The 108008-nt window shown below is 65.6% G+C and carries 108 protein-coding genes and 1 tRNA gene; 69 read left to right on the top strand and 40 right to left on the bottom strand.

Going from position 1 to position 108008, the window contains the following annotated elements:
• The first annotated feature begins 17 nt into the window (after positions 1-17).
• From rpsJ to EJI00_RS19505, 14 genes are all read left to right on the top strand, one after another.
• The gene (rpsJ, locus tag EJI00_RS19570; protein ID WP_007838118.1) at positions 18-332 is read left to right on the top strand and encodes a 30S ribosomal protein S10; all 315 of its coding nucleotides are present in this window, start codon (positions 18-20) and stop codon (positions 330-332) included.
• A 152-nt stretch (positions 333-484) separates the two neighbouring features.
• Positions 485-2089: a hypothetical protein gene (locus EJI00_RS19565; protein ID WP_126749154.1), complete on the top strand. Its 1605-nt coding sequence runs from the start codon at positions 485-487 to the stop codon at positions 2087-2089.
• A gap of 14 nt (positions 2090-2103) precedes the next feature.
• The gene (locus tag EJI00_RS19560) at positions 2104-2646 is read left to right on the top strand and encodes a hypothetical protein (protein ID WP_126749146.1); all 543 of its coding nucleotides are present in this window, start codon (positions 2104-2106) and stop codon (positions 2644-2646) included.
• 243 nt (positions 2647-2889) lie between these two features.
• On the top strand, positions 2890-3570 hold the full coding sequence (gene rplC, locus EJI00_RS19555; protein ID WP_126749145.1) for a 50S ribosomal protein L3: 681 nt from the start codon (positions 2890-2892) through the stop codon (positions 3568-3570).
• The gene (gene rplD, locus EJI00_RS19550; protein ID WP_028259871.1) at positions 3570-4190 is read left to right on the top strand and encodes a 50S ribosomal protein L4; all 621 of its coding nucleotides are present in this window, start codon (positions 3570-3572) and stop codon (positions 4188-4190) included. The genes rplC and rplD overlap by 1 nt, the downstream gene beginning before the upstream one ends.
• On the top strand, positions 4187-4522 hold the full coding sequence (rplW, locus tag EJI00_RS19545; RefSeq protein ID WP_007838129.1) for a 50S ribosomal protein L23: 336 nt from the start codon (positions 4187-4189) through the stop codon (positions 4520-4522). The genes rplD and rplW overlap by 4 nt, the downstream gene beginning before the upstream one ends.
• 2 nt (positions 4523-4524) lie before the next feature.
• Complete coding sequence (rplB, locus tag EJI00_RS19540; protein WP_015867666.1) at positions 4525-5349, top strand: 50S ribosomal protein L2; 825 nt, start codon at positions 4525-4527, stop codon at positions 5347-5349.
• A 10-nt stretch (positions 5350-5359) separates the two neighbouring features.
• Positions 5360-5638: a 30S ribosomal protein S19 gene (rpsS, locus tag EJI00_RS19535; RefSeq protein ID WP_007838132.1), complete on the top strand. Its 279-nt coding sequence runs from the start codon at positions 5360-5362 to the stop codon at positions 5636-5638.
• 9 nt (positions 5639-5647) lie between these two features.
• A complete protein-coding gene (gene rplV, locus EJI00_RS19530) occupies positions 5648-5980 on the top strand; it encodes a 50S ribosomal protein L22 (protein ID WP_007838134.1) in 333 nt (110 codons plus the stop codon).
• Positions 5981-5997: 17 nt separating this feature from the next.
• Positions 5998-6924: a 30S ribosomal protein S3 gene (gene rpsC, locus EJI00_RS19525; RefSeq protein ID WP_028259872.1), complete on the top strand. Its 927-nt coding sequence runs from the start codon at positions 5998-6000 to the stop codon at positions 6922-6924.
• Positions 6925-6952: 28 nt separating this feature from the next.
• Entirely contained in the window at positions 6953-7369 is a 417-nt protein-coding gene (gene rplP / locus EJI00_RS19520; protein WP_007838137.1) for a 50S ribosomal protein L16, read from the top strand.
• Positions 7370-7424: 55 nt separating this feature from the next.
• Positions 7425-7634, top strand: a complete 210-nt coding sequence (rpmC, locus tag EJI00_RS19515; RefSeq protein ID WP_026284221.1) for a 50S ribosomal protein L29 — start codon at positions 7425-7427, stop codon at positions 7632-7634.
• Positions 7635-7643: 9 nt separating this feature from the next.
• Positions 7644-7913 (top strand): 30S ribosomal protein S17, encoded by a 270-nt coding sequence (rpsQ, locus tag EJI00_RS19510; RefSeq protein WP_015867662.1) that lies wholly within the window; start codon positions 7644-7646, stop codon positions 7911-7913.
• Between the two features lie 95 nt (positions 7914-8008).
• Positions 8009-8515 (top strand): peroxiredoxin, encoded by a 507-nt coding sequence (locus EJI00_RS19505; protein ID WP_126749144.1) that lies wholly within the window; start codon positions 8009-8011, stop codon positions 8513-8515.
• 4 nt (positions 8516-8519) lie between these two features.
• Here the strand turns inward: EJI00_RS19505 and EJI00_RS19500 are convergent, their stop codons facing one another.
• Positions 8520-9107 (bottom strand): GNAT family N-acetyltransferase, encoded by a 588-nt coding sequence (locus EJI00_RS19500; RefSeq protein ID WP_126749143.1) that lies wholly within the window; start codon positions 9105-9107, stop codon positions 8520-8522.
• On the bottom strand, positions 9104-9817 hold the full coding sequence (locus EJI00_RS19495) for a cytochrome b/b6 domain-containing protein (protein WP_126749142.1): 714 nt from the start codon (positions 9815-9817) through the stop codon (positions 9104-9106). The genes EJI00_RS19500 and EJI00_RS19495 overlap by 4 nt, the downstream gene beginning before the upstream one ends.
• Before the next feature lie 156 nt (positions 9818-9973).
• Here EJI00_RS19495 and EJI00_RS19490 point away from each other — a divergent pair, with 156 nt between their 5' ends.
• Positions 9974-10420 carry a c-type cytochrome gene (locus EJI00_RS19490; RefSeq protein ID WP_126749141.1) on the top strand — a complete coding sequence of 149 codons (447 nt, stop codon included), beginning with the start codon at positions 9974-9976 and terminating at the stop codon, positions 10418-10420.
• A 3-nt stretch (positions 10421-10423) separates the two neighbouring features.
• Here EJI00_RS19490 and EJI00_RS19485 read toward each other — a convergent pair whose 3' ends face one another.
• Entirely contained in the window at positions 10424-10921 is a 498-nt protein-coding gene (locus EJI00_RS19485) for a TlpA disulfide reductase family protein (protein WP_126749140.1), read from the bottom strand.
• A 90-nt stretch (positions 10922-11011) separates the two neighbouring features.
• Between EJI00_RS19485 and EJI00_RS19480 the strand changes: the two genes are divergently transcribed.
• The 11 genes from EJI00_RS19480 to EJI00_RS19430 all read left to right on the top strand — a co-directional run bounded on the left by EJI00_RS19480 (position 11012) and on the right by EJI00_RS19430 (position 20272).
• Positions 11012-11557, top strand: coding sequence for a hypothetical protein (locus tag EJI00_RS19480; protein ID WP_126749139.1), 546 nt, complete (start codon positions 11012-11014; stop codon positions 11555-11557).
• A 14-nt stretch (positions 11558-11571) separates the two neighbouring features.
• The gene (locus EJI00_RS19475) at positions 11572-12840 is read left to right on the top strand and encodes an MFS transporter (RefSeq protein ID WP_126749153.1); all 1269 of its coding nucleotides are present in this window, start codon (positions 11572-11574) and stop codon (positions 12838-12840) included.
• A complete protein-coding gene (locus EJI00_RS19470) occupies positions 12837-13292 on the top strand; it encodes a PTS sugar transporter subunit IIA (protein ID WP_126749138.1) in 456 nt (151 codons plus the stop codon). The genes EJI00_RS19475 and EJI00_RS19470 overlap by 4 nt, the downstream gene beginning before the upstream one ends.
• The gene (locus tag EJI00_RS19465) at positions 13261-13530 is read left to right on the top strand and encodes an HPr family phosphocarrier protein (protein ID WP_126749137.1); all 270 of its coding nucleotides are present in this window, start codon (positions 13261-13263) and stop codon (positions 13528-13530) included. Before EJI00_RS19470 ends, EJI00_RS19465 begins: the two co-directional genes overlap by 32 nt.
• Entirely contained in the window at positions 13527-15320 is a 1794-nt protein-coding gene (gene ptsP / locus EJI00_RS19460) for a phosphoenolpyruvate--protein phosphotransferase (protein WP_126749136.1), read from the top strand. The genes EJI00_RS19465 and ptsP overlap by 4 nt, the downstream gene beginning before the upstream one ends.
• A 225-nt stretch (positions 15321-15545) precedes the next feature.
• Positions 15546-15917, top strand: coding sequence for a DUF4148 domain-containing protein (locus tag EJI00_RS19455; protein ID WP_126749135.1), 372 nt, complete (start codon positions 15546-15548; stop codon positions 15915-15917).
• A gap of 42 nt (positions 15918-15959) precedes the next feature.
• On the top strand, positions 15960-16427 hold the full coding sequence (locus EJI00_RS19450; RefSeq protein ID WP_126749134.1) for a Spy/CpxP family protein refolding chaperone: 468 nt from the start codon (positions 15960-15962) through the stop codon (positions 16425-16427).
• A 94-nt stretch (positions 16428-16521) separates the two neighbouring features.
• Positions 16522-16914: a DUF4260 domain-containing protein gene (locus tag EJI00_RS19445; protein ID WP_260590784.1), complete on the top strand. Its 393-nt coding sequence runs from the start codon at positions 16522-16524 to the stop codon at positions 16912-16914.
• 118 nt (positions 16915-17032) lie between these two features.
• Positions 17033-17734 (top strand): response regulator transcription factor, encoded by a 702-nt coding sequence (locus EJI00_RS19440; protein WP_165442118.1) that lies wholly within the window; start codon positions 17033-17035, stop codon positions 17732-17734.
• Between the two features lie 38 nt (positions 17735-17772).
• On the top strand, positions 17773-19125 hold the full coding sequence (locus EJI00_RS19435) for a HAMP domain-containing sensor histidine kinase (protein ID WP_260590783.1): 1353 nt from the start codon (positions 17773-17775) through the stop codon (positions 19123-19125).
• Positions 19126-19228: 103 nt separating this feature from the next.
• Entirely contained in the window at positions 19229-20272 is a 1044-nt protein-coding gene (locus EJI00_RS19430) for an NADP-dependent oxidoreductase (RefSeq protein ID WP_126749131.1), read from the top strand.
• Between the two features lie 7 nt (positions 20273-20279).
• Here EJI00_RS19430 and EJI00_RS19425 read toward each other — a convergent pair whose 3' ends face one another.
• The 9 genes from EJI00_RS19425 to EJI00_RS19385 form a co-directional block, all read right to left on the bottom strand.
• Positions 20280-20603 carry a hypothetical protein gene (locus EJI00_RS19425; protein WP_126749130.1) on the bottom strand — a complete coding sequence of 108 codons (324 nt, stop codon included), beginning with the start codon at positions 20601-20603 and terminating at the stop codon, positions 20280-20282.
• Positions 20604-20676: 73 nt separating this feature from the next.
• Positions 20677-21528 carry a DMT family transporter gene (locus tag EJI00_RS19420; RefSeq protein ID WP_126749129.1) on the bottom strand — a complete coding sequence of 284 codons (852 nt, stop codon included), beginning with the start codon at positions 21526-21528 and terminating at the stop codon, positions 20677-20679.
• A 74-nt stretch (positions 21529-21602) separates the two neighbouring features.
• Positions 21603-22319 carry an AraC family transcriptional regulator gene (locus EJI00_RS19415; protein ID WP_126749128.1) on the bottom strand — a complete coding sequence of 239 codons (717 nt, stop codon included), beginning with the start codon at positions 22317-22319 and terminating at the stop codon, positions 21603-21605.
• 35 nt (positions 22320-22354) lie between these two features.
• A complete protein-coding gene (locus EJI00_RS19410) occupies positions 22355-23485 on the bottom strand; it encodes an SLC13 family permease (RefSeq protein ID WP_126749127.1) in 1131 nt (376 codons plus the stop codon).
• Positions 23466-24998 carry a class I adenylate-forming enzyme family protein gene (locus EJI00_RS19405; RefSeq protein ID WP_126749126.1) on the bottom strand — a complete coding sequence of 511 codons (1533 nt, stop codon included), beginning with the start codon at positions 24996-24998 and terminating at the stop codon, positions 23466-23468. Before EJI00_RS19405 ends, EJI00_RS19410 begins: the two co-directional genes overlap by 20 nt.
• A 132-nt stretch (positions 24999-25130) precedes the next feature.
• Positions 25131-26114, bottom strand: coding sequence for a lipoyl synthase (lipA, locus tag EJI00_RS19400; RefSeq protein ID WP_126749125.1), 984 nt, complete (start codon positions 26112-26114; stop codon positions 25131-25133).
• A gap of 7 nt (positions 26115-26121) precedes the next feature.
• Positions 26122-26823: a lipoyl(octanoyl) transferase LipB gene (gene lipB / locus EJI00_RS19395; protein WP_126749124.1), complete on the bottom strand. Its 702-nt coding sequence runs from the start codon at positions 26821-26823 to the stop codon at positions 26122-26124.
• A 13-nt stretch (positions 26824-26836) separates the two neighbouring features.
• The gene (locus EJI00_RS19390; protein WP_126749123.1) at positions 26837-27142 is read right to left on the bottom strand and encodes a YbeD family protein; all 306 of its coding nucleotides are present in this window, start codon (positions 27140-27142) and stop codon (positions 26837-26839) included.
• Positions 27139-28044 (bottom strand): D-amino acid aminotransferase, encoded by a 906-nt coding sequence (locus EJI00_RS19385; protein WP_126749122.1) that lies wholly within the window; start codon positions 28042-28044, stop codon positions 27139-27141. Before EJI00_RS19385 ends, EJI00_RS19390 begins: the two co-directional genes overlap by 4 nt.
• A gap of 155 nt (positions 28045-28199) precedes the next feature.
• Here EJI00_RS19385 and EJI00_RS19380 point away from each other — a divergent pair, with 155 nt between their 5' ends.
• The 19 genes from EJI00_RS19380 to EJI00_RS19290 all read left to right on the top strand — a co-directional run bounded on the left by EJI00_RS19380 (position 28200) and on the right by EJI00_RS19290 (position 48223).
• Positions 28200-28673 carry an ATP synthase subunit I gene (locus EJI00_RS19380; RefSeq protein WP_126749121.1) on the top strand — a complete coding sequence of 158 codons (474 nt, stop codon included), beginning with the start codon at positions 28200-28202 and terminating at the stop codon, positions 28671-28673.
• A gap of 24 nt (positions 28674-28697) precedes the next feature.
• Positions 28698-29576: a F0F1 ATP synthase subunit A gene (gene atpB, locus EJI00_RS19375; RefSeq protein WP_126749120.1), complete on the top strand. Its 879-nt coding sequence runs from the start codon at positions 28698-28700 to the stop codon at positions 29574-29576.
• A gap of 49 nt (positions 29577-29625) precedes the next feature.
• Positions 29626-29883, top strand: coding sequence for a F0F1 ATP synthase subunit C (gene atpE / locus EJI00_RS19370; protein ID WP_124958928.1), 258 nt, complete (start codon positions 29626-29628; stop codon positions 29881-29883).
• A 34-nt stretch (positions 29884-29917) separates the two neighbouring features.
• Positions 29918-30388 (top strand): F0F1 ATP synthase subunit B, encoded by a 471-nt coding sequence (locus EJI00_RS19365; RefSeq protein WP_126749119.1) that lies wholly within the window; start codon positions 29918-29920, stop codon positions 30386-30388.
• A gap of 7 nt (positions 30389-30395) precedes the next feature.
• On the top strand, positions 30396-30926 hold the full coding sequence (locus EJI00_RS19360) for a F0F1 ATP synthase subunit delta (RefSeq protein ID WP_126749118.1): 531 nt from the start codon (positions 30396-30398) through the stop codon (positions 30924-30926).
• Between the two features lie 49 nt (positions 30927-30975).
• On the top strand, positions 30976-32529 hold the full coding sequence (gene atpA, locus EJI00_RS19355) for a F0F1 ATP synthase subunit alpha (RefSeq protein WP_126749117.1): 1554 nt from the start codon (positions 30976-30978) through the stop codon (positions 32527-32529).
• A gap of 21 nt (positions 32530-32550) precedes the next feature.
• Positions 32551-33426 (top strand): F0F1 ATP synthase subunit gamma, encoded by an 876-nt coding sequence (gene atpG / locus EJI00_RS19350; protein ID WP_126749116.1) that lies wholly within the window; start codon positions 32551-32553, stop codon positions 33424-33426.
• 48 nt (positions 33427-33474) lie between these two features.
• Entirely contained in the window at positions 33475-34890 is a 1416-nt protein-coding gene (gene atpD / locus EJI00_RS19345; RefSeq protein WP_126749115.1) for a F0F1 ATP synthase subunit beta, read from the top strand.
• Positions 34891-34908: 18 nt separating this feature from the next.
• Complete coding sequence (locus tag EJI00_RS19340; protein WP_126749114.1) at positions 34909-35328, top strand: F0F1 ATP synthase subunit epsilon; 420 nt, start codon at positions 34909-34911, stop codon at positions 35326-35328.
• A gap of 241 nt (positions 35329-35569) precedes the next feature.
• Entirely contained in the window at positions 35570-36739 is a 1170-nt protein-coding gene (locus tag EJI00_RS19335; protein WP_126749151.1) for an ROK family protein, read from the top strand.
• Positions 36736-38271 carry a sugar ABC transporter ATP-binding protein gene (locus EJI00_RS19330; protein WP_126749113.1) on the top strand — a complete coding sequence of 512 codons (1536 nt, stop codon included), beginning with the start codon at positions 36736-36738 and terminating at the stop codon, positions 38269-38271. Before EJI00_RS19335 ends, EJI00_RS19330 begins: the two co-directional genes overlap by 4 nt.
• Positions 38234-39259: an ABC transporter permease gene (locus EJI00_RS19325; protein WP_185868168.1), complete on the top strand. Its 1026-nt coding sequence runs from the start codon at positions 38234-38236 to the stop codon at positions 39257-39259. The genes EJI00_RS19330 and EJI00_RS19325 overlap by 38 nt, the downstream gene beginning before the upstream one ends.
• A 47-nt stretch (positions 39260-39306) precedes the next feature.
• On the top strand, positions 39307-40269 hold the full coding sequence (locus tag EJI00_RS19320) for a substrate-binding domain-containing protein (protein ID WP_126749112.1): 963 nt from the start codon (positions 39307-39309) through the stop codon (positions 40267-40269).
• A 37-nt stretch (positions 40270-40306) separates the two neighbouring features.
• On the top strand, positions 40307-41434 hold the full coding sequence (locus EJI00_RS19315; RefSeq protein ID WP_185868169.1) for a Gfo/Idh/MocA family protein: 1128 nt from the start codon (positions 40307-40309) through the stop codon (positions 41432-41434).
• 9 nt (positions 41435-41443) lie between these two features.
• Positions 41444-42040, top strand: coding sequence for a phosphatase PAP2 family protein (locus EJI00_RS19310; protein ID WP_260590781.1), 597 nt, complete (start codon positions 41444-41446; stop codon positions 42038-42040).
• A gap of 79 nt (positions 42041-42119) precedes the next feature.
• A complete protein-coding gene (locus EJI00_RS19305) occupies positions 42120-42632 on the top strand; it encodes a DUF3617 domain-containing protein (RefSeq protein WP_126749110.1) in 513 nt (170 codons plus the stop codon).
• A 70-nt stretch (positions 42633-42702) separates the two neighbouring features.
• Positions 42703-43824, top strand: coding sequence for a ligase-associated DNA damage response exonuclease (locus EJI00_RS19300; protein WP_126749109.1), 1122 nt, complete (start codon positions 42703-42705; stop codon positions 43822-43824).
• Positions 43821-45476 carry an ATP-dependent DNA ligase gene (locus tag EJI00_RS19295; protein WP_126749108.1) on the top strand — a complete coding sequence of 552 codons (1656 nt, stop codon included), beginning with the start codon at positions 43821-43823 and terminating at the stop codon, positions 45474-45476. The genes EJI00_RS19300 and EJI00_RS19295 overlap by 4 nt, the downstream gene beginning before the upstream one ends.
• On the top strand, positions 45473-48223 hold the full coding sequence (locus tag EJI00_RS19290) for a ligase-associated DNA damage response DEXH box helicase (protein WP_126749107.1): 2751 nt from the start codon (positions 45473-45475) through the stop codon (positions 48221-48223). Before EJI00_RS19295 ends, EJI00_RS19290 begins: the two co-directional genes overlap by 4 nt.
• A 22-nt stretch (positions 48224-48245) precedes the next feature.
• On the opposite strand, the gene trxC is transcribed toward EJI00_RS19290, so the two are convergent.
• Positions 48246-48695 (bottom strand): thioredoxin TrxC, encoded by a 450-nt coding sequence (trxC, locus tag EJI00_RS19285; protein ID WP_126749106.1) that lies wholly within the window; start codon positions 48693-48695, stop codon positions 48246-48248.
• Between the two features lie 80 nt (positions 48696-48775).
• On the opposite strand from trxC, the gene pdeM reads away from it, so the two are divergent.
• Positions 48776-49459 (top strand): ligase-associated DNA damage response endonuclease PdeM, encoded by a 684-nt coding sequence (gene pdeM / locus EJI00_RS19280; RefSeq protein WP_126749105.1) that lies wholly within the window; start codon positions 48776-48778, stop codon positions 49457-49459.
• 114 nt (positions 49460-49573) lie between these two features.
• Here pdeM and EJI00_RS19270 read toward each other — a convergent pair whose 3' ends face one another.
• The 3 genes from EJI00_RS19270 to EJI00_RS19260 are packed head-to-tail and all read right to left on the bottom strand — an operon-like array spanning position 49574 to position 51633.
• Positions 49574-50092, bottom strand: coding sequence for a TPM domain-containing protein (locus tag EJI00_RS19270; protein ID WP_126749103.1), 519 nt, complete (start codon positions 50090-50092; stop codon positions 49574-49576).
• A 2-nt stretch (positions 50093-50094) separates the two neighbouring features.
• On the bottom strand, positions 50095-51021 hold the full coding sequence (locus EJI00_RS19265) for a TPM domain-containing protein (protein WP_126749102.1): 927 nt from the start codon (positions 51019-51021) through the stop codon (positions 50095-50097).
• Positions 51022-51033: 12 nt separating this feature from the next.
• Positions 51034-51633: a LemA family protein gene (locus tag EJI00_RS19260; protein ID WP_409514034.1), complete on the bottom strand. Its 600-nt coding sequence runs from the start codon at positions 51631-51633 to the stop codon at positions 51034-51036.
• Between the two features lie 46 nt (positions 51634-51679).
• Between EJI00_RS19260 and EJI00_RS19255 the strand changes: the two genes are divergently transcribed.
• From EJI00_RS19255 to EJI00_RS19240, 4 genes are read left to right on the top strand one after another with little or no spacing between them, the layout of a single operon-like run.
• Positions 51680-52468, top strand: a complete 789-nt coding sequence (locus tag EJI00_RS19255) for a hypothetical protein (RefSeq protein WP_126749101.1) — start codon at positions 51680-51682, stop codon at positions 52466-52468.
• Between the two features lie 59 nt (positions 52469-52527).
• Complete coding sequence (locus tag EJI00_RS19250) at positions 52528-52980, top strand: YybH family protein (protein ID WP_126749100.1); 453 nt, start codon at positions 52528-52530, stop codon at positions 52978-52980.
• Between the two features lie 39 nt (positions 52981-53019).
• Positions 53020-54015, top strand: a complete 996-nt coding sequence (locus EJI00_RS19245; protein WP_126749148.1) for a YheT family hydrolase — start codon at positions 53020-53022, stop codon at positions 54013-54015.
• Positions 54016-54034: 19 nt separating this feature from the next.
• Positions 54035-54583, top strand: a complete 549-nt coding sequence (locus EJI00_RS19240; RefSeq protein WP_126749099.1) for a DUF2946 family protein — start codon at positions 54035-54037, stop codon at positions 54581-54583.
• A gap of 67 nt (positions 54584-54650) precedes the next feature.
• Here the strand turns inward: EJI00_RS19240 and EJI00_RS19235 are convergent, their stop codons facing one another.
• From EJI00_RS19235 to EJI00_RS19220, 4 genes are all read right to left on the bottom strand, one after another.
• Positions 54651-55265 (bottom strand): c-type cytochrome, encoded by a 615-nt coding sequence (locus tag EJI00_RS19235; protein WP_126749098.1) that lies wholly within the window; start codon positions 55263-55265, stop codon positions 54651-54653.
• 133 nt (positions 55266-55398) lie between these two features.
• Positions 55399-56817 carry an efflux transporter outer membrane subunit gene (locus tag EJI00_RS19230; RefSeq protein ID WP_126749097.1) on the bottom strand — a complete coding sequence of 473 codons (1419 nt, stop codon included), beginning with the start codon at positions 56815-56817 and terminating at the stop codon, positions 55399-55401.
• Positions 56814-59975 (bottom strand): efflux RND transporter permease subunit, encoded by a 3162-nt coding sequence (locus EJI00_RS19225; RefSeq protein WP_126749096.1) that lies wholly within the window; start codon positions 59973-59975, stop codon positions 56814-56816. Before EJI00_RS19225 ends, EJI00_RS19230 begins: the two co-directional genes overlap by 4 nt.
• Positions 59976-59993: 18 nt before the next feature.
• Positions 59994-61259, bottom strand: coding sequence for an efflux RND transporter periplasmic adaptor subunit (locus EJI00_RS19220; RefSeq protein WP_126749095.1), 1266 nt, complete (start codon positions 61257-61259; stop codon positions 59994-59996).
• 176 nt (positions 61260-61435) lie between these two features.
• Between EJI00_RS19220 and EJI00_RS19215 the strand changes: the two genes are divergently transcribed.
• The 4 genes from EJI00_RS19215 (at position 61436) to EJI00_RS19200 (ending at position 67821) form a co-directional block, all read left to right on the top strand.
• Complete coding sequence (locus EJI00_RS19215; RefSeq protein WP_126749094.1) at positions 61436-62107, top strand: TetR family transcriptional regulator; 672 nt, start codon at positions 61436-61438, stop codon at positions 62105-62107.
• A 40-nt stretch (positions 62108-62147) separates the two neighbouring features.
• A tRNA-Arg gene (locus tag EJI00_RS19210) sits at positions 62148-62222 on the top strand.
• Between the two features lie 518 nt (positions 62223-62740).
• On the top strand, positions 62741-65308 hold the full coding sequence (locus EJI00_RS19205) for a site-specific DNA-methyltransferase (protein WP_126749093.1): 2568 nt from the start codon (positions 62741-62743) through the stop codon (positions 65306-65308).
• Complete coding sequence (locus EJI00_RS19200) at positions 65305-67821, top strand: DEAD/DEAH box helicase (RefSeq protein WP_126749092.1); 2517 nt, start codon at positions 65305-65307, stop codon at positions 67819-67821. The genes EJI00_RS19205 and EJI00_RS19200 overlap by 4 nt, the downstream gene beginning before the upstream one ends.
• Before the next feature lie 150 nt (positions 67822-67971).
• Here the strand turns inward: EJI00_RS19200 and EJI00_RS19195 are convergent, their stop codons facing one another.
• The 3 genes from EJI00_RS19195 to EJI00_RS19185 form a co-directional block, all read right to left on the bottom strand.
• The gene (locus EJI00_RS19195; RefSeq protein ID WP_126749091.1) at positions 67972-68181 is read right to left on the bottom strand and encodes a hypothetical protein; all 210 of its coding nucleotides are present in this window, start codon (positions 68179-68181) and stop codon (positions 67972-67974) included.
• A 58-nt stretch (positions 68182-68239) separates the two neighbouring features.
• Positions 68240-70090, bottom strand: coding sequence for an ATP-dependent nuclease (locus EJI00_RS19190; protein ID WP_126749090.1), 1851 nt, complete (start codon positions 70088-70090; stop codon positions 68240-68242).
• Between the two features lie 681 nt (positions 70091-70771).
• Positions 70772-71083: a hypothetical protein gene (locus tag EJI00_RS19185; RefSeq protein WP_260590786.1), complete on the bottom strand. Its 312-nt coding sequence runs from the start codon at positions 71081-71083 to the stop codon at positions 70772-70774.
• Between the two features lie 24 nt (positions 71084-71107).
• Between EJI00_RS19185 and EJI00_RS19180 the strand changes: the two genes are divergently transcribed.
• Positions 71108-71935, top strand: a complete 828-nt coding sequence (locus EJI00_RS19180) for an ImmA/IrrE family metallo-endopeptidase (protein WP_126749088.1) — start codon at positions 71108-71110, stop codon at positions 71933-71935.
• A gap of 417 nt (positions 71936-72352) precedes the next feature.
• On the opposite strand, the gene EJI00_RS19175 is transcribed toward EJI00_RS19180, so the two are convergent.
• On the bottom strand, positions 72353-72580 hold the full coding sequence (locus tag EJI00_RS19175; RefSeq protein WP_260590780.1) for a helix-turn-helix domain-containing protein: 228 nt from the start codon (positions 72578-72580) through the stop codon (positions 72353-72355).
• 384 nt (positions 72581-72964) lie between these two features.
• On the opposite strand from EJI00_RS19175, the gene EJI00_RS19170 reads away from it, so the two are divergent.
• The gene (locus EJI00_RS19170; RefSeq protein ID WP_126749086.1) at positions 72965-73501 is read left to right on the top strand and encodes a hypothetical protein; all 537 of its coding nucleotides are present in this window, start codon (positions 72965-72967) and stop codon (positions 73499-73501) included.
• Positions 73502-73541: 40 nt separating this feature from the next.
• On the opposite strand, the gene EJI00_RS19165 is transcribed toward EJI00_RS19170, so the two are convergent.
• Complete coding sequence (locus EJI00_RS19165; protein ID WP_126749085.1) at positions 73542-74480, bottom strand: MurR/RpiR family transcriptional regulator; 939 nt, start codon at positions 74478-74480, stop codon at positions 73542-73544.
• Between the two features lie 102 nt (positions 74481-74582).
• Here EJI00_RS19165 and EJI00_RS19160 point away from each other — a divergent pair, with 102 nt between their 5' ends.
• Entirely contained in the window at positions 74583-75752 is a 1170-nt protein-coding gene (locus EJI00_RS19160) for a M20 family metallopeptidase (protein ID WP_126749084.1), read from the top strand.
• Positions 75753-75772: 20 nt separating this feature from the next.
• A complete protein-coding gene (locus tag EJI00_RS19155; protein ID WP_126749083.1) occupies positions 75773-76771 on the top strand; it encodes a Bug family tripartite tricarboxylate transporter substrate binding protein in 999 nt (332 codons plus the stop codon).
• 25 nt (positions 76772-76796) lie between these two features.
• Here EJI00_RS19155 and EJI00_RS19150 read toward each other — a convergent pair whose 3' ends face one another.
• Positions 76797-77684: a LysR family transcriptional regulator gene (locus EJI00_RS19150; protein ID WP_126749082.1), complete on the bottom strand. Its 888-nt coding sequence runs from the start codon at positions 77682-77684 to the stop codon at positions 76797-76799.
• A gap of 106 nt (positions 77685-77790) precedes the next feature.
• Here EJI00_RS19150 and EJI00_RS19145 point away from each other — a divergent pair, with 106 nt between their 5' ends.
• Together EJI00_RS19145 and EJI00_RS19140 are read left to right on the top strand one after the other, a co-directional pair.
• Positions 77791-78423 carry an FMN-dependent NADH-azoreductase gene (locus tag EJI00_RS19145; protein WP_126749081.1) on the top strand — a complete coding sequence of 211 codons (633 nt, stop codon included), beginning with the start codon at positions 77791-77793 and terminating at the stop codon, positions 78421-78423.
• A gap of 44 nt (positions 78424-78467) precedes the next feature.
• Complete coding sequence (locus EJI00_RS19140) at positions 78468-79196, top strand: glutathione S-transferase (protein ID WP_126749080.1); 729 nt, start codon at positions 78468-78470, stop codon at positions 79194-79196.
• A 2-nt stretch (positions 79197-79198) separates the two neighbouring features.
• On the opposite strand, the gene rsmI is transcribed toward EJI00_RS19140, so the two are convergent.
• Positions 79199-80155 carry a 16S rRNA (cytidine(1402)-2'-O)-methyltransferase gene (gene rsmI, locus EJI00_RS19135; protein WP_126749079.1) on the bottom strand — a complete coding sequence of 319 codons (957 nt, stop codon included), beginning with the start codon at positions 80153-80155 and terminating at the stop codon, positions 79199-79201.
• A gap of 45 nt (positions 80156-80200) precedes the next feature.
• On the opposite strand from rsmI, the gene EJI00_RS19130 reads away from it, so the two are divergent.
• The 3 genes from EJI00_RS19130 (at position 80201) to EJI00_RS19120 (ending at position 82058) form a co-directional block, all read left to right on the top strand.
• Positions 80201-80566, top strand: coding sequence for a YraN family protein (locus tag EJI00_RS19130; protein WP_126749078.1), 366 nt, complete (start codon positions 80201-80203; stop codon positions 80564-80566).
• Positions 80567-80658: 92 nt separating this feature from the next.
• On the top strand, positions 80659-81303 hold the full coding sequence (locus EJI00_RS19125) for an SIS domain-containing protein (RefSeq protein WP_126749077.1): 645 nt from the start codon (positions 80659-80661) through the stop codon (positions 81301-81303).
• Complete coding sequence (locus EJI00_RS19120) at positions 81300-82058, top strand: BON domain-containing protein (RefSeq protein WP_126749076.1); 759 nt, start codon at positions 81300-81302, stop codon at positions 82056-82058. The genes EJI00_RS19125 and EJI00_RS19120 overlap by 4 nt, the downstream gene beginning before the upstream one ends.
• Before the next feature lie 28 nt (positions 82059-82086).
• Here EJI00_RS19120 and EJI00_RS19115 read toward each other — a convergent pair whose 3' ends face one another.
• The 3 genes from EJI00_RS19115 to EJI00_RS19105 form a co-directional block, all read right to left on the bottom strand.
• A complete protein-coding gene (locus tag EJI00_RS19115; RefSeq protein ID WP_126749075.1) occupies positions 82087-82995 on the bottom strand; it encodes an NAD(P)-dependent oxidoreductase in 909 nt (302 codons plus the stop codon).
• Positions 82996-83130: 135 nt separating this feature from the next.
• Positions 83131-84267: a PilT/PilU family type 4a pilus ATPase gene (locus tag EJI00_RS19110; RefSeq protein ID WP_126749074.1), complete on the bottom strand. Its 1137-nt coding sequence runs from the start codon at positions 84265-84267 to the stop codon at positions 83131-83133.
• 27 nt (positions 84268-84294) lie between these two features.
• Positions 84295-85338 carry a type IV pilus twitching motility protein PilT gene (locus EJI00_RS19105; RefSeq protein WP_015867574.1) on the bottom strand — a complete coding sequence of 348 codons (1044 nt, stop codon included), beginning with the start codon at positions 85336-85338 and terminating at the stop codon, positions 84295-84297.
• A 51-nt stretch (positions 85339-85389) separates the two neighbouring features.
• On the opposite strand from EJI00_RS19105, the gene EJI00_RS19100 reads away from it, so the two are divergent.
• The gene (locus EJI00_RS19100) at positions 85390-86091 is read left to right on the top strand and encodes a YggS family pyridoxal phosphate-dependent enzyme (protein ID WP_126749073.1); all 702 of its coding nucleotides are present in this window, start codon (positions 85390-85392) and stop codon (positions 86089-86091) included.
• A 3-nt stretch (positions 86092-86094) separates the two neighbouring features.
• Here the strand turns inward: EJI00_RS19100 and EJI00_RS19095 are convergent, their stop codons facing one another.
• The 8 genes from EJI00_RS19095 to EJI00_RS19060 all read right to left on the bottom strand — a co-directional run bounded on the left by EJI00_RS19095 (position 86095) and on the right by EJI00_RS19060 (position 97137).
• Entirely contained in the window at positions 86095-88299 is a 2205-nt protein-coding gene (locus tag EJI00_RS19095) for a hypothetical protein (RefSeq protein ID WP_126749072.1), read from the bottom strand.
• Positions 88300-88729: 430 nt separating this feature from the next.
• Positions 88730-89323, bottom strand: a complete 594-nt coding sequence (locus EJI00_RS19090) for a hypothetical protein (RefSeq protein WP_126749071.1) — start codon at positions 89321-89323, stop codon at positions 88730-88732.
• Positions 89316-89897, bottom strand: coding sequence for a hypothetical protein (locus EJI00_RS19085; RefSeq protein WP_126749070.1), 582 nt, complete (start codon positions 89895-89897; stop codon positions 89316-89318). The genes EJI00_RS19090 and EJI00_RS19085 overlap by 8 nt, the downstream gene beginning before the upstream one ends.
• On the bottom strand, positions 89894-91756 hold the full coding sequence (locus tag EJI00_RS19080) for a hypothetical protein (protein WP_126749069.1): 1863 nt from the start codon (positions 91754-91756) through the stop codon (positions 89894-89896). Before EJI00_RS19080 ends, EJI00_RS19085 begins: the two co-directional genes overlap by 4 nt.
• Positions 91757-91771: 15 nt before the next feature.
• A complete protein-coding gene (locus EJI00_RS19075; protein WP_126749068.1) occupies positions 91772-93004 on the bottom strand; it encodes a WD40 repeat domain-containing protein in 1233 nt (410 codons plus the stop codon).
• A gap of 165 nt (positions 93005-93169) precedes the next feature.
• Positions 93170-94540: a WD40 repeat domain-containing protein gene (locus tag EJI00_RS19070; protein WP_126749067.1), complete on the bottom strand. Its 1371-nt coding sequence runs from the start codon at positions 94538-94540 to the stop codon at positions 93170-93172.
• A 158-nt stretch (positions 94541-94698) separates the two neighbouring features.
• On the bottom strand, positions 94699-96492 hold the full coding sequence (locus tag EJI00_RS19065; protein ID WP_126749066.1) for a type IV secretory system conjugative DNA transfer family protein: 1794 nt from the start codon (positions 96490-96492) through the stop codon (positions 94699-94701).
• Positions 96493-96663: 171 nt separating this feature from the next.
• On the bottom strand, positions 96664-97137 hold the full coding sequence (locus tag EJI00_RS19060; RefSeq protein WP_126749065.1) for an Lrp/AsnC ligand binding domain-containing protein: 474 nt from the start codon (positions 97135-97137) through the stop codon (positions 96664-96666).
• A gap of 88 nt (positions 97138-97225) precedes the next feature.
• Between EJI00_RS19060 and EJI00_RS19055 the strand changes: the two genes are divergently transcribed.
• The 4 genes from EJI00_RS19055 to EJI00_RS19040 all read left to right on the top strand — a co-directional run bounded on the left by EJI00_RS19055 (position 97226) and on the right by EJI00_RS19040 (position 103065).
• Positions 97226-100204: an L-glutamate gamma-semialdehyde dehydrogenase gene (locus tag EJI00_RS19055; RefSeq protein ID WP_126749064.1), complete on the top strand. Its 2979-nt coding sequence runs from the start codon at positions 97226-97228 to the stop codon at positions 100202-100204.
• 127 nt (positions 100205-100331) lie between these two features.
• A complete protein-coding gene (locus EJI00_RS19050; protein ID WP_126749063.1) occupies positions 100332-101603 on the top strand; it encodes a Glu/Leu/Phe/Val family dehydrogenase in 1272 nt (423 codons plus the stop codon).
• A gap of 34 nt (positions 101604-101637) precedes the next feature.
• On the top strand, positions 101638-102291 hold the full coding sequence (locus tag EJI00_RS19045; protein WP_126749062.1) for a nucleoside/nucleotide kinase family protein: 654 nt from the start codon (positions 101638-101640) through the stop codon (positions 102289-102291).
• A gap of 93 nt (positions 102292-102384) precedes the next feature.
• Positions 102385-103065, top strand: a complete 681-nt coding sequence (locus EJI00_RS19040; RefSeq protein ID WP_126749147.1) for a DUF2242 domain-containing protein — start codon at positions 102385-102387, stop codon at positions 103063-103065.
• A 16-nt stretch (positions 103066-103081) separates the two neighbouring features.
• On the opposite strand, the gene rocF is transcribed toward EJI00_RS19040, so the two are convergent.
• Positions 103082-104005 (bottom strand): arginase, encoded by a 924-nt coding sequence (rocF, locus tag EJI00_RS19035; RefSeq protein ID WP_126749061.1) that lies wholly within the window; start codon positions 104003-104005, stop codon positions 103082-103084.
• The gene (locus EJI00_RS19030; protein ID WP_260590779.1) at positions 104002-106053 is read right to left on the bottom strand and encodes a prolyl oligopeptidase family serine peptidase; all 2052 of its coding nucleotides are present in this window, start codon (positions 106051-106053) and stop codon (positions 104002-104004) included. The genes rocF and EJI00_RS19030 overlap by 4 nt, the downstream gene beginning before the upstream one ends.
• 188 nt (positions 106054-106241) lie before the next feature.
• On the opposite strand from EJI00_RS19030, the gene EJI00_RS19025 reads away from it, so the two are divergent.
• Complete coding sequence (locus EJI00_RS19025) at positions 106242-107933, top strand: WS/DGAT/MGAT family O-acyltransferase (protein ID WP_126749059.1); 1692 nt, start codon at positions 106242-106244, stop codon at positions 107931-107933.
• The last annotated feature ends 75 nt before the right edge of the window (positions 107934-108008 follow it).

Below are 108008 nucleotides of genomic sequence, written 5' to 3'. Positions count from 1 at the left end.
GACGCAAAGGAATCATCATGGCTACCAAGCAAAAAATCCGCATCCGCCTGAAGGCGTTCGACTACAAGCTGATCGACCAGTCGGCAGCTGAAATCGTCGATACCGCCAAGCGCACCGGCGCGATCGTCAAGGGCCCCGTGCCCCTGCCGACCCGCATGAAGCGTTTCGACATCCTGCGTTCGCCGCACGTCAACAAGACGTCGCGCGACCAGCTCGAGATCCGCACGCACCAGCGCCTGATGGACATCGTCGACCCCACCGACAAGACCGTGGACGCGCTGATGAAGCTCGACCTGCCGGCCGGCGTGGACGTCGAAATCAAGCTGCAATAAGTAATGCGGCCCCGTGCCGCATCTTGTGACAAAGCCCGACTGCAGAAATGCAGTCGGGCTTTGTTTTTTGTCGCGCAGATGTGGCATCCTCGCCAAGGCGGCGGCCTTCCTCGGCCGATACGTCGGCCGATCTGAGACGAAGGCAGTACAGCATGAGACACGGCAACTCTTTGGCGTCGGGTGCGATGGCATGTATCGCAGCAGCAGCGTTGCTGGTCGGCTGCGGTGGTGGCGGTGGCGGTGGCGGTGGAGGGGGTGGCGGTATTCCGTTCCTGCCTATCAGCCCCCCATCGGCGGGCGCGGTCACGCTGAGCGGCAAGGCCACTTATGAATCCGTGCCGAACCCGAGCGGCACCCTTGTTTATGCCAGCTCCGCACCAAGGCCCGTGCGCGGCGCCGTGGTGGAAGTGCTCAACGGGGATACTGCCGCGCAACTGGCCACGGCAACCACCGACGACAACGGCAACTATTCTGTGGCCGTTCCCGCGAACACGGCGCTTGCGGTACGCGTCAAGGCGCAGCTGTCACGCAGCGGCCCGGGTCCGAGCTGGGACGTGACGGTGCGAGACAACACCCGGTCCAGCGCGTTGTATTCCATGCAAAGCCCGACATTCTCATCGGGCAGCACGGCGCTGGTGCGCGACCTTCATGCGCCTTCGGGCTGGGGTGGTTCGAGCTACACCGAAGACCGGGTGGCGGCGCCTTTCGCCATCCTGGACACGGTCTACACCTCGATGCAGAAGGTGGTGTCGGTGGCGCCCGCGGCGGCTTTTCCGGCATTGCGCGTGTTCTGGAGCGCCAATAACGCACCGTCTTCCGGTCTTTTCGATCCCGCGACGGGCCGAATCGGCACCACGTTCTTCATCAGCAGAAGCAGCGGTCGCGAGATCTATGTGCTGGGCAAGGAAGACGTAGATACCGATGAATACGATGCTTCGGTCGTTGCGCATGAATGGGGGCACTACTACCAATCCGCCTTCAGTCGTGACGACTCGATGGGCGGCCCTCATTCGCAGAGCCAACTCCTCGATCGCAGGTTGGCCTTCTCCGAAGGCTGGGGCAACGCTTGGTCGGGCATCGCGCTCGAGCGCCGGAACTATGTCGACTCGGGTGGTCCGCAGCAGTCGGCAGCGCAGTTCAGCAGCAACATCGACCTTGTCGCAGGTGCTGCAACGACGCCGGGCTGGTTCCGCGAGCCGTCCATCCAGTCCGTTTTCTGGAATCTCAACCAGCAGGTCGGCTTCAAGCCCATCCACGACACGCTGACCAGCGCTCAGTTCAGGAGCGGCGCCGCGGTCACGTCGATTCATCCGTTCGCCGCTGCTTTCAATGCAGCGGCGCCGGCGAGCGCCGCATCGCTGGCCACGCTGCTCGCGGGGCAAGGCATCAACGCGGCTAACAACGACCCGTACGGAGGTGCGGAGACGAACGATGGCGGAATCGCGATCACGCTGCCCATGTACAGGCCCCTCGTGGTTGGCAGTCCGACGCAGGCTTGCGTTTCCAACACGGCCGGCAGCGACAACAAGCACGGCAGCTTTTCCTACCTTCGCTTCACAGCCCCGGCCAGCCGCAGCTACCAGATCGTCATCGACGGGGGGCCATCTGGCGCGAGCCCCGATTTCGACATCTTCAGTGGCGGATTGATTGCCCGGGAAAGCAGCACCGTCAGCCTGCCGTCGGGCGAGTACGTTCTAGCCGTATCGGACCTCAACAATTCCGGAGCGCAGACATGCTTCAACGTCTCTGTCCAGTAGCAGGAAAGGCCGCCATGAACAACCGTTCGACTTCCTTGATGGCAGCGGCATGCCTTGCTCTGGCGACGCTCTCGGCGCCGGCCGCGGCAGATGGCGAGCCTGGAATGCGCATCGCCAAGCACAAGCATCCGGCCATGCAGCAGCGCAGCGCCCCCCTGACGACGGCGCCGCAAAAGCCCGGCAGCTCCGGGGTCAAGCTTCAGTACCGCCTGGAGTCGACCCCGCAGTTGGGCCGCGCCACGGTTGTGGTTCTGCAATTCGATGGCGTGACTGCAACGGACGGTGCGACGGTCCGACTGGTTGCCGATAGCGGCCTCACCCTCCAGGGAAGCAGCACGCTCGCGCTGCCCGCGGGCAAGCGGTCCACGGCCACGGTTGCCGTGGTGAGCGAGGCCGAAGGCTTGGCCTACCTCAATGTGTTCATCACCCAGGACGGCGCCTCGAGCGCTGTTTCGATCCCCGTCCAGACCGGCGCGGTGGCGCCAACTCTCAAGTCCACCGGTGAAATGAAGTCCACGCCGGACGGCGACAGCATCATCACGATGCCTGTGAAATAAGCAAAAAACGGCCTGAACCGGGGCAAAAAGCCCCCTTGGACCGCCGTGCAACGCTGCTTGCATAGTGCCCGCATAGCGGGCTATAATCGCTGGCTCTGCCCTTGTTGCGTCCGTATGGATGCCGTGAGTGCGGAGATTTATCAACCTTCTTCCGCAAGCCGGGAAGCCTTCGGGCGATCGGCTAAACGCTGTTGCCAATTGAAGTGACAGCGGCGAAAGAGGATCCATTTTTGGAGAAAACAAATGAGTCTGAGCAACTCCCTCGGGTTGCTGGGCCGCAAGGTGGGGATGATGCGTCTCTTCACCGATGACGGGGACGCAGTTCCTGTCACGGTGGTGGATGTGTCCAACAACCGTGTGACCCAGATCAAGTCGCAAGAGGCCGACGGCTACGTCGCGCTGCAAGTGACGTTCGGTTCGCGCAAGGCTTCGCGCGTGACCAAGCCCCAAGCCGGCCACCTCGCCAAGGCGGGTGTCGAAGCTGGTGAAATCATCCGCGAATTCCGTGTGACCGCCGATACCGCAGGTCAGCACAAGGCTGGCGGCGTCATTGCCGCGAGCAGCGTGTTCTCCGTGGGCCAGAAGGTCGACGTGCAAGGCACCTCGATCGGTAAGGGCTACGCCGGTACCATCAAGCGCCACAACATGAGCTCGCAACGCGCGTCGCACGGTAACAGCCGTTCGCACAACGTTCCCGGCTCGATCGGCATGGCACAAGACCCCGGTCGCGTATTCCCCGGCAAGCGCATGACGGGCCACCTCGGCGACGTCACCAAGACGACGCAGAACCTCGATGTGTTCCGCATCGACGAAGCGCGTCAACTGCTGCTCATCAAGGGCGCGATCCCGGGCGCAAAGGGTGGCTTCGTCACCGTGCGTCCCGCCATCAAGGCCAAGCCGCAAGCGGCTGAAGGAGCGAAGTAATGCAACTCGAACTCCTGAACGAACAAGGCCAGGCCGCGTCGAAGTACGACGCCCCCGAGACCGTGTTCGGCCGTGACTACAACGAAGACCTGGTGCACCAGATCGTCGTTGCGTTCCAGGCCAACGCCCGCCAAGGCACGCGCGCCCAGAAGGACCGCGAGCAGGTCAAGCACTCGACCAAGAAGCCTTTCAAGCAAAAGGGAACGGGCCGCGCCCGCGCCGGTATGACGTCCTCGCCGCTGTGGCGCGGGGGTGGCCGGATTTTCCCGAACATGCCTGACGAAAACTTCTCGCAGAAGATCAACAAGAAGATGTACCGCGCCGGCATGGCCGCCATCTTCTCGCAGCTCGCTCGCGAAGGCCGTCTGGCCGTGGTGGATTCGCTGACTGTGGATTCGCCCAAGACGAAGCCGCTGGCAGCCCGTTTCAAGGCAATGAATCTCGAGTCCGTGCTCGTGATCGCCGAAGAAGTCGACGAAAACCTGTACCTTGCCTCGCGCAATTTGGTGAACGTTCTCGTGGTCGAACCCCGCTACGCCGATCCGGTGTCGCTGGTTCACTACAAGAAGGTGCTGGTCACCAAGGGTGCCGTCGACAAGCTCAAGGAGATGTTCGCATGAGCCGCGTGAACCCTACCGCCGCTGAACGTACGTTCGAAGAAGGCCGCCTGATGGCGGTGCTGGTCGCCCCGATCGTGTCCGAAAAGGCCACGATGGTCGGCGAGAAGTCGAACGCTGTCACTTTCAAGGTGCTGCAAGACGCCACCAAGCCCGAGATCAAGGCCGCTGTCGAACTGATGTTCAAGGTCGAAGTCCAGGGCGTGTCGGTGCTCAACACCAAGGGCAAGACCAAGCGCTTTGGCAAGTCCATCGGCCGCCGCGACAACGTTCGCAAGGCCTATGTGACCCTGAAGCCCGGTCAAGAGCTCAACCTCGTCGGGGAAGGCGCTTAATCATGGCCGTCATCAAGATGAAACCCACTTCGCCGGGCCAACGCGGCGCGGTGAAGATTTCGCGGGACCACCTGTTCAAGGGTGCTCCTCACGCGCCTCTGCTGGAGCCCCAGTTCCAGAAGGCCGGCCGCAACAACAACGGCCACATCACGATCCGTCATCGTGGCGGCGGTGCCAAGCACCACTACCGCGTTGTCGACTTCGTGCGCAACAAGGACGGCATCCCGGCCAAGGTCGAACGCATCGAATACGACCCGAACCGCACCGCCCACATTGCCCTGGTCTGCTACGCCGACGGCGAGCGCCGCTACATCATCGCCCCGCGCGGTCTTGAAGCCGGTGCAACGCTGCTGAGCGGTTCGGAAGCCCCGATCCGCGCCGGCAACACACTGCCGATCCGCAACATTCCGGTCGGCTCGACGATCCACTGCATCGAACTGCAGCCCGGCAAGGGTGCGCAGATCGCGCGTTCGGCCGGCACGTCGGCCACGCTGCTGGCTCGCGAAGGCGTCTACGCCCAGGTCCGCATGCGTTCGGGTGAGGTGCGCCGCATCCACATCGAATGCCGCGCCACCATTGGTGAAGTCGCAAACGAAGAGCACAGTCTGCGCCAACTCGGCAAGGCCGGTGTGAAGCGTCACATGGGTATTCGCCCGACCGTTCGCGGCGTGGTGATGAACCCGGTCGACCACCCGCACGGTGGTGGCGAAGGCAAGACCGGCGAAGGCCGCCATCCTGTCGACCCGTGGGGCAACCTGACCAAGGGCTACCGTACCCGTAACAACAAGCGCACGCAGGTCTTCATCGTGTCGCGCCGCAAGAAGTAAGGGATAGCAAATGACTCGCTCTCTCAAAAAGGGTCCGTTTGTTGACCATCACCTCGTGGCCAAGGCCGACAAGGCCGTGACGACGAAGGACAAGAAGCCGATCAAGACCTGGTCGCGCCGCTCGATGGTTCTGCCCGAGTTCATCGGCCTGACCATTGCCGTGCACAACGGCAAGCAGCACGTGCCTGTCTACATTACCGATCAGATGGTCGGCCACAAGCTCGGCGAATTTGCGCTCACGCGCACGTTCAAGGGGCACCCCGCGGACAAGAAAGTCCAGAAGAAGTAAGGAACGACCATGTCTGAAACACGTGCAGTCCTCCGCGGTGTCCGCCTCTCGGTCGACAAGGGCCGTCTGGTCGCTGACCTGATCCGCGGCAAGAAGGTTGATCAAGCGCTCAACGTTCTGCAATTCACGCAGAAAAAAGCCGCTGTGATCATCAAGAAGGTGCTCGAGTCGGCAATTGCCAACGCCGAGCACAACGATGGCGCCGATATCGACGAACTGAAGGTCAAGACCATCTACGTCGAACAGGGCGCAACGCTCAAGCGCTTCACCGCGCGAGCCAAGGGTCGCGGTAACCGCATCAGCAAGCCCACGTGCCACGTGTACGTGACGGTTGGCAACTAAGAACGCCTGGAAGAAATATGGGACAGAAAATCCATCCGACCGGCTTCCGCCTTGCGGTTACCCGTAACTGGTCCAGCCGCTGGTACGCAAGCGACCGCGATTTCGCGGGCATGCTGGCCGAAGACATCAAGGTTCGCGAATACCTGAAGAAGAAGCTGAAGAACGCTTCGGTGTCGCGCGTCATGATCGAGCGTCCCGCCAAGAACGCACGCATCACGATCTACTCGGCTCGTCCGGGCGTCGTGATCGGCAAGAAGGGCGAAGACATCGAGAACCTCAAGCGCGAACTGGGCAAGCAGCTCGGCGTGCCGGTCGCAGTGAACATCGAAGAAGTGCGCAAGCCCGAAATCGATGCCCAGCTGATCGCCGACAGCATCACGCAGCAGCTCGAAAAGCGGATCATGTTCCGCCGCGCCATGAAGCGCGCCATGCAGAACGCCATGCGTCTGGGTGCCCAAGGCATCAAGATCATGTCGGCTGGCCGCCTGAACGGCATCGAAATTGCTCGTACCGAGTGGTATCGCGAAGGCCGCGTGCCCCTCCACACGCTGCGCGCCGACATCGACTACGGCACCTCGGAAGCCAAGACCACCTACGGCGTCATCGGCGTCAAGGTCTGGGTCTACAAGGGCGACACGCTGGGTCGTAACGACCTGCCGGCCGTCGAAACGCCGCGTCCCGATGAAGAGCGTCGTCCGCGTGGTCCCCGCCGTGATGGCCGCCCGGGTGGCGACCGTCCGGGTAGCGACCGTCGTGGTCCCGGCCCTCGCGCCGGTGCCCGTGGCCCGATCGGTGGCAACACCGCACCGGCCGACGGCAGCGACAAGCCCGCAGAAGCTACTGGCGCAGCCCCCGCTGCTCCGGGTGCAGACTCGAAACCCGCCGTTAAGCGCGTCCGCAAAGCCGCGCCAGCTGCAGCAGCTGACGGTGCCAAGACCGAGTGATCGGTCTTAGAACTACGGAGTATTAAAAATGCTGCAACCTGCACGCAGAAAGTTCCGCAAGGAACAAAAGGGCCGCAACACCGGCATCGCAACCACGGGTAACTCGGTTGCGTTCGGTGACTTCGGTCTCAAATGCACCGACCGCGGCCGCCTCACGGCGCGCCAGATCGAAGCCGCTCGCCGCGCGATTTCGCGTCACGTGAAGCGCGGTGGCCGTATCTGGATCCGCGTGTTCCCGGACAAGCCGATCTCTACCAAGCCCGCCGAAGTGCGGATGGGTAACGGTAAGGGCAACCCCGAGTACTACGTCGCTGAAATCCAGCCTGGCAAGATCGTGTTCGAGATCGTCGGCGTGCCCGAAGAACTCGCCCGCGAAGCGTTCCGCCTGGCCGCCGCCAAGCTTCCGCTGCGTACGACGTTCGTCGCTCGCCAGCTCGGCGCCTGAGAGGAGAACATCCATGGCAACACGTAAGAAAAAAGAAACCGCGGCTCCGGCCAAGGTGACCAAGGCTGCAACCCTGCGCACGAAGGACGTCGCAGGCCTGCAAGCTGAAATCAAGGACCTGCAGAAGGCCCATTTCGGTCTGCGCATGCAGAAAGCCACGCAGCAGCTGTCGAACACCTCGACGCTGCGCGTGACGCGCCGCGACATCGCGCGCGCCAAGACCATTCTTGCTCAGAAGCAGCAAGAAACCCAAGCCGCCAAGTAAGGAGTGAACATGACGGAAGCTAAAAAATCCCTCAAGCGCACCTTGATCGGCAAGGTGGTCAGCGACAAGCGTGCCAAGACCGTGACCGTGCTGGTTGAGCGCCGTGTGAAGCACGAGCTCTACGGCAAGATCGTGGCCAAGACGAGCAAGTACCACGCCCATGACGAAAAGGGCGAGTACAAGCTGGGCGACACCATCGAGATCACGGAAAGCCGTCCGATCTCGAAGACCAAGAACTGGGTCGTGACCCGTCTGGTCGAGAAGGCCGTGCTGGTCTGATCGCTGGTTGATCTGCATCGGGAAGCCTTCTTGAAGGCAACCCAAACCGAAACGGCCCACAATGTGGGCCGTTTTTCTTTTTCAGGAGCATCTAGATGATCAAAGTCGGCGACACCCTTCCTTCGGCAACCCTGCAGGAATATTCCGAGGTCGAGGGCGAAGGCTGCAGCATCGGCCCGAACCCGGTGGACGTGAGCAAGGCCACGGCCGGCAAGACCATTGCGCTGTTCGCGCTGCCGGGCGCCTTCACGCCCACCTGCTCGGCCAAGCACGTGCCCGGCTATGTGCAGCACTTCGACGATTTCAAGGCCGCCGGCGTGGACGAGATCTGGTGCGTGAGCGTGAACGACGCATTCGTGATGGGCGCCTGGGCGCGGGACCAGAAGACCGGCACCAAGGTGCGCATGCTGGCCGACGGCAGCGCCGATTTCGCCAAGGCGACCGGCCTCACGCTCGACCTGACCGCCCGCGGCATGGGCCTGCGCAGCAACCGCTATTCGATGCTCGTGAAGGATGGCAAGGTCGCGGCGCTCAACGTTGAAGCGCCGGGCAAGTTCGAGGTCAGCAACGCCGAGACGCTGCTGGCGCAAGCCCGCGGCTGAGCAACTAGAGATCGACCTTGAGGTAGTGCGCGCCCGCAATCGGGTTGTGATAGTAGGGCGGCACTTCCTCGAAGCCCAGGTCTTCATAGAGCGCCCGGGCCGATTCCATATCGTCCAGCGTGTCGAGCAGCACGCAGGCATAACCCGCGCCGCGCGCCGCGTCCAAGATGGCTTCGGCCAACTGGCGGCCGACACCCAGTCCGCGAAAGCCGGGCCGCACGAACAGGCGCTTCATTTCGGCGGCATTCGCGTAGTCGGCATTGTCGAGCGGGCGCAGGGCGCAGCAGCCGGCCACGTGCGCCAGCGTTCCGTTGGGGCGCATCAGAGTGGGCGCCTGTTGTCCCGCCGCTTCCTTGATATGAGCCGCGTCGACCAGGGCCAGCAGCAGTGCACCGCGCGGCTCCGCGTAATCGCCCGGAAGCGTGGCAACTTCTTCTTCGAAATTCTGGAAGCACAGGTCGATGCCCAGCGAAGCCGCGTAGTCGCGAAAGATCGCGCGTGCCGCATCGAGCTCATCGGCTTCGTCGGGCGCGAGGAGCACGACGGCCGGCGTGTCGGCCAGCGGCAGGGGGCGTGAAACCGAAAAGCTCATATGCGCAGCGATGCAACCCAATACGCCACGCCCGCGCACACCGCGAACAGAACCAGCGCGAGCCCACGGGAGGCGGCGTCGTCCCGGCTGGGTGCCACCTGGCCGCCGGCCGGCCTGATCAGCTTGTCGCCCGACACCATGGGCCGCACCAGCCGATGCCGCTTGACCAACACATAGAACAGCACCGCCAGCACATGGAGGCTGACCAGCGCGATCACGATCGTTTTTCCCTGTGCCTTGTGCCAGCCGGTTGCAAGGCTCACCATCTCGCCCGACACAAAGCGCGTGAGCGGGCCTGCCGCGGAAATCTCATCGTCCGCCACCAGCCCGGTGGCAACCTGAAGAGCCAGCACCGCGAGAACGGCAAAGACCGAGAGGGCGCCAAGCGGTGTGTGGCCGATCACGTGGTCCGGATGGGCCCGCCCGCGAAGATAGGCGATGACGGACCCCGGCCCGTAGAAGAACGAGGCAAAGCGCGACCAGCGTCCGCCCACGAAGCCCCACAGCAGGCGAAACATCAGCAGGGCGAGCACAACGTAGCCCAGGCGGAAGTGCCATTCCATGACGCCGCCAAGTCCGGTGCCGATCAGGCCGATGACTGCACCGCTCAATGCCCAGTGAAAAACACGCGTTGGCAGATCCCAGATGCGCGCCCGCACAGGGGTGTCAGGCGCTGCGGCACGCATGGCGGCCACGGAGGAGTCGGTCATCGAAGAGGAAAAGTGCGCAAAAACTGCGGAAGGCGCAGATTAGCAAAGTCTGGGCCGCCGCATGCATCGGGTTGTTGCTATGCAGGCGGCAAGGCCGCCCCTACACTCGGCGCGGCGCCGCTTTCGATGGCGCGGAACCAACTACAAGGACCCCCGATGATTCGACTTGCTTCGTTTGCGCTGGCCGCTGTCTGCGCCGCGATTTCCCTGCCGGCCTCGGCCCAGTTCGCAAAGCCTGAGGATGCCATCAAGTACCGCCAGAGCGCGCTGTTCGTGATGGGCCAGCATTTCAGCCGCATCGGCGCCATGGCCAATGGGCGTGTTCCGTTCGACGCGGCGGCCGCAGCGGCCAATGCCGACATCGTGGCCGAAATGGCCAAGCTGCCTTGGGCAGCCTTCGGCGCCGGTACCGAGGGCGGCAAGAGCAAGCCCGAGGTCTGGAAGGAAACCGCCAAGTTCAAGGAACACCAGGACAAGATGGTTGCCGAAACCGGAAAGCTGGCGGTCGCCGCCAAGGCCGGCAATATCGACGCGCTCAAGGCCCAGTTCGGCGCCACCGCCGGCAGCTGCAAGGCGTGCCACGACAGCTTCCGCAACCAGTGAGCTTCAGGCCTCCGCGAGCAGTTTCTCGATCAGCTTGTGGAGCTCGGCGAAATCGGGCTCGCCCACATAGCGCTTCACGATTTCGCCCTTCTTGTTGACCAGGTAGGTGGTGGGCGTGAGCCTCACGTCCCCCCAGGCCTGCGCCACGCTGCCGGTGTTGTCGATGGCCACCTTGAACGGCAGCTTGCGCGTTTCGGCAAAGTTGACGACGTAGCTCGGCGGGTCGTAGCTCATGGCCACGGCCAGCGTGTCGTAACCCTTTGACTTGTATTTGTCATAGGTCGCAATGACCTTCGGCATCTCGGCCACGCAGGTCACGCAACTCGTGGCCCAGAAGTTGACCAGGGTGACCTTGCCCTTCAGGTCGTCGGTGCTCTTCTTGCTGCCGTCCAGAAGCACGAAGGTCGATGCCGGTGCCGCCGTGGCGCCGGAGCCGAAGTACACGCCCACGCCGGCGGCCATTGCAAGGACGACTGCTGCGGCGGCGATGTATTTTTTCATGGCTACTGAAAGAGGAGGGCGGCACGATTTTAGTTCCGCCGGGCCGATCGCGCTGGAGCTTGCCTCGGGCGGCTCGATAATCGCTCTCCGATGCCGTCGCCCGTTCCCCGCCCCTGGCCTGCGCTGTTTGCAGCCACCGCCGCCGTTGCGCTTGCCGCCTGCAGCCCGACCTTCAATTGGCGCGAGACGCCGATTGCCGATGCCGGCCTGGTCGCGCTGCTGCCCTGCAAGCCAGATCGCGCCCAACGCGCCTTGCCCCTTGGCGCCGAGTCCGTCCAGGTCGATATGGCAGGCTGCGAAGCGGGCGGCGCGACCTTTGCCATTGCCCATGCATCCGCCGACAGTCCCGAGCAGGCCGAGACCTGGCTCACGGCATGGCGCGCGGCCACCCGGAGCCAGTTGGGCAATGCGCAGGTGACGGAAGCGCCAGCAACACTGAAACGCGCCACAGCGGCGCCCGCGCCGGTAAGGCTCGACGCCCAGCCCCCGCAGCAGGGCGCGGCCCCCGTCCACGTCCTCTGGTTTGCCCAATCGCAAAAAGACGGCCGCGTTTCGCTCTACCAGGCCACGGTGCTTGGGCGGCCCACCGCGCCCGACGCGGCGACGACCTTTTTCGACGGCCTGCGTCTTCCGTGAACGCCACGAGCTCCCTGAACGGCGGCCTGCTCGCCGGACGGCGGCGGATTGCCACCGTTTTCCTGGCCTTTGCCGTCGCCTACTTTTTCTCGACGCTGGTGCGTGCCATCACCGCCACGCTCTCGCCGACGCTCACCGCCGAGTTCGAACTCGAGTCGCGCGATCTCGGCCTGCTGGCCGGCGGCTACTTCCTGGGGTTTGCGTTCACGCAGCTTCCCATGGGCACCTGGCTTGACCGGCACGGCCCCAAGCGGGTGATCGTCTGCTTCCTCGCCGTCGCGGTCATCGGCTGCCTGCTGTTTTCCGCGGCGACCAATTTCCCGCTGCTGCTCGCCGCGCGCGTGCTGACCGGGGTCGGCGTGAGCGCCTGCCTGATGGCGCCGCTCACCGGCTACCGCCGCTGGCTGACCCCGCCAATGCAGCTGCGCAGCAACTCGTGGATGCTGATGGTGGGCTCCTTCGGCCTCGTCGGCGCCACGCTGCCGGTGCACTGGCTGATGCCGCTGCTGGGCTGGCGGCCGCTGTTCTGGCTGCTGGCGGCGGGCATCGTGGTGTCGATGGCGCTGATTGCCTGGGCTGCGCCCGCCTGGCATGGCGAGAGCGCCGCCGATCCAAGCAAGGCGGCGGGGAACGGCAGTGAATCGGCGCAAGGCGGATACGCCGCCGTGTGGCGCGACCCGTTTTTCCGCAAGCTCGCGCCGGTCGGTTTCTTCAACTACGGCGGCTTCGTCGCCATGCAGACCCTTTGGGTGGTGCCCTGGCTCACCCGCGTGGCCGGCTACACGCCGCAAGAGGCGGCCGGTGCCCTGTTCTGGATCAGCATCGCGCTGCTGGCCACCTACTGGCTCTGGGGCGTGACCAACCCAAGGCTCGCGCATCGCGGCATTCCGGCGACCCGGCTTTTGACTTGGGGCATGCCGCTCGCGATGCTCGCACTTGCTCTTGTTTTGATAGCTGGCCCCGCCGCGGGCACCGTCGCGTGGATCTGCTTTCTGTGCATTTCCACGGTGGTCACGCTGGCCCAGCCCGCCGTGGCACTTGCCCTGCCACCCGCCCTCGCGGGGCGCGCGCTGTCGGCCTACAACCTGGTGGTTTTTGCGGGTGTATTCGTCGTGCAGTGGGGCATCGGCCTGCTGATCGACCTGTTTGCCCGCGCCGGGCTCGACACCGTCGACTCCTTCCGCGCGGCCTTGGCCGTTTTCCTGGCCTGCTGCGTTATGTCGTATACCTACTTCCTTTGGGCGCCCCCGCATAATCGGCGCGTAGTTCCCGGACCCGCATGAACAGCATTCTCATCATTGCCCACTCACCGTTCGCGCAGGCGCTGCGGCGGTGCGCGTTGCATGTGTTCCCCGATTGCGAGCAAGCCGTGGTCGCTCTCGACGTGCTGCCCAACGTGTCGCCCGAAGAAACGCTGGCCGCGGCCCGCATCACGCTCGAGCAGCAGCTCAATACCCCGCGCTCGCAGGTGCTGGTGCTGGCCGACGTATTCGGCGCAACGCCCTGCAACGTGGCCCAGAAGCTGGTGGACGGCGTCCGCTCGCGGCTGGTGGCGGGCGTCAACCTGCCGATGCTGCTGCGGGCGGTAACCTATCGCCACGAGCCGCTCGAAACGCTGGTGCAGCGCGCCATCGCGGGCGGCACGGCCGGTGTCATGCAGGTGGCGGTGGCCGCACCCCAGAACCAGGCGAAGAGAAAGCACAGTGATCAAGAAATCCGTGACCATCAGCAATAAGCTGGGCTTGCATGCACGCGCATCCGCCAAGCTCACCAAGCTCGCAGGCAGCTTTCCCTGCGAGGTGTGGCTCTCGCGCGGCGACCGCCGCATCAATGCCAAGAGCATCATGGGCGTCATGATGCTCGCCGCCGGGCTCGGCTCCACGGTCGAGCTCGAAACCAACGGCGAGCAGGAGGAAGAGGCCATGGACGCCATCGTCCAGCTGATGAACGACAAGTTCGGCGAAGGCGAATGACCTTCGCAGTCCACGGTCTCCCCGTCGCCCGTGGCATTGCCATCGGCCGCGCGGTGCTGGTGGTGTCGAGCCGCATCGACGTGGCCCACTACTTCATCAAGCCCGAAGAGATCGAGACCGAGATCGATCGCGTCCGTACGGCGCGCAACGCGGTGGCCGACGAGCTCGCCAAGCTGCAGACCAGCGTCGCGCAGATGGGCCCCAACGACGCGCCGCACGAGCTTGCGGCCCTGCTCGAAGTGCACCAGATGCTGCTGCAGGACGAGGCGCTCACCGGTGGCGTGAAGCACTGGATTACCGACCGCCTCTACAACGCCGAGTGGGCGCTGACCACGCAGCTCGAAATCATCGCGCGCCAGTTCGACGAGATGGAGGACGAGTACCTGCGCGAGCGCAAGGCCGACCTCGAACAGGTGGTCGAGCGGCTGCTGCACCGCATGAAGGGCACGGCCGCGGTGCTCGCGCCGAGCCCGCCGCGCCGCAAGCGCCCCGCCGCCGAGGACGACGACGACCCGACCGCGGGCGACGGCATCGACGCGCCGCTGGTGCTGATTGCGCACGACCTGTCACCGGCCGACATGCTCCAGTTCAAGAAGAGCGTGTTCGCCGGTTTCGTGACCGACGTGGGCGGGCGCACCTCGCACACGGCCATCGTCGCGCGCAGCATGGACATTCCGGCCGTGGTGGGCGCGCGCACCGCGAGCCAGCTGGTGCGCCAGGACGATTGGGTGATCATCGACGGCGATGCCGGCGTGGTGATCGTCGATCCTTCGCCCATCATCCTGGCGGAGTACGGCTTCAAGCAGCGCCAGGGCGACCTCGAGCGCGGCCGGCTCGCGCGCCTGCGCCACAAGCCCGCGGTGACCCTCGACGGCCAGCGCGTCGAGCTGCTCGCCAACATCGAGATGCCCGAGGACACCGTGGGCGCCATGAAGGCCGGGGCGGTCGGTGTCGGGCTGTTTCGCAGCGAGTTTCTTTTCATGGGCCGCGAGTCGCAGCGCCAGACCCGCCTGCCCGACGAAGAAGAGCAATACCAAGCTTACAAGCGCGCGGTCGAGGGCATGCAGGGCATGCCGGTCACCATTCGCACCATCGACGTGGGCGCCGACAAGCCGCTCGACGGCAAGGCGGGCATCAAGCAGGAGCACCTGAACCCCGCACTGGGCTTGCGTGCCATTCGCTGGAGCCTGGCCGATCCGGCGATGTTCCTCACGCAGCTGCGCGCCATTCTTCGTGCGGCGGCGCACGGCGAAATCCACCTGCTGATCCCGATGCTCGCGCATGCCAGCGAGATCCGCCAGACGCTCTCGCTGATCGAATTTGCGCGCACCGAGCTCGACAACCGCGGCGCCGTGTACGGCAAGGTCAAGCTCGGCGCGATGATCGAGATTCCCGCCGCCGCGCTCACGCTCAAGACCTTTCTCAAGTACTTCGACTTTTTGTCGATCGGCACCAACGACCTGATCCAGTACACGCTGGCCATCGACCGCGCCGACGAGGCCGTGGCCCATCTCTACGACCCTGCCCACCCGGCAGTGCTGAAGCTCGTGGCCGACACGATTGCCGAATGCCGCAGCCAAGGCAAGGGCGTGGCCGTGTGCGGCGAAATGGCCGGCGACGTGGCCTTCACGCGGCTCCTGCTCGGGCTTGGATTGCGCAGCTTCTCGATGCATCCCTCGCGCATCCTCGCGGTCAAGCAGGAAGTGCTGCGCGCCGACACCGGCAAGCTCGAAGCCTGGGCCAAGGGCGTGCTCGAGTCGGACGACCCGGGAGCGGCCTTGGCAGGCTGAGCCGCGCGCGGTCTTCCTCCAGAAACACCGAGGAACCGGCTTTGCCGGGCCTCTGGTGTTGCCCCCGGTAGGGGGAGGGAGAAGCGACACGAAGTGCGCGAAGCCTGGGGGCGAGCCAATCCTTTAGCGAAACATAACGAAACATGCCGAAACTCCGGTGAAAGGACTTGTCGCGCCGCGGCAAGCACCATCAGGTCTCCTCTTCCACAACAGAAAGGCCTGATCATGAAAGCTCTCTCCCTCACCCAGATCGTCACTGTCGGCTCCTTCGCTTTGCTCGCCGCCGCCGGCGCCAAGGCTGAAACCTACGAAGGCGTCCAGCCGCTCGCCTCGGCCAAGAGCCGCGCCGAAGTCAACGCCGAAGCGGTGCGCACGGCTTCGGCACCCGACCAGAACGTGGTGCGCGGCTCGCGCGGCGCCGAGACCATGGCCACGTCGAGGGACCGCGCCGGCGTTGTCTTCGAAGCCATGCGCACCGCCGCTGCACCCGACCAGAACGTGACCTCGGGCTCGCGCGTGAACAGCAAGGTCATCTCCACCCTGCAGAACCCGCTCGATGCGCGTGCCGCAGCCGCCGGCAACAGCAACAAGCTTTAAGACCCCGCCGCTGGGCATCCCCTGGGGCCCGCAAGGAACATCATGAAACACTGGATCAAACGCACTCTCTTCGGTTTTGCCGGCCTTGCAGTCGTGGCTGGCAGCATTGCCGGCTGCGCCGGCCACCGGCACGGCTGGGGCAGCGGCGACAGCGCCGAGTTCCGCACCAAGATAGTCGAGCGTGTCGGCAGCAAGCTGGAACTCGATGCCACGCAAAAGCAGAAGCTCACCGTGCTGGCCGAGAAGCTGCAGGCGCAGCGCCAAGCCATGCGCGGCGCAGGCGGCGCGGGAGATCCGCGTTCGCAGTTCAAGGCGCTGTTTGCGGGCAACAAGCTCGACCAGGCCGGTGCGGCGCGGCTCGTCGACGAGAAGACCACGGCCGTGCGCAACGGCAGTCCGGAAATCATCGCCGCCGCCGCTGATTTCTTCGACAGCCTGAACGCCGCGCAGCAACAGAAGGTGCGCGACTTCATGGATCGCGGCGGCCGCCGTTGGGGCCATCGTGGCTGAGCTTGATTCACCCTCGCTCTTCACGCACTTCGTGTCGCCTCGCCAAGCTCCTTCCAAGTGGCTGCATCTGTGGGCCGGCGAAGCTGGTTCCGCGGTGTCTCGCGAACAGGCGGTTTCGGGCGGCGTGCGCACGCTGCTGCGGTTAGAAGGCGCGGTCGTGCTGGCCGCGGCGGTGGCGGCCTACGCGCAGTTCGGCGCGGGCTGGGGCATGTTCGCGCTGTTGCTGCTCGCGCCCGACCTCGCGGTGCTCGGGTACGTTGCGGGCCCGCGCGTGGGCGCGGCGCTCTACAACGCGGCCCATTCGTACGCCGGCGCGGTGGCGTTGCTGGTGCTCGGTGTGCTGGCCGCGATGCCATGGGCCGTGGCCGGCGGCCTGATCTGGTGCGCGCACATCGGCCTGGACCGGGCGCTCGGCTACGGGCTCAAGTACGGCTCCGACTTTGGCGCCACGCACCTGGGCCGCATCGGGCGGGCCGATCCGTGGTGAGGCCCACACGATGGCGCGCACCACCGCTGGCAATGCAAACAGAAACGACGACAGCGGCGGTGCGATGCCCGCAGGCCTGATCGTCAGCCAATTGTTCGCCAGGAGGCACAATCCCGCCATGCCGCGCATCCTGCTGATCGACGACGACGAACACCTCGCCGCGCCGCTGACCACCTACTTCGCACGCTTCGGCTGCACGCTCGAAAGTGCCGCCCGCCCGAGCGAAGGGCTGGCCATGCTGCGTGCGGGCCACTACGACGCGGCGATCCTCGACGTGATGCTCCCCGAGATGGACGGCTTTGCACTGTGCCGCGAGATCCGCAAGGAAAACGACATTCCCATCGTGATGCTCACCGCGCGCGGCGAGGTGATGGACCGGGTGGTCGGCCTGGAGCTTGGCGCCGACGACTACGTGCCCAAGCCCTTCGAGCCGCGCGAACTGGTGGCGCGCGTGCAGACCATCCTGCGGCGCCAGCGCAGCACGACGCCTGCTGCGCCTAATGGCAACGGCGCGCAGCACCGCGTGTTCGACGGCCTGTCGATCGACCTCGACCGGCGCCAGGTGCTTCGCCACGGCGAGCGCGTGGAACTGACCGGCACCGAGTTCGAACTGCTTGCGCTGCTCGCGGCCGAGCCCGGCAAGGTGTTCAGCCGCGACGACATCCTGAACCGGCTTCGCGGCCACGAAGCCGAGCTCTACACGCGCGCGGTCGACATCGTGGTGAGCCGCTTGCGCAAGAAGCTCGAGCCGCTGGACTGCATCAAGACGCTTCGCAACGCCGGTTATGCCCTGGCCGTGGCGCGCAGCGAGCCCGCATGAGAACTCGCCGGAGAGGCTGGCGCAATGCGTGGCATGAAATGAGATGCCGCCGCGCGGAGCTGCACAGGCAGTGGCACGAGCAGTGGCACGAGAAGGTGCAGGGCAAGCGCCGCTGGCGCCGGTCGCTGCGCATCCGGCTCGTGATGATGTTCGTGCTGCTGGCGCTGGTCATGGCCGTGGTGTTCATGGGGGGCATGAAGAGGTCCTTCTCCACCGGATGGGCCGAGGCCGCCAAGCCGATGCTGGTGGACTATGCCGACCGGCTCGTCGCCGAGATCGGCACGCCGCCCGACATTGCGCGCGCGCAGGCGCTGGTGGCCCGGCTGCCCATCACCATCCGCATCGTGGGGCCCACGGTCAACTGGGACTCCAACCCCGGCGGCAGCAACGGCCGCGGCGGCTGGATGCACGACCGCGACGAGGAGCCGTGGAACGACAAGTGGTTCATCCGCCCCACGGCCGATGGCCACCGCGTGATCTTCGGCTGGGCGCCCAAGCTCTGGAAGCTCGCCCCGCGTGCCGTGGCCTGGGCCACGCTCGGCGCGCTGCTGCTGCTCGTGGTGCTGGGCTATGCCTATGTGAGCCGCCTGCTGCGGCCGCTGATCGATATCCGCGAGGGCGCGCAGCGCTTCGGCCGCGGCGAGTTCACGCAGCCCATTCCCGTGCGCCGCAACGACGACCTTGGCGACCTTGCGGAGCGCATCAACACCATGGCCGACGACATCCAGGCCATGCTCGACGCCAAGCGCGGCCTGTTGCTCGCGCTCAGCCACGAACTGCGTTCGCCGCTCACGCGCGCCCGGCTCAATGCCGAGCTGCTGCCGGCCACGCCTGAGGGGGCGGCCGAGCGCGAGGCGCTTCTGCGCGACCTGAACGAGATGCGCGACCTGATCAGCGACCTGCTCGAAAGCGAGCGCCTCGCAAGCCCGCATGTGGCGCTGCAGCGCGAGCCCGTCGACCTGGCCGTGCTGGTGCGCGAAATCGTGGCCGAAATGGCCGGCGCGCAGAACGTGCATCTCGACCTGGCGGAAGGCCTGCCGCCGCATGGCATCGACCGCATGCGCATTCGCCTGCTGGTGCGCAACCTGCTGGACAACGCCTTGCGCTACAGCACCGGTGCGCCGCGGCCGCCGTGCGTGTCGCTGCGGGCCGTGGTGGACGGCAAGGTGCAGGGCGTGGAGCTCGAGGTGCGGGACTACGGGCCCGGCGTCGACGAAGCGCAGGTCGAGCGGCTCACCGAGCCGTTCTACCGCACCGACGGCGCGCGGGCGCGGGCCACGGGCGGTGTCGGGCTGGGCATGTACCTGTGCCGGCTGATTGCCGAAGCGCACGGCGGCACCTTGACCGTGCGCAACGCGCATCCGGGTCTGCAGATCGTCGTCCGGCTCTAGTTCGCGCACGGCATCTTTGGTGTCGCCTGCGCTACCAAGCGGGGCGAAGTGCGGCGCTACGATGCGCCTCCGTGCCAGCGCCCCCGTCAATCCAGGAGACACCATGAGCAGCCCACTTACCAACCACCAGGTTCGCCTTGCCAAGCGCCCCGAAGGCGCGGCCACGCGCGAGAACTGGAAGTTCACCACCGAACCCGTCGGTGAGCCGGCCGAAGGCGGCGTGCTGGTCAAGACGCTGTCGCTGTCGCTCGACCCGGCCATGCGCGGCTGGCTCAACGATGCCAAGAGCTATATCGCGCCCGTGGCCATCGACGAGGTGATGCGCGCCGGAGGCGTCGGCCGCGTGGTTGCGTCGAAGAACCCGCAGTTCGCGGTGGGCGAGGCGGTCTACGGCACGCTCGGCGTGCAGGAATACATCCTCATTCCGCAAGATCAGATCAAGCGCAACGGCTTGGTGAAGATCGACCTGAATGTCGGCACCATCACCCAATGGCTCAACGTGCTCGGCATGCCGGGCATGACCGGCTACTTCGGCCTGATGGACGTGGGCCAGCCCAAGCCGGGTGAAACCGTGGTGGTTTCCGGCGCGGCCGGCGCCGTGGGGCAAACGGTGGGCCAGTTGGCCAAGCTCAAGGGTTGCCGCGTGGTCGGCATTGCCGGCGGTGCCGCCAAGTGCGACTGGGTGGTGAACGAGCTGGGCTTCGACGCCTGCATCGACTACAAGGCCGGCGCCGGCGCGGTGCGCGAAGGCCTCAAGACGCATTGCCCGAAGGGCGTCGACATCTATTTCGACAATGTGGGCGGAGAGATCCTCGACGCGGTGCTGGCACGGCTCGCGCGCAAGGCCCGCGTGATCATCTGCGGGGCCATCAGCCAGTACAACAACGCCAACAGCATGCCGGGCGCCGGCCCCAGGAACTACCTGAGCCTGCTGGTGAACCGCGCGCGCATGGAAGGCATTGTGGTGTTCGACTATGCCGACCGGTTCCACGTTGCCGTGGCGGAACTCGCCGGCTACCTGAAGGACGGCCGCATGAAGAGCAAGGAAGACATCGTGAAGGGGCTCGACACCTTCCCCGAGTCGCTCAACAAGCTGTTTGCCGGGGAGAACTTCGGCAAGCTGGTGCTGCAGGTGGCTGAAGACTGAGCAGGGCTCAGGGCTCGCTGGGCCGCATCGGGATGTCGCCCATGGCCTCGTCTTCGCGCAGGCCCCGTGCGGCCTTCAGGGTTTCGATCGACAGGCCGTCGCCATGGCCGGCGAAGCCCTTGGCAATGCCTTCGAGCACCGTCGAGAGACCGGTCTCGCCGTCTGCGCGGGCGTCCATGCTGATGTTGAGCACCCGGGCCGCCATCTGCCGGTAGGTGATGGCGCCCGCACCTTGGAGCGCGGCCACCAGGTCGAGGTACAGCGCCAGGTTCAGGTCGAACACCAGCTTGGGGGTGATCTCGAAATTCTCGTTGTTGTTCTTGTTGTCCATGGGTGGGCTCCTTTTTTCCGGAGCTTCCACTCTAGCCATAAAAACGGCGCCAATCCGTCGGACGCGGACGTATTCAGCGGGTGCGCGTGCCCATCACGGCGGCCGAGATGATCAGCCCCGCGGCCAGCGCGATGCTCCAGGTGAGCGGGCGTCCCGTCACCGCCAGCAGCAGCGCGGTGGAACCCAGCGGCGTGATGTAGCTCAGGATGCCGATCTGCCGCGCGTCCCCGCGCTTGAGCGCCATGTCCCAGACGAAGAAGGCCGCGCCGAGCGGGCCCAGCCCGCACAGCGCCACCAGCAGCCAGTCCTTTGCAGTGAGTACGACAGAGGCTTCGAGCAGCGCATGGCAGGCCAGTGACAGCACGCCCGAGACCAGGCCGAACAGGCCGATGGCCGAGGTGGGGAAGGCCGCCACGCGCTTCGTCCACAGCGAATAGCTCGCCCAGATGAAAGCCGAGCCCAGCGCCGGAAGAAAGCCCCAGTACTGCCCCGCGGCGCCCGACGTGGAAGCGGCGCCTTCGCGGGCGCCCAGAATCGCGATGGCAGCGCCCGCGAAGCCCAGCAAGGCCGCCACCACATGCAGCGGCCGCAGCGACATGCCTGGCAGCAGCACCGGCGCGAGCACCACCATGAAGAGCGGCCACAGGTAGTTCACCAGATTGGCTTCGACCGGCGGGGCATGCCGCAACGCGATGAACAGCAGGAAGTGAAAGCCGAACAGGCCATAGATGCCCAGCGCCAGCGTGCGCGGCGGCACGCGCCAGGCGTTGCGGTCGCGCAGCACCAGCGGCCAGCTCGGAATGCTGCCGATGATCAGTGCAAGGCCTGTGAGCAGGAAGGGCGGCAGGTGCGAAAGCGCCGTGCCCAGCGAGGCGAGCGTGGCCCATAGCGCGATGGCGGCCAGGGCAAGGAGCGTGGGAGACATCGCTCCGAGCTTAAGCGGTCCGGTCGTCGCGCATCGCTGGTGCATCGTCGCGCGGCGACGATCTTCGATGCGGCTTAGAAGCTGCCAAGCCTGCGCAATGCCGCGGTGAGCGCGGAGGGCGAACGGTAGCCCGTGCGGCGCGCTGTTTCGGCCACGCCCACGCCGGCCAGCCGCAGTTCGCGCGCATGCGCGAGCCGCATCGCGCGCAGCCAGTGCATCGCGCTCATGCCTTGCTCGTCGCGGCAGCGCTGCGCGAACTGGCTCGGGCTCAGGCACGCCACGCGTGCGAGATCGGCGACGCCCAGCGGCTCATGCCAGCGAGCACGGGCCCAGGCCGCAAGCGCGGTCCAGTCGATGGCGCGGCCGCGACCATGGGCCGGCGCTGCCGAACCCCAAGCTTCCAGCAGCAGCGCAGGGCCGTGCTGCAGGGCCAAGGCGGACGCGTGCGGATGCTGCGCGCATTGCGCGAGGTAAACCGCCAGGGCATGCAGCCGCGACGCCTCCGCAGGCGGGCGCCCCGCGCAGCGCGCCCACTGTGGCTGGTGGGTATCGAGAATGAGGCACTGGCTGCCGTCGCGGGATTCGAAGTCGTGCCGGTCGCCGGGCACCACCACGTGCGACTCGCCGGCGCCGACGCGCGCTCCGCGGCCTTCCACTTCGAGTTCGAGCACGCCCGAGAGGCCGACCAGCACCTGGAAGTGGTCATGCGCGTGGCTGCCGCGCGAGGCCCCGTAGTCGCGCAGCGAAAGGCTGCCCGGTTCTGCGTGGAAGCGTGTTGCGGGCGTTTGCATGGGCCGTCGGATTGTCGTTCCGCGCACTGCAGCTGTCACCCCAGCCGCAGCAGCAGCGCAGAAGCCGCGCACACCAGCAGGAACGGAATGCTGATGCGGTGAAACTCACGCAGGCCGTGCGGCACGCGGGCGAGCCGCAGCGCGATCAGGTTGGCCAGCGAACCCAGCACGCAGCCGAAGCCGCCCACGCTCACCCCGGCGGCGAGTGCCGGCAGATCACGCACATGGCCGTCGAGCAGGATCGCCGCCGGCACGTTGCTGATGAACTGCGACGCGGCAATGGCGGCAAGGTAGGCGCGCCACCCTTCGGTAATCGGCCAATGGTTCAGCAGGGCAACCACGGCGGGCAGTTCGGCCAGTTGGCGCAGGTCCACGAACATCAGCGCGATGATCGCAAGCAGCGCCCAGTCGATGCCGCGCAGCACGCGCGGATACGCCAGCAGGAACACGCCGAACACCACGCCCAAGCCCGCCAGCAGCCAGTGCCGGTCGAGCGCGACGACGAAGCCGACGAACAGCACGCCCGCCAGTGCCAGCAGGCGCGGCTGCACCGGCGTGGCGTCGGCCTCGGGCTTGAGCGCAATGGGCGTGCGCGGCACCAGCAGCCACACGGCCACGAAGAGCCAGAACAGCATCACCGCCACCGTCGGCCCCATCATGGCCATGAAGGCGAAGAAGCTCTCGCCCGAACGGTGCCAGAGATAAAGGTTCTGCGGATTGCCGATGGGCGTGAGCGCCGAGCCCGCATTCACCGCCAACGCCTCGAGCACCACGAGCCGCGCAAGCGGCAGGTGCGCCTGGTTGGCGAGCACCCGCGTGAGCGGCACCAGCAGGAACAGGCTCACGTCGTTGGTCACCAGCGCCGAGAGAAAGGCCGCGCTCGCGGTCAGCAGCAGCGCCAGGCTGCGCTGGTTGTGCGTGCGCGCGAGCAGGCTCTGCGCGGTGGCCTGCAGCATGCCGCTTTTTTCCACGCCCTGCGTAATGGCCAGCAGGCCCGCCAGTGCGCCCACGGTCTCCCAATCGACCAGCCGCAGCCAGTCCATCGGCGCGCGCGGGCGCAGGAAGGCGAGCACCACCGCAACGGCGACCAGCACCCACAGCAGGCCGTTGCCCCCGCCCTGTTCTACCGGCGGCGCGGCCTTGGCTTCAGCGGCCGACGAGGTCACGCAACTCGCGCTTGAGCACCTTGCCGATCGCGCTGCGCGGAAGCTCGTCGATGAAATGCAGGCGTGCCAGGCGCTGCGTCTTGCCGAGCTGCTCGTTGGTCCATTGCAGCAGCGCGGCCTCGGTGGTGTCGTTACCCTCGCGGCGCACCACGAAGGCCACCGGCGTTTCGCCCCACTGCTCGGAGGGTACGCCCACCACGGCCACGTCGGCCACCGCCGCATGGCCGCGCACCACGGTTTCGAGATCGCTCGGATAGATGTTGAAGCCGCCGCTGATGATCATGTCCTTCTTGCGGTCGAACAGCGTCAGGAAGCCGTCGGCATCGAAGCGGCCCACGTCGCCTGTGCGGATGAAGCGCCTGCCGGTGGCGTCAAACCATTCGGCTTCGCGTGTCTTGGCGGGCTGGCGGTGGTAGCCGGTCATCATGCCGGCCGAATGCCCCACCACCTCACCGGCCAGCTCGGTGTTGCCGCGCGGGATTTCATGGCCGTCTTCGTCGATCAGCCGGATGTCGCTGCCCTCGGCAGGGCGCCCCACGGTGTGAAGCTTGTCGGGGTTCAGGTGGGCCTCCAGGATGCAGGTGCCGCCGCCCTCGGTCATGCCGTAGAACTCGATCAGCCCGCCCGGCCAGCGCTTGAGCACGTCGGCCTTGAGCGCGGCATTGAAGGGTGCGCTGGTGCTGAACTTGAAGCGGAACGACGAGAGGTCGTGCGCGTCGAAGCGCGGATGCGCCATCAGCCGCTGGTACTGCACCGGCACCAGCATGGTGTGCGTCACGCGGCGCTGTTCGGCCAGCTGCAGGTAGCCGAGCGCGTCGAACTTCGGCATCAGCACCACGCAGCCACCAAAGGCGATGGTGGGAAAGAACACCACCAGCGTGGTGTTCGAATAAAGCGGTGTCGACAGCAGCGTGACGGTGTCCGGGCCGTACTCGTACTTGGCACCGCGCTGCACATGGGCCCAGCGCATGCCGTGGCCCTGAACGATGCCCTTGGGCTCGCCGGTGGTGCCCGAGGAATAGATGATGTTGAAGGGCCAGGAAGGCTGCGTCTCGACGGCCGTGGGCCGTGCGCCCGCGGGTGCCAGCCAGCTCTCCAGGCTTTGCCCGGCGGTCGAGCCATCGAGCGCCACGCGCGGAATGCCGCCTTCCTTTGCCGGACCGACCACCTCGGCTGCCGCGGCGTCGGTGAAGAGAATGCGCGCGTCCGCGTCTTCGATCATGCGGGCCAGGCTGGCCGGCGCGGACCCGGGCGCGAGCGGCGCGACCGCTACACCCGCGCGCAGCGCACCCAGGAACACCGCCGCGTAGTTCACCGACGAGGCCGCGCAGACCGCGATGGCATCGCCGGGTTTCAGGCCGCCCTGCTGCAGGCTGGCCGCGATGCGGTCCATCAGTGCGTCGAGCGCGCCGTAGCTCAGCGTGTGATGGGCGTCCGCGAGCGCGGCGTGGTCGGGCGTGTGTTGCGCATGGAGGCGAACCAGGTCGGCAATGGCGCCGAAATCGCGTTCCATCGCGGCTTGGATGGCGGGGTGCGTTTGCAAAATCGATCCTTCGTCTTGGCCAGACGGCAGGATAGCGAAGAAGCGCCGGACCGGGTGAGCTGCACGCGACGGGCTTGTTGTCGCCGCGGCCGCGTCAACGGTTCAAACGCCGGCGGCGTGGGCCTGCTGGTCCGCGTGATAGCTGGACCGCACCATCGCGCCCACGGCCGCATGGCTGAAGCCCATCTTGTAGGCCTCTTCCTCGAACATCTTGAAGGTGTCGGGATGCACATAGCGGCGCACCGGCAGGTGTGAGCCCGACGGCGACAGGTACTGGCCGATGGTCAGCATGTCGATGTCGTGGGCGCGCATGTCGCGCATCACCTGCAGGATCTCTTCGTCGGTTTCGCCCAGGCCCACCATGATGCCGCTCTTGGTCGGAACGTTGGGGTGCAGCGCCTTGAACTTCTTCAGCAGGTTCAGGCTGAACTGGTAGTCGCTGCCGGGGCGCGCTTCCTTGTAAAGGCGGGGCGCAGTCTCGAGGTTGTGGTTCATCACGTCCGGCGGCGCAGCCTTCAAGATCTCGAGCGCGCGGTCGTCGCGGCCGCGGAAGTCGGGCACGAGGATCTCGATTTGCGTCATCGGCGAGAGCTCGCGGATGTTCTTGATGCAATCGACGAAATGCTGGCTGCCGCCGTCGCGCAGGTCGTCGCGGTCGACGCTGGTGATCACCACGTACTTCAGGCGCAGCTTGGCGATCGTCTTGGCAAGGTTGAGCGGTTCGTCCTTGTCGAGCGGATCGGGGCGGCCATGGCCCACGTCGCAGAACGGGCAGCGGCGCGTGCACTTGTCGCCCATGATCATGAAGGTGGCCGTGCCGTTGCCGAAGCACTCGCCGATGTTCGGGCACGAGGCTTCTTCGCAGACCGTGTGCAGGTTGCTCTCGCGCAGGATCTGCTTGATTTCGTAGAAGCGTGTGGTGGGGCTGCCGGCCTTCACGCGAATCCACTCGGGCTTCTTGAGCACCTCGCCCTGCTGCACCACCTTGACCGGGATGCGCGAGAGCTTGGCCGCGGCCTTCTGCTTGGCCAGCGGGTTGTAGTTTTCGGCGCTCTGGGCGTCGCGGACGACTTCGGTGGTGCTCATTGGATTGCTAGGGCGCCAGGTAGGTGGTGAGCTTCTGGCTCAGGACCCGGGCAGCGTCTTCCCATGTGGTTTGAACGCCGATTGTAGAAAGATCGACCGTTTGCAGCCCCGCGTAGCCGCAAGGGTTGATTCGCGAGAAGGGTTCGAGGTCCATTTCAACGTTGAGCGCCACGCCGTGGTAGGTGGCGTGGCGGCTCACCTTGATGCCCAGCGCCGCGATCTTGCCCAGGCCCCGAAACGGGTCGGCCGCGGGCAGCGGGCCGGTCAGCGCGGCATGGGAGAACGGGTCGTCCAGCCGCACGTAGATACCGGGGGCGCCCGCCACGCGGTGCCCCGTCACGCCGAAATGCGCCAGCGTGCGCAGCACCGATTCCTCGATGCGGTAGACGTATTCCTTCACGAAGTAGCCCGCGCGGCGCAGGTCGATCAGCGGATAACCCACCACCTGGCCCGGGCCGTGGAAGGTGACCTGCCCGCCCCTGTCGGCCTGCACCACCGGAATGTCGCCGGGGTTCAGGATGTGGTCCTGCTTGCCCGCAATGCCTTGCGTGAACACCGGCGCGTGCTCGCACATCCATAGCGCATCGGGCGTTTCAGCCTCGCGCTCGAGCGTGAACCGCTTCATTGCCGCGAAGGTTTCGGCATAGTCGACACGGCCCAGCCATTGCGCGGCAATGGCGGTGGCGGGTGCGTGTTCTGCGACCGTCATCGGGGCCTTGGCGTCAGAGGACGACCTTGACCGACGGATGCGTCGACAGCGCGCGATACAGGTCGTCGAGCTGCTCGCGGCTGGTGGCGGTCACGGTGATCGTCACGCCCAGGTAGTTGCCCGCCTTGCTGTCGCGCAGCTCGACCGTGGTGGCATCAAAGGCCGGGTCGAAGCGTTCCGCAATCTGCGTGATGGCATGCACGAAGCCGTCGGCCTTGACGCCCATGACCTTGATCGGGAACTGCGAGGGGTACTCGATCAGCGACTCCTTGCGCGGATCGGGAATCGGAGTGCTCGTGTCGGTGGTGCTGTCGGTCATGCGGGGGTCACTCCTTGTTTCTGTGGCTTCTCTGCGTTGCGCTGCTTGGCCTCTTGGTAAGCCGCGTACAAGGCTTGATAGATGGGGCCGGGGCGGCCATTCCCAATGGTCTGGCCGTCGAGCGTCACCACCGGCAGCACTTCCTTGCTGGCCGACGAGAGCAGCAACTCATCGGCGCCGAACACTTCGTCGCGCGAAACCCGGCGCAGGGCAAACGGAATGCCGCGCTCGGCGCACAGGCGCTCCAGCAGGCCGTAGCGGATGCCGGTCAGCACCAGGTTGTCCTTGGGCGGACCGATGAGTTGGCCGTCCTTGGCGATCCACACGTTGCTGGAGGAGGCTTCGCTCAGCCATTCGCCCCTGAACATGACGGTTTCGGCCGCGCCGGCTTCCACGCTGATCTGTCGCGCCAGCACCGCGCCCAGCAGGCTGGTGCTCTTGATGTGCGCCTTCTCCCAGCGAAAGTCGGCCGCGGTCACGCACGCCACGCCCTTGGCGCGCACGGCATCGGACACCGGCGGCAGCGGATTCACCATCACGAACACCGTCGGGCGCACGCCCTTGGTCATGGCATGATCGCGCGGCGCCACACCGCGGGTAATCTGAAAGTACACGGCTTGGGGCGCATCGCCGCCGGCTTCGGCCAGCCGCATCACGATGTCGCGCCATTGGGCGAGCGTGAGCGGATTGGCAATCTGAAGCTCGGCCAGCGAGCGATCGAGCCGCGCCATGTGTTCTTCGAAGCAGAAAGGCTTGCCGTTGTAGACGGGGACGACTTCGTAGATGCCGTCGCCGAAAATGAAGCCACGGTCGAGAACGCTGATCTTCGCGTCCCGAAGGGCGGTGAACTCGCCGTCGAGGTAGCAGAGCGTGGTGGGGAGAGCGGCAGTAAGAGGGTGCATGCGGGAATTATGGTTGTGTGCGCCAGGTCGGGTTCCGGTCAGCCAACGAGGCCTCGTTTTGCAAACGTGACAGTTCAGGTGCCGGGCAGGCTGGGTTTCTACTTATAATCAATGGCTTTGTTAAATTCACGGCTGACAACGCGAGCGGCATTCCAATGACAACCAGCGCTCCTGTCTCCGAGATCGATGCTGAAGTCTCCGACTTCAAGCCGCTGACCGCCGAAGAGGCCCAGCGGCTTCGCGAGAAAAATCCCGAAATGTCGCCCTGGTGGGTGATTGGGGCCCAGGTGGCCATGGGAATTCTTGTGGCCGGAGTGGCATGGATGTGGACTCAGCGGCTGGGTGCCGCGGTGTCGGCGTTTTACGGAGCCATGGCGGTAGCGATCCCGGCGGCGTTGTTTGTGCGGGGTGTGCGGCGGGCACGGGGTGCCGTGTCGCAATCTGCTGTCATGCTGCGGTTTTTTGTGTGGGAGTTGATCAAGATCGCGTTGACCGTTGCCTTGCTGGCGGCGGCACCGTGGCTGATCGAGGGCATCAGTTGGCTGGCCTTGTTGGCCGGCGTGGTGGTCGCCATGAAAATGTACTGGGTGGCCCTGCTGGTGCGGCCCGGATTGTTGAACCGGATTTGACTGTTTAAAAAGAGACGCTGAAAGATGGCCGCCGAAGGACACGCCCCGACCGCGAGTGAATACATCGTTCACCACCTCCAGCACTGGCAAGTTGACTGGAGCCTCAATCCCGTGGTCCAGAAGGCCATCGTCGACTTCAATGTCATCAACCTCGACTCGGTGCTCTATGCGCTGATCGTGGGTGCGCTGGGCTGCTTTGTGCTGTGGCTGGCTGCGCGCAAGGCCACGCCGGGCGTGCCGGGCCGGTTCCAGGCCGCGGTCGAAATGCTCGTCGAAATGGTCGACAACCAGGCCAAGTCGAACATCCACAACGCAAAAAGCCGCAAGTTCATTGCGCCGCTGGCGCTCACCGTGTTCGTCTGGATCTTCCTCTTGAACGCCATGGACATGCTGCCGGTCGACCTGCTGCCCTCGCTCTGGGCCAAGGTCTTCGAGGCGGCCGGACACGATCCGCACCACGCCTACATGCGCGTCGTTCCCACGGCCGACCTCTCCACCACGCTCGGCCTGTCGACCTCGGTGCTGCTGCTGTGCCTGTTCTACAGCATCAAGATCAAGGGCCTGGGCGGCTGGGGCCATGAACTCATCACTGCGCCTTTCGGCGCGCACCCGGTGCTCTGGCCGATCAACCTGCTGATGCAAGTCATCGAATACCTGGCCAAGACCGTCTCGCACGGCATGCGGTTGTTCGGCAACATGTATGCGGGTGAACTCGTTTTCATGCTGATCGCGCTCATGGGTGGTGCGATGGCGGCTTCGTTCTCGGGAGTGATGCTGCCCATCGGGCACGTCATTGCCGGTACCGTCTGGGCGATCTTCCACATCCTGGTGATCACGCTTCAGGCATTCATTTTCATGATGCTGACCCTGATCTATCTCGGCCAGGCTCATGAAGCGCATTGAGTTTTCTTTTTTCTTTTCGTTTGCTTTCAATCTGTATTAAGGAGTCATCATGGAAAACGTTCTCGGTCTCGTCGCTCTGGCTTGTGGTTTGATCGTCGGTCTCGGCGCGATCGGTGCTTCCATCGGTATTGCACTGATGGGTGGCAAGTTCCTCGAGTCGTCGGCTCGTCAACCTGAACTCATGAACGAACTGCAAACCAAGATGTTCATCTTGGCCGGTCTGATCGACGCTGCGTTCCTGATCGGCGTGGCAATTGCCCTGCTGTTCGCTTTCGCCAACCCGTTCATCGCCGCTCTGCCGAAGTAATTTCCGTTCAACGCCACTCCAGAAAGGTGTTGCCGTGAGTATCAACGCGACCCTGTTCGTTCAGGCCATCGTCTTCCTGCTGCTTGTGCTGTTCACGATGAAATTCGTGTGGCCGCCGATCGCGAAGGCCTTGGACGAACGAGCACAAAAGATCGCTGCGGGCCTGGCGGCCGCCGAGAAGGCCAAGGCCGAACTGGCCTCCGCCAACCAGCGTGTCGAGCAGGAACTGGTGGCGTCTCGTAACGAGACCACCAGCCGCCTGGCCGATGCCGAGCGCCGTGCCCAGCAGATCATCGAAGAGGCCAAGAGCCGTGCAACCGAGGAGGCCAACAAGATCGTGGCCGCCGCGCGCGAAGAGGCCAACCAGCAGTCCGTGCGTGCGCGTGAGGCGCTGCGCGAGCAGGTGGCCGCACTGGCCGTCAAGGGTGCCGAGCAGATTCTCCGCAAGGAAGTCAACGCCGGCGTTCATGCCGACTTGCTCAGCCGCCTGAAGACCGAGCTCTGAGGACGACATGGCCGAACTCGCGACCATTGCCCGTCCCTACGCCGAGGCGCTGTTCAAGGCGTGCTCCGGCGATCTCGAAGGCACGGCAGGCTGGCTCGACCAGCTGGCGTCCGTCGCCGGCAACCCGCAGCTCCTGGAGTTCGCGGCCAACCCGAAGGTGCCGCCCGAGCAGGTGTTCGAGCTGATCGCCGGGCTTTCGAAGCAGCCCTTGCCCGATGCGGGCAAGAACTTTCTGCGCGCCGTTATCGACAACGGCCGGTTGGCTGCATTGCCCGAAGTGGCAATCCAGTTCCGTGCCTTGTGCAATGCGCGCAGCGGGGCTGCCGATGCCGTGATCTACAGCGCTTTTCCGATCGACGACGCGGCGCTGCAAGAGGTTGGCGCGGCGCTGGAGCGGCGCTTTGCGCGCAAGCTCACGACGCGGGTCGAACTCGACCCCTCGCTCATCGGCGGCATCCGTGCCGTGGTTGGCGACGAAGTGCTCGACACCTCGGTCAGGGCGCGCCTCGAACAAATGAAAGCGGCGCTGACCGCCTGACGGCGGCCGGCAGCCAGTTGGCCCCATTTACAGAAAGAAGGAAAGAGTCATGCAACTCAATCCCGCAGAAATTTCCGAACTGATCAAGAGCCGCATCGAGGGTCTCGGCGTCAGTGCCAACATCCGCAATGAAGGCACCGTGGTGTCGGTGACCGACGGCATCGTGCGCGTGCACGGCCTGTCCGACGCGATGCAAGGCGAAATGCTCGAATTCCCGCCGAGCGCTGACGGCACGCCGTCGTTCGGCCTGGCGCTGAACCTCGAGCGCGACTCGGTCGGCGCCGTGATCCTGGGCGAATACGAGCACATCTCCGAAGGCGACACGGTCAAGTGCACCGGCCGCATCCTGGAAGTGCCGGTCGGCCCCGAGCTCATCGGCCGCGTGGTGAACGCACTGGGCCAGCCGATCGACGGCAAGGGCCCGATCAACGCCAAGATGACCGACGTGATCGAAAAGGTCGCCCCGGGCGTGATCGCCCGTAAATCGGTCGACCAGCCCCTGCAAACCGGCCTGAAGTCCATCGACTCGATGGTGCCGATCGGCCGCGGTCAGCGCGAGCTGATCATCGGCGACCGCCAGACCGGCAAGACCGCCGTGGCCATCGACGCGATCATTGCCCAGAAGGGCCAGGGCGTGACCTGCATCTACGTTGCGATCGGCCAGAAGGCTTCGTCGATCAAGAACGTGGTGCGCGCGCTCGAGCAAGTGGGCGCCATGGACTACACGATCGTGGTGGCCGCATCGGCCTCCGAATCGGCAGCCATGCAGTACGTGTCGGCCTACTCGGGCTGCACCATGGGCGAGTACTTCCGCGACCGCGGCCAGGACGCGCTGATCGTCTATGACGACCTCTCCAAGCAAGCCGTTGCATACCGCCAGGTCTCGCTGCTGCTGCGCCGCCCGCCAGGCCGCGAAGCCTACCCCGGCGACGTGTTCTATCTCCACAGCCGTCTGCTCGAGCGCGCCGCGCGCGTCAACGCCGACTACGTGGAAGCCTTCACCAAGGGTGAAGTCAAGGGCAAGACCGGCTCGCTCACCGCGCTGCCGATCATCGAAACGCAAGCCGGCGACGTGTCCGCTTTCGTGCCGACCAACGTGATCTCGATCACCGACGGCCAGATCTTCCTGGAAACCAACCTGTTCAACGCAGGTATCCGCCCCGCCATCAACGCCGGTATCTCGGTGTCGCGCGTGGGTTCGGCGGCCCAGACCAAGATCATCAAGGGCCTGTCGGGCGGTATCCGTACCGACCTCGCGCAGTACCGCGAGCTGGCTGCGTTCGCGCAGTTCGCTTCCGACCTGGACGAAGCCACCCGCAAGCAGCTCGACCGCGGTGCCCGCGTGACCGAACTGCTGAAGCAGGCCCAGTACAGCCCGCTGCCGATCTCGTTGATGGGTGCCACGCTGTTTGCCGTGAACAAGGGTTTCATGGACGACCTGGACATCAAGAAGGTTCTGTCCTTCGAGCACGGCCTGCACCAGTTCCTGAAGACCAGCCATGGCCCCCTGCTCGACAAGATCGAGCAAGCCAAGGCGCTCGACAAGGACGCCGAGGCCGAACTGACGAGCGCGATCACCGCGTTCAAGAAGTCGTTCGCCTGATCGACCTGACAAGGAGCCCCCATGGCAGCTGGTAAGGAAATCCGCGGCAAGATCAAATCGGTGGAAAACACCAAGAAGATCACCAAGGCCATGGAAATGGTCTCGGTCTCCAAGATGCGCAAGGCGCAGGAGCGCATGCGCGCCGCGCGCCCCTACAGCGAGAAGATTCGCAACATCGCGGCCAACCTGGGCCGTGCAAACCCCGAATACGTTCACGCGTTCATGAAGACGAACGAGGCCAAGGCCGTCGGCTTCATCATCGTGACGAGCGACAAGGGTTTGTGCGGCGGCTTGAACACCAACCTGTTGCGCGCCGTGACCACCAAGCTGCGCGAAGCGCAGGCGGCCGGCACGGCCATCGAGTCGGTGGCCATCGGCAGCAAGGGCCTGGGCTTTCTGAACCGCATCGGCGCCCGCGTGGTCGCGCACGTCACCCACCTGGGCGACACGCCGCACCTGGACAAGCTCATCGGTCCGGTCAAGACGCTGCTCGACGCCTATGCCGAAGGCAAGCTGTCCGCGGTGTACCTGTGCTACACGAAGTTCATCAACACCATCAAGCAAGAGCCGATCGTCGAGCCCCTGCTTCCGCTCGCGGCCGAATCGCTGCAGGTCGGAGAGGGCCAGCACTCGTGGGACTACATCTACGAGCCCGATCCTGAAAGCGTGATCGATGAGCTGCTGGTGCGCTATGTGGAGTCGCTGGTCTACCAGGCCGTGGCCGAGAACATGGCGTCCGAGCACTCGGCCCGCATGGTTGCGATGAAGGCTGCAACCGACAACGCCGGCAATGTGATCAGCGAGCTCAAGCTGGTCTACAACAAGACCCGTCAGGCCGGCATCACCAAGGAACTCTCCGAGATCGTCTCGGGCGCGGCGGCAGCCGCGGGCGTGTAAGCCAGTTTCACGGTCGTCCCCCTACAAACAATTTTTATCGGAGCACACATGGCTCAAGCAAACGCAGTGCAAGGCAAGATCGTTCAATGTATCGGCGCTGTGGTCGACGTGGAGTTCCCGCGCGACCAGATGCCGAAGGTCTATGACGCCTTGAAGTTCGAGGGCAGCGCGCTGACCCTCGAAGTCCAGCAGCAGCTCGGCGACGGCGTGGTGCGCACCATTGCACTCGGCTCGTCCGACGGCCTGCGCCGCGGCCTGATCGTCACCAACACGGGCGCGCCCATCACCGTGCCGGTCGGCAAGGCCACGCTGGGCCGCATCATGGACGTGCTCGGCGCGCCCATCGACGAGCGCGGCCCGGTCGGCCAGGAGCTCACCGCTTCGATCCACCGCAAGGCACCCGCATACGACGAACTGTCGCCCTCGCAAGACCTGCTGGAAACCGGCATCAAGGTGATCGACCTCGTGTGCCCGTTTGCCAAGGGCGGCAAGGTGGGCCTGTTCGGCGGCGCCGGCGTGGGCAAGACCGTGAACATGATGGAACTCATCAACAACATCGCCAAGGCTCACTCGGGTCTGTCGGTGTTTGCCGGCGTGGGTGAACGTACCCGCGAAGGCAACGACTTCTATCACGAGATGGCCGACTCCGGCGTCGTGAACCTCGAGAAGCTCGAGGACTCGAAGGTGGCCATGGTCTACGGCCAGATGAACGAACCCCCGGGCAACCGCCTGCGCGTGGCCCTGACCGGCCTGACCATTGCCGAGTCGTTCCGCGACGAAGGCCGCGACGTGCTGTTCTTCGTGGACAACATCTACCGCTACACGCTGGCCGGTACCGAAGTGTCGGCTCTGCTGGGCCGCATGCCTTCCGCCGTGGGCTACCAGCCGACGCTGGCCGAAGAAATGGGCCGCCTGCAAGAGCGCATTACCTCGACCAAGGTCGGCTCGATCACCTCGATCCAGGCCGTGTACGTGCCGGCCGACGACTTGACCGACCCGTCGCCCGCCACCACCTTCGCCCACCTGGATTCCACCGTGGTGCTGTCGCGCGACATCGCTTCGCTCGGTATCTACCCCGCCGTGGACCCGCTCGACTCGACCTCGCGCCAGCTCGACCCAAACGTGGTCGGCGAAGAGCACTACAACGTGGCCCGCGCCGTGCAAGGCACGCTGCAGCGCTACAAGGAACTGCGCGACATCATCGCGATTCTGGGCATGGACGAACTGGCACCGGAAGACAAGCTTGCCGTGGCCCGCGCCCGCAAGATCCAGCGCTTCCTGTCGCAGCCGTTCCACGTGGCCGAAGTGTTCACGGGCTCGCCCGGCAAGTACGTGCCGCTGGCCGAAACCATCCGCGGCTTCAAGATGATCGTGAACGGCGAAGCCGACCACCTGCCGGAACAAGCGTTCTACATGGTCGGTACCATCGACGAGGCTTTCGAGAAGGCCAAGAAGGTCGCGTAAAGCGGCGCAGGAACGCACATGGCAAACACCATTCACGTCGACGTGGTCTCCGCGGAAGAGTCGATCTTCTCGGGCGAGGCCAAGTTCGTCGCGCTGCCCGGTGAAGCCGGCGAGCTCGGCATCTATCCGCGCCACACGCCGCTGATCACGCGCATCCGCCCGGGGGCAGTGCGCATCGAAACGGCCGACGGCGGCGAAGAGTTCGTCTTCGTGGCTGGCGGCATTCTCGAAGTGCAGCCCGACACCGTCACCGTGCTGTCCGACACCGCCATTCGCGGCAAGGACCTCGACGACGAAAAGGCCAACCAGGCCAAGGCCGCCGCCGAGGAAGCGCTCAAGAACGCCAAGAGCGACATCGACATTGCCATGGCGCAATCCGAACTCGCCGTCATGGCTGCCCAGATCGCGGCGCTTCGCAAGTACCGCCAGAAGAAGTAAATACCGCGGCAGCCCCGCCGGGCCCGCCAGAAGAAAGCCGCCTCCGGGCGGCTTTTTTTCGTCCGCAAAGTTCGATCTCCCGATATCTTCGATCTGAATTTGGTCGAAGTTCAGCCTTGTCCGGCTGAAGACCTGCCTCTAGTATTCGCGTTCATTCACCTGCGGCGAGCCTTGGGGCAGCAGGCAACAAAGACGGAGACAACAACGCGTGACACGCTGGAGCGGCATCACTGCGGACGAAATGCGGTTGCTGGAGACCACCTTCTGGTCGGCCGGCGGCTCGCGCCATGCCATGGCCGAACAACTCGGCTTTTCCAAGAGCAAGGCGAATGCGCTGATTGCGGGCCTGGTCGAGCAGGGTCTCCTGGCCGAGGCCGGTCTCCAGCGCTCATCCGGCGGGCGGCGTGCGGAAAACCTGCAGCTGCATGCCGGCCTGGGCGTGCTGGTCGGCATCGACATTGGCGCCACCAGCCTCGACGTTGCGGTGCTGCGACCGGATCTCACCGTGCTTGCACAGCACGACGAACCCGCCGACGTGCGCGAAGGCCCCGCCGTGGTACTGGCCCGCGTGCGCGTGCTGATGCGCGAGCTGCTTGCGCGCTGCAACAGCAGCGCCAGGAACGTGCTCGGCATCGGCATCGGTGTGCCGGGCCCCGTCAACTTCGAGATCGGGCAGCTCGTGAACCCGCCGCTGATGCCGGCATGGGACAGCTTCTCGATCCGCGACTACCTGCGCGAGGACTACGCGGCGCCCGTCTTCGTCGACAACGACGTGAACCTGATGGCGCTTGGCGAACTCTGGCGGCTGAAGCGCTCGCTCAACAACTTTCTCGTGATCAAGATTGGCACCGGCATCGGCTGCGGCATCGTCTGCCATGGCGAGGTCTATCGCGGCGCCGCCGGTTCGGCCGGCGACGTGGGGCACATCTGCGTCGACCAGGAAGGCCCGCGCTGCCACTGCGGCAACGTGGGCTGTGTGGAAGCCATGGCGGCGGGGCCGGCCATCACGCGCATGGCCGTGCAGGCGGCCGAAGCCGGCGAAAGCGCCATGCTCGCCGAGTGCCTGCGCGTGCATGGGCGCATCGAGGCGGTCGACGTCGGCCAGGCGAGCCGCGCGGGCGACACGGCGGCCAACGGCATCATCCAGAGCGCCGGCAACCTCATCGGCCAGATGCTGGCGTCGGTGGTGAATTTCTTCAATCCGTCACACGTGTTCATCGGCGGTGGCATCACGCGCATCGGGCCGCTGTTTCTGGCGGCCGTGCGGCAGAGCGTCTACCAGCGCTCGCTCGCGCTCTCGACCCGGCACCTGGAGATCCAGTACACGCCGCTGGGCGTGCAGGGCGGGCTGATCGGCGCCGGCGTACTCGCCATGCACGAAACACTGAAAGTCCGCGGAGTGGCGCCATGACCGCAGCAGAAACCAAGGGAAGCGTGGCGGTCGAGTTTGCCGATGTGGTGAAGGCCTTCGGCCCCGTGCAGGTGCTGCACGGCGTGAGCTTTTCGCTGGCGCCAGGCCGCGTCTATGGGCTGCTCGGCGAGAACGGCGCCGGAAAGTCGACGCTGATGAAGATTCTTGCGGGGTACGAGTCGCTCACTGGCGGCGTGCTGCGCATCAACGGCGAGGCGCAGCAGTTCACGAGCTCGCGCGATGCGGAGGCACTGGGCATCGTGCTGATCCACCAGGAATTCAATCTTGCCGAAGACCTGAGCGTGGCGCAGAACATCTTCCTCGGCCACGAGAAGAAGAAAGGCTGGCTGCTCGACGATGCGTCGATGGAGCGCGATGCCGCCGCCGCATTGGCCGCGGTGGGCCTGCAGGTCGACCCGCGGACCAAGGTGCGCCGCCTCATCGTCGCGGAAAAGCAGCTCGTCGAAATTGCCAAGGCCATTGCCCGCCGCGCGCGCCTGCTCATCATGGACGAGCCCACCGCCACGCTCACGCCGGGCGAGACCGAGCGGCTCTTCAAGCTCATTGCGCAGCTGCGCGCCGACGGCGTGACCATCGTCTACATCTCGCACAAGCTCGACGAGGTGGAGCAGGTGACCGACGAGGTGATCGTGATGCGCGACGGCCGCTTTGTCGCGCGTGCACCCACGCCCGAGGTCTCGCGCCAGCAGATGGCCAACCTCATGGTGGGCCGCGAGTTGGCCGACCTGTACCCGCCGCGCGATGTGGTGGTGGCCGCCGACGCGCCCGCCATGCGCGTGCGCAACTTCAGCGTGCCGGGCTGGGCGAACGACGTTGGTTTTGAAGTGCGCCCCGGAGAGATCCTCGGCTTTGCGGGCCTGGTCGGCGCGGGCCGCACCGAGCTGTTCGAAGGCCTGCTGGGCCTCAGGCCGGCCAGCGGACAGGTCGAGATGCTCGGCACGCCGGTGCCCGACAGGAAGGGCTGGCGCAATCCGCGCGACGCCGCAAAGCACGGCCTCACCTACCTGAGCGAAGACCGCAAGGGCAAGGGCCTGCACGTGAACTTCGGGCTGCGCCAGAACCTCACGCTGATGGCCCTCGAGCGCTACACCCGCCCATGGCTCCAGCCCGATGCCGAACGCGGCGCGCTGGCCGCGGCCGTGAAGGACTACGGCATTCGCACCGGCTCGCTCGACGTGCGCGCATCGTCGCTCTCGGGCGGCAACCAGCAGAAACTCGCGCTCGCCAAGGTGCTGCAGCCCAGGCCCAAGGTGGTGGTGCTCGACGAGCCCACGCGCGGCGTCGACATCGGCGCCAAGCGCGACATCTATTTCCTGATCCAGCGACTTGCCCGCGAAGGGCTCGCGGTGATCGTCGTTTCGTCGGAACTGATGGAACTCATCGGCCTGTGCCACCGCGTGGCGGTGATGCGCGCGGGGCGCCTCGTCGCCACGCTCAACGCCGACAACTTGACTGAAGAGGAGCTCATTGCTCATGCCACCGGAACAGCAGACACCCATGCCGCAGCCTGAAGCCGCGCAGCACCGCAGCGAAAGCAAGCCGCGCTGGACCGAGCGCCTGCACGGCCTCGGCCCCGTCATCGGCCTTGTGCTGCTGTGCATCGGCGGCACGCTGCTCAACAGCGACTTTGCCACCGTCGACAACGCCATGAACGTGCTCACGCGCACGGCCTTCATCGGCATCATCGCCGTGGGCATGTGCTTCGTGATCATCTCGGGCGGCATCGACCTGTCGGTGGGCTCGATGGCCGCGCTCATCGCGGGCAGCGTGATCATGTTCATCAACTGGGCCGGTCCGGCCTCGGGCTCGCCGCTGATGGCCGTGGTGATGGGCGCGGTGCTCGCGGTGGTGCTGGGCGCGCTGTTCGGCCTGGCGCACGGCCTGCTCATCACCAAGGGGCGCATCGAACCCTTCATCGTCACGCTGGGCACGCTCGGCATCTTTCGCGCCTATCTCACGTACTTTGCCGACGGCGGCGCGCTCACGCTCGACAACGACCTGTCGGACCTCTATGCGCCGGTGTACTACGCAAGCCTCGTTGGCATTCCGGTGCCTGTGTGGGTGTTCGTGATCGTTGCGATCATCGGCGGGGTCATATTGAACCGCACGGCCTATGGCCGCTACGTGCAGGCCATCGGCTCCAACGAGCAGGTCGCGCGCTACGCGGCGGTGGACGTCGACCGCGTGAAGATCCTGACCTACGTGCTGCTGGGCGTGTGCGTGGGCATTGCCACGCTGCTGTATGTGCCGCGCCTGGGCTCGGCCTCGCCGACCACGGGCCTCCTGTGGGAGCTCGAGGCCATTGCCGCGGTGATCGTCGGCGGCACCGCGCTCAAGGGCGGCGCGGGCAGCATCACCGGCACCGTGGTGGGGGCGATCCTGCTCTCGGTCATCAGCAACATCCTGAACCTCACCAGCATCATCAGCGTGTACCTCAACGCCGCGGTGCAGGGTTTCGTGATCATCATCGTCGCGTTCCTCCAGCGCGGCCGACGCTAGCCAGATTTTTCGTGTTCCGTTCCATCAACCACAAGGAGACATCCAGCATGACAAGCTTCACACGTCGCATCGCACTCACGGCCGTGGCGGCCGCGGCGCTCGCGAGCCTGCCCGCATTCGCGGCCGAGAAGGTGAACCTCGGCGTTTCGATTCCCGCGGCCACGCACAGCTTCATGGGCGGCATCAACTACTGGGCCAACCAGGCGAAGAAAGATCTGGAGAAGGAACACAAGGACCTGAAGATCACGATCAAGACGGCGGCCAACGCGCCCGAGCAGGCGAACCAGCTGCAAGACCTCTCGACCGTCACCAAGATCAACGCGCTCGTGGTGTTCCCGTTCGAGTCGGCCGCGCTCACCAAGCCGGTGGCGCAGGTCAAGGCCAAGGGCGCCTACGTGACCGTGGTCGATCGCGGCCTGACCGACACCAGCGCGCAAGACGCCTACGTGGCTGGCGACAACACCGCCTTCGGCCGTATTCCGGCCGAGTACATCGCGAAGCAGCTCGGCGGCAAGGGCAACGTGGTCGCCTTGCGCGGCATTGCCACCACGCTGGACAACGAGCGCATGGACGCCTTCAACGCAGTGCTCAAGAACCATCCGGACATCAAGCTGCTCGACGCCAAGTACGCCAACTGGAACCGCGACGATGCCTTCAAGGTCACGCAGGACTACCTCACGCGCTTCAAGCAGATCGATGCCATCTGGGCGGCCGACGACGACATGGCCGTGGGCGTGCTCAAGGCCATCGAGCAGGCCAAGCGCGACGACATCAAGATCGTCTTCGGCGGAGCGGGCGCCAAGGGCATGGTCAAGACCATCATGGACGGCAAGGACAAGCGCATGGGCGCGGACGTGAGCTACTCGCCCAAGTTCATCTACGACGCGATCAAGCTCACGGCCGAGGCGCGGCTGAAGGGCGAGAAGCTGCCCGCGACCACCATCATTCCTTCGGTGCTGATCACCAAGGAAAACGCGAAAGACTTCTACCACCCGAACTCGCCGTTCTAAGGTGACCGAGAACGCTTCTCGCAAGCTCCGCTGCGCCATGGTGGGCGGCGGGCGCGACGCTTTCATCGGCGCCGTGCACCGCAAGGCCATGGCGCTGGACGGGCAGATCGAGCTCGTGGCCGGTGCGTTGTCGTCGAGCCCCGAGAAGGCGCGCGCCTCGGGCCGCGACCTCGGGCTGGCCGACGACCGCAACCATGGCGACTGGCAGTCGCTGCTGGCTGACGAGTTGAAGCGCCCGCCCGAGGAGCGCATCGACTTCGTCTCGATCGTCACGCCCAACCATGTGCACTTTCCGGTGGCGCAAGCCTTTGCCGAGGCGGGCTTCCACGTGGTGTGCGACAAGCCGCTGGTGCACACGCGCGAGCAGGCCGATGCGCTCGTGGCCACCGTGAAAAAGCAAGGCACGGTCTTCGGCGTGACCTACAACTACACCGGCTACCCGATGGTGCGGCAAGCGCGTGAGATGGTCCGAACGGGCCAGCTCGGCGAGCTGCGCAAGGTGGTCGTCGAATACAACCAGGGCTGGCTCGCGAGCCAGCTCGAAGACGCCGGCAACAAGCAGGCCGACTGGCGCACCGACCCCGCGCGCAGCGGCGCGGCCGGCGCCATCGGCGACATCGGCTCGCATGCCGAGAACCTCGTCGCAAGCGTGACCGGGCTGGAAATCGAGAGCCTCTGCGCTGACCTGAGCGCGCTGGTGCCCGGCCGCATGCTCGACGACGACGGCAGCCTGCTGCTGCGCTTCAAGGGCGGCGCGCGCGGCGTGCTGATCGCCTCGCAGATCAACACCGGGTTGGAGAACGACCTGCGCCTGCGCATCTCCGGTGCGCTGGGTACGCTCGAATGGCGCCAGGAGCGGCCGAGCGAACTGCTGCACCTGCCGCACGACGGACCCAAGCGCATTCTCACGCGCGGCTCGCCGTGGCTTTGCGAATCGGCGCAACGCGCGAGCCGGCTGCCCGCGGGGCATCCCGAAGGCTTCATCGAGGCCTTTGCCAACATCTATGGCGGCGTGGCCGCCGACATCCGCGCACGCATCGCGGGCCAGCAGGCCGATGCCATCGCGGCCGACTATCCGCGCGTGGAAGACGGCGCCCGCGGCGTCCGCTTCATCGAGCGCACGGTGGCTTCGTCGAAAAGCGAATTAAAGTGGACGCCCTGGTAGCCGTGCCGCATGCCCGCACCCGCGGGCACGCAACGCGCGGCGCTTGGCGCCCATGACACCTTCTTCCCTTCGAGACCTGCCGCTTTCCGGCCCGCCGCCGTGGCTTCGCGCCCTGGGCCGGCGCTGCTGCCGGTCTATCTTTCGCTCTGGCTCTACATCGCGCTGCCGGTGTTCCTGGCCAAGGACCGACGGGAGCTATCGAGCTTTGCACTGAGCTGCGCGGTCATGACCTTCATCTCGCTCGCGGTGTTCTGGTTTGTGCCGACAGCCATACCCAACTTCACCATCGACGCGACTCCAGGCACCTCGCTTCATTTTCTGAAAACGGTCGATGCGGCCGGCAACGCGTTTCCGTCGCTGCATGTGTCGTTCTCGGTGCTTGCCTGCGTGGTGCTGGCGCGGCAATTGCGCGATGTGGCCGCGCCAATGTGGCTCCGCGCGTTCAACATTGCATGGGCCGCAGCCATCGTCTATTCGACGATGGCGGTGCGACAGCACGTGCTCGTCGACGTGCTGGGCGGTCTTGCACTGGGCATCGGATTCGGGCTGGCGTCACGGCCACGCCAAGCCGTTGCGACAGCGGCTGTGCAGGCGGAGCCGGCGTAGGCCGATCGCGCTATTCCTCACGGCCGGCGCCTGCGGTAAAAACCGGGCATCGTTCCCTTGATTCGACACGGAGCCCGCCATGAAGATCACTGCCGCTGCTTTCTTCACGCTGGCCTGCGCGGCCGCCATGCCCGCCATGGCCATCGACTACCCCGCGCGCAAGCCCGGCCTCTGGGAAATCCAGACTGGCGACGGCACAGCCGCCAAGGGCGCGAGCCAGACCATCCAGCAGTGCATCGACGCGGCCAGCGACAAGGCCTTGCGCGACATGGGCCAGGGCATGGGCAAGGACACCTGCTCCAAGCAGGAACTGCGCAACGAAGCCGGCAAGCTGGTCATCGATTCGGTCTGCAAGATCGGCTCCACCACCGCCACGTCGCACGCCGTGATGAGCGGCGACTTCAGCTCGGCCTACCGCATGGAAAGCAAGTCGACCTACAGCCCGCGGCTGATGGGCCGCGCCGAAGGCTCGGCCGTCATCGAAGCCAAGTGGATCGGCCCCTGCAAGGCCGGCCAGAAGCCCGGCGACATGATCATGTCCAACGGCATGAAGATGAACGTGCTCGAAATGGCGGGCGGACGCAAGAAGTAGGCGCCGGCCCACAGCGCTTCGCGGCCCGCGTTCGGCAACGCGCAACGCCGCCACCGCCTACGATGCGGCCATGGCCGCGAAGGAAGAAGATCTCGTCGTCGCTCGTCCCGAGGGGCTGTATTGCCCGCCGGGCGATTTCTACATCGACCCCTGGCGGCCGGTGGCGCGGGCCGTCATCACGCACGCGCACTCCGACCACGCGCGCGTGGGCCATGCGCACTACCTGGCGCATACCGACAGCGCCGGCACGCTGCGCACCCGCCTCGGCAGCGACATCGCGCTGCAGACGCTAGGCTACGGCGAAGCCATCGAGCACCACGGCGTGCGCGTCTCGCTGCATCCGGCCGGCCACGTGCTGGGCTCGGCGCAGGTCCGCCTCGAACACGGCGGGCGCGTGTGGGTGGCCTCGGGCGACTACAAGACCGAGCCCGACGGAACCTGCACCCCCTTCGAGCCGGTGCCCTGCGACACCTTCATCACCGAATCGACCTTCGGGCTGCCGATCTATCGCTGGCCCACACAGGCGGCGCTGTTCGCGGAGATCGATGCATGGTGGCGCGCCAACGCCGAGGCCGGCCGCGCATCGGTGCTGTTCTGCTATGCCTTCGGCAAGGCGCAGCGCATCCTGCACGGTGTGGATGCTTCCATCGGGCCGATCATGGTGCACGGCGCGGTCGAGCCGCTCAACGCCGTGTATCGCGCCGCGGGCGTGGCCTTGCCCGAGACATTGCGCGTGACCGACCCAGGCGTGGACGCCGCGCTTTTGAAGCGCGCGCTGGTGCTGGCGCCGCCGTCGGCGCAGGGCACGCCGTGGATGCGCCGCTTCGGCAACTACGCCGACGCTTTTGCGAGCGGCTGGATGCAGCTGCGCGGCACGCGGCGGCGGCGCGGCGTGGACCGCGGCTTCGTCATGTCCGACCACGCGGATTGGCCCGGCCTGCAGCAGGCTATCGCGGGCACGGGCGCGAGCCGGGTGTTCGTCACCCACGGCAGCGTGGCGGTCATGGTGCGATGGCTCACCGAGAACGGGCTGGAGGCGCAGGGCTTCAAGACCGAGTACGGCGATGAGGACGACCAGGAAACTCCCTCCCCTTCCGGGGGAGGGGCGGGGAGGGGGCAAGCGGCGCCCGATGCGGACGCTGGCAGCCCCCATCCCGGCCTTCCCCCAGAGGGGGAAGGAGCAAAGGCATGAAGGACTTTGCCGCGCTCTACCGCGAGCTCGACGCCAGCACCTCGAGCCTTGCCAAGCAGGCCGCACTGCAGCGCTACCTGCGCGAGGCCAACCCCGCCGATGCGGCTTGGGCCGTGTACTTCCTGGCTGGCGGCAAGCCGCGCCAACTGGTACCCACCAAGCTGCTGCGCCTGCTTGCGCAAGAAGCGGCGGGTCTTCCTGAATGGCTGTTCGACGAGAGCTACGAGGCGGTCGGCGATCTTGCGGAAACCATCGCGCTGCTATTGCCGCCGCCCACCGAGGCGCACGACCTTGGCCTGGCGCGCTGGGTCGAGGAGCACCTGCTGCCGCTGCGCGAAGCCGGCAAGTCCGCGCCCGACGAACTGCCCGTCCGGCTGCGTGCGCAGTGGCGCCAGCTTGCGGCCGAAGAGCGGCTGGTGTACTTCAAGCTCATCACCGGCGCCTTTCGCGTGGGCGTCTCGAAGCTGCAGGTCACGCAGGCGCTCGCGGCCGTGGGAGGCATCGACCCCAAGCGGGTGGCGCAGCGGCTCATGGGCTACACCCACATCGGCGGCCGGCCAGGAGCCGATGACTACCGCGCGCTCATCGCGCCGGAGTCGGGCGCGGAGCAGGTGCAAAAGACCAGCGGGCAACCGTATCCCTTCTTTCTTGCGCACGCGTTCAACTTGCCGCTGCAGCAGTTCGATGCGGCAATCGGCCCACCGGCCGACTGGATCGTCGAATGGAAGTGGGACGGCATCCGCGCGCAACTGGTGAAGCGCGCGGGTGCGGTCTGGTTGTGGTCGCGCGGCGAAGAGCTGGTGACCGAGCGCTTTCCCGAACTTGCCGTGCTCGGCGAGGCGCTGCCCGACGGCACGGTGCTCGACGGCGAGATTGCCGTCTGGCGCGAGGACAAGGTGCAGCCCTTTGCGGAACTGCAAAAGCGCATCGGCCGCAAGACCCTGGGCACGAAGCTGTTGCGCGAAATACCGGTGGTGCTGTTGGCCTATGACCTTCTCGAATGGGAAGGCCGCGACCTGCGCGCGCTGCCGCAAGGGGAGCGCCGCGCGCTGCTCGACGAGCTTGTCACGCGCATGCAGCACCCGTCGCTGCTGCCGAGCCCGATGCTCACCGGCAATGAGTGGAACGACCTGGCGCGCCAGCGCGAAGCCGCGCGCAGCATGGGTGTGGAAGGCATGATGCTCAAGCGCCGCGATGCGCAGTACGGCGTGGGCCGCACCAAGGACGTGGGCGTATGGTGGAAGTGGAAGATCGACCCGCTCAGCATCGACGCCGTGCTCATCTACGCGCAGCGCGGCCACGGCAGGCGCGCCAGCCTCTACAGCGACTACACCTTTGCCGTGTGGGACGGTCCGCCCGAACAGCAAGACCGAAAGCTCGTGCCCTTTGCAAAAGCCTATTCGGGCCTGACCGATGCCGAAATGGCGCGGGTGGACGCGATCATCCGCAAGACCACGGTGGAAAGTTTCGGTCCGGTGCGCAGCGTGGAGCCCACCCTTGTGTTCGAGCTCGGCTTCGAGGGCATCGCGCGCAGCACGCGCCACAAGAGCGGCATTGCGGTGCGCTTTCCGCGCATGCTGCGCTGGCGCGAGGACAAGCCGGTGGCGGAGGCCGACACGCTGCAGACGCTGGCTGCGCTGCTGCCGTCATGACCGACCCTGTGGACCCCGAATTTCTCCCTCCCCTTCCGGGGGAGGGCAGGGGTGGGGGCAAGCGGCGTATCGAGGATCGGCTGCCTGTCGGAGGCCGCGTGCCCCCATCCCAGCCTTCCCCCAGCGGGGGAAGGAGCAAGACAGCAGTCAAGGCGGCGCTCGATGAATGGTTTGCCGGCCGCGGCTGGAAGCCCTTCAAATTCCAGCGCGATGTATGGAAAGCCATCGCGCAAGGAAAGTCCGGCATGTTGCATGCGACCACCGGCGCGGGCAAGACCTACGCCGTGTGGCTCGGCGCGCTGCAGGTCTTCTCGCAAGCGAGAAAGGAAACCGCGCGCCCCGCCGCGCCGCCGCTCACGTTGCTGTGGCTCACACCCATGCGCGCGCTTGCGGCCGACACGCTGCGCGCACTGAAGCAGCCGCTCGAAGCGCTCGGCGCCGAGGTGCATCCGTGGAGCGCCGGCGCGCGCAGCGGCGACACCTCGTCGGCCGAGCGCACCGCGCAGAACGAGCGCCTGCCCACCGTGCTCGTCACCACGCCCGAGAGCCTCTCGCTGCTGCTCGCCCGCGCCGATGCCAGCGAGGTGCTCGGCCGCGTGAAGATGGTGGTGGTCGATGAATGGCACGAGCTGCTCGGCAACAAGCGCGGCGTGCAGGTGCAGCTCGCGCTCGCGCGGCTCCGGCGCTGGAATGCGGGGCTCGCGGTGTGGGGCATGTCGGCCACGCTGGGCAACCTGCAAGAGGCCATGCGCGCATTGCTTGGCGATGAAGAGGGCGTGCTGGTGCAGGGCGCGGTGCCCAAGAAGCTGGTGGTCGATTCGCTGCTGCCTGGCCGCGCCGAGCGCTTTCCGTGGGGAGGCCACCTCGGCCTCACGATGCTGCCGCAGGTGCTCGATGAGATTGCCGCCAGCAGCACCACGCTGGTGTTCACCAACACGCGCTCGCAATCGGAGATCTGGTACCAGGCCATGCTCGAGGCGCGGCCCGAATGGGCGGGCACCATTGCGCTGCACCACGGCTCGCTCGACCGCGCGGTGCGCGAGTGGGTGGAGCTTGGCTTGAAGAGCGGCGAACTCAAGGCGGTGGTCTGCACATCGAGCCTGGACCTGGGTGTCGATTTCCTGCCGGTCGAGCGCGTGCTGCAGATCGGCTCGCCCAAGGGCGTGGCGCGGCTGCTGCAGCGCGCGGGGCGCTCGGGCCATGCACCGGGGCGGCCGTCGCGCATCACGCTCGTGCCCACGCACAGCATCGAGATGGTCGAGGGCGCCGCGGCGCGCGCGGCCATTGCGGCCGGCCACATCGAGGCGCGGCACACGCCGGTGCAGCCGCTCGACGTGCTGGTGCAGCACCTCGTCACAGTGGCGCTCGGCGGCGGCTTCGTGCCCGACGACCTGTATGCGGAAGTGCGCGGCACCGCGGCCTATGCAGGGCTGTCGCGGGAGAGCTGGGAGTGGTGCCTGTCCTTCGTCTCGCAGGGCGGCCCTTCGCTGGCCGCCTACCCGGACTACCGCCGCGCGGTGCCCGATGCCGAAGGCGTCTGGCGTGTGCCCGATGCGCGGCTTGCCCGGCGGCACCGCATGAACATCGGCACCATCGTGAGCGATGCCAGCATGGCGGTGCAGTACATGGGCGGCGCGAAGATCGGCAGCGTCGAAGAAGGCTTTGTCGCACGTATGAAGCCCGGCGACTGCTTCCTGTTCGGCGGCCGGCTGCTGGAGCTCGTGCGCATCCACGACATGACGGCCTGGGTGCGGCGCGCCACCGGCAAGCGCGCCGCGGTGCCGCGCTGGAACGGCGGGCGCATGCCGCTGTCGACCACGCTGGCCGATGCCGTGGTGCAGCAGCTCGCGCTGGCTGGCGAGGGGCGCTATGACTCACCCGAACTGCAGTGCGTGCGGCCGCTGCTCGAAATCCAGCAGCAGTGGTCGGCCCTGCCCACGCCGCAGACGCTGCTGGCGGAGACGCTGACGACACGCGAAGGCTCGCACCTGTTTCTTTATCCCTTTGCGGGGCGGCACGTGCACATGGGGCTTGCAAGCCTGTTGGCCTGGCGCGTGGCGCAGCACGATGCGCGCACCTTCTCCATTGCGGTGAACGACTACGGCTTCGAACTGCTGAGTGCCGTGCCGGTCGACTGGCCCGCGCTGCTGCCGCAGGTGCTGCGCCTGCCGCAAGGCGACGATGCGCATGCCGAGCTGCTGCACGAGGTGCTGGCTTCGCTCAACGCGGGTGAGTTGGCGCAGCGCCGCTTCAGAGAAATTGCGCGCGTCTCGGGCCTCATCTTCCAGGGCTACCCCGGCGAGAAGCGCAGCAACAGGCAGCTGCAGGCCTCGTCGTCACTGTTCTGGGAGGTGTTCCGCAAGTACGACCCCGCCAACAAGCTGCTGCTGCAGGCCGAGCAGGAGCTGCTCGCGCAGGAGCTCGAGATAGGCCGGCTGCGCGCCAGCCTCGCGCGCATGGCGACTCAGCAGCTGGTGCTGAAGCCGCTCGAGCGGCCGACGCCGTTTTCGTTTCCGCTCATGGTCGAGCTGTTCCGCGAGAAGCTGTCGAACGAAAACGTGGCCGACCGCATCGCGCGCATGGTCGAGCAGCTCGAAAAAGCCGCGGGCGGCGTGGTCACCGCCGGCGGGATCGAACGCGTGAAGAGCACGCTCGCGTTCGGCCAGGAAGGGCCGGGCAAGCCACCCGCGCCGCAGCGCCAGCGCAGGCCGCCCTCACGCCGCTCGCGGCCTTTGCCGCCGCTGTGAAGTGAGGAGTGAGCCGTCCGGCTCAGCCGGCGCCGTGCGCCTTGACCCAGCGCACGATGTCCGCCGCGCCCATGGCACCGGCCTGCCGCGCCACCTCGCGGCCGCCGCGAAACAGCGCCAGCGTGGGGATGCTGCGGATGTTGAAGCGCGCGCCCAGGTTGGGCATGGCCTCGGTATCGACCTTGGCCAGCCGCACCCGCGGCTCCAGCTGGGCCGCGGCCTGTTCATAGGCCGGCGCCATCTGGCGGCACGGGCCGCACCACGGTGCCCAGAAGTCCACCAGCACCGGAATTTCATTGCGTGCAATGTGGCGGTCGAAGGTCTTTTCGTCCGGCAGCGCCGTCGAGTGGCCGGCGAACAGTGGGCGGTGGCAACTGCCGCAATCGGGCGCGCTGCCCAGCTGTGCCTCGCGCACGCGATTGGTGGTGTGGCAGTGCGGACAGACGATGTGCAGCGATGGCGTTTCGGTCATACCCAAGAACTGGGGTCCGCAGCGGTGAATTGCAAGTGACGGCCGCCCATGCGCACCGGCTTTTGCGACACTTGGTGGCAGTGACTTCCCCGCAACTTTCCGCATCGGCCCTGCCGGTCCGATGGGCCGGCGAACTGCTTCATCTGCTGCCCGAACGCGCCATCTGGTGGCCCGACGGCCGTGTGCTGTTCATTGCTGACCTGCATATCGGCAAGGCCGCGACCTACCGCGCGCTGGGGCAGCCGGTGCCGGGCGGCACCACGCAGCAGAACCTCGCGCGGCTCGACGCGCTGATCGCAGCCCACGCGCCGCAACGCATCGTGTTTCTTGGTGACTTCATGCATGCGGTGCAGGCGCGCACGCCGCAGGTGCTGGCTGCGCTAGCCGACTGGCGCTCCGCGCATGGGTCCGTCCGCATGACGCTGGTGCGGGGCAACCACGACAGCCGCGCGGGCGATCCGCCTGCGGCCCTGGACATCGAGGTGGTCGACGAGCCCTATCTGCTCGGCCCTTTCGCCTGCTGCCACCATCCGCAAGCGCATGCCACGCACTTCGTTCTCGCCGGGCACCTGCATCCGGTGTGCAGGCTCCATGGGCCGGGGCGAGACAGCGTGCGGCTGCCGTGTTTCACGAGCGACGAACGGCAGGCCGTGCTGCCGGCCTTCGGCGAGTTCACGGGCGGGTGGCTGGTGGAGCGCGCGTCGGGGCGGCGGTTCTTTGCGGTGGGCGGTGAAACCGTGTGGGCGCTGCCGCCATCGGATTGATGATTCGCTCCTGCCCCCTCTGGGGGAAGGCTGGGATGGGGGCGGGCAGAGCGTGCCCATCGCCAACGCCGCTTGCCCCCACCCCAACCCTCCCCCGGGAGGGGAGGGAGAAATTCAAAGAACCACGGGCTTGTCGGGCAATTCGTTGGTGTCCGGCTGGTCGTCCGCCAGCGGAAAGTGCTCGACCAGCAAGGCTGACATTTCTTCGAGCGCCTGCGTCAGCCCGTCTTCGAAACGCCCTTCGCGGAATGCCGCGCCCATGCGCTGCGTCATCGCGGACCATTCGGCGGCACTGACCCGCGCGCTGATGCCGCGGTCGGCCACGATCTCTATCGCATGCTCGGCGAGCAAAAGGTAGATGAGCACGCCGTTGTTGTGCTCGGTATCCCATACGCGCAGCTTGCCGAACATGGTGACGGCACGCTCGCGCGCCGAGGCATCCCGCCGCAGGTAAGACCAGGGCAGGCCGGCCTCGACGCAGATGCGGATCTCGCCACTGTGGCGCCGCTCGCTTGCAGCCACCCGCGCGGCAAGGCGTTCCATGGCGGCATCGGGCAGCACGCGGCGCACATCGGCCTCGTCCATCCATTGGTGGCGCCAGATGCGGCCGAGCCTGGAGAAAAGCGTTGCCATGCCTACCAGTCCCCCGAGGCGCCGCCGCCCCCGAAATCGCCGCCGCCGCCGGAGCTGAAGCCCCCACCGCCGCTGCTGCCGCCGCTCCAGCCACCGCCGCCGCCGCCACCACCCCAGCCGCCGAATCCACCACCGCCGCCGCCGCGGCGCCCCGGCGCCGACGCAGCCACGGCCGAGAACAGCGACACCATCAGTGCCGCCATGCCTGCCAGCACCGCGATGACGATGCTGGTCGTGATGAAGAATGCAATCACGCCGATGCCGCCGCCCATGACAACAGAGCCGAGCTTCTTGCCGGCGATCGAGCGCACGATGGGCGCCCCGACGAAGACGCCGATGAACAGGAAGATTGCGAGGTTTTCCCAGTCGATGCCTTCGCTGGAATCCTTGTCGCTGCCGCTGGAAGGCGCGGGCAGCGCTTCGCCGTCGACCAGCCCGATGAGCCGGGCCACGGCCGCGTTCAGCCCGCCCGCGAAGTCGTTGTTGCGAAAACGCGGCTTCATCTCTTCGTCGATGATGCGGATGGCCGCCAGGTCGGGCACCGCGCCTTCGAGGGTCTTGGCCACTTCGATGCGCATCTTGCGGTCGTTCTTGGCCACGATCACCAGGATGCCGTCGCCCACGTCCTTGCGCCCGATCTTCCACGCGTTGCCCACGCGGTTGGCGTAGCTTGCTATGTCTTCAGGCTCGGTGGTGGGCACCATCAGCACCACCATCTGCGAGCCCTTGCGCTGCTCGAAAGCGGCCAGCTTGGCTTCGAGGTCGGCGCGCTCCGGTTCGGCCAGCGTCTGCGTCTGGTCGATCACCCGGGCCGTGAGCGCGGGCACCGGCAGCAGGCCCTGCGCCCATGCGGTGGCCGCAAGCCCGGCCCACGCGGTCGCCGCCAGCAGGACGGCGGCCAGCGCACGGCGTATCAGGGCAAGTGCCATCGATCGGGCGTCTTACTTCTTGGGCGCAGAAAAGTCGACGGCGGGCGGCGTCGAGATCTGTGCTTCGTTCTGCACCGAGAAGTTCGGCTTCGGCTCGTAGCTGAAGATCTTGGCCGTGATGTTCGTGGGGAAGCTGCGCGCCAGCACGTTGTATTCCTGCACCGTCTGGATGTAGCGGTTGCGCGCCACGGTGATGCGGTTCTCGGTGCCTTCGAGCGTCACGCGCAGGTCGCGGAAGGCCTGGTTGGCCTTCAGCTCCGGGTAGCGCTCCGACACCACCATCAGCCGCGACAGCGCCGACGAGAGCTCGCCCTGCGCCTGCTGGAACTTGTTGAATGCCTCGGGGTTGTTCAGCGTCTCGGGCGTCACCTGGATCGAGGTGGCCTTGGCCCGCGCCTCGATCACCTTGGTGAGCGTGTCCTGCTCGAAGCTGGCCTCGCCCTTCACGGTCGCCACGATGTTGGGCACGAGGTCGGCACGCCGCTGGTACTGGTTGAGCACTTCGCTCCATGCCGATTTGCTCGTCTCGTCGAGCGACTGGAACTGGTTGTAGCCGCATCCGCTCAGGGACAGGACCGAAGCAAGAATCAAGAGCCAGCGTTTCATCATCATTTGCATTACCTCCGCAGAAGAGCCGGAAGTTAGCATAGATGGCTCCATGGCCCTCGATCCCCTTCAAGCACTGCAGGCCGCGAACCGCGCGGTATTGCCCGCGATGGCCGCGAGGGCCGCAACCGCCGGAACGCTATTGATTGCCGGCGCGACCGGCGCCCTGGGGCAGGAGCTTCTGCGCCGGCTCGCGGGCGGCCACCGCTTTGCCCATGTCCGGGTGCTGTCGCGCGAACCGATGCGCGACGGCATGCGCGGCGTCGAAACCTGCCTCTGCCCCAACCTGCCGATCGCGCAATGGGGGCTCACCTCGGCCGATACCGCGGTCATCGCCTTCGACCCGCCCCGGCTGTACCACGGCCGCGAGCGTGCGCTGTGGGTGCCGCAACCCTCCGATCTGCCGGAGCTCTCGCGCTGGTTGCGCGCTTGCGGCGTGCAGACGCTGGCCATCGTGCAGCCGCACGACCAGGGCCGCCTGCCGGAGGCGCTCAAGCGCGGGCTCGCGAGCCTCGACGAACAGGCGGTGGTCGCCAGCGGCTTCGAGCGCGTGATCCTCCTGCGTTCGGCGCGCAAGCCGCTGAATGCCCGGTTCGCCAACCCGGCCGAAAGGCTAGCCGCATGGATGCTGTCGGTCATGCGCTTCATGGTGCCGACGAGCGAGCAGCCGGTGCGCCCCTCCAAGGTGGCCGAACTGGTCGACGTGGCCCTGCGCATTGCACCTGCAGGCGTGCACGTGGCCGCGCCGGAGCTGGTGTGGGAGGCGGCCCAGGGCGAGATGCAGTCCGTGGTGCGGCGCTGGCTGGCTGCTGCCGTGCAAGAAGCCCCGATCAACTCCTGATTGACGCGCTTGATTCCCCGGCAACGCTCACGTCACGGATCACGCGGCAAAATCACGCCATGCCCAAGACCCCACTCCGCGCCGCCGCGGCCCTCGGCGGGACTGCCGACGACATCGAGGCGGCCTTCTATGAAGCGCTGCAGCGCGGCGACATCGATGCGTTGATGGCGTGCTGGGCCGACGAGGACGAGGTGTTCTGCGTGCGTCCCGGCGGGCCCCGCCTGGTCGGCGCCACGGCGATCCGCGCGGCTTTCGAGCAGATGTTCGGCAACGGTGCCATCCACGCCATGCCCGCGCGTGTACGCAAGATCGAGTCGCTCGCGAGCGCGGTGCACAACGTGCTGGAGCGCATCGAGGTTCTCACGCCTGAAGGGCCCAAGCACGCCTTCGTGCTGGCCACCAACGTCTATCACAAGACCGCCGAGGGCTGGCGCATGGTGGCGCACCATGCGAGCCCCGGCAGCGCGCGCGAGCCCGTCGACGCGAACGATCCGCCCCAGACCCTGCACTGAGCGATGCCCGGCGACGTTGTTCCCTCTGCGAACTCATCGATGGACTACGTGGCGCCGCGCTGGCTGCCCGGCGGCAACCTGCAGACCATCTGGGCGGCGCTCTATGCGCGCCGCGGCGGCGCAGCGGGGCCGCCGTACCGCCGCGAGCGCTGGAACACGCCCGACGGCGATTTCATCGACGTCGATTTCGTCGATGCAACCGTGCCGGGTCCGCGGCCGCTGCTGGTGCTGTTCCACGGGCTGGAGGGCTCCTCCCGCAGCCACTATGCGGAAGCCTTTGCCGCCTTTGCGGCCGAGCGCGGCATGGCCTTCGCGGTGCCGCATTTCAGGGGCTGCAGCGGCGAGCTGAACCTGGCGCCGCGCGCCTACCACTCGGGCGACTACGAAGAAATCGACTGGATCCTGCGGCGCATGCGCGAACAGCAGGCGCTTCGCGGTGGCGGCCCGGTGCTGGCCGCGGGCGTTTCGCTCGGCGGCAATGCGCTGCTGCGCTGGGCCTGCGAAGCCGGCGACACGGCCCGTGCTTGCGTGAGCGCGGTGGCTTCGGTGAGCGCGCCGCTCGATCTCACGGCCGGCGGCGAGGCCATCGGCCGCGGCTTCAACCGGCTGGTCTATACGCGCATGTTCCTCGCGACCATGAAGCCCAAGGCGCTGGCCAAGCTGGCCCAGTTTCCAGGCCTGTTCGACCGCGAGCGGCTGCTGGCCGCCAGAGACCTCTATACCTTCGACGACGTGTTCACGGCGCCGCTGCACGGCTTTCGCAATACCGACGACTACTGGGCGCGGGGCTCGTCCAAGCCGCACCTGAGCGCGATCCGCGTGCCCACGTTGGTGGTGAACGCACTGAACGATCCGTTCATTCCGGCCCGCAGCCTGCCAACTCCGGGCGAGGTCGGCCCGCACGTCACGCTGTGGCAGCCCGCGCATGGCGGCCATGTGGGCTTCCCGCTCGGTCCGCCTCCCGGGCATGTGCGCGGCATGCCGGAGCGCGTGGGTGGCTGGCTGGCTCAATTTGCCCCACCGGTCTTTTCGTGAGGCGCGCAAAATAGCCTTCATGGACGACATCGTTAAACAGGCGCTCGCCAAGTGGCCCAACGTGCCGCACTGCTACGGCTGGCTCGGCCTCGACGCGCGCGGCAACTGGTACATGCGCGACGACCGCACGCAAGCCCAGGGCCAGTTCCCGGCCGCGAAGGGCTCGATGCTGCGGCACGACAAGCTGATCGACTTCATCCACCGCAACTACGACCATGACGGCGAAGGCCAATGGTTCTTCCAGAACGGCCCCCAGCGCGTTTATGTCGAGCTCGAGCTTGCGCCCCTCGTCTGGCGCATTGCCGATGACAAGGGGTTTGCCGTCACGGCCCATACCGGGCAGGCAGTCGACATATCGGGGTGCCTGCTCGACGAGGAGGGCCGGCTCTATCTGGCCGCTCCCATCGGGCTCGGGCTGGTCCATACGCAGGACGTCGGCCTGGCGGCCGAGGCCATCGAGCAGGGCTTGTGGACACCCGAGCCGGTACGCTCTGGCGACCTGCCGCAGCGCTTCGGCCATGTGCTGAGCCCCGCGGCACGCCAGCCTGCGGTGCTATCAAAACCGTAGCCGGTCGCCGTGCGCGCATGAAAAAGCCGGCTCGAGGCCGGCTTTCTCTTTGGGGCAGGGCCCCGGTTTACTTGCTGGCGCTGGCAGCCGGTGCGGCCGCCGAGGCAGCGCCTTCGGCGGGTGCCGCTGCCGCGGCGGGACGCTCGGGCACCGGGAACTTGGCACCGCCGGCGTTGGCCATGTAGACCACGGCACGGCCGATTTCGAGGTCTTCGAAGTCGCCGCCGCCCTGGGGCGGCATCGCGCCCTTGCCATGCAGGGCATGGTCGAGCAGCGTCTGGTAGCCCTGGCCGATGCGCGGGCCCCAAGCTGCGGCGTCGTTCAGGTGCGGAGCGCCGGGAATGCCGGGAGGCGCGTGACAGGCGGCGCACTGGGCCTTGAAAACGGCGTCGCCGGCTGCGAGCGGTCGGTTCGCATCGCGGATTTCGATGGCGCCGACCTTCTTGAGCCGCTCGGCCACTTCGCGGTCGCGCGCCTCCTTCGACACGCCGTACAGCGCCATGTTGTCGCCCTCGGCGGTGCCCGCGGGCTTGTTGCCCGAAACCACATAGGCCACGAGGCCCACGATGATCAGGATGGGGGCAAGGAAGGAGAAAAATACCGCGAGCAGCAGTTGCTTCGGGTTCTTGATCGGGCCGGTGTGGGCTTCTTCTGTGGCCTGGTAATGCGGGTCTGCGCTCATGGCGTCCTCAATAACGGGGGCTCGTCGGGGGGCTTTTTCGAATCAACCGGCGATTATAGAGAGGCCCTCCGCCCAAAGGACGGAAGGCCTACCCGGAGCCGTCGCGCGAAAGCCTCAGCCTCCGGCCCTTTGCTCAACCTTTGCTGGCCCAGCCGCCACCCAGCGTCTTGTAGAGCGTGACCTGGTTTTGCAACTGCAAGAGCCGCGTGGTCACGGCCGATTGCTGCGCCGCGTACAGCGATCGCTGCGCGTCCAGCAGGTCGAGCGCGCTCGCAATGCCGTTGCGGTAGCGCATGTCGGAGAGCTTGAAGCGCACCGCCTCGGCATCGGCCTGCGCGCGTTGCGCGCGCACCTGCTCGCCCAGCGTGGCGCGGCCGGCCAGGGCGTCCGCCACCTCGCGGAACGCGGTCTGGATCGACTTTTCGTACTGCGCCACGGCGATCTCGCGCCCGGCCTTGGCCGAGTCGAGCCCCGCGATGTTGCGCCCCGCGTCGAAGATGGGCAGCGTGATCTGCGGCGCAAAGGCCCAGGCCTTCGACCCGCTGTCGAACAGGCCCGAGAACTCGCTGCTCGCGGTGCCGATCGAGGTGGTCAGCGACACGCGCGGGAAGAAGGCCGCGCGTGCCGCGCCGATGTTGGCGTTGGCGGCAATCAGCTGCTGCTCGGCCGAGCGGATGTCGGGCCGTTCGGTCAGCAAGTCGGAGGGCAGGCCCGCGGGCACGTCCGGCATCGGCTGGATGCCGTCCAGGCCCTTGGCGCCGCCGGCCGTGGCTTCGGCCGGCACCGGCGCGCCGAGCAGCAGAGCGAGCGCGTTCTCGTCCTGCTGGCGCGTGCGCAGCTGCTGTGCGTACGAAGCGCGCGCGGTTTCGGCGAGCGAATTCGCGGCCTGGAAGTCGAGCTCCGACGACACGCCGTTGTCGAAGCGCATCTTGGTCAGGCGCACCGATTCTTCGCGCGTGACCATCGTCTGGCGCGTGAGTTCGAGCAGCTGGTCGTCGGCAATCAGCGTGAGCCAGCCGGTGGCGACGGACGCGATCAGGCTGATTTGCGCGGCTTTGCGCGTTTCCTCGGTGGCGAGGTATTGCGCCAGCGCCTGGTCCTTCAGGCTGCGGATGCGGCCGAAGAAGTCGATTTCCCAGGCGGTGATGCCCAGGTTCACGCTGTACTGCGACGACACGCTGCCCGCGCTGCTGTCGAAGGCCTGGTACGGATTGGGGCTCGAGCGCGACCCGCTGCCGGTGAGGCCCAGCGCCGGGAACAAGGCCGAGCGCTCGATCTGGAATTGCGCGCGCGCCTGCTCGATGTTGAGCACCGACACGCGCAGGTCGCGGTTGTTGGCAAGCGCGGTCTGGATGAGTCCAGTCAGCCGGGGGTCGGTGAAGAAGTCCTGCCAGGGCAGGGCGGCCGCGGCCTGGCCCGCCGGCTGCGCCGGGTCGCCCGGGAAGGTGGTCGGCACCGGCGCCGCGGGGCGCTCGTAAGTCGGAATCAGCGAGCAGCCGGCCAGCAGCATGGCTGCGGCCAGGGCCGTGGGAATCAGTTTCTTGTGAGTCATATGGTCTTTTCCTCCGTGATGCCGGCGGCCTCCGCATGCCGCTTGTCGGCTTCATGCTGGCGCGCGCTGCCCTTGAACAGGGTGCGCACCACCACGAAGAACACCGGCACGAAGATCACCGCGAGCGCCGTGCCCGTCACCATGCCGCCGAGCACGCCGGTGCCGATGGCGCGCTGGCTCGCAGAGCCCGCGCCCGAGGCAAGGACCAGCGGCACCACGCCCAGGCCGAAAGCCAGCGAGGTCATGATGATCGGGCGGAACCGCAGGTGCGCCGCGGCCAGCGCCGATTCCACGATGCCCCGGCCCTGCGCCTGCAGGTCCTTGGCGAACTCGATGATCAGGATCGCGTTCTTCGCCGACAGGCCGATGATGGTGATCAGGCCCACCTGGAAGTACACGTCGTTCGAATAGGCGCGCAGCATCGTCGCGAGCAGCACGCCCAGCACGCCGAGCGGCACCACCAGAATGACCGACAGCGGGATCGACCAGCTCTCGTACAGCGCCGCCAGGCACAGGAACACGGCCAGGATCGCGAAGCCGTAGAGGATCATGGCCTGCGAGCCCGCGAGCTTTTCTTCGCGCGACTGGCCCGTCCACTCGTAGCCGAAGCCTTGCGGCAACTGGCTGGCGAGCTTTTCCATCTCGGCCATGGCGGCACCCGTGCTGTAGCCCGCAGCGGCGTCGCCGCTGATGCGGATGGCCGGGTAGCCGTTGTAGCGCACCGTTTGCGTGGCCCCCGTGACCCACTTCGTGGTCGCGAAGGCCGACAGCGGCACCGGCTGCCCCTGCGTGTTGCTGGCGTTGAGCCTCAGCAGGTCGTCCGGCTGCATGCGGGCCGGCGCATCGGCTTGCACCACCACGCGCTGCAGGCGGCCGCGGTTCGGAAAGTCGTTGATGTAGCTCGAACCCAGCCCCGTCGACAGCGTGGCGTTGATCGCGTCGAAGCTCACGCCCAGCGCGCTGGCCTTGTCGCGGTCGATGTCGATCTCCAGCTGCGGCGCGTCTTCCAGTCCGTCAGGGCGAACCTGCGCCAGGACCTTGCTCTGCCCGGCCATGCCCAGGAGCTGGTTGCGCGCGTTGATCAGCGCCTCGTGGCCCGCGCCCGAGCGGTCTTGCAAGCGGAAGCTGAAGCCGCTGGCATTGCCCAGTTCAGGAATGGGCGGAGGGCTCAGCGGATAGATGAACGCGTCGCGAATGCCCGAAAGCGCACCGAAGGCGCGGCCCGCCAGGGCGCTGGCCGAATGGGCCGGGTCCTTGCGCTCTTCCCAGTCTTTCAGCGTGACGAAGGCGAGGCCTGCGTTCTGACCCTGGCCCGAGAAGCTGAAGCCCATCACGCCCACCATGCTCTGAACTTCGGGCTGCTTCAGGATGAAGCCTTCGACCTGCTGCATGACCGACAGCGCACGCTCTTGCGTGGCGCCTGGCGGCAGTTGCACATTCACGATGATGTTGCCCTGGTCTTCCGCCGGCAGGAACGAGCTCGGCAGGCGCATGTAGGTGAACACCACCGCGCCGATGATCACGGCATAGATGATCAGGTAGCGCGCGGCGCGGCGCAGGATGCGCGCGACCACGCTTTCATAGCCCTTGGCCGTGCGCGTGAAACCGCGGTTGAACCAGCCGAAGAAGCCGGTCTTCTCGTGGTGGTGCCCCGCTTCCACGGGCTTGAGCAGCGTGGCGCACAGCGCGGGCGTGAGCGACAGCGCCATGAAGGCCGAGAAGGCGATCGACGTCACCATCACCGCCGAGAACTGGCGGTAGATGTTGCCCGTGGAGCCCGCGAAGAACGCGAGCGGCACGAACACCGAGATCAGCACCACGGTCACGCCGATGATGGCGCCCGAGATCTGCTTCATGGCCTTGCGCGTGGCTTCGAGCGGCGAGAGCCCCTCTTCGCTCATGATGCGCTCGACGTTTTCCACCACCACGATGGCGTCGTCCACCACGATGCCGATCACCAGCACCATGCCGAACATGGTCAGCACGTTGATCGAGAAGCCCAGCGCCAGCAGCGAGGCGAACGTGCCCAGCAGCGCGATAGGCACCACGATGGTCGGGATGATCGTGTAGCGCCAGTTCTGCAGGAACAGGAACATCACCAGGAACACCAGCGCCACGGCTTCCAGCAGCGTCTTGACCACTTCGGTGATCGAGATCTGCACGAAGCGCGAGCTGTCGTACGGAATGTCCCACTTCACGCCCTGCGGGAAGAAGCGCTGGAGCTCCGCCATCTTGGCGCGGATCGCCTTGGCCGACTCCAGCGCGTTGCCGTTGGGCGTGGGCTGCACGCCGATGCCGACCGCCGGCACGCCGTTCAGGCGCGCCGAGGTGGCGTACGACTGGCCGCCGAGTTCGACCCGTGCCACGTCCTTCAGCCGCACGGTCGAGCCGTCGGTGTTGGCGCGCAGCACGATGTTCTGGAACTGGTCGACGGTGGCGAGCTGGCCGTTCACCACCACCGTGGCCGCAATGGCCTGGCCCGGGATGTTCGGCAGGTCGCCGAGCGTGCCCGAAGACACCTGGGCGTTCTGCGCGCGAATGGCGTTGTTCACGTCCGTTGCCGACAGGTTGAAGCCCTGCAGCTTGGCCGGATCGATCCAGATGCGCATCGCGTTTTCGGAGCCGAACAGCTGGGCCTGGCCCACGCCGACCACGCGCTGCAGTTCCGGCACCACGTTGCGCGCGGCGTAGTCGCCGAGCGCAATGGGGTCGAAGGCGGGATTGTCCGAGGACAGCATCACGAACATCAGGAAGTTGTCGCGTGACTTGTCCACGCGAACGCCCTGCTGCGTCACCGCGGCCGGCAGGCGCGGCGTGGCCCGCGAGAGGCGGTTCTGCACGTCCACCTGCGCGAGGTCTTCGTTGGTGCCGGCCTCGAAGCTGATCGTGATGGTGCCGGTGCCGTCGGCCTGGGCCACCGATTCCATGTAGATCAGGCCCGGCGAGCCGTTCATTTCGCGCTCGATGACGGACAGCACGCTGTCCTCGAGCGTCTGGGCCGAGGCGCCGGGGTACGCGACGTTGATCACGATGGCCGGCGGTGCCACCGGCGGATATTGCGAGATCGGCAGCTGAGTGATTGCCACGCCGCCCATCACCAGGATGAACAGTGCGATCACCCAGGCGAAGATCGGGCGGTCGATAAAGAATTTGGCCATGCGGGCGCGCTCCTGCTATTACTTCTTCTCGGCCGGCGCAGCCGCGGCAGACGCCGCCGGCGCTGCCGGTTGTGCCGCACCGTTAGGCGCCGGCTTCTTCCACGGCACCGCCTTCACCGGCGTGCCGGGCGGCATCATCTGCAGCTTCTGGAAGCCGTCGACCATCACCTGCTCGCCCGCCTTCAGGCCGTCGAGCACCACCCATTGGTTGTCCTTGGCGGCGCTGATCTTCACGGTGCGCTGGTTGATCTTGCCGTCGGCGCTCACCACCGACACCGTGTCGCCCTGCTGCGTGCGCGTAACCGCCTGCTGGGGAACCGTGATCGCGTTGGTGGCCTGCGCCTGCTCCAGCTTCACGCGCACATACAGGCCGGGCAGCAGCTCGCCCTTCGGGTTGGGCACCTCGGCGCGCAGCGTGACCTGGCCGGTGGTCGAATCCACCGTCAGGTCCGAGAACAGCAGCTTGCCGGGCAGCGCGTAGTCGGTGCCGTCTTCCAGCACCACCGTCACGCTGGCGGCCTCTTCGCCGTTGGCGCGCTTGTACTGGCCGGCAGCCAGTGCGCGGCGCAGCTTCAGCACGTCGGACGCCGATTGCGTGAAGTTCACGTACATCGGGTTGATCTGCTGCACCACGGCCAGCTCGGTGGCGTCGCCCTGGCCCACCAGCGCGCCCTCGGTCACCAGCGCGCGGCCGATGCGGCCCGCGATCGGGGAGGTCACGTTGGCGTAGCCGAGGTTGATCTTGGCGGTTTGCACGGCGGCGCGGCCGGCAGCCACGTCGGCCTCGGCTGTCTTCTGCGAGGCCACGGCGGTGGCGTATTCCTGCTTGCTCACCGCATTGGCCTCGACCAGCGGCTTGTAGCGGTCGGCCAGTGCCTTGGCCTGCACGGCGTTGGCTTCAGCGCGCGCCAGCGTGGCCTGCGCGTTTTGCGATGCGGCCACCAGCGGCGCCGGGTCGATGCGGAACAGCAGCTGGCCGGCCTTCACGTCGCTGCCTTCGCGGAATTCGCGCTTCAGCAGGATGCCCGAGGCGCGGGCCCGCACCTGGGCCACGCGCGAGGCTTCGAGCCGGCCCGGGAGTTCGGTGACCAGGCCCACGTCGGTTGGCGCGGCAACCACCACGCCCACTTCGGGCGCCGGCGGGGCACCGCCGCCCGCTGCACCACCCTTGCCGGCGGGCGCATCGCCCTTGGAGCAGGCCGCGAGCGCCAGCACCACGGCAGCGGCCACGATCGCGAGGCGCGGCGAGAACGAAGATTGACGCGAAACATGCAGGAGAGGCATGCGAATCCTTTGAAGCAAAGACGGGAGATGGCGCGTTCGCCAAGCGAACAGAAAGCCTGCATAAACAGCCGGGCCATCGGGGAAGCCCGCTAGTTTACATACATTCATGGATGTATAGTGACAGGATTGAATGGCCCCACGATGCAGAAAGGGCTTGGCTTTACAAAACAGGAGACTTGGTGGCACGTCGTACGAAGGAAGAAGCATTGGCCACACGGCATCGGTTGCTCGATGCCGCGGAGCTGCTGTTTCAGGCGCAGGGCGTCTCGCAGACCTCGCTGCAGCAGATTGCGCAGCAGGCCGGCGCGACCCGGGGTGCCATCTACTGGCACTTCAAGGACAAGGCCGATATCTTCAACGCGATGATGGAGCGCGTCATCCTGCCGCTGGAAGCCGGGCCCAGGGCCGCCGCCGCGGCGGGCAACGACGACCCCTTGGCCGAGATCGAGGAGGGCATGGTGCACGCGCTGACCCTCATGGCCACCGACCCCCAGGTGCGCCGCGTGTTCGACGTGGCCACCCACAAGGTCGAATACACGCACGACATGGCCTCGGTGCAGCAGCGGCACCTGGATGCGCGCAATGCCTGCGTGGCCGATTTCGAAAAGGCGCTGCGCCTGGCCGCGCGCCGCGCCCAGCTCAAGCTCCCGGTGCCCGGCCACGTGGCCGCCCAAGGCTTGCACGCGCTCATCAGCGGACTCATTCAGAACTGGCTGCTCGACCCGACCGCCTTCGACCTGGTGCTTACCGGCCGGCGCACGTTCCGCGTTTACCTGGCCGGGCTGGGCTTTGGGCGGAACTCGGCCGCAGGTATCGGGAACGAAGCCGAAGAAGTCGTCGCTTCATAGGCGATAATGCGGGGCTCCGGTTCTGCCGGAACCCAGATTCCTCGCTGTATTTCAACGGATAGAATTCGGCCCTCCGAAGGCTGAGATCCAGGTTCGATTCCTGGCGGCGGGACCAAATAGCAAGAAGCCGGACACTTTCAAGGGTGTCCGGCTTTTTTGTTTTCTTGTCTGGGGGATGCGGTTCTATCGTCCGATTGGTTCGAGGAAATTTGACCGAATCCGATGCTAGTTGGAGGCCGATGGGGTAGGGGGACTGGGCCGATTCCTCTCCCATCTTCTGGCGCGGTGGATGCCGAGCACCAGGAGGTGCATCGAGTTGAAGTTCTAGAAACGCAACTATGGCGAAGGGATCTTGACAAGCTGCCTGGGTAAGCTCATTCAAGTCCGCCGCAAAGTCGGCTTCAGCCTGATTGCGGCCGATAGGGTTTGACTGCCGAGGGGCTGCGAGCGCCGAAACCGGTCGCTTATGCTTGCCGTACGCAGCTCGATCCGAGTTGTCTGCTAGTCGATCGGCGCCACGGTTTTGGCAAACTCTGCGAAATCGGCAATCGCTGGGTTGCCACAACAACACCAAAGTACCCAACTGGATCGACCTTGTCGGTCGACCGGTAGAACCAGAAACGAGGACCACACTTGTCAGCCATCCACGACTTGATTTCGCAAGTCAGCGACCCACGTCTACGCGATCGGCTAGCGGCCGAGTGGGCCAACGCATCGAGGGGCAAGAAATTCGGCCTCGTGTTCGAGGACCATCTTCCGGAGTTGCTGCCGCTACGCAAGGCCAAGCCGCGACGCGGCGATCTGGTTTGCCGGCGCGATGGGCCGATCAAGGACGTTTGGCAGGTCCAGCAGATCAGGAATGGCATGGCCGTCTGCGTGAAGCCAGGGAGGGAGGCTCAACAGGCCGCTGGGCATACGCCCGATCGCGATGCCCCGGTCGCAGCCTCTCAATGGGCCGTCGAGGAACTCTTGGTCGTTCGCCAGTTCGGCGACCCGATCTTTCCATCACTGGTCCCGGTTGATGCCGTGGCCAACGGCCCGGCGGACGCGCCTTGGCATACGTTGATCGAAGCCGACAACTACCACGCGCTGCAGCTGCTGGAATATCTTTACGCGGGACAGGTGGACTGTATCTACATCGATCCGCCGTATAACACCGGCGCGCGCGACTGGAAGTACAACAACGACTATGTTGACGGCAACGATGGCTGGCGGCACAGTAAGTGGCTCGCATTTATGGAGAGGCGGCTTCAGCTCGCCAAGCGTCTCCTCAGGCCGGACAACTCTGTACTCGTTGTGACGATTGACGAGAAGGAATATCTGCACCTCGGAATGCTGCTGGAGAAGATGTTTCCGGACGCTCGAATGCAGATGGTCACCATCGTAATCAATGCGCCTGGTCAGACGAGAAAGCAGCAGCTTGCCCGAGTCGAGGAATACGCCTACTTCCTTTTCATCGGCTCTGCCGAACCCCCTCTGGTGGCAGATGATCTACTCAACGACAAGCCCTCCCATAATCCGAGCACTGTGCGCTGGGAATCACTCCTGCGTAGTGGGACAAATTCTCGTCGCGTAGATCGCCCAGCGCTCTTCTATCCCGTTTACATCCGACCTGAATCCCGAGAAATGGTCGGAGCCGGTGATTCAAAGCCTCTTGGAACTCCTCGGGATGCTTGGCAGATACCAGCTGGAGCTACTGCGGTTTGGCCGCTAAAGAGCGATGGTTCGGAAGGAAACTGGCGCGCATCTCCTGAATACCTCAGGCAACTGGCAAAGAAGGGTTTCGTTCGAGTAGCAGAGTACCGCCCCGGTGAAGGCCGAGGAACGATCTGGTATCTCGGAAAATCTGCAATCCAGAAGATCGAAACGGGAGAGATCTTGATCTCGGGCCGCGACTTGCAGGGCGCAGTTATCGTTACCCCGAATCCAGAAGTAGCGCACGGTCGAAAAACAGTCGCCAAGACAGTCTGGAATCGCCCCACGCATCACGCTGGATGGCACGGCACAAACTTGGTCGGCGCTGTATTACCGGGCAAGACCTTCCCTTTCCCGAAATCACTCTACTCAGTTGTAGATACGCTGCGTCTAACCGTCGGTCAGAAGCCGAATGGGCTTGTTCTCGACTTCTTCGCCGGTAGCGGCACGACCCTCAACGCAGTCAATCTGCTCAACGCTACAGACGGCGGCCGGCGCCGCTGCATTCTCGTGACGAACAATGAGGTTTCAGCAGACGAAGCCGCTGCTCTTAGCGCAAGGGCGCTGCAGCCCGGAGATGCGGCATGGGAATCGCTCGGCATCTGTCGATCGGTGACATGGCCACGAAACAAGTACACCATTCTCGGGCGACGAGACGATGGCACAGTCCTCTCGAGCGACTACTACACTGGGCGGAACGTAGAACGTGAAAGGGGTCGCCGATTTATGCAGGTTGGCTTTGTCGATCCAGCAACACTGGAGAGTGCTGCTAAGAAGAGGCAGCTTGTTGCGTTGATCGATGCTTTGCCACAGACCTTGGTCAAGGAGCCCTGCCCATTCATCGTGTCGGAAGAGCACAAGGCGAGCGTGCTCTTTGATCCATTTAAAGCTGACGACTGGCTGGAGGCGCTGGACGGCCAAGACCACATTACTGATTTCTACATTGTCACCCCACTCAAGCGAGTGTTCGACCAACTCAAGGCGCAAGTCATAGACCTGCTGGGTCCGCTTCTTGTGTCAGAGGAGGAGCGGCGCCCCATGAGCAAAGGCTTCGAAGCGAATCTCGCGTACTTCAAGCTCGACTTTCTTGAATCCGAGCGGGTATCGCTGCGACGCGCGTTCCGCGAGATTCTTCCGTTGCTATGGCTCAAGGCCGGTGCCGCGGGTCGTCGGCCTGAATTGAAACGCGGAGAGCCCGAGCCGGCCTTGTTTGCGCCAGATGGCAGCAACTTCATTGTGCTGCTCGACGAAACTCGAATGTCGCGCATGCTCAAGTTAATTCGCGGCAGGGAGGGCTTGTCGCACGTCTTCATCGTCACCGACGCCGATGAGTCGTTCAAGAACATGGCCAGGGAGATTCGTGAGATCGCCGAGAAGACCAACCCCGACCTGCAGGTTGCGCAGCTGTACCGCGACTACTTGCTCAACTTCATGATCAACCACAACCAGCATCGGGCAACCACTGGAGCATTGGTCCAAGGCGATGCAAAGGGGGCGCGAGCATGAAGATCTCGTTGTTTGATTTCCAGCGGGAGGCGCTGCACCAGCTGCGTGAAAGAATCGTCGCTGCGCGTAAATTCGCCACCATCGACAACCCACAGGTGATCGCCTTCTCCGCACCTACTGGTAGCGGCAAGACGATCATCATGACGGCGCTGTTCGAGGCCATCCTCGACCAGCCCGACGACGAACTGGCATGGCCACTGGACTGGGAACCGCAGCCGGATGCCGCGATCCTTTGGGTGTCCGACATGCCTGAGCTCAACGAGCAAACCAGACTCAAGATCGAGGGCAAGTCTGACAAGGTCTACCGCGTCAATCAGCTGATCACCATCGACGCTAACTTTGACGCACCGCAGCTGCAAGGTGGGCGCATCTACTTCATCAACACACAGAAGCTCGCGGTGAACCAGCCGCTGACCAATCGCGGCGACGGGCGACAGCACCTGATCTGGGAGACGCTGACTAACACAGCGCGCGCAATCCCCGGCCGCTTCTACGTCGTGATTGACGAGGCACACCGCGGCATGACCTCTGGCCGCGGCGCGCAAGCCGCACAGACACTGATGCAGCGTTTTCTGCTGGGACACTCGCAGTCGGGCTTAGTGAAGATGCCCTTGGTGATCGGTGTGTCTGCCACGCCCAAGCGCTTCATGGACCTGCTGGAACACGCCCCGCACACTGTGCACAAGGTCGCCATTCCAGCCGAAGAGGTGCGCAAGTCGGGCCTGTTGAAGGACCGCATCCTGATCCACCACCCGGAATCGGCCACGACAGCGGAGATGGGCTTGTTGGAGGAGGCGGCGCGACGCTGGAGCCAGATGACGGTGGCCTGGGGCGCCTACTGCGAAGACGAACAGGAGGCGACCGTCTGGCCAGTGCTGGTGGTGCAGGTGGAGAACGGTACCGACCGTCAATTGACCAAGACCGATCTCGCCGACGCATTGACCGTGATCGAGAGCGCGATCGGCCGCCGTCTCAATGAAGGCGAGGTCGCGCACGCGCTGCACGACTCTGGCGATCTGGATGTAGGCGGTCGGCGCGTGCGCAAGGTGGAGGCATCGCGCATCGACGCGGACAAGAACATCGGCGTAGTGTTCTTCAAGACCAGCCTGTCTACCGGTTGGGACTGCCCACGCGCGGAAGTCATGATGTCGTTCCGGCGTGCCGAGGATCACACCTACATCGCCCAGTTGCTTGGCCGCATGGTGCGCACCCCCTTGGCGCGGCGGATCGAGAAGGACGCGGCGCTGAACGATGTGCATCTGTTCCTGCCCTACTTCGATACGCAGGCGGTGCAGGGTGTCGTCGCGGCTTTGCACAACCAGGAAGAGGTGCCCCCGACGGAGGCTGGCTCCAGCCGGGAACTGGTCGTGCTCAAGCGCCGCGAGGGGACCGAAGCCCTGTTCGCAGTTCTGGACGAACTCGTGACCTACCGGGTCAACGCAGCACGGGCGCAGAGTCCCTTGCGCCGATTCATGGCGATTTGCCGCAGCCTGACCGTAGACGAGATCGACGAGGAGGCTTGGGGCAATGCAAAGGCTGAGATCGTGAAGTGGATGGACGATCGAGTTGCCGCGCTGAAGGCCGCCGGACAGTTCGAAGCTGCGGCCAAGGCCATCACCCACGTGGGCTTGCGGACCCTGGCGGTGCAGAACGGGACCAACGTGTCCGAGCCCGGAGCGGACTATCAGATTAGCGCCTCAAGCGTCGACATCGATCGCTTGTTCGAGGAGGCCGGCCGAGCGTTCAGCCATGGATTGCAAATGGAGTACTGGCGCGCCCATGCTGAGCGCCGTGCCGTCGATGTCAAGGTCGAGGCAATCGTGCTGGCACGCGACGCGGCTCAGATGAGCGAGCTGGAGAAGCTCGCTGGCGTGGCCTTTGATGCGCTGTACGACGAGCACAAGAAGTCGATACACAAGCTCAAGCAGCATCGCCGAGCAACCTATGAGAACCTCCGGCTGGCCACCACGACGCCCAGCGACGTGCCATGGCACCTTCCCGACTCGATCGACTTCCGGCGCAAGCCGAGCGATGCCATTTGGGAGCGCCACCTCTTCGTTGAGAGCAGCGGGCAGTTCCGGGCAGAGCTTGGAACCTGGGAGGCCGGGGTGCTCAAGGAAGAGCTGGCGAATCAAGCCGTGGTGGGTTGGCTCAGGAACGTGGACCGCAAGCCCTGGTCGCTCGAGATTCCCTACGAGACTGGCGGGGACGTCCGGCCAATGTTCCCGGACCTCGTGATCGTGCGTAAGACGAGTGAGACCTTTGATGTCGACATCCTCGAGCCTCATGACCCGAGCCTTGGCGACAACTTCGAGAAGGCCGTCGGCCTCGCCAGGTTCGCCCAAAAGCACGGTGCGTTGTTCGGCCGAATTCAGCTGATCCGCAAGCATACGAACGCGGGTGGCGAGCACTTCGCGAGATTGGAGATCAATCAGGCTGCGACCATCAAGCGCTTGCTGCCAATGACCAGTAATCCGCAATTGGATGATCTGTTTGAGGAAATGGCCAAGTAGGGCATGCGGCTTAAGGGGCCGCCGCACGCTATCGCGGCGTGCCTGTATGGCCGTTTGTTGGCACATACCGGTTTTTGACGTCGATTTGTCGATCGACAGCAGTCGCTGCGTAGCCGCGCTTCGGGTATACCCACTTCAGACTGATTGTCGTCAGTCGGCGCCGAAGATCGACTGACCGCTTGTAATGCAAGCGCAATTTGCAGCGCGGCGAACATCGGCGACCGATGTTGACGATACGAGCGCCACGCCCGAGGTGGGCAATGGCAGCTTGACTCGCAACGACATGGGATTGGAGATGCCGTCGGACCAGAAGGCGTTCCAGATTGAGTCGACTTGGGAGCGGAGTTCGCCGGTGAGCATGCTTGATTCGTTGGCTTTTGAGTTCGCCACCATTGCGGGTTGACTGCTTGTCGTTGGGTCAGACCGCCGGCTGCGGCTCGGCCAGCTGGCCAAAGTAGGCCATGCACACGGCCTGCTGGAATGCAGCCGGCAAATGTCCCTGAGAGTGCAGATTTTCCACGGTGCAAACCGCCGCATAGGGCTTGTTTTTTCCGGGGGCTTGGTAGCCCAGCAGCCCTTCGAGGTCGGGGGCCACCATGTGGACCTGAGCAGCTCCTTGAGGGAGAAGCCCGAGGATTTGCTGATTGGTGGCCTGTGCTGCGGGATTGCCTGGGTCCTCGTCGTGCAGAACTCGGTATGGGATGTTGAACGCATTGAGCACACGCAAGAACGCGGGAATGTTGGACTTGCCGTTGCAGTCCACAAGCGAGACCTCTCGCCGCAGACGCAAATGGCGCTCGAATAGCCCCATCAGTTCAGCGGCGCGCTCGAAGGCCGCAATCGCACTGAACTCCTCCATCAGCACGACACGTTGGGCGAAGAAGAGCTCGTTGACCGTGGGGTCGAAACGCGCGACCGTGTTCAGGCGTTGCTTGTCGGTCTGGTTCGGTTGCCCGGGGAACAAGTCCTGTGTCACTTGATGGCAAGACGCGTCCCCTTGGGGCGTCTTGAACATGCGCACGATGGCGCGGTAGTTCGCGGCGATGTCCAGGAAAACCGGGGAATGGGTACAACAAGCCACCTGGGTACCCGGCTGCGCCGCCAGGCGATGTAGGACGTCGCGCATCAGACGCTCCATCTGAGGATGCAGATAGAGCTCAGGCTCTTCGAGCAGGAGAATGGTGCCGCGCTCTAAGCCAGGCACTGCGCCTTGCACGCCCTGAGCCTGGGCATCAGCAAGCAACTGAAGCAGCGTGATGACAAGCGTCCGCTGCAGGCCGTGACCTTGATGGCTCACCTCGGTCTCGATGCCTGCTTGAGCATCTCGGATGACCAGGGAGGTAGACGGTAGCACCATCGTGCGCAGCTCAGGCGCTTCGGTGCGGATGAGAGCCTGGCCGCCGACGACCTCGTTCAGGCTACGGTTGATGCGGTCCTGCAGGTCACGAACCTCCTGAGCCTGCCGGCGCGGGTTGGCGGGGTCAGGACGGAAAAGTGCCAAGACGTCATCCAGAGCCGCTTGGAGCGCGGCCATCTCGGGGCGCTGAGCCAGACTGCGCTCAACGATGAGGTTGATGAGCTTCCCGTACGTCGACGCGTCCTTCGCGTTGGTCTCGTCGCTTGCCTCTTGAACTGCCCTCACCAGGATGGGCCGCGGCAGGATGGAGTTCGCGTTGCTCTTCCAATTGCCGCCGCCGCCGGGATTGGGCACCCAGGCCGCAGCGCCGACCACGACCAGGTCGGGGCGCTGTTCGCGCACGGCAACCTTAAGCGAGTCCCGCGAGCCGACGGTGGGACGCGCCCCCTTGTTTGGCAACGAATCAATGATCGGCTGATAGTCAGCCGGGAACGCTGCCCAGGTTGTGTCTGGATCAGGCCAACCCACAAACTGCTCGAGGCCGGAAAAGGAGTACAGCACTTCCTTCCAACCCCCAGCCTCGCCGTCTTCGCCAAGCTCAAACCAGTAGCGCTTCTTAAGTACCCACCGGTCGCCGTCCATGCGACCGCGCACGGCGACCTGGCCCGTCTCGTCGTCGGTCAAGCTATCGAAATGCCCTATCAGTTCGATCGCATTGGCGTCGCCGGTTTGATGTCGACGAAAGAGCGACGAGTCCTTGATGGAACTGCCACTGAGAAACACGGCGATGGCCGACAGTACGGACGACTTGCCCGCATTGTTCTCCCCGATGAGGACGATAAGGTCCTCCCACTCAAGGATCACGTGCTCAATGCACTTGTAGTTGCGGATTTCAAATCGGCGCAGCCGCATAGCACTCCCTCGGCCGTTTAGGCATAGTTGTCCGTCCAAACTCTTTTGCCACATTTGTAGTCGAATTTTGTACAGCCAGGCTGCGACTCATTCCGCAATACTGAAATGCAGCGGGAAAGCCTTACTTGAATCCCAACATCAGCTCGGATGACTTCGCTGCTATGGTGATCCATGAGGTGCGACTACAAGCGACGCGAGACTCTGCAATTGCTGCGAAGCAGGGCTAGCAAAGCCAGATCACATATCGAATGTGCTGTGAGATACCTTGGAACTCCTAGCGCTTGTTAATGGCAGTGGGAGCCCCCACTTTTGTTGTCGCGATGCAGCCGTTCTTGTCGGTACCTCCCGAGTGCGCAAGTACTCCACAGCTTAAGCAAAGCGCACTGATGAGTATTGCAATCTTCTTCATGACGCCTCCTTGTTTCAATGAGCGCTGGAGTGTGTACCTCCGCTTCTGTTGTCGGGTGGGGGTTTACGAGCGTTCTCCCATGAACATGGGATGAGCGCGAGGCATCGAGCATCGAATGTGACGATGATTTGCTGCGGCCGTTGAATTAAAAGTCTGATTGAGACCGGTTGCTGACGCCCAATGCGCCCAGGCAAATTGGCACTATCGCTGCAAAGCCGCCAGCACCTTGGACGCGACTCGGGACTGTGAAGAGCAAGCTGCCAACGCTGGCCTCAGCCCGCTCGCGTCGTCGAGCCGAGCAAGAGTTCGTTTGGCCCCAGCCAGCCCTGATCGCCGCGAATATGCTGAAGCGCCTCCTTCATTTCTCGCCAAGCCGACTCCTTGGCCTTTGCATCCAGCGGCGCGAGGATTCCATGATCGGTGAACCCGAACTTCGAACGAAGGCGACGTAGGCAGCGGCAAGGGTTGTTCGCGGGGTCACCGAACACCAGTGCGACGAAGCGACCGCTCGGTCGCAGGACTTTGAATGCTGCGGGCAGCGCCGCGGCCGGATTCATGCAGAACATGAGCCCGAGCCTGCACATCGCCGCATCGACAGACGCCTCTGCATGAACCGGCTGCTCCGCGTCTACGACGCGCACGTTGGTCAGGCCGGCCCGTCACCAAGAAACACTAGATGTAGTGTCCAGGCCCTTGCTTTGGCCCCGCATATAGCGTTTCCGATGGATCTGTATTACAGTGCCGAAATGACACCGGCCACGACCCGTATCGACCCTGAGAAGGCGGCGCGTAAGCTGCAACTAGAGTTGTGGGATAGACAGTGCACGCTTTGGCCGGGGCAAAACGTCACCCCGATGGACGTTTGTGATCCTTGGGTTGCTGCACAGTACCTCGGCTTTGAGGTCCAAGAGGGGTGGCTGAGCTGCACTGGAACGCGAAAGGGATTTGAGCTAGGTGGATTCATCAATCGCCCGGCCAGAGTTATTGCGATCTCTGATGAGCAGAAGCCGCGCACGAAGCTTTTCACCCTGGCCCATGAAGTCGGACACTTGCTCATGCATCCGGGGCTTCACCACCACCGGGAAATGCCGATGCATGGACTGACCGAACCATATGCGCCTGCCGATCCGAAAGAGCGTCAGGCGAATCACTTCGCCGGTTGCTTCTTGGTGCCTGGGAAGCAGCTTCGCCTCGCTTTCCTGGCCTGTTTCGGCGTGGAGCACCTGAGGCTGACGGACACCGTTGCATGGGAACTGCTCGGGCCCAGCTACGCTTCGTTGATGAACTCCCCCAATCCCTTGCCTACCTTCGAGCGGCTTGTTGCGCAGGCGAGGCGATTTGGCGGCCGCCACTTCGATGCGTTGTGCGATCTCTTCCAAGTTTCCCCTTCCACAATGGCGATTCGTCTGCGCCAAACCAGCTTGGTATACCTTTAGAAAGATCGAGCCGTGGCGATCGCTTCACGCGGCCGCCTTTGTTGGCTGGAGGCGCCTACGCCTTGACCAGCTTGTGTCGGATGGCGTAGATTTTCCCTACCTTTTCCAGACGCATATGGCCGTGAATCTGTCTGGCCCAAATAAGCAGCCCTCTGGCCTAGGGCTTGCTGGATGTACATGTCCAGCATGATCCGAGACATTGAAGCACGTTGTGCGCGTTGGAAGATGTGGTCAGGGATGGCGGTGGAGCGGCAGATTGCGGTCGTTCGTGTCCATCGGACCGAAGACCGCAGACGCTGCACAGCAGCCTTCGCGAAGGTTCAACGGAGGCGTGTGGCCGAGGCGCATGCGTGGCTGTGATCTCCGCCTAGGACTGATCTCGCAAACAGTCAGCTGGAGCAGCCCGACCACCGATCGCTACGCAGACTTGTTCTTCTTGGCGGGCTTATCCAGCGCCTTGAAGAACTCTGAGGGCTGCACGCCCAGGGTGTCGATGATTTTCATCATGTTCACCATGGCGAGGTTGCGTTCGCCGCGTTCTACGCCGCCCATGTAGCTACGGTCGATCCCGCACTCGTCGGCGAACGACTCTTGCGAAAAATTCATCGCCTTCCGCCGAATTCGCACGGCCTGGCCAAAAGCCACCAGCGCAGGGTGTCTTTCTTCTGGTGGGGGTGGTACTCGGGCCATTTCTCGATGGTCGCCCTAGAAGGTCCAAGACTCCACGGTCCATAAGTCGGCGGTCCATAAAAGCGCGGTCTATAAGTAGCTTTTAAGTTACGATCTTTCCTGCGCGGCGGCAACCGACCGACGCGATACCAATAAGCGGCAGGGGGATTCGAAATGAAGTGCAGGAAGTTTTCTCGAGCGCGGCCCGAGCGGAGGGACGCTGCTCTGAAGCGGATTGAAGGCAAGCCCAAGCGGCTCGCTTGCCTCGCTCCTGATATGCCCTTCGACAGGGCTTTCACGGAATGCAAGACCTTGGCCCAACTAGCGGACTGGTATGACCGCCGCGCGTCCGGTCGCCGAATGTCAGACGATGAGTTAGGTTTCCTTGTCGAGCGTGTGTCAGACCTCAGGGCCACAGAGAAGATGGTGCGCAACGAACGCGCCGTCGCGAAGAAAGCCGATGAGTTCGCTGAATTCTTCTACGGCCGGGACCATCGCAACTTCGATGCAATCCGCGCAAGGCAGATGGTGATCGAAGAGGCGCGGTGCGATGAAGTTCAGCGCCACACGGTGTGGACGCTCGGCTCCAGGCTTTGGTGTCTGCGGGTGCCGAAGGAAAGTACCGCAACCGCATCTACCCACACACTGAAGCTCATGGAGCTTGGCGGACAACTGATCCGCGGCAGCTTGAGGAATACCGAGCACGCGGAGCCGCTGATCTTGGCATTCGCGCAAGGGGTGGTCCTGGGATTCTTTGGGCTCGCGGAGATCGACATCACCAGTGCGTTGGAGGGCGTGAATTTGTGGCGGCGCTGCGAGTTGGCCAGCATTCACCACGTAGGCGTTGAGCGCGGTGAGCGGATTCGCGCGCAGGATGATCGAAACCCGAGTCGTTAGTTTGTCCGCGGCGCAGCCGGGCGACTCTCCCCTTCCTTGCCTATTTCTTGCCCGCCTTGCGCCGCCCCAACCCCACCCGCACAGGCGCCTCATCCACGATCAGCTGCGCCTCCTCCACGTCCTTCCACAGCTGGTCGCGCCGCGCCAGCACCTGCGGCACGGCCTCATGCCGCAGTTGCGCCACGGCCGACACCAGCGCGTTGCAGACGAAGAAGGCCGCGGTGTAAGAGTCGAACGGCGATGCGTTCGACGTGCGCACCTGCACCCGCTGGTGGGCCAGCTTGGCCAGCGGCGCGGCGGGGCTGTCGGTAATGGCCAGCACTTGCGCGCCGGCTTCGCGAAAGCGCTGCGCCACTTTCACCGGCCCGCTGGCGTAGCGCCGGATGCTGAAGGCGAGCAGGGCGTCGTCGGGCTGTATCCACAGCAACTGGTCGGTGGCGGTCACCGCGCCCGCGCCCAGCTCGTGCACGCCGGGGCGGCACATGTTGAGGTGCAGCGCCAGCCAAGCGGCCACGGGGGCGCTGTTGATCTGCGCCAGCACGAAGAGGCGGCCCTTGCCCTTGGCAATGCGCGTGGCCATGGCCTCGAACGCCGCCATGTCCAGGCCGTCACGCGTGGCGGCAATGTTGTGCTGGTCGTGCAGCAGGGCGTCGTCCACGCACTGCTGCAGGCTGCGCTGCGTGCCGATGGTCACGGGGGCGCGCTGGCCGGCCGTCTGCAGCATGGCGGTCACTTCCGCGCGCGCTTCGCGCTGCGCCTCGGCATAGCTGGCGTAGCCCAGCTTGGCGAACAGGCGCACCACGGTGGAGGCGCTGGTGCCGTTGTGCGCGGCCAGTGCGGTGGCGGATTCGAGCAGCGCGTGCGGATAGTCGCGCCCCAGGGCCTCGGCCAGGGCGCGTTCGCTGGCGGTCAGTTCGCCGCCCTGGCGGGTCAGGCGCTCGGTGAGCAGGCCGGCCGATTCTTGCAATGATGATTTCATTGATGTCTCATTTATGAAAAAAGCATTGCAAACACCGACAACGCGTGCAACACTGCGGCCCAAATTTCACCCCGCCGCCGCGGGGTTCATCGAAGGACGAAGATGCAGGATACCCTTGAAGAGAGCCGCTCGCAGGTGCGGGCGCGCATACTGGACTGGTTGGCCGACCAGGGGCAGGCCATGCAAGACCTGTTGCAGAAAGTGGTCGACATTGACAGCGGCAGCCGCAACGAAGCGGGCGTGATCGCGGTGGCCACGGCGCTGCGCGAGCACCTGGAGGCCGCGGGGGTGGCCGTGCAGTTCGAGTCCGTGCCGGGCTATGGCGTGCTGCTGCACGCCCAGGTGCCCGGGCCCGCCGAGGGCGCGCCCATCCTGCTCATGGGGCACATGGACACCGTGTACCCGGCGGGCACCGCGGCGCGCCGGCCCTTCCGCGTGCAGGACGGGCGCGCCTACGGTCCCGGCGTGGCCGACATGAAGTCGGGCCTGGTGATGAACGTGTTCGTGGCCGAGGCCTTCGCGCGCTGCGGTGGGCTGAAGGCGCCGCTGCAGCTGTTCTTCTCGTGCGACGAGGAAATCGGCTCGCCCGCCACGCGCGACCGCATCATGGCCAAGGCGCGCGGTGCGCGGGCGGTGCTCAATGCCGAACCGGGCCGCGTCAGCGGCAACCTCGTCACCAGCCGCAAGGGTTCGATGGTGGTGGAGTTCGAGGTCGAAGGCGTCGCCGCCCATGCGGGCATCAACCACGCGGCCGGCGCCAGCGCCATCGAGGCGCTGGCCCGCAAGACCATCGCGCTGCATGCGCTGACCGATCCGGCCACGGGCGTTACCGCCAACGTGGGCGTGGTGCACGGCGGCATCGTGCCCAACATGGTGGCGCCGCACGCCAAGGCGGAGCTGGACATGCGCTTCACGTCGGAAACCGACCCGGACGAGCTGCTTGCGAAGGTGCGCGCCATCGTCGAGGAAGAATCGGTGCCGCGCACCAAAGGGCGCGTGACGGATGCGCGCCGCACCATGCCCATGAGGCCCACGCCCGACGATCTGATGGCGCTCTACCAGCGCGGCGCCAGGGCGCTGGGCTTCGAGGTGCAGGGCGAGTTCACCGGCGGCGCGGCCGACAGCGGCCTCACCGCCTCGGTGGGCGCGCCCACGCTGTGCGGCACCGGCCCCGTGGGCGGACACGCCCACACCGAGCGCGAATATTGCGAGCTCGCCACCTTCGTGCCGCGCGCCCAGGCCGTGGCCCTGGCCATCCTCGACCACCCCTGACTTTCCGAGAGCTTATCCCCATGCATTCCACACAACCCACCCGCCGCCACATCCTCAACGCCGGCCTGGGGCTTGGCCTGGCGGGCCTGGCCCCGCTGGCTGCGCGCGCCGACGACAAATACCCCTCGCGACCCATCACGCTCGTGGTGCCGTTCCCTCCGGGCGGGTCGGTGGACATCATGGCGCGCCAGTATTCGGAGCCGCTGTCCAGCGCGCTGGGCGTGCCCATCGTGGTGGAGAACCGCGCGGGCGCGGGCGGCTCGGTGGCGTCGCAGATGGTGGCGCGCAGCAAGCCCGACGGCTACACGCTGGTGGTGTCGTCGCAGAGCAGCCACCTGGCCAACCCGCTCACGCAGCCCAAGGTGGGCTACGACCCCATCAAGGATTTCGAGAACATCGCCATCCTGGGCCGGCAGCCCAATGCGCTGGTGGTGCATTCGAGCCTGCCCATCAAGACCTTCAAGGAGTTCATCGACTACGCGAAGAAGAACCCCGGCAAGCTCAACTACGGCAGCGGCGGCGTGGGCAGCATGGGCCAGCTCAACGTCGAGATGCTCAAGGCGGCCACGGGCGTGTTCACCACCCACATTCCCTACCGCGGCGGCACGCCGCTGATCACGGCGGTGCTGGCCAACGAGGTGCAGTTCATTCTCGACAACCTGGTCATCATGCTGCCGCACATCCAGGCGGGCAGGGTGCGCGCGCTCGCCGTGGCGGCCGACCAGCGCCTGCCGCAGCTGCCCGACGTGCCCACCATGGCCGAGGTGGGCTATCCCCAGCTCAATCTCACCTCGTGGACCGGGTTGGCCGCTCCGGGCGGCACGCCCGACGCCATCGTGCAGACGCTGTACAAGGCCGTGCGCCAGGTGGCCACGTCGCCGGCCATGCAGGCCAGCCTGAAGGACCGCGGCGTGATCGTGCCCGAGGAAATGACGCCCGCCGCCTTCGAGAAGATGATGTCCGAGCGCCTCGTGAAGTTCGGCGACGTGGTGCGCAAGGCGGGAATCACCGCCGAATAACCAGCCGCCGCCGAGGGTGCCGACGCTACGCGTCGAGCGTTCTCGCATGCGCCCCGCGCCAGCGGAAGCAGGCCTCGCGCACCGCGTCGACCAGCGCCGCCAGCGGCTCCGGCGCCGCGCTGCCTTCGGCCTGCTGGATCACGAAGCGCGCGGGCGGCAGCGGCGGCAGAAAGCCGCCGGGCGCAATGGAGCGCAGCAGGGGCGGCATGCCCGACGGCGTCAGCACGGTAATGGCCAGGCCGGCGGCCGCGGCGGCCACCAGGGGGCCCGAGCCCTGTGCGGTGAGCACGATCTGCCAGCTCGTCGTTCCGTGGCCGGCCAGCGAGGCGAGCGCGGCTTCGCGGAACGGACAGGGCTCCGACAAAAACGCGAGCGGGGCGGGCGCGTCGGGGTCGAGCAGCGCCCTTTCCGAAAAGGCCCATACCAGCGGCTCCATCCAGAGCGTTTCGGTGTCGCTCCCGGCATCGCAGACCGTGCCGACCATCAGGTCCAGCGAGCGCTGCCGAACCTGCCTGGCCAGCACCGTGCTGATGCCGCAGGTGATTTCCACATGCACCTCCGGCCTGCGCTGGCGAAAACCCGCGAGTGCGGCGAACAGCCATTCGCTGGGGAACCCTTCCGAGCATCCGAGGCGCAGCGTGGCCGGCGCATGGCGGGGCGCCGCAAGCCTGGAGACCGCCTGCTGCTGCAGCTTGAGGATGCTCCTGGCATAGCTCAGCAGCACGCTGCCCTGGGCTGTGAGCTGCAGCGATCGGGTGGTGCGGTCGAAGACGCGGCAGCCCAGCTGCTCTTCAAGCCGCCGAATCTGCGCACTCACGGCCGATTGGGTCAGGTGCATGGCCTCGGCCGCGCGGGTCACGCTGGCGTGTTCGGCCACCGAGACGAAGGCGCGCAGCTGTTGGGAGTCGAGCATGGGTTTCAGTGCCATTGGTTCTGAATCGGTGCAAATTATGTTGCTTGTGTGCATTGCGTGCGATGCCTAGCCTCGGCTTTCCTGAACCATTCACCTCACGCATGCCATGAAAGAACTTCTGTACATCGAGACGTCGCCGAGGGCTGCGCGCTCCGCCAGCATCGAGGTCGCCGGGGCATTCATCGACGAGGTGACGCGCGTCCACCCGGGCTGCCGCGTCACCACCCTCAACCCATGGACGATGGAGCTTCCGGAGCTGTCGCAGGACATGCTCGACGCCAAGTACGCCGGCATCAACGGCGTGCCGCTCACCGCTGCGCAGCAAACGGCGTGGGACGAAGTGCGGCGCATTGCCGCGCCCTTCCACGCCGCGGACCACATCGTGCTTGCAATGCCGCTCTGGAACTTCGGCATTCCCTACAAGCTGAAACACCTGATCGACGTGGTGTCGCACAAGGACGTGCTGTTCCGCTTCGACGCATCGGGCCTCTCGGGCATGCTCCAGACCCGCATGGCGACGGTGGTCTGCGCGCGGGGGCTCGACTACCCGCTGGGCAAAGACGGCTCCGCGCACGCGCTCGACTTTCAGCTGCCCTACATCGAGACGTGGCTGCGGTTCATCGGCGTGCGCGAGGTGCGCTCGGTCGTCGTCGAAAAGACGCTGATGGGGCCGGATGTCGACGCCAGCGCCCGGGCCGAGGCAAAGCGCAGAGCCATCGAGCTCGCCGAGGGGCTCTGAACCGGCCGGTTGCAGGGCCGCGCAGACCCTGACACCATGGCCGCATGACGTACCAACTTCATTACTGGTCCACCATTCAGGGCCGAGGCGAATTCGTGCGGCTCGCGCTCGAGGCGGCCGGGGCGGACTATGTCGACGTGGCGCGGCTGCCCGAGAAAAAGGGCGGCGGCGAGTCCGCGCTGGGCGAGCGGCTCGACGGTCCGGAGATCGTCCGCCCCTCCTTCGCGCCGCCGTTCCTGATCGACGGCGACGTCGTCGTCGGGCAAACCGCGGCCATCCTGCTGTACCTCGGGCCGAGGCTCGGCCTGGCGGGCGTCGGCGAGTCCGACGGGCTGTGGACGCACCAGCTGCAGCTCACCATTGCCGACGTGGTGGCCGAGGCGCACGACACGCACCACCCGATTTCGACCGGCGCCTACTACGAAGACCAGCGCGACGCGGCCATGCAGCGCGCGCGGGCCTTCCGCGAAGAGCGCATTCCAAAGTTCCTGAACTGGTTCGAGCGGGTGCTGCAGCGCAACCCCGCGGGGTCTTCGCACCTGGTCGGCGATGTGCTGACCTATGCCGACCTGTCGCTCTTCCAGTTGGTGGATGGCCTGCACTATGCATTTCCGAAGGCCACCGCGCGGGCCTTGGCCGCCACGCCGGAGGTCGAGAAATTGCACGACAACGTCAAGCGCCGGGAGCGTGTGCACGACTACCTGAAAAGCCCGCGCCGCATCGCGTTCAATGAAGACGGGATCTTCAGGCGCTATGCGGAGCTGGACGGCTGAGCTTATTCGTCGTCCGCTGAACCGGCATCGTTGCGAATGCGCAGCGCCGTTTCGTACAGCGCATTGCGCGGCGCGCCGCTGATCTCGGCCGCCAGGCGCACGGCGGTTTTCACCGGCAGCTCGGCCAGCAGGAGCCGCAGCACGCGCTCCCCCTCGGCGCCGTCGTCGGCCGCAACGGCTACGGGATGCAGCACCAGCGCGAATTCGCCGCGCGTGCGGTCGCGGTCGGCCGCGAACCAGTCGGGCAGGGCGCTGGCCGGCACGGTCGCGATCTCTTCGAATTGCTTGGTGAGCTCACGTCCCACGGTGATGCGGCGCTCGCCGAGCGCGGCGAGCGCGCGGGCCAGGGCTTCGATGCGGTGCGGCGCCTCCAGCAGCACCACGGCGCGCGGCTCTTGCGCGAGCGCCTGCACGGCGGTGTCGCGCTCGCCCGCCTTCGTCGGCAGGAAGCCGGCGAACACGAAGGCGCTGCTGGCGTTGCCGTCGCCGCCGTCGGCCACCAGCCCGGCCGCGCCGATCAGCGTGGTCACGCTGCTGGCGCCCGGCAGCGGCAGCACGCGCTGGCCGGCGCCGCGCACGGCTGCGACCAGCCGCGCGCCGGGGTCGCTCACGCCGGGCGTGCCGGCGTCGCTCACGTAGGCGATGCGCTCACCCTGTGCGAGCCGCGCGACGACGGCCTGCGCGGCCTCGGCCTCGTTGTGCTGGTGCACGGCCAGCAGCCGGGCATTCGGCCGGTCGATGCCGTAGGCGCGCAGCAGGCTTTGCGTATGGCGCGTGTCTTCGCAGGCGATGACGTCGACGAGTTGCAGCACATGCAGCGCGCGCAGCGTGATGTCGGCCAGGTTGCCGATGGGCGTGGCCACGACGTACAGCGTGCCCTGCGGATAATGCTGTGCACCCGAGGCGTCGTGCGCGGCCGCAAGGGCGGCGCCGAAAGAAGCGGGTGCTAGTGAAGCCAATGGGTTTCTCCGAAGAACAAATAAGAAAGCCGGCAGGGAGCAAGCATGAAGACCATCACGACCAAGCATCGCGGCGATGCGGCGGAAGACGCCGCGCTCGACCATCTTCAGGATGCCGGCCTGGCGCTGGTTGCGCGCAATTATCGAACGCCCGGACGCGGCGGCGGCGAGATCGACCTGATCATGCGCGATCCGCGGGACGCAACGCTGGTGTTCGTGGAGGTCCGCCAGCGCAGCACGGCCGCGCATGGCGGCGCCGGCGGCAGCATCACGGGCATCAAGCAGCGGCGCATCGTCTTCGCCGCGCGGCACTATCTGAACGGCCTGCGCACGCTGCCGCCCTGCCGCTTCGACGTGGTGCTGGTCGAAGAGCGCATCACCTGGCTGAAGGGAGCATTCGACGCGGGCTAGCGTCGTCGCCGCCCGAGCGGGAACTGAATGGCCGCCGAAGGCTCCACACCGCAAACGTCTTGTTTCATTGCCCCCCGGTATCATCCCGCCCCATGCTCGAGCAACGGATTCAGCAACACTTCATCGATAGCGCCGACCTCAAGTACCAGGCCGGCCCAGTCCTCAGCAAACCCATATCGCAGGCGATGCAGGCCATCCTGGCATGCGTGACCAGCGGCGGCAAGGTGCTGGCCTGCGGTGCGGGCGTGTCGGGCCTGCTCGCGGCCCAGTTCGCGGCGCAATTCGTCGGCCGCTTCGAGCGCGAGCGCCCCGAGCTGGGCGCCATCGCGCTGCCCGGCGACACCACCGACCCCGCGGCCGACAGCGCCAATGCCATCGACGCCGACCGCTTTGCCCGCCAGGTGCGCGCACTCGGCCAGGCCGGCGACGTGCTGTTGGCACTCAGCGCCAGCGGACAGTCGGCTTCCGTGCTGGCCGCGGTCATGGCCGCGCACGAGCGCGACATGACCGTCGTTGCCCTGCTCGGCAATGCCAGCATCGGCCAGCCGGCCTCGCCCGCAGCGGGCAGCAGCGGAACCGGCGGCGCCATCGGGCGCGCGCTGCGCGAAACTGATGTTCAGATCGGTGTGTCGCACGAGCGTGCGGCACGCATCCACGAAGTCCACCTGCTCGCACTGCATTGCCTGTGCGATGGCGTGGATGCCCAGCTACTCGGAGAACAGGAAGCTTCCACATGACGACGACACCATTCCAACGCCTCGCCATTGCATTCGCCTCGGGAGCCGTGCTGGTTGCCGGGCTTTCCGGCTGCGTGCCGCTCGTGGTGGGGGGCGCGGCCGCCATGGGCGTGGGCATGGTGGCGACCGACCGCCGCAGCTCTGGGGCCCAGCTCGACGACCAGGGCATCGAACTGCGTGCGGCCGCCCGCGTGCGCGAAATTGCCAACGACCACATGTACGTGAGCGTGACCAGCTACAACCGCCAGGTGCTGCTGACGGGCGCCGTGGGCAGCGAGGCCGACCGCCGACGCGTCGAAGAAGTGGTGCAGCGCGTGGACAACGTGCGCTCGGTGGTCAACGAGCTCACCATCGGCCAGCCCAGCACTTTCCAGGAACGTTCGAACGACGTGTTCATCAGCGGCAAGGTCAAGGCCTCGCTGCTCGACGCCAAGGACATCTTCGCCAATTCGTTCAAGGTGGTGACCGAACGCGGCGTGGTCTACCTGATGGGCATTGCCACCCGCCGCGAAACCGACCGCGCGACCGAAATCGCGCGCGGCATTTCGGGTGTGCAGAAGGTGGTGCGCGTGGTCGAGATCGTGAGCGAGGCCGAACTGGCCAACCAGGCCCAGCGCGGCGGCACGGGCGCTCCCGCACCTGCGCCGGCCGGCGCGGCGCCTTCGTCATCGTCGCGCGTGCCGCTGCCGCCGATGGAACCGTTGTCGCCGGCCCCGGCCCAGCCCGGCGGCGTGACCACCTCGCCGGTGCGCTAAACAAAAAAAACCGCCGGAGCGGGTTTTTTTATTTGAGCCGGATGATCAGGCTCGACGTGTCCCAGCGGCTGCCGCCGGCCTGCTGCACGTCGGCATAGAACTGGTCGACCAGCGCGGTGACCGGCACGCGCGCGCCGTTGCGCTTGGCCTCGTCGAGAACCAGGCCCAGGTCCTTGCGCATCCAGTCGACGGCAAAGCCGTAGTCGAACTTGCCGTCGATCATGGTCTTGCCGCGGTTGTCCATCTGCCAGCTCTGGGCGGCGCCCTTGCCGATCACCTCGAGCACCATCTTCATGTCGAGGCCGGCACGCTGGCCGAAGGCAATGGCTTCCGAGAGGCCCTGCACCAGGCCCGCAATGGCGATCTGGTTCACCATTTTTGCGAGCTGGCCGGCACCGCTGGCGCCGAGCAGCGTGACGGCACGCGCAAAGGCGTTGATCACCGGCTTGACGCGCTCGAAGCTCGCCTTGTCGCCGCCGCACATCACGGTGAGCGCGCCGTTCTGCGCGCCGGCCTGGCCGCCGGACACCGGCGCGTCGATGAACTGCAGGCCCAGCGACTGCGCCGCATTCGACAGCTCGCGCGCCACATCGGCCGAAGCGGTGGTGTGGTCGACGAACACGGCGCCTTTCTTCATGCTCGCGAAGGCGCCGTTGGGGCCGAGCACCACGGAGCGCAGGTCGTCGTCATTGCCCACGCAGCTGAACACGATGTCGGCGCCGGCCGCCGCATCGCGCGGTGTTGCGGCGTAGCGGCCCGGCGGGCCGAATTCGGCCGCCCAGGCCTCGGCCTTGGCCGGCGTGCGGTTGTAGACCGTGACGTTGTGGCCGGCCTTGGCCAGGTGACCGGCCATCGGCCCGCCCATGACGCCAAGGCCCAGGAAGGCCACCGTCTGCGCGGGGGTGGATTCGTAGGTTCGGGGGTTGATGCTGCTCATGGGCGAGAGCTTAAAGCCAATGAGCGGCCTTCGTCTCGCAGCGGATTCACCCAGCGCACCCGCGGAACCGGCTTTGCCGGGCCGCTGGGTGCGCCCCCCAGTGGGGGGAGGCGCCGAAGGCGCTTCGGGGGGCGTCTAAACAATCGCGAAATGCTCCGTGCCGGCCGAAAGGTCGGTGCTGCGCGCGCGCTGGCTGTTGAGCTTGATCTGCAGCCGCAGGTCATTGGCCGAGTCGGCGTTGCGGATGGCGTCTTCGAAGGTGATCGAGTGGCTTTCGAACAGGTCGAACAGCGCCTGGTCGAAGGTCTGCATGCCGAGGTTGCGGCTCTTCTTCATGATTTCCTTGATCTCGCCCACTTCGCCCTTGAAGATCAGGTCGGAAATCAGCGGCGTGTTCAGCAGCACTTCCACCGCGGCGACGCGGCCCTGGCCGTCCTCGGTGGGAATCAGGCGCTGCGAAACCAGCGAGCGCAGGTTCAGCGACAGGTCCATCAGCAGCTGCGCGCGGCGTTCTTCGGGGAAGAAGTTGATGATCCGGTCCAGCGCCTGGTTGGCGCTGTTGGCGTGCAGCGTGGCCATGCAGAGGTGGCCGGTTTCGGCAAAAGCCACCGCGTGCTCCATGGTTTCGCGATCGCGAATTTCGCCCATCAAGATGACGTCGGGCGCCTGGCGCAGCGTGTTCTTGAGCGCGGCTTCCCAGCTGTCGGTGTCGATGCCCACTTCGCGCTGCGTCACCACGCAGTTCTTGTGCGGGTGCACAAACTCGACCGGGTCTTCCACCGTCACGATGTGGCCGTAGGAGTTCTCGTTGCGCCAGTCGATCATTGCCGCCAGCGTGGTCGACTTGCCCGAGCCGGTGGCGCCCACCATGATGGTGAGGCCGCGCTTGGTCATCGACACGTCTTTCAGCACCTGCGGCATGCCCAGGCCGTCGATGGTCGGCAGCTTGGCCGGAATGGTCCGCAGCACCATGCCGACCTTGCCCTGCTGCACGAACGCGTTCACGCGGAAACGGCCGATGCCGGTCGGCGAGATCGCGAAGTTGCACTCCTTGGTGCGCTCGAACTCCGCCGTCTGCCGGTCGTTCATGACCGAGCGCGTCAGCGCCAGCGTGTGCTGCGCGCCCAGCGCCTGCTGCGACACCTTGGTGACCTTGCCGTCGACCTTGATGGCTGGCGGAAAGTCCGCGGTAATGAACAAGTCGCTGCCGTTGCGGCTCACCATGAGCTTGAGCAGGTCGTTGATGAACTGGCTGGCTTGATCGCGTTCCATGATGTCGGTGCTCCGAAGGGCTGTGGATCAGCCTGGGAAATTCTCGGGGATCTTGGCCTTGCCACGCGCCTCGGCGGCCGAAATGGCATTGCGGCGCACGAGGTCGGTCAGGTTTTGGTCGAGCGTCTGCATGCCCGCGCCTTGCCCGGTCTGGATGGCCGAATACATCTGCGCCACCTTGGCCTCGCGGATCAGGTTGCGGATGGCGGGCGTGCCCAGCATGATCTCGTGCGCCGCCACGCGGCCCTGGCCGTCCTTGGTCTTGCACAGCGTCTGCGAAATCACGGCCTGCAGCGATTCAGAGAGCATGGCCCGGATCATTTCCTTTTCCTCGCCCGGGAACACGTCGATGATCCGGTCGATGGTCTTGGCGGCCGACGAGGTATGCAGCGTGCCGAACACCAGGTGGCCCGTTTCGGCCGCGGTCATCGCCAGGCGAATGGTTTCCAGGTCGCGCAGCTCGCCCACCAGAATCGCGTCCGGGTCTTCGCGCAGGGCAGAGCGCAGGGCGTTCGAGAACGACAGCGTCATCGGCCCGACCTCACGCTGGTTGATCAGGCACTTCTTCGATTCGTGCACGAACTCGATCGGGTCTTCCACCGTGAGGATGTGGCCGTATTCGTTTTCGTTCAGGTAGTTGACCATCGCCGCCAGGGTGGTCGACTTGCCCGAGCCGGTGGGCCCCGTCACCAGCACCAGCCCGCGCGGCTTGAGCGCCAGTTCCGCGAAAATCTTGGGCGCGTTGAGCTGCTCCAGCGTCAGGATCTTCGAAGGAATGGTCCGGAACACGGCGGCCGCGCCGCGTGCCTGGTTGAACGCATTCACGCGGAAGCGCGCCAGGCCGTCGATCTCGAACGAGAAGTCGACCTCCAGGAACTCTTCGTAGTGCTTGCGGTGCGTGTCGCTCATGATGTCGTACACCATGGCGTGCACCGACTTGTGGTCGAGCGCGTCGACGTTGATGCGCCGCACGTCGCCGTGGACGCGAATCATCGGCGGCAGGCCGGCCGACAAGTGCAGGTCGGAGGCTTTGTTCTTGACGCTGAATGCCAGCAGTTGGGTAATGTCCACGGGGCTCCTCGGCTCGAGTTCGGTGACGTTTTGATACGATTTGGGACGATTATGACGATGATTGGCGGCGACCTCCAGCAAGTAAAGAACCGGATCGAAAATGCTTGCGCCGCCGAGGGCCGCAACCCGGCCGAAGTCCGGCTGCTGGCGGTGTCCAAGACCTTCGGTTCGGAGGCCGTGCGCGAGGCCCATGCGGCGGGCCAGCGGGCCTTCGGCGAGAACTATGTGCAGGAGGGCCTGGACAAGATCGAGGCGCTTTCGGATTTGCGCGCGGAGCTCGAATGGCACTGCATCGGCCCTCTGCAAAGCAACAAGACGCGGTCCGTGGCCGAGCATTTCGACTGGGTGCACGGCATCGACCGGCTCAAGATTGCCGAGCGGCTTTCGGCGCAGCGGCCGGCGCATTTGCCGCCGCTGCAGGTGTGCCTGCAGGTCAATGTGGACGGTGGCGCCAACAAGTCCGGCGTGCCTCCTGAAGAGGCTTTGCCGCTCGCGCGCGCTGTGGCGGCTTTGCCACATTTGCGGCTGCGCGGGCTCATGGCCATTCCCGAACCGGCGCCGGATTTCGCCGCGCAGCGCGAACTGTGCCTGCGCGCGCGTGCGGTTTACGACGCCATTCGTGCCGCGGGTATTGAGATCGACACGCTCTCGCTCGGCATGAGCGCTGACCTGGAGGCGGCGATCAGCGCAGGTAGCACGATGGTTCGCATCGGCACGGCCATCTTCGGCGGTCGTCCGCAAAAACCTGCCTGACAATCAGGGGCCGCCCAGCACCGAGCCCTGTTGCTGGTTGGCTTGCGCTACGGCCTGTGTCCGAATCTCGCTCATTATTTGCTCCCGCTGCTGGTCGGTTCGCAGGATGTGCTGATCGCTCTGCTGAACGCTGGGTGCGGGCTGGCTGATGTCCATCTGTGCTGGCACGGCAAAGAGCGAGCGGGAGGCGAAGACCACCGACTTGTCGCCAATATAAATACCCGACAGGTCTTTCTCCGTAATTCTCGACCGGTGGCAGGCGGCCGTGCCTTGGGCCAAGCGTTCTTCGGAGGTGCCCTTCGGGAGGAGGTCTTTGAGGGTGCTGTACAGCGCATGCTGGGGATGGCCCGGGTCACTGAAATCGCGCAGCAACGGGCGGCTCGTGTCAGCCGCGGCAGCGGCTGATATCTGCTTGCCGTGCGTGCCAGCCTCCAAATCTTGCCGGGTGTCGCGGCCTTGCGCGAGTTGCGTGGTCTCAGGCTGACCGCGCTGGTCCTTCTCATCGCGCTCATCACGCCGCTCCAGGCCGTCGTGTCCGCGCTCGGCGGCCATGCGTGCCACCTGCTCCCGCATCTGGGCCAATTCGGCCTGTGCCGCAGCCTCCCGGGCTTGCGCTGCGGCCACCTGGGCTTGCGCCGCCGCAATGGCTGCCGCATCGCCTTGAGGGTTCGAGTGCACCGGGGCCGCCACTGAGGCGTGGGTTGTCGGCGAGTGCATCGCCTCGGCACCAGCGGCCGGCCGAGCAGGGCTGACATGCGCCTGTGCCACAGGTGCCTCCTCCAGCAAACGCCTTGGCGAATGGTCCTGTGCGCGCTCCTGCGTGCGCTCCACCGAGGGCTGCGGCAGCTTGGGCTCGTTCTTGAACCGCTCCCTGTCTTGCGCCAGCGCAATCTCCAGGTCGCGCATATGGGCCTGCTCCTGCGCCAGGTGCATCCGGTACAACGGGCTGCCCTTGTCCATCTGGGATGTATCCAGTTTGCCCACGGGCCGCAACGAGCCCGGGGAAATCTGCTCGGGCTCGTCGCGGCGCCGGTGTGCCTCGGCAAAGCTCATGCCGCCTGGCGTGGGCACGATGCGCGATTCATGCGTGGTGATCTGGGCAATGGATTCCTGCTGCGCTGGAGTCTGTGCGGGCCCAGGCATCGGTGCAGCCTGCGGCGCCTGCACCTTGTTTTGCGCGGTGTGGGTGTCGGCAACCGGATTGGGGATGCCTTGCAGGCCGCCCCCTTCCGCCGCACTTTGCAATTCCCTGCCATCGGCCGCGTAGTTTCGAACGGCAGTTGCGGACTGCGTGACGTTGCCCGCGCCATCGCGCCGGGTGATGGTCTCGGTTTCGGTGTAGTGGCCGGTTGCGGCATCGCGGGCCCAGACGGTCGTGCGGGCCCTGCCTTCATGGATCACCGTTGCGGCCTGTCCCAGAGGCGAGCCATCGGGAGCAAACCCCTCCTCGACGGATGGGCCGCCGCCCTTGGCGGGTGCGATCCCGGCTTGCTCCATGAGACCCGTCTCGCGGTTGAGCGTCCAGTGAACGTCGCTTTGATGGTCGCTGGTCGCCACCAGGCGAAAGCCGTCGGGGTTGGAGGCCTCGGGATTCTCGTAGGTCTTGTCGCCGAGAAGCACGCCGCTGGCTTTGTCGACTTCCTGCACGATGCGGCTGACAGAGCCATCGGCATTGCGCACTTCCAGGATGTTCAGTGCCTGGGCCGGCTCGGGCGACCGAGCCCAGGTCTGGGTGGCGTTGGCACCGATGGCCGAAGGGGTGCCCCAGGGCAGGCCATTGGGGCCCATGTTGTTGGCCGACTGGATCTCGCTGCGCGCAAACGCATCCCGCAAGGCTTCGCGCTGTTGCCGGGCACCGTCCGCCTGCGCCTGGGCCAACTGGGACTCGAAGCCCGCCGCCTGAAGGTAGCTGCCGGTGAGTTCGGCGGCCCTGGGCCCGCTGACGACTTCCACATAGCGGCTGGGCAATGCGGGGTTGTCCTGGATCGAGAACCAGGTGTACTTGCCTTCGATCTGCACCAGCGCGTACTGGCTTCCGTCCGATGTGGTGACGGTGGGCGTCAGCAGCGTGTCATTGGGCAAGGTAAGCGGCGGGCCGAGCTTGTCGGGAGTGTCGCCGCCTGTCAGGTAGGCACCGAGGGACTTGGCGCCTTGGGCGCCTGCGAAGGCGCCTGCAAGTCCTCCGACAAATGCGCCACCCGCCGACACATAAGGACCAAATGGGGCAAGTGCACTACCTAGGAAACGCGCGCCCAACATGGCACCGCTCGCTTGCCCGCCAACGCCAAGGCCCTCGGTTGCAGCCTCTGCTCCGTTGCCTCGCACAACATGCTGACCGACATTAATCGCGTCATTGAAGCCTCCAACCACCGCAGCCGCAGGCACGATGCGACCAGCAATAAGTGCCGTAGAAGGTATGCCGGCCCCGGCGCTCGCAGCGCCGTGCTCGATGCCTGAAACGACAGCCGATGGGCCATCCGAAAGTACTTCAGCCGTGCCAGTGCGTCGACGCGACACTGCCGCGAAGATGCCTGCGTTGGCTTGGAAGGTACCAGCGCTTGCTACTGTCGACAACGATCCTCCCGAGAATGCGAAAACATTCGTGACTTGAACGAGGGCGTTGGAAGTGGAAATCGGGTTAGTCATGACGATGACTCCTTATGTGGCGAGGAATGTGGCCAGTGCACCAAGCTAACAGCCAAAGGGCGGCCGCGGCAGCACATGCGACAGGAGCGTGTGAGAACGCGATGCTTCCGAATGCCGATCTGCCCAGAGGCGCAGAAAACAACATCCGGCTCAGCATGAGGTTCGGGTCGACCCACCAAAGATTGATTGACCAAAGGACGACGAATGCGACCGCAACAAGCGCCGGGAACATCGTCCGTGGAGTGGAATGCCACATGGAGTAGCCACGCCTCCTTCCGCTAAGCAGTTCTCCGATCACCATGGCGCATAGCAATGGACTCCCAGCCCACAGCACCGAGAAGTAAAACCGGTTCACGTCCGGCTCGATGTTCAGCGCCGTAATGCGATCGATCTGAGGAACGATGGAAGCCATGAAATCGCTGAAATCCCGGGCCCATGCGTTGGCCTTGAGGATGTCATCCGGAATCAGCAGGCCCATGATCGCCATGACGAGGTAGTACGTCACCAGTGCGATACCAAACGGGTTTCGCCAGGGAGATTGCTTCGGCGAACTACGAGACGAGGCTTTTGAAATACGCTCATTCATGACGCGGTTCCTTCATGTTGCGCGGGATGTATCCGCTAAGCCAGCCCAGCAACCAAGCTGCTAGGCCCAGGCCGAATATGACTGGCCCCAGAACGAAGAGTTGAGCGAGGGTGGCTCGGCCTAAGACAGTTCCAAAGTAAGACCTTGACAATCTAAGCGTGGGGTCAACAAGCCAGTTGACTTGCAGCATCGCAATAAACACAAGCGTTGCAAACACCATTGGTACCGACGCCGTTTTGAACGGCGCAGTCCACATGAGTGCCGAACGCTGCCGCCATCCGTCCCAGATGAGAAAGAGCGAAATCACGAACAAGACCGGACTCCCGGCCCACAGCACGGAGAAATAGAACCGGTTCACATCCGGCTTGATGTTCAGCGCCGTAATGCGATCGATCTGAGGAACGATGGAAGCCATGAAATCGCTGAAGTCCCGAGCCCATGCGTTGGCTTGGAGGATGTCGGCAGGGATCAGCAGGCCCACAACCACCATGACAAGGTAGTACGCCACCAGCGCAATTCCGAAGGGGTTTCGCCAAGGAGATTGCTTCGGCGAACTGAGGGGCGAGGCTTTCATGCGGCCTCCCTCCAAACTTCATTTCCAAAGAGGATCTTGCTGGTGCCGAAGTGTTGGCGCGGCGACACGGCAGCAAGATTGGATGCGTCCAGCTTGCCCACGGGCTGCAACGAACCCGCGGAAATTTGCTCGGGTTCGTCGCGGCGCCTGTGCGCCTCGGCAAAGCTCATGCCGCCCGGCGTGGGCACGATGCGCGATTCATGCGTGGTGATCTGGGGAATGGGTTCCTGCTGCGCAGGAGCCTGTGCAGGCGCCACTTCAGCCTGCGGCATCTGCACCGCACCCTGCTCGTTGACGGGTGTGCCGGCGGCGTCGAAGTAGCGCTCGTGTCCGACGCGCCCGCCGTTCCGGTCAAGTTCATAGATCACGGTGCGCGGCTCGCCTGCCACTTCTTGCCCGCTGTTGAGGGTCACGGTGCGGTGGCCGGTTTCCGCATCGTGCATCACCCATGCGCGGCTGCCGTCCTCGCCGACGAAATCGAAGCTTGCTGCACCATTGGCGTGGGTCTGGATGCTGACGGTCGTGTAGGTGCCGAGGCCGCTTCCTGCTTCCACCACCACGGGTGCAAGAGCCGGGTCTTGCGGCGTTGCGCCGCCAGAGGCCGTCGAAGCAGCGGGGCGCATCTGATAGTCGGCCACGCTTTGCGCCGCGCTCCCCTTCAGGATCATGCGCCCCGCGGCGTCCATGCCCGAGGCGAAGACGCCCGAGGCATCGGCCTGGAACTGGCCCTCCACCCGTTGGCCCGACACCCGCGCCTCCATGATGGCGCCGGTCGTCTCGTCGCGCCAGGTCGTCACCTGTATGGAGGGCTGGCGTGTCTCTCTCATGCTGCCTGCTCCGGCCATGGTGGCCGTGCCGGCGTTCTCGTAGTAGGTGCCGTCCACGGCATAGCCTGTGGGGCTCAGGCCATGCATCACGTTCCACTGGGCTTGCCCGATGCCTTGCTGAACGACCTGGGTGGTTTCGGCGGGCGTGAGGTGGGCCTGCCAGCCCAATGCCTTGACGGCCCGCGCGGGGCTGTCGATGTAATTGGCGGCGGCGCTGGCGGCAGCGTCGGCTGCCGGTTCCGTGAGGGCCTCGGCACCCTTGCCGATGAGCTTGTCCGCGATCCAGGCGGCGCCTTCGCCAAGGACCTTGCCGCCCAATTTGCCGGTCAGCGATTCAGCCATGGCCATCGCGCCCTGGGTGCCGATATCGGTCAGTGCGCCTGCCAGTTGGGCATTGCCCGTGTTCACTGCGGCCACGACGCCGCCCGGTTTCCAGAGTTCAGGGCCGACGTGAAGGCTGCCAATGCCGGGGTCGCCGTTGGCGGGGTTGGGCGTGCGCACATCGAGCACGCCCGCGTCGGTGCTGCCGTCGGGTGTCCAATGGCCTGTCCAGGCGTTCAGGGTGACGGTGCTGCCGACGCTGACGGACGAACTGGGGTTGCTGCGAAGCTCATGGGAGGCGGCGGAGAAGGCGAGGCCGACCGCGCCTTCGGCGGCAAAGCTGACGGTGGCGTTGGGGTAGGTGCCCTGAAATGCATCGGTCAGTTGCCGAACCAACGCCTCTGTTTGAGTTACAGGAACCGTGGGTTCGCTGAATCCGCCTGTTGGCGACCGCGGGCTGTCGTGAAAAATTCCAATATCCTTGCCATCCTCCACGGCTTGGCCTGGCCGCACCAGCATCTGCGGCTTCGGCGTGCCAGTGATGACCAGTTCGTTCGTTGTCGGGTTGAAGAAAGCTTGATAGTTGATGCGGGCCTGATACTGGCTTGCCGGCAAAACAAGCCGGTCGGGCGGAACGGCGCCAAAGCCCGGCGGCGGAGATGGCGAACGGGCGAGCCCAAGCATCTGGGCAGTGGTAAGTGTGGATGACATAGCTGACTCCTATTCCTATTTCGTCGATGTGCTCAGTGCTGAGCGGTTCAGTTGATAAAAATGAACGCGTCGGCCTTCGGCAACCCCAAACGTGAGGCTGGGCTGATGCACGGAAATACGAAAAATGTCCGGAAACCCAGGCAGGTGCTCTATCGCTCGTTTTTCGGACAGGCTCCACAAGTACAAGTCGCCTGAAAGACCGAACATCAGGTCGGTTTCGGCAACGAAAACAAGCTCGCCTGCATTGCCGCGCGGAATGTTGGGTGGCGGATGCAGCATGTCCACTTTCATGCCTCGCTGGTTGAGCCAGAGCCATTCGGGCGGGTTCTCGATCTCGCCAAGCGCCGCGAAGTCCCTGTTCGCATCCCACACCCGACTGGGTGACATGCCGAAGGACACGAGCTTGCTGCCGTCGGCGCTGTAGGCCACGCCGTTCAGGGGCGTGGGGCTGAACAGGACTTTCTTGATGGCCTTGCGATCCAGATCGGCAACGACGATGGGGGTAGCCCCGCTGTTTGCGGGGAAACCAAACTGGGGAGCTTCTTTGAACAGTTGGGCCCCTTCAAGGGCCACTTCGGGTCGCGTAGGGTGACATGCCATCTTCCAATAGCCCCGGCGCTGGTCGGGTTTGTCAGCAAATGGGTGCGAAGCATTCAACTCGAAAGCGAGCCGCGCCGACGGCATGTCATGCACCTGAATGATCGCCTTTCGATGAACCGCCAGCTGATTCGCCCCGCCTGCGATCCAGCAAAATCCATCCTGCGCGCCTCCGTAGACGACTGACCCCGGCCCCTTGAGTTGTGCGATCTCCTTGTGCTGCTCGATGTCCCATACCCGAGCGAGGATGTAGCGATCCTTGTCCTGCTGCGCGGTCAGCTCCTCGGGATCTTCGTATCGCCGCGGAAACTTCGGCGCGCCGTCCTTTGTATCCAGGAAATCCTGGACGACCAGGTATTTGCCATCGGGGCTGAACAGCACTTCTTGGCCCGACAGATTGACGGGCCTGCGCGTGCTTGGCACCGAGAACACTGGCTTCTTCGTGTGCACATCCCACACTTCGACCACATCGCGCATGAAGTAGCCCACCGCCAGCAGCCGGCCGTCGGGATGCCAGGCCAACGACTGCACCGCGTAGGGCAGTTCCAGCACGCCCGTTTCTTCCATCACTGGCGTAGCGCGCGCGCTGCAACCGTTCACGAGCAGGAGCGCCAACGCCGCCATGCCGGCGAAAAAGGTTTTGATGGTCATGGGGTCGCCCCTGCTGCTGCTTCGCTTGCAACGTGCAGCGGCAAAGGCCATCGATCTGCTGGAATGGCCACAAAGCCCGGCGGTGGCAATGGCGAGCGGGTGAGCCCCAGCAGTTGGGCGGTGGTGAGTGTGGACGACATGATTTTTTCTACTCCCTGGTGTGTGTCACTTGCGCAGGGCGCTCAGCGCGCTGCGATTCAACTTGTAGATATGAATGAGCCGGTCATCCACGACAGCGAAGGTGTCGCTGGCCTGATGGGCCGCAATGCGCATAACGTCCGGAAAGGCGGGCAGGTGAACGATCGCGCGACGCTCCGTCAAGCTCCACAGGTACAGATCGCCCGAGAGCCCGAACATCAGGTCGGTGCCGGCCACGGGAACCAGCTTGCCCGCATTGCCGCGCGGAATGTTCGGCGGCGGACGCAGCATGTCCACTTTCATGCCTCGCTGGTTCAGCCACAGCCACTCGGGCGGATTCTCGATCTCGCCCAGCGCCGCGAAGTCCTTGTTCGCATCCCACACCCGAATGGGCGACATGCCGAAGGACACGAGCTTGCTGCCGTCGGCGCTGTAGGCCACGCCGTTCAGGGGCGTGGGGCTGAACAGGACTTTCCTGACGGCCTTGCGCTCCAGATCGGCAACAACGATGGCCGTTGCGCCCGTCCAGTTCGTCAAGCCAAACTTCTCCGCATCGCGAAAAAACTGCAGTGCCCCCAAAGAGACTTCATCGCGGATCGGGTTGCAACTCATCGTCTCGTAGGAGCGTCCAACTTCTGGCCGGTCGTTGAAGGGATGTGCAAGATCAAGTTCGCTTTCGAGCGCTCCAGATGGCAAGCCGTACACCGCGACGCCTGTCGCACGCAGTACGGCCAATGTGCTGCCGTTTGCCAGCACGCACATGGCCCTTGGTGTAACGCCGATGCGTCTTGTTCCCGGACCCTTGATCTGGGCCACTTCCCGCCGCTTGACAACGTCCCACACCCGCGCGAGCACATAGCGATCCTTGTCGTTTCGCGCTGCGATCTCCGCGGCCTCATCGATGCTTTCGGGGACCTTGAGTTCTCCATGCTTGATGTCCTGGTAGTCCTGGACGATCAGATGCTTGCCATCCGGACTGAATAGCACGTCCTGCCCCGAGCGATTCCCCGCCCAGCGCTTGCTTGGCACCGCGAACACTGGCTTATTCGTGTGCGCATCCCACACTTCGACCACATCGCGCATGAAGTAGCCCACCGCCAGCAGCCGGCCATCGGGATGCCACGCCAATGACTGGACCGTGTAGGGGAGCTCCAGCACGCCCGTTTCTTCCATCACTGGCGTAGCGCGCGCGCTGCAACCGTTCAGGAAGAGGAGAGCCAGCACCGCGATGCCGACGAAAAAGGCCTTGATGGCCATGCGGTCAGCCCCGCTACTTCTTCGCCAGCGACAACCAGCGGCAAAGGGCCATCGAGTTTCAGGCACGGCAACAAAGCCCGGCGGTGGCGATGGCGAGCGGGCGAGCCCCAGCAGTTGGGTGGTGGTGAGTGTGGACGACATGATTTTTTCTACTCCCTGGTGTGTCACTTGCGCAGAGCGCTCAGTGCGCTGCGATTCAACTTGTAGATATGGATGAGCCGGTCAGGGGTGTCACCGATCACCATTTGGCAAAGGTCTGACGTTCGCGATCACGCCGCAATGAAAGTGCGCAGTCTTTTTCATCCACCCTGTTCGAGAGCATGCCGTCCTTGCTCCGTTGCGTGGACAGGGACCTTGAATCGATGCTCACGCACCGAAGCCGTCCCCTTGATCTGCGCCGGCGCCATGCGCGCCCGCTCCTTGAAAACCTTGTCCTTGAAGAACCAGTTCTTGTGGGCCCGGATCGGCTTGCAGCCTTCATAGAAGATCAATTCCTCGTCGGCGGGCAGCTCCTTGATCTCCTGCGGCAGAAACAGCGCCCGACGCTCTTCGGTGTAGTTGGTCGAGACCTGGCTGGAGCCGCCGCCTCGGCTGGTGCTGCGGTGCTCCTTGCGGATGGTCCTGTAGCCCAGCATTTCGCTGTATTCGGCCGCATCGCTTTGCTCGCGTGGCGCAAACACGATCTGTGCACCGTGGTTGGTGATGAAGTTCTGTGCGTCGTTGTCGCCGTAGGCCGAGCGCAGTTGCGCGCGGCTTTGCACGATGCACAAGTCGCGCACGCCGTAGCTGGCCGAAATCGAGATACGCTTGGCCCACACATCCACGCGCCCCATGGCGGTGAATTCGTCCATCAGCATGAGCATCTGGTATTTCAGGTCCGGCTCGTCGCCCAGTTGCTTGGTGAGGTTGTTGCCGATCACGCTGCTGAAGAAGATGTTCAGCAGCTTGCCGCTTTCGTCGAGCTTGTTGGTCGGGATGTCGACATACAGCGTGGTCGGCCGTTTGCGGATGGCGGTAATGTCGAAGTCGGTCGCGTTGGTGGCAGCGGCCAGCACCGGACTGAGGAACTGCTGCAGCGGCGCCTGCATGGTGGCGATCACCGAGGAGAAGGTCTGCTCGGCCAGCCCCGCGAGGTTGCCAAAGACGGTGCGCGTTTGCACGCTGACGAAACTGGACTCTTGCGGGTTGTCCACGATTTCCTTGAGCATCGCCAGAGTGCCCCGGCCGTCGGTGCCGCTGGACAGGCGCAGGATGCGTTCAAGACTGGGAAAGTTCTCGTCGGTGTTGGGGTCCTGGGCGCGCCCGAGCATCCGCCCCCAGTGGTCCCATGCCTCGAACATGTAGGAGGCGAAGGCGGTGAAGGCGGCGCGGCTCTGGCTCGTCCAGAAGGGGTCTTTGCCGGGCTCGTCCGGGTAAAGAATGGCGGCGATGGTCTGGATTTCGCCGATGCGCTTGCCCGCATCCATGCCCACCAAGAGGGTGAAGGCGTTGAAGCGATGGGTCTTTCCCTGGTCGTCGTAGGGCGCCCACACATAGATGGTGTGACCTTGCGCTGCGCGCCAGCCGCTGGTGGCTTTGCGCAGTTCGCCTTTGAGGTCGAGCACGACCATCGAGTGCAGATACGACAACAGCACCGGGATGGCGATGCTGGTGGTCTTGCCTGAGCGGGTCGGACTGACGGTGATGACGTGCTGGGCGCCGCCGAGCCACAGATATTTGCCTTTGTACTTGCCGATGAGAATGCTTTGTGGGGTCTGCTCGAGCAGGCCGGCTGTCTTGAGATCGGCAAGTTCGGCGAAGCTGGCGTCGCCGTGCAGGGATTCGGCCTTGGCTCGAAAGAGCGGGATGAGCAATGCGGCCCAGCCCAGCAGTGGTACGCCGAAGCCTATGGCGCCGCTGAGCTTGATCTTGGCAGCGTAGGGTGCGTACTGCGGCAGGTCTGTCGCCTGAATGTATTGCCACCACGTGTTCCAGGCCAGCGGTGCATCTCGCAGATCGAGGATGAGCAGAACAAGGTAATTGGAGAGGAACCAGCCGCCTGCCAAGACCCCCAAAAGTGTCACCAACGCGATAAGTATCTTGCTTGTGCTCATATCCTGCGCCATCTCCCCATTGATAAGGAAAGATTTATACAAGGCGGGGCAGCCTCAGCAGGTTGTGCAATAGGCCGCCGTACATAAGGCTGCGGCGCTGCTGCCAAATTCTTCATGGAAAGCACGACTGACTGAGTGGTCGCTGCTACCCCTTGCTCGCGTCTTCGCGCGCTAGATGCCCAGCGGCAGCCGCGCGCTGCTCTTCACTTCTTCCATTACCGCGTAGGTGCGTGTTTCGCGCACGCCGGGCAGTTGCCACAGCACCGTGCCCGCGAAATCGCGGTACGCCGCCATGTCGGCCATGCGGGTCTTGAGCAGGTAGTCGAAGCCGCCCGCGACCATGTGGCACTCCATGATTTCGTCGCGTACCTGCACGGCGGCCTTGAACTGGTCGAACACGTTGGGGGTGGTGCGGTCGAGCAGTATTTCCACGAACACCGTGAGGCCGCGCCCGAGCTTGTGCGGATCGAGCCGCGCCTCGTAACCTTGAATGAAGCCGTCGCGCGTGAGCCGCTGCACCCGGGCCAGCACCGCGGTGGGCGAGAGCGCCACCGCCTCCGCCAATTTGAGGTTGGTGATGCGGCCATCTTCCTGAAGAATCTTCAGCAGCCGGAGATCGATGCGATCCAGATCCAGGTCGGGCATTGGTGAATTATCCGGTTTGACTATTGTTTTTTGGCAAAAGATTCGGCCTATATCCAAAGACCATAGGAGATAGAACCAAGGAACTGCCATGCACCTGCCCACCCCCTACCGCCAAGAAGCGGATGTCGTCTCGCACAGGCTCGCCTCCCTCGAAGGCGCACTCGACTGGGCTGCGGCGGCGACTGCCGCCAGGCCTTGGGTGGAGGCGGTGCGCCGGCATCCACCGCCGTTCTGGGCCATGGAAAGCCTGCTGCGCGAGTACCCGATTTCCAGCGCCGAGGGCCTGGCGCTCATGCGCCTGGCCGAGGCACTGCTTCGCGTGCCCGACGCCGCCACGGCCATCGCGCTCACGGCCGATCAGCTGGGCCGCGCCGATTTCGAAGGCACGGCCGATTCGACGCTGTCGCGCCTGTCTTCCGCCGCCATCGCGATGTCGAAGAAGTTCCTGCCCGAAGGCGACCACCCGCCCGGCCTCATGGCCAAGCTCGGCGCGCGCACGGTGGTGGCCGCCACGCTGCGCGCGGTGCAACTGCTGGGGCGCCAGTTCGTGCTGGGCCAGACCATTGCAGAGGCCATGGACGAGGCCCGCTCGGCGCACCGCAAGCAGGACGCGCTGCGCTTCAGCTACGACATGCTCGGCGAAGGCGCGCGTACCGATGCCGACGCGCTGCGCTACCTCGACAGCTACACGCACGCCATCGGCGCCATTGCGGCCGGTGCCGATGCGGCGCGTGCGCCCGAGCACAACGACGGCATTTCCATCAAGCTCAGCGCGCTGCATCCGCGCTACGAATATGCGCAGAGCGAGCGCGTGATGCGCGAACTGGTGCCGCGCGTATGGCAGCTGTGCGAGCTTGCGGCGGCTGCCAACCTCAACCTCACCATCGATGCCGAAGAGGTCGACAGGCTCGAGCTTTCGCTCGATGTGTTCGAGGCGCTGGCCGCGCGCGTGGCCGCCGAACAGCCGCAGTGGCGCGGCTTTGGCCTTGCGCTGCAGGCCTACCAGACGCGCGCGCTCGAACTCATCGAGCATGTCACGTCGGTGGCGCGCAAACACGGCCTGCGGCTGATGTGCCGCCTGGTGAAGGGCGCCTACTGGGACGCCGAGATCAAGCGCGCGCAGGAGCTCGGCCTGCCGCACTACCCGGTCTTCACGCACAAGCACCACAGCGACATCAGCTACCTGGCCTGCGCGCGCGCGCTGCTCTCGGCGCCCGACGCGATCTATCCGCAGTTCGCCACGCACAACGCGGGCACCATCGCGGCCATCCTGCAAATGGCCGAGGCGGCCCAGGCACCCTTCGAACTGCAGCGCCTGCATGGCATGGGCGAGGGCGTCTACCGCGAAGTGATGAAGAGCACCGCCGCGCCGGTGCGCGTGTATGCGCCGGTGGGCCAGCACAAGGACTTGCTCGCCTACCTCGTGCGGCGCCTGCTCGAGAACGGCGCCAATTCATCGTTCGTGAACCAGCTGGGCGACGAAGACGTGGACATCGATGAGCTGCTCATGTCCCCGCTCTGGCTCGAACCGACGAACCCCGCCTTGCCGCTGCCGCCGGCGCTCTTCGGCCCGCCGCCTGCGCGGCGCAACAGCGAGGGTGTGGACCTTGCCGTCGCGTCGATGCGCGCGCCGCTGCTTGCGGCGCTGGATGCCACCGCCGTACCCCGGGTCGCGGAGTTCGATGCCGCCAGTGCGGCGAGGGCCGTTGCCGCCAGCGCCGCTTCCTTCCGCAGCTGGCGCAAGACGCCGGTCGAGGCCCGCGCCGCCATGCTGCGCCAGGCCGCCGATGCACTGCAGCGCGAGCTGCCGCGCTTCTGCGCGCTGCTGGTGAAAGAGGCGTTCAAGACCTGGGGCGATGCGGTGGCCGAAGTGCGCGAGGCCATCGATTTCTTGCGCTACTACGCAGACGAAGCCGAACGCATCATGCAGCCCGTGGCGCTGCCCGGCCCCACGGGCGAGAGCAACGAACTGCGGCTCACCGCGCGCGGCCCCTGGGTGTGCATCAGCCCGTGGAATTTTCCGCTCGCAATCTTCATGGGCCAGGTGGCGGCCGCGCTTGCCACCGGCAACACGGTGCTGGCCAAGCCGGCCGAGCAGACGCCCGCCGTAGCGCTCGAAGCCGTGAAGCTGCTGCACGCCGCCGGCGTGCCGGCCGATGCGCTGCAACTGCTGCACGGATCCGGTGAAACGGTGGGCGCCGCGCTGGTCGCCGCGCCGGGTGTGGCAGGCGTGGTGTTCACCGGGTCGACGCAGGTGGCGCGCATCATTCACCGCGCGCTTGCGGCAAAGGAGGGCCCCATCGTGCCGCTGATTGCGGAGACCGGCGGCATCAACGCGATGCTGGTCGACTCGAGCGCGCTGCCCGAGCAGGTGGTCGATGCCGTGGTGCAGAGCGCGTTCCGTTCGGCTGGGCAGCGCTGCTCGGCGTTGCGGCTGCTGGTGCTGCACGACGCCATTGCCGACGCGGTGATCGAAATGATCCGCGGCGCGGCGGGGGAGCTGGTGGCCGGCGACCCGGCGCTGCTGTCGACCGATGTGGGCCCGGTGATCGACAGCGAAGCGGCCGACAACATCCGGCGCCATTTGAAGCGGCTGGATTCGGAGGCAAAACGTCTTCTCGCGCCGGCTTCTTCTTCAACAGATGCGGAAGGCAACCTGATTGCGCCGCAGGCCTATGAGGTGTCTTCCATCGAAAGCGTGACCAGCGAGATATTCGGCCCGGTGCTGCAGATTGCGCGATGGGGCCACGGCGCGCTGAGCGAACCTGCGGAGGTGATCGAGCGCATCAACGCGCTGGGCTACGGCCTCACGCTCGGCATCCAGACCCGCATCGATTCGCGCGCCCAGGCGCTGGCCTCGCGTGCGCACGTGGGCAACATCTATGTGAACCGCAACATCATCGGCGCGGTGGTCGGCGTGCAGCCCTTCGGCGGCGAAGGGCTGAGCGGCACCGGGCCCAAGGCCGGCGGGCCGCACTACCTGTACCGGTTTTGCGCCGAGCAGACGGTCACGGTCAACACCACGGCGGCCGGCGGCAATGCCGCGCTGCTGAGCGCTGTTGCATAGCGCGGAGGAACGAGCGCCTTGGTCAAACCTCTCTTGCATAACCGCCATCGCCGCGCGCATAAGCCATGGCGCGCCGGGCGCGAGAGGTCTATCGTTGCGGCCATCCGTTCAAACCAAGGGTTCTCTCATGAGTGAAAAGCTCTCCTTCGTCAATCCGACCGCCAACAGCCCCTGGGGCACGTACCTCTCGCAGGTCGACCGCGTGGTGCCGTATCTCGGCCCGCTGGCCCGCTGGGTCGAAACGCTCAAGCGCCCCAAGCGCGCGCTGATCGTCGACGTGCCGATCGAGATGGACGACGGCACCATCGCCCACTTCGAGGGCTACCGCGTGCAGCACAACATGAGCCGCGGCCCGGGCAAGGGCGGCGTGCGCTTCCACCCCGATGTCACGCTGGAAGAAGTGATGGCGCTCTCGGCCTGGATGACCATCAAGACCGCGGCGGTCAACCTGCCGTACGGCGGTGCCAAGGGCGGCATCCGCGTCGATCCGAAGAAGCTCTCGCTGCAGGAGCTCGAGAAGGTCACGCGCCGCTACACCAGCGAGATCGGCATCATCATCGGCCCGCACACCGACATTCCCGCGCCCGACGTGAACACCAACGCGCAGATCATGGCGTGGATGATGGACACCTACTCCATGAACACCGGCGGTACCGCCACCGGCGTGGTCACCGGCAAGCCGCTGCACCTGGGCGGCTCGCTGGGCCGCGTCAAGGCCACCGGCCGGGGCGTCTTCGTCACCGGCCGCGAAGCGGCGCGCCGCCTCGGCATGGACCTGCGCGGCGCGCGCATCGCGGTGCAGGGCTTTGGCAACGTGGGCTCGGTCGCGGCCGAACTCTTTGCGGAAGCGGGCGCCAAGATCGTCGCGGTGCAGGACCACACCGGCACCATCGTCAACAGCAACGGCCTCGATCTTTCGAAGCTGATTCCGGTGGCCAACAAGGAAGGCGTCATCGCCTTCAAGGGCGGCGACGTGGTGCCCAACGAAGCCTTCTGGGACACCGCCTGCGACATCCTGATTCCGGCCGCGCTCGAAGGCCAGATCACCGCCGAGCGCGCGCAGAAGACCACGGCCAAGCTGGTGCTCGAAGGCGCCAACGGCCCCACCGTGCCCACGGCCGACGACATCCTGGCCGAGCGCGGCGTGCTGGTGGTGCCCGACGTGATCTGCAACGCCGGCGGCGTGACGGTGAGTTATTTCGAATGGGTGCAGGACTTCTCGTCCTTCTTCTGGGACGAGGACGAGATCAACGTGCGCCTGGACCGCATCATGATGAACGCGCTCAACCAGATCTGGGACACGGCCGACAAGCACAAGATCTCGCTGCGCACTGCGACCTATGCGGTGGCTTGCGAGCGCATTCTCATGGCTCGCCAGGAACGCGGTTTGTATCCCTGATTCTCGAAGCGAAGGAGGGTTGTACGCTTGGGGGATGAGCACCATCCCCGCGCAAGAACATCCCTCCATTCCCGCCGACAGCCTGTCCCGCCTGCAAGCCCTGATGGCCGGCGGGCAGCGCAAGCTCCTGGGGCTGGTCGGCGCGCCGGGCGCGGGCAAGTCCACGCTCGCGCTGGCGCTGCTCCAAGCGGTGGGCCCGGGCCGCGCGCAAGTCGTGCCCATGGATGGTTTTCACCTGGCCAACGTCGAGCTGCAACGGCTCGGCCGCGCCGATCGCAAGGGCGCCCCCGATACCTTCGACAGCGCTGGCTACGTGGCGCTGCTTCAGCGGCTGCGCGAGCAGCGGACGGACGATCCGATCGTCTACGCCCCCGAGTTCCGCCGCGAGATCGAGGAGCCGATCGCTGGCGCCATCGCGGTGCTGCCAGAGACGCAACTGGTCATCACCGAGGGCAACTATCTCCTGCATGACGACGGCCCCTGGGCCGGTGCAGCGGCCATGCTCGACGAGGTCTGGTACGTCGACATCGACGATGCGGTGCGCGAGGAGCGTTTGCAAAAGCGCCACCAGCAGTTCGGCCGCAGCGCCGAGGCCGCGCGCGACTGGGTGGCCCGAACCGATGCGCCCAATGCCCGGCTGATTGCCGCGACGCGCGTGCGTGCGCACCACGTGCTGCACTGGTCCTGAAAAATTCTTGCGCCGCGTTGGGAACGCCGGCGCTCGACGATGCTCGAAACCTCGCCGGCGGAGACGCCGGTTAGGATTCGCCGCGCCATGATCATGCCCCTTCGCTTCTCTTCTGCCTTTTCCGTTCTTCGCACGCCCGTTCTTGTCCTCGGCCTGTTGTCGGCCCTTCTGCTCGCCGGCTGCGGCAGCAGCCCGCGCCGGGTGTCGTACGAAACCGAGGAGTTCGACTCCACCACCACCCACACACGCACCTACGCCGCCACCGAGGCCCAGACCTGCGAGGCCGCGCGCCGCGCCCTGCTGAGCCAGGGCTACATGATCAACGCGGCCAACACCGACCTGGTGACGGGCCGCAAGAGCTTCCAGCCGGCGGCCGAGGTGCATGTGGAAGTGGAGTTTCGGGTGGTGTGCGCCCGCGAAGGCGGCAAGTCCGGCAAGCGGAGCACCGTGGCCTTTGCCACCGCGCTGCAAGACCGCTACGGCATCAAGAAGGTCAACAACTCGGCCAGCCTGGGCGTGGGCGCCATCGGCTCGCTCTCCCTGCCCTTTGCGGGCAGCGACGACGCCATGGTCAAGGTGGCGAGCGAAACCCTCACGGACGAGCTGTTCTACGACCGCTTCTTTGCGCTGCTCGACCGCTTTCTGGAAGGCCAGGGCGGCGAAGAACCCGAGGCACCCAGCGTGGCACCCGAAGCGCCGCGGCCGGCCGCGCCGCTGAACCCCGGAGCACCCGCCACCACCTTTCCGGTGAAGCCGGTGCCCAGCCCGGGCTGATTGCGGGCCGGGAAGGTCAGCGCACCAGCGTCGACTTTCCGAACAGGCTCTCGATCAGCTCAACCGCCACTTCGCCGGTCTGGTTGCGCACGTCGAGCGCCGGGTTGAGCTCCACCACGTCGAGCGAGCCGAGCCGGCCGGTGTCGGCAATCATCTCCATGCACAGCTGCATCTCTCGGTAGGTGGGGCCGCCGCGCACGCCGGTGCCTACGCCGGGCGCAATGTTCGGGTCGAGGCAGTCGAGGTCGAAGCTCACGTGCAGGTGGGTGTCTTCGTCCACGTCCTGCAGCGCCTCGGTCATGGTGGTGCGCATGCCATGCTCGTCGATGTGGCGCATGTCGAACACGTTGAGCCCCAGCGTGCGAATGGCTTCCTTCTCGTCGGTATCGACGCTGCGGATGCCGATGAAGCGGATGGCGTCGTGCTCCAGCGCCGCTCGCTCGCCGCTCCAGCCGGTGAGCACCGCGGGCCCGTGGCCCAGCAGGCACGACACCGGCATGCCGTGCAGGTTGCCGCTCGGGCTGGTGGTTTCGGTGTTCACGTCGGAGTGCGCGTCCAGCCACAGCACGCGCAGCTTCTTGCCGCGCTTGCGCGCATGCCAGGCCACGGCGCTGATGGAGCCGATGGCCAGGCAGTGGTCGCCGCCCATCATGAGCGGCACATGGCCAAGGCCCAGCGCCGTGTCGACCGCGGCATACACCGAGCGGTTCCACGCAATCACTTCGTCCAGGTGGCGCAGGCCGTTGGCCGGTGCGGTCCACGGCGTAGCCGGGCCCGCGAGGTTGCCGCGGTCGAGCACCGCAAAGCCCTGCCGCGCCAGCGCCTCCGGCAGGCCGGCCACGCGCAGGGCGTCGGGCCCCATGCCGGCGCCGCGCACGCTGGCGCCGATGTCGGTGGGTGCGCCGATCAGTTCGAGGGTGATGCCGTTGCCGTTGCTCATGTCGATGGCCCGATGTGCTTCCACAGGTAGGCGTAGCCCAAGGCGTCCATGAAGGCGGACTCCTTGTTGTCCGTTGCCGCGCTGTGGCCGCCTTCCATGTTCTCGTAGAAGCTGGCGTCGTAGCCCATGGCGGCCAGCTTTGCGTACATCTTGCGCGCATGCACCGGCCCCACGCGGTCGTCGCGGGTCGATGTGGTGAAGAGCGCGGGCGGGTAGGGCTGGCCCTTCTTCGCGTTCTCGTACGGCGAGAAGGCCTTGATCCACGCCCATTCCTCCGGCTGGTCGGGGTCGCCGTATTCGGCAATCCACGAGGCGCCGGCCGACAGGTGCGTGTAGCGCTTCATGTCGAGCAGCGCCACCTCGCTCACGATGGCGCCGTAGAGCTGCGGGTACAGCGTGAGCATGTTGCCCATCAGCAGGCCGCCGTTGCTGCCGCCCATCGCGCCCAGATGCCGAGGCGAGGTGATGTTGCGCGCGATCAGGTGCTCTGAAACGGCCGCGAAGTCTTCGCAGGTGCGCAGGCGGTTCTCTTGCAATGCGGCCTGGTGCCAGCGCGGGCCGTACTCGCCGCCGCCGCGGATGTTGGCGACCACGTACACGCCGCCCTGCTCGAGCCATGCGCGGCCAATGGCGCCGCTGTAGCTGGGCTGCAGCGAGATCTCGAAGCCGCCGTAGGCGTATTGCAGCGTCGGGTTCTTGCCGTTGGCCTGCAGGTTCTTCGGTGCGATTTCGAAATACGGCGCGCGCGTGCCGTCCTTCGATGTGGCGAAGTGCTGGCTCACGCGGTAGCGCGACGCGTCGAAGAAGCCGGGGCTGTCTTTCAGCGGCTCGGGCCCGCCCTTGCCGATGGTGCCCATGTACAGCGTGGTCGGCTGCAGGAACCCGCTCACGGTCAGAAAATAGTCGTCGTTCTCATCTTCGTCGATGCCGCCGGCCGCAATGGTCGAAAGCTCGGGCGCGCCGCCCAGGCTCTCGCGCTTCCATTCGCCGGCTTGCGGGGTGAGCACTTCGAGCTTGTTCACCACGTCGTGCATCACGTTGAGAATCAGGTGGTGGCGGGTCCACGAATGGTCATCGAGCGCGGTGGTGTCATTGGGCTCGAACAGCACGGTGAGCTCGCGCTTGCCGGCCATGAAGTCGTCGAACTTCGCGGCCAGCAGCGAGCCCGGCTTGTAGGTGGCGCCGCCCACGGTCCAGGGGCTGCGCGGCTCGACCAGCATCCACTCGCGCGTGACCTCGGTGTTCGAATCGTCGGGCACGTCGATCTTCACAAGCCGGCCGTCGGCATGGCGCAGCCAGGTTTCGCTGTCGTAGAAGTCCATCTGGCGCGAGACGAAGTCGCGTTCGAAGCCCGGCGTGTTGTCGCGCCAGGCGCTCACGGTCATGTCGTCGGCGCTGCCTTCGTACACGGTCAACGCGCTTTCGAGCGGCGTGCCGCGCTTCCATTCCTTGACGATGCGCGGATAGCTTGAACTGGTCATCGAACCCGGGCCGAAATCGGTGGCCACATAAAGATGGTCGATGTCCTTCCACGCCACGTTGCTCTTGGCCTCGGGCAGCGTGAAGCCGCCGTCGACAAACTGCTTGAGCTCCAGATCGAACTCGCGCACCACGTTGGCATCGGCGCCGCCGCGCGAGAGCGAAACCAGGCAGCGCTTGTATTCGGGCTGCAGGCATTGCGCGCCGTGCCACACCCAGTTCTCCTTGTCGGCTTCGGCCAGCGCGTCGAGGTCGATCACGGTTTCCCAGGCGGGCTGCGGCTTGCGGTATTCGGCCAGCGTGGTGCGCCGCCAGAGGCCCTTGGGGTTCTTCTTGTCGCGCCAGAAGTTGTAGAACAGCGGGCCGATCTTGCGCACCATCGGAATGCGGTCGTCCGAGTCGAGCACTTCGAGAATGCCTTTCTCCAGCCGTTCGAAGGCGGGCGACTGTGCGTAGTGCTGCATGGTCTTCGCGTTGTGCTGCCGGGCCCATTCGAGCTGTTCGCCGCCGTCGATGTCTTCGAGCCACAGGAACTCGTCGGTCTGCATGGAAGAAGAAGTTGAGGTCATGGCCGCAGTGTACGAATCCGGTGTGAAAGAAGGCATGTCCCTGGCAGCCCGTCGGGAGCTATTGAATTCATAGCGCAATGCATGAGGGGCTCGGGACAAACCCGCGTTCGGCGGATTCGCCCCTGTTCGCGGGGCTGCCCACGGGTATCCTGCCGAACGGCGCCTGCGCACACAAGGAGACATGTCACATGAAACACCTGAGCGGTCTTGATGCCACCTTCCTGCATCTGGAAACCCCCGAGATGCCGATGCACGTGGGCTCGCTCAACGTGCTCGACCTGCCCCAGGGCTACAAGGGCGACTTCTACGAAGACGCCAAGCAGTTCATGGCCAGCCGCATCCACCTGGCCGACGTGTTCACGCGCAAGCTCGCGCTCATGCCCTTCGACATGACCAACCCGGTGTGGGTGGAAGACGACGACATCGACATCGACTACCACGTGCGCCACATCACGCTGCCCAAGCCCGGCACCAACCGGCAGCTGCAGCAATACGTAGCGCGGCTGCACTCCACGCTCATCGACCGCAGCCGCCCGATGTGGGAGTTCTTCATCATCGACGGGCTCAAGAGCGGCCAGGTGGCGCTGTACACCAAGGTGCACCATGCGGGCATCGACGGGCAGGCCGGCGTGGCGCTCGGCAAGGCCATCTTCGACCTGGAGGCGACGGGGCGCGTGGTGAAGCCGCCGCGCGCACGCCCGCGCAGCAGCGGCTACCAGCTAGGCATGGCCGAGCTCGCGACCGCGGCGCTGCGCAACACGGCGCAGCAGTACGTCAAGCTCTTCAAGATGGCACCGGCCATTGCAAGGGCGCTCGGCGGCCTGGCCAAGCCCGACGAAAAGGCGGCCGAGAAAGACGTTGCCACCGCGCCGAAGAAGTTCAACCTCTTTGCGCCGCGCACCTCGCTGAACGTGTCGATCACCAACCAGCGCACGTTTGCAGGCCGCACCATCTCGCTGGCCGAGACCAAGCACATTGCCAAGCACTTCGGCGTGTCGCTCAACGACGTGGTCATGGCCACGGTGGCGGGCGCGCTGCGCCACTACCTGGCCGACAACAACGAACTGCCCGCCAAGCCGCTGGTGGCCGGCGTGCCCGTGAGCCTGCGCGAAGCCGGCGACGACACGGCCAACAACCAGGCCAGCATGATCCTGGTGAGCCTGGCCACCGACATCACCGACCCGGTGCAGCGGCTGAAGGCCATCAACGCGTCGTCGAACGCGTCGAAGTCGACGATGAACCGCTTCAAGGCCATGATCCTCGACGACTTTCCGACCTTCGCGGCGCCCTGGCTGGTGTCGGGCATCGCGTCGATGGTCGGCCGCTCGGGGCTCGTGAACCTGCTGCCGCCGGCGGCCAACGTGGCCATTTCGAATGTGGCGGGCGCGCCGTTCCCCATGTACTTTGCGGGCGCACTGGTCACCAGCTACTACCCGGTGTCGATTGCGAGCCACGGCACTGCCCTGAACGTGACGGTGCAGAGCTACAACGGGCGCATGGACTACGGCCTCATCGCCTGTCGACGGGCGGTGCCCGACATCACCGAGATCGGCGACTACATGCTGGCCGAGCACAAGCTGCTGATGGACCTGACGCAGACGCATCCGGCGGCTGCGGGTGCTGCGCCCGCGAAGGCTGCGGCTGCCCCTGAGCCGACGCCCGTCGTGAAGGCTGCGGCCAAGCCCGCTGCGAAGGCTGCCCCGAAGGCCGTGCCCAAGCCGGCGGCAAAAAAGGTGGCAGTGAAGAAGCCGGCGGCGGCGAAGACAATCGCTGCCAAGGCCCCCGCCAGGAAGGCGCCAATCAAGACGGCCCCGGGCAAGGCCGCGCCCCGCAAGCCCGTCGCACCGGCCAAGCGCGCCAGGGTGGCTGCTGCGGCATGATGATCGGCAGGCCCTTGGCCGGAAATTGGGGCAGTTGGACTAGGTTTCCCACAGTTCTAGCTTTTCAGGCCTAGG

It is taken from the genome of Variovorax sp. DXTD-1 (assembly GCF_003984625.1).
In the GTDB taxonomy this organism is placed as follows: domain Bacteria; phylum Pseudomonadota; class Gammaproteobacteria; order Burkholderiales; family Burkholderiaceae_C; genus Variovorax.
This window is presented reverse-complemented; position numbering and strand designations above follow the sequence as displayed.

Bases quoted from the DNA above. Each gene is read 5' to 3' on its own strand.
- EJI00_RS19180 (WP_126749088.1), top strand. From the start codon at position 71,108: ATGAACCGGCTGCTCCGCGTCTACGACGCGCACGTTGGTCAGGCCGGC.
- atpD (WP_126749115.1), top strand. From the start codon at position 33,475: ATGGCTCAAGCAAACGCAGTGCAAGGCAAGATCGTTCAATGTATCGGC.
- EJI00_RS19230 (WP_126749097.1), bottom strand. From the start codon at position 56,817: ATGACTCACAAGAAACTGATTCCCACGGCCCTGGCCGCAGCCATGCTG.
- atpE (WP_124958928.1), top strand. From the start codon at position 29,626: ATGGAAAACGTTCTCGGTCTCGTCGCTCTGGCTTGTGGTTTGATCGTC.
- EJI00_RS19320 (WP_126749112.1), top strand. From the start codon at position 39,307: ATGACAAGCTTCACACGTCGCATCGCACTCACGGCCGTGGCGGCCGCG.
- EJI00_RS19390 (WP_126749123.1), bottom strand. From the start codon at position 27,142: ATGACCGACAGCACCACCGACACGAGCACTCCGATTCCCGATCCGCGC.
- EJI00_RS19070 (WP_126749067.1), bottom strand. From the start codon at position 94,540: ATGTCGTCCACACTCACCACCACCCAACTGCTGGGGCTCGCCCGCTCG.
- EJI00_RS19430 (WP_126749131.1), top strand. From the start codon at position 19,229: ATGAGCAGCCCACTTACCAACCACCAGGTTCGCCTTGCCAAGCGCCCC.
- rocF (WP_126749061.1), bottom strand. From the start codon at position 104,005: ATGAGCAACGGCAACGGCATCACCCTCGAACTGATCGGCGCACCCACC.
- EJI00_RS19110 (WP_126749074.1), bottom strand. From the start codon at position 84,267: ATGGAACGCGATCAAGCCAGCCAGTTCATCAACGACCTGCTCAAGCTC.
- EJI00_RS19155 (WP_126749083.1), top strand. From the start codon at position 75,773: ATGCATTCCACACAACCCACCCGCCGCCACATCCTCAACGCCGGCCTG.
- EJI00_RS19240 (WP_126749099.1), top strand. From the start codon at position 54,035: ATGGACGACATCGTTAAACAGGCGCTCGCCAAGTGGCCCAACGTGCCG.
- EJI00_RS19030 (WP_260590779.1), bottom strand. From the start codon at position 106,053: ATGACCTCAACTTCTTCTTCCATGCAGACCGACGAGTTCCTGTGGCTC.
- rpsJ (WP_007838118.1), top strand. From the start codon at position 18: ATGGCTACCAAGCAAAAAATCCGCATCCGCCTGAAGGCGTTCGACTAC.
- atpA (WP_126749117.1), top strand. From the start codon at position 30,976: ATGCAACTCAATCCCGCAGAAATTTCCGAACTGATCAAGAGCCGCATC.
- EJI00_RS19325 (WP_185868168.1), top strand. From the start codon at position 38,234: ATGCCACCGGAACAGCAGACACCCATGCCGCAGCCTGAAGCCGCGCAG.
- EJI00_RS19560 (WP_126749146.1), top strand. From the start codon at position 2,104: ATGAACAACCGTTCGACTTCCTTGATGGCAGCGGCATGCCTTGCTCTG.
- EJI00_RS19100 (WP_126749073.1), top strand. From the start codon at position 85,390: ATGACGATGATTGGCGGCGACCTCCAGCAAGTAAAGAACCGGATCGAA.
- rplC (WP_126749145.1), top strand. From the start codon at position 2,890: ATGAGTCTGAGCAACTCCCTCGGGTTGCTGGGCCGCAAGGTGGGGATG.
- EJI00_RS19565 (WP_126749154.1), top strand. From the start codon at position 485: ATGAGACACGGCAACTCTTTGGCGTCGGGTGCGATGGCATGTATCGCA.
- EJI00_RS19150 (WP_126749082.1), bottom strand. From the start codon at position 77,684: ATGCTCGACTCCCAACAGCTGCGCGCCTTCGTCTCGGTGGCCGAACAC.
- EJI00_RS19385 (WP_126749122.1), bottom strand. From the start codon at position 28,044: ATGCACCCTCTTACTGCCGCTCTCCCCACCACGCTCTGCTACCTCGAC.
- EJI00_RS19415 (WP_126749128.1), bottom strand. From the start codon at position 22,319: ATGCAAACGCCCGCAACACGCTTCCACGCAGAACCGGGCAGCCTTTCG.
- EJI00_RS19290 (WP_126749107.1), top strand. From the start codon at position 45,473: ATGACCGACCCTGTGGACCCCGAATTTCTCCCTCCCCTTCCGGGGGAG.
- EJI00_RS19115 (WP_126749075.1), bottom strand. From the start codon at position 82,995: ATGAGCAGCATCAACCCCCGAACCTACGAATCCACCCCCGCGCAGACG.
- atpG (WP_126749116.1), top strand. From the start codon at position 32,551: ATGGCAGCTGGTAAGGAAATCCGCGGCAAGATCAAATCGGTGGAAAAC.
- EJI00_RS19165 (WP_126749085.1), bottom strand. From the start codon at position 74,480: ATGAAATCATCATTGCAAGAATCGGCCGGCCTGCTCACCGAGCGCCTG.
- EJI00_RS19090 (WP_126749071.1), bottom strand. From the start codon at position 89,323: ATGAATGAGCGTATTTCAAAAGCCTCGTCTCGTAGTTCGCCGAAGCAA.
- EJI00_RS19440 (WP_165442118.1), top strand. From the start codon at position 17,033: ATGCCGCGCATCCTGCTGATCGACGACGACGAACACCTCGCCGCGCCG.
- EJI00_RS19125 (WP_126749077.1), top strand. From the start codon at position 80,659: ATGCTCGAGCAACGGATTCAGCAACACTTCATCGATAGCGCCGACCTC.
- EJI00_RS19505 (WP_126749144.1), top strand. From the start codon at position 8,009: ATGATCAAAGTCGGCGACACCCTTCCTTCGGCAACCCTGCAGGAATAT.
- EJI00_RS19310 (WP_260590781.1), top strand. From the start codon at position 41,444: ATGCCCGCACCCGCGGGCACGCAACGCGCGGCGCTTGGCGCCCATGAC.
- EJI00_RS19055 (WP_126749064.1), top strand. From the start codon at position 97,226: ATGCACCTGCCCACCCCCTACCGCCAAGAAGCGGATGTCGTCTCGCAC.
- EJI00_RS19245 (WP_126749148.1), top strand. From the start codon at position 53,020: ATGGACTACGTGGCGCCGCGCTGGCTGCCCGGCGGCAACCTGCAGACC.
- EJI00_RS19335 (WP_126749151.1), top strand. From the start codon at position 35,570: ATGCGGTTGCTGGAGACCACCTTCTGGTCGGCCGGCGGCTCGCGCCAT.
- EJI00_RS19130 (WP_126749078.1), top strand. From the start codon at position 80,201: ATGAAGACCATCACGACCAAGCATCGCGGCGATGCGGCGGAAGACGCC.
- EJI00_RS19470 (WP_126749138.1), top strand. From the start codon at position 12,837: ATGAACAGCATTCTCATCATTGCCCACTCACCGTTCGCGCAGGCGCTG.
- rpsS (WP_007838132.1), top strand. From the start codon at position 5,360: ATGACTCGCTCTCTCAAAAAGGGTCCGTTTGTTGACCATCACCTCGTG.
- EJI00_RS19235 (WP_126749098.1), bottom strand. From the start codon at position 55,265: ATGAGCGCAGACCCGCATTACCAGGCCACAGAAGAAGCCCACACCGGC.
- ptsP (WP_126749136.1), top strand. From the start codon at position 13,527: ATGACCTTCGCAGTCCACGGTCTCCCCGTCGCCCGTGGCATTGCCATC.
- EJI00_RS19260 (WP_409514034.1), bottom strand. From the start codon at position 51,633: ATGATGATGAAACGCTGGCTCTTGATTCTTGCTTCGGTCCTGTCCCTG.
- EJI00_RS19085 (WP_126749070.1), bottom strand. From the start codon at position 89,897: ATGAAAGCCTCGCCCCTCAGTTCGCCGAAGCAATCTCCTTGGCGAAAC.
- EJI00_RS19295 (WP_126749108.1), top strand. From the start codon at position 43,821: ATGAAGGACTTTGCCGCGCTCTACCGCGAGCTCGACGCCAGCACCTCG.
- EJI00_RS19305 (WP_126749110.1), top strand. From the start codon at position 42,120: ATGAAGATCACTGCCGCTGCTTTCTTCACGCTGGCCTGCGCGGCCGCC.
- EJI00_RS19405 (WP_126749126.1), bottom strand. From the start codon at position 24,998: ATGGAACGCGATTTCGGCGCCATTGCCGACCTGGTTCGCCTCCATGCG.
- EJI00_RS19255 (WP_126749101.1), top strand. From the start codon at position 51,680: ATGGCCCTCGATCCCCTTCAAGCACTGCAGGCCGCGAACCGCGCGGTA.
- EJI00_RS19380 (WP_126749121.1), top strand. From the start codon at position 28,200: ATGACAACCAGCGCTCCTGTCTCCGAGATCGATGCTGAAGTCTCCGAC.
- trxC (WP_126749106.1), bottom strand. From the start codon at position 48,695: ATGACCGAAACGCCATCGCTGCACATCGTCTGTCCGCACTGCCACACC.
- EJI00_RS19160 (WP_126749084.1), top strand. From the start codon at position 74,583: ATGCAGGATACCCTTGAAGAGAGCCGCTCGCAGGTGCGGGCGCGCATA.
- EJI00_RS19265 (WP_126749102.1), bottom strand. From the start codon at position 51,021: ATGGCACTTGCCCTGATACGCCGTGCGCTGGCCGCCGTCCTGCTGGCG.
- EJI00_RS19500 (WP_126749143.1), bottom strand. From the start codon at position 9,107: ATGAGCTTTTCGGTTTCACGCCCCCTGCCGCTGGCCGACACGCCGGCC.
- EJI00_RS19425 (WP_126749130.1), bottom strand. From the start codon at position 20,603: ATGGACAACAAGAACAACAACGAGAATTTCGAGATCACCCCCAAGCTG.
- rplV (WP_007838134.1), top strand. From the start codon at position 5,648: ATGTCTGAAACACGTGCAGTCCTCCGCGGTGTCCGCCTCTCGGTCGAC.
- EJI00_RS19200 (WP_126749092.1), top strand. From the start codon at position 65,305: ATGAAGATCTCGTTGTTTGATTTCCAGCGGGAGGCGCTGCACCAGCTG.
- EJI00_RS19225 (WP_126749096.1), bottom strand. From the start codon at position 59,975: ATGGCCAAATTCTTTATCGACCGCCCGATCTTCGCCTGGGTGATCGCA.
- EJI00_RS19360 (WP_126749118.1), top strand. From the start codon at position 30,396: ATGGCCGAACTCGCGACCATTGCCCGTCCCTACGCCGAGGCGCTGTTC.
- rplB (WP_015867666.1), top strand. From the start codon at position 4,525: ATGGCCGTCATCAAGATGAAACCCACTTCGCCGGGCCAACGCGGCGCG.
- EJI00_RS19185 (WP_260590786.1), bottom strand. From the start codon at position 71,083: ATGTGCAGGCTCGGGCTCATGTTCTGCATGAATCCGGCCGCGGCGCTG.
- atpB (WP_126749120.1), top strand. From the start codon at position 28,698: ATGGCCGCCGAAGGACACGCCCCGACCGCGAGTGAATACATCGTTCAC.
- EJI00_RS19060 (WP_126749065.1), bottom strand. From the start codon at position 97,137: ATGCCCGACCTGGATCTGGATCGCATCGATCTCCGGCTGCTGAAGATT.
- EJI00_RS19080 (WP_126749069.1), bottom strand. From the start codon at position 91,756: ATGTCATCCACACTTACCACTGCCCAGATGCTTGGGCTCGCCCGTTCG.
- EJI00_RS19435 (WP_260590783.1), top strand. From the start codon at position 17,773: ATGAGATGCCGCCGCGCGGAGCTGCACAGGCAGTGGCACGAGCAGTGG.
- EJI00_RS19220 (WP_126749095.1), bottom strand. From the start codon at position 61,259: ATGCCTCTCCTGCATGTTTCGCGTCAATCTTCGTTCTCGCCGCGCCTC.
- EJI00_RS19140 (WP_126749080.1), top strand. From the start codon at position 78,468: ATGACGTACCAACTTCATTACTGGTCCACCATTCAGGGCCGAGGCGAA.
- EJI00_RS19065 (WP_126749066.1), bottom strand. From the start codon at position 96,492: ATGAGCACAAGCAAGATACTTATCGCGTTGGTGACACTTTTGGGGGTC.
- rplD (WP_028259871.1), top strand. From the start codon at position 3,570: ATGCAACTCGAACTCCTGAACGAACAAGGCCAGGCCGCGTCGAAGTAC.
- EJI00_RS19250 (WP_126749100.1), top strand. From the start codon at position 52,528: ATGCCCAAGACCCCACTCCGCGCCGCCGCGGCCCTCGGCGGGACTGCC.
- rplP (WP_007838137.1), top strand. From the start codon at position 6,953: ATGCTGCAACCTGCACGCAGAAAGTTCCGCAAGGAACAAAAGGGCCGC.
- EJI00_RS19480 (WP_126749139.1), top strand. From the start codon at position 11,012: ATGCCGTCGCCCGTTCCCCGCCCCTGGCCTGCGCTGTTTGCAGCCACC.
- EJI00_RS19025 (WP_126749059.1), top strand. From the start codon at position 106,242: ATGAAACACCTGAGCGGTCTTGATGCCACCTTCCTGCATCTGGAAACC.
- EJI00_RS19170 (WP_126749086.1), top strand. From the start codon at position 72,965: ATGTCAGACGATGAGTTAGGTTTCCTTGTCGAGCGTGTGTCAGACCTC.
- rplW (WP_007838129.1), top strand. From the start codon at position 4,187: ATGAGCCGCGTGAACCCTACCGCCGCTGAACGTACGTTCGAAGAAGGC.
- EJI00_RS19315 (WP_185868169.1), top strand. From the start codon at position 40,307: ATGGTGGGCGGCGGGCGCGACGCTTTCATCGGCGCCGTGCACCGCAAG.
- EJI00_RS19340 (WP_126749114.1), top strand. From the start codon at position 34,909: ATGGCAAACACCATTCACGTCGACGTGGTCTCCGCGGAAGAGTCGATC.
- EJI00_RS19195 (WP_126749091.1), bottom strand. From the start codon at position 68,181: ATGCTCACCGGCGAACTCCGCTCCCAAGTCGACTCAATCTGGAACGCC.
- EJI00_RS19040 (WP_126749147.1), top strand. From the start codon at position 102,385: ATGCCCCTTCGCTTCTCTTCTGCCTTTTCCGTTCTTCGCACGCCCGTT.
- EJI00_RS19330 (WP_126749113.1), top strand. From the start codon at position 36,736: ATGACCGCAGCAGAAACCAAGGGAAGCGTGGCGGTCGAGTTTGCCGAT.
- EJI00_RS19300 (WP_126749109.1), top strand. From the start codon at position 42,703: ATGGCCGCGAAGGAAGAAGATCTCGTCGTCGCTCGTCCCGAGGGGCTG.
- rpsC (WP_028259872.1), top strand. From the start codon at position 5,998: ATGGGACAGAAAATCCATCCGACCGGCTTCCGCCTTGCGGTTACCCGT.
- EJI00_RS19045 (WP_126749062.1), top strand. From the start codon at position 101,638: ATGAGCACCATCCCCGCGCAAGAACATCCCTCCATTCCCGCCGACAGC.
- EJI00_RS19120 (WP_126749076.1), top strand. From the start codon at position 81,300: ATGACGACGACACCATTCCAACGCCTCGCCATTGCATTCGCCTCGGGA.
- EJI00_RS19075 (WP_126749068.1), bottom strand. From the start codon at position 93,004: ATGACCATCAAAACCTTTTTCGCCGGCATGGCGGCGTTGGCGCTCCTG.
- lipA (WP_126749125.1), bottom strand. From the start codon at position 26,114: ATGAGCACCACCGAAGTCGTCCGCGACGCCCAGAGCGCCGAAAACTAC.
- EJI00_RS19490 (WP_126749141.1), top strand. From the start codon at position 9,974: ATGATTCGACTTGCTTCGTTTGCGCTGGCCGCTGTCTGCGCCGCGATT.
- EJI00_RS19495 (WP_126749142.1), bottom strand. From the start codon at position 9,817: ATGACCGACTCCTCCGTGGCCGCCATGCGTGCCGCAGCGCCTGACACC.
- EJI00_RS19485 (WP_126749140.1), bottom strand. From the start codon at position 10,921: ATGAAAAAATACATCGCCGCCGCAGCAGTCGTCCTTGCAATGGCCGCC.
- EJI00_RS19450 (WP_126749134.1), top strand. From the start codon at position 15,960: ATGAAACACTGGATCAAACGCACTCTCTTCGGTTTTGCCGGCCTTGCA.
- EJI00_RS19420 (WP_126749129.1), bottom strand. From the start codon at position 21,528: ATGTCTCCCACGCTCCTTGCCCTGGCCGCCATCGCGCTATGGGCCACG.
- rpsQ (WP_015867662.1), top strand. From the start codon at position 7,644: ATGACGGAAGCTAAAAAATCCCTCAAGCGCACCTTGATCGGCAAGGTG.
- EJI00_RS19455 (WP_126749135.1), top strand. From the start codon at position 15,546: ATGAAAGCTCTCTCCCTCACCCAGATCGTCACTGTCGGCTCCTTCGCT.
- lipB (WP_126749124.1), bottom strand. From the start codon at position 26,823: ATGACGGTCGCAGAACACGCACCCGCCACCGCCATTGCCGCGCAATGG.
- EJI00_RS19190 (WP_126749090.1), bottom strand. From the start codon at position 70,090: ATGCGGCTGCGCCGATTTGAAATCCGCAACTACAAGTGCATTGAGCAC.
- EJI00_RS19145 (WP_126749081.1), top strand. From the start codon at position 77,791: ATGAAAGAACTTCTGTACATCGAGACGTCGCCGAGGGCTGCGCGCTCC.
- EJI00_RS19270 (WP_126749103.1), bottom strand. From the start codon at position 50,092: ATGGCAACGCTTTTCTCCAGGCTCGGCCGCATCTGGCGCCACCAATGG.
- EJI00_RS19050 (WP_126749063.1), top strand. From the start codon at position 100,332: ATGAGTGAAAAGCTCTCCTTCGTCAATCCGACCGCCAACAGCCCCTGG.